We start from the raw sequence: 115,343 nt of genomic DNA, 5'->3' as shown, positions 1-115,343 counted from the left end.
TCGAGTGCACCGAAGCAGGCCTCGGCATCCGCCGTCGAGATGTTGTTCACGAAGTACTGCGGTCCGTCGTACGACCAGCACGGAGTGTCGATCTCCTGCCCTGAGACCGCCGACCACGTCTCGACGTCGGAGTCGGAACCACCATCCGAGCCGCCGTCCGACTCACCGTCAGAGGAGTACGTCGTCGGGTCGGGTGCCGGATCGTCGATCGCGCCGATCACGGTCAGCGGGATCACGAGGAAGAAGATCGTGGTGGCGATGCTGGTGAGCGCGGCGAGGGCGGAGAGGGCGATGGCCGCCCAGCCGAACCCCTTGCGCTGCGGCTTGCGAACCGCGACGACGCCGAGGATGATCCCGACCACGGCGATGATGAAGCCGAGGATCGGGATCCAGCCGAGGATGAACGCGACGATGCCGACCACGAGTGCGGCGATCGCGATGCCGCCTCCAGGAGGCGCCGGCTGGGGAGCACCGTAGCTGCCGATCGGATACTGCGCCGCCGGGTACGCGGTCCCCGGATAGCCACCGCCAGGCAACGACTGCTGCGGCTGGCCCGGGTACTGCGGCTGGCCTGATTGCTGCGGCTGGCCCGATTGCTGCGGCTGGCCTGGGTACTGCGGCTGGCCTGGATACTGTCCGTCGCCCGACATCGTGCACTCTCCTCCGGTACGCGGATCCCCCCGCGATGCTGTCGGATCCGAGCGTACTGGAACGGGCGTTCAGCTCCAGAGGCTGGGGGCGCTCTTGCGTACGGGAGGAAGAGCGGATGCCGCGGCCCACTCGTGCACCCAGGGATCGATCTCCGGCACCCCGTCAGGCTTTCCGACCGCGGCGAACAGCTCCTCATTGCTGACCGTGCCCCCGGTGCGGCGCAGCATCCGTGCCCTGACGATCGCCCGCGCGTAGATCTCCCCGTCGACCACCGCGCGGTGCTCCATGAACACGGCCTTGTCGTCGTGCCCGATGAATCGCGACTGCACCTCGAAACGCTGCCAGAGCTGCAGGGACTTGCGGAAGGTGATGGTCTCGCTCGAGACGACGGCATACCAGCCGCGCTTCTTCATGGCGTCGAACAGCCCGGTGCGGATGAGCAGATCCCAGCGGCCGAGATCGAACAGCGACAGGTAGCGGCCGTTGTTCATGTGCTGCAGGATGTCGATGTCGGAGGGCAGCGTCGTCAGACGGATGGTCCCGACCGCCGCAGGTTCGAGGGACTTGCCCTGCCGCACGCGGCGCCGTGCGCCGAGGATCACGAGCAGGGTGCGCCAGATCACATTCACGAGGATTGATCGTAGCCTCGCGCCCACGAAACGCGAACATCATTGTGAGAAACCTCCATCGTGGCCGCTTGTGTCGCGCGCGGCATCCGCTCGATTTCCGCTTCGCACGAGCCGCGCGTAGAGTCGCGGCATGAGCGCCGAAGCCCACCCTCAGATCACCGTCCGCCCGGTCCGCGACGTGGATGCGGAAGCCCTAGGTCGCGTGCACGCGCAGTGCTGGCACGAGACCTACGATCACCTGATCAGCAAGGCAGCACTCGAGAAGATCTCGCCGCGCCGCATGGCCGAGCTCTGGACGCACTGGGCCGCTCAGGGCGAGGAGTTCAAGATGAGCGCCGCACTGGTCGACGGCGAGATCGTGGGCTTCGTCGGCTCGGGTCCTGCGCGCGACAAAGACGCCCCGGCGCTGCGCGAGCTGTACTTCATCTACCTGCTCGACGCGTACCACGGCACGGGCATCGGCCAGAAGCTGTTCGATGCCGCGGTCGAGAAGGATGAGCCGCTGTACCTCTGGGTCGCGGAGGACAACCCTCGCGCGCACCGCTTCTACACGCGCAACGGCTTCACGCTCGACGGCGCGAGCCACACCGAGCCTTTCCTCGGCGAGACGCTCACCGAGGTGCGCTTCACGCGCTGACTTGCGGCGCGCGCCGCCGTCCGCGGCGTCGAGACCCCCGCCTATTGCCGAGACCCCCACGTATCGACGTGAATACGTGGGGGTCTCGGCGCTATGTGGGGGTCTCGATGAGGGCCGGAGGCTGCGTCAGCGACCGGAGACGTTGCCGAACAGCTTCGCGATCGGGGCGATCACGAGGGGACGGGCTGCCGCCCAGCCGGCCGCGATCACCGCGATGGCGACGACGAACACCCAGAAGCCGGTCCCGCTCACCGCATCGGACGACGCGAACATGTGGTTCAGGTTCGCGAGCATGCCGGTGAGGAACACCAGTGCGACGTGCGCGATGATGAACAGCACGAAGTACAGCATGACCGGGAAGTGCACCTTGCGCGCCCACTCGATCGGGTACGCCTTGGAGAGCCGCTCGGCCCTCTTCGGCCACAGCCCCGACATGCGGAATCCTGTGACGGCCGCGAGCGGGGCGGCGAGGAACACCGTGACGAAGTACGCCAGCTGCTGCAGGCTGTTGTAGTTGTTCCAGCCGTTCTCGGCCGGCCAGTCGAATGAGACGTACTGCAGCGCCGCGGACAGCGCGTTGGGCAGCACCTCCCAGCTGGTCGGCACAATCCGCACCCAGTGCCCTGTGGCGAACAGCAGCACGAGGAAGATCACGCCGTTCGTCAGCCACAGGATGTCCAGCGCCTGGTGGAACCAGATCGTCAGGCTGACCTTGCCCTTGGGGTTGTTCCTCGGCGTCCAGAACGCGGTCGGCCGCTTCTCGCGGCGGATCGTGAGCCCCGAGCGGATGATCAGCACCATCAGGAACATGTTGAAGAAGTGCTGCCAGCCGACCCAGGGCGCGAAGCCCGGAGCCACGTGGATCGCGGGTTCGTACTCGCCAGGGAAGGCTGCGAGGAAGTCCTGCATGAACGGCAGGCTGAGCAGCGTGCGCACGAACGCGACGACGGCTGCCGCGAGAACGCCCAGGCCCGCCGCCGCGAACAGGCCCGCGATGGCCTGAGGCCAGGTGGGGCGAGGGCGAGCGGATGCCGGCACCGCCGGGATGTGTCGAGGTGCCTGTCCGTGCCAGACCGTCCGCCGGGTCGGGATCGGGGCGAGGTCGGTTGCCGGGGCGACGACGGCGGATGCCGAAGCCGCGCCCCCCTCGGCGAGCAGCACAGGGGAATCGGGTCCTTCGTACGCCGCCTCGTCGATCTCGGCGACGGTCGCACGGCCGCGAGCCACGGTTCCCGCGGGCGGCCACGGGTCTCCGCCCGCGGTGCGCGGCAGGCCCCGGCGAATCGGGATGCCGTCGTCGTCCGCCGCCGCCTCTGGTGCAGGCGCGCCGCTTCGTGGAGCCGCGGAGGGGGCCGACACGCCAGTTCGAGGGATCGACTCGGGATTCCGTCCGACATCTGGCGTGTCGCCCCCCGAAGCGACGGGGGCCGCGCCAGGAGAGACGGGCGCCGCCGCGGCGGTCGACGTCTGGGCATCCGTCTGGCCGACCGGCGGTGCGGCGCCGCCTGCGCGCGTGCCCGCGGGCGGCCACGGTTCCCCGCCGGGCTCTCGCGGCAGTCCGCGACGGAGCCCAGCGGACCAGGCACCGGCGCCCGCGACATCCGGCCTATCCGCACCCACGGCGGCAGTACCCGCCGCGCCCGCGACGGCTTCCGCCGCCGCGCCGACGCCGGCATCCGCGCGCTCCGCTTCGGGGGTCGACACGCCGCTTCGGGGGATCGATTCGGCGTTCCGTCCGACATCTGGCGTGTCGACCCCCGAAGCGGTCGCCGGCGCTCCGGGCAGCTCGACCGCGGCGTCGGCGGGAGGCCAGGGCTCGCCGCCGGGCACGCGCGGCAGGCCGCGCCTGAGCATCCGCGTGACCATGCCTACTTCTTCCGCGCCTCGAGGGCGGCGATGACCTGCGGGACGACGGTGAACAGGTCGCCGACGATGCCGAAGTCGGCGACATCGAAGATCGGCGCCTCGGCATCCTTGTTGATCGCGACGATGGTCTTCGACGTCTGCATTCCAGCGCGGTGCTGAATCGCGCCCGAGATGCCGAGGGCCACGTACAGCTGCGGCGACACCGAGACGCCGGTCTGCCCGACCTGATGCGACTGCGGGATGTACCCGGCGTCGACCGCGGCGCGAGACGCGCCCACCGCCGCGCCGAGCGCGTCGGCGAGCTGCTCCACGAGCACGAACTGCTCCTTCGAGGCGAGTCCACGCCCGCCGGAGACGACCCGGGTCGCGCCGCGCAGGTCGGGCCGCGAGGACGCCTGCTCGACGGCTTCGATCGGACCGGCGGATGCCGCGGCGCCACTCACCGGAGACGCACCGGTGCCGCCTTCGAACACGGCGTCCTCGACGGCCGCCGCGCGCGCCTCGACGGCTCCCTGGCGCACGGTGATCACGGGCGCTCCGAAGGTGGGAGCCGAGTCGACGAGGTAGGCGCCGCCGTACACGGAGTGGTGCGCGACGACACCCTCGTCGTCGCGGGAGACTCCGACCGCGTCTACCGACAGGGCGAGCTTCGCCCGCACCGCGAACCGTCCGGCGACGTCGCGACCTGCCACCGAGTTCGACAGGAGCACGGCGTCGGGCTTGACCCGCTCGTAGGCGCGCTCGAGGGCGTCGACGATCGGCACCGTGAGCAGCGCGGCATCGCCCTCTTCGGAGATGACCACTGCCGCACCGGCCTGTGCGACCTGGCCCGCCGCATCCGCGGAGCCTCCGACGACGAGTGCCACCGGCGAGCCGATGGTCGACGCGGCGCCGATCAGGCCGGCCGTGCTCGGCGCGGCATTGCCTGCGGGGTCGACGTCGACGAGGACGAGGATCGGGTTCTCGGGGTAGCCCATCATCACACCAGCCTGTTCTGCACGAGGTACTCCACCAGCTTCTCGGCGGCATCGCCGTCGTCGACGATCTTCACGCCCGCCGCCCGCGGCGGCTTCTCCGCCACCGCCGTCATGATCGATCGCGGCGCGAGAGACGGATCGGCCGAGACGCCGAGATCGGCGAGCGAGAGCACCTCGAGCGGCTTCTTCTTCGCCGCCATGATGCCCTTGAAGTTCGGGAACCGGGCGTCCGGCAGAGCTTCGGTGATGGAGATGACGGCCGGGAGGGATGCCGAGACGTCCTGCGATCCGGCATCCGCTCCGCGCGTGCCCTTCACGGCATCCGCGGTGATCTCCACGCTGGTCAGCGCGGTCGCCTGCGCCCAGCCCAGGTGCTCCGCGAGCATCGCGGGGATCACTCCGCCCGAGCCGTCCGTCGAGAGGTTTCCGGTGATCACGAGGTCGGGTGCTCCGCGACGGATCGCCGCAGCGAGCACCTCGGCGGTGAGAGTCAGATCGGCCCCGGCGAGCTGCTCGTCGGCGATGTGGACAGCGGATGCCGCGCCGATCGCGAGAGCCCGTCGCACCGACGCCGTCGACCCGGCGGGAGCCATCGAGACCGCCACGACCTCGGTGCCCTCGTTCTTGTCGGCGTAGCTCAGGGCGACCTCGAGAGCGCGCTCGGTGATCTCATCGAGCACCACGTCTCCGGCGGCCCGATCGGCCAGACCCGTCTCGAGATTCAGCTTGCGATCGCCATAGGTGTCCGGCACCTCTTTGACCAGGACGAAGATCTTCATCGATTGCTCCTCACGACTGACTCGATTCTAGTCCCCCTGGAACTCAGTGTCTTTATGGGTGCAACTGAGACTCAAGGCATCCGATGCCCTACCGTAGAACCGTGGTCCAGCCCCGTCCGTTGCCCGTGGATCCGCTCGCCGAGGCGAAGCGGCAGTGGCTCGCGCACGGATGGACGGATGCCGCAGACGGCATGACCGTCGTGACCTCGGTGATGCGGGCGCAGCAGCTGCTGCTCGCTCGGGTCGACGCCACGCTGAAGCCGTTCGCCCTGAGCTTCGCCCGCTACGAGGTGCTGCGACTGCTCGCCTTCAGCCGCTCGGGGCGGCTGCCCCTGTCGAGCGTGGTCGCGCGCCTGCAGGTGCATGCGACGACGATCACGAGCACCGCGGAGCGCCTGGTGCGCGATGGGCTCGTGATCCGCGAGCCGCACCCGCACGACGGCAGGGCCGCACTGCTCTCTCTCACACCGGCGGGCCGTGAGCTCGTAGACCGCGCGACCACGGCGCTGAACGCCGAGGTGTTCGCCGACCCGGGCATCAGTACGGAGGATGCCGCGGAGCTCGTCGCGATCGTCGCGCGCATGCGCAAGGCCGCCGGCGACTTCACGGACCCCAGGCCCCAGCCCGAACCGCTCTGACATGGCGGAGTTCGTGCTGGAGACCGTGATCGCGGCAGCACCGGAAGCGGTGTTCGCGGCATCCCTCGATCCGGGTCTCCACGTTCGCTCGATGGCGCAGTACGGCGAGACCATGATCGAGGCCCCTGAGGGCGGAGTGTTCCGCGAGGGATCGACGGTGACGTGGCGCGCGCGGCACTTCGGCATCCCGTTCCGGCTGCGCTCGCTCGTGTTCGACATCGATCGACCGCGGCGGTTCTGCGACCGGCAGATCTCGGGCCCCTTCGGGGACTTCCTGCACGAGCTCGTGTTCGAGGAGCATCCGCAGGGCACGCTGATGCGCGACACGATCACATTCCGCTCTCCCCTCGGGCTGCTCGGCCGGATGGTGGACCGGCTCTTCATGCGCGAGTACATGCGGCGGATCATCGCAGAGCGCAACGCGGTCCTGGCCCAGGAGCTCGAGGGGCGCGGAGCGACGGCACGCTGAGGACGCAGGTCGGCGGCTCAGCCCTGCCGGCCCTTGAAGCGCGGATTGAGCTTGTTGATCACATACACGCGACCGCGTCGGCGCACCACCTGCGCGCCCGGCTGATTCTTCAGGGATCTGATGGATGCACGTACCTTCATTGTCACTCCTTACTGAGAATGGTTATCATTAGCGATGATAGCGGAGGAAGCGAGAAAGAGGGCTCGGATGGATGCAGTGAACGTGGTCGCGGTGGTCGGCGGATGCGCTCCGGAACGCAGACGGTACGCACGACGCCTCGCGCTCGCCGACGGACGGATGCTGGTACCTGCGACGGCGCTCACGCTGACGCCGGATCCGGCGGAGATGGCCGCCACCCTCTCCCGCCGCGCCGAGCCGGCATCCGGCGCGGTGGTCGAGTTCACGGCCGACATCGATGCCACCGCGCTCATCGGAGCCCTCACCCACCCCGAGTCGGGCATCCGCCTGACCGGACTGGTCTGCGTGGTCGACGCGACGCACCTCCTTGACGACCTGAATCGGCCCGACCACATCCGGACGAGGTCGCCGCGCGCCGTTTCGGATCTGACCGCGATCGCGCTCCTGACCGCGATGCAGCTCGAGTACGCCTCGTCCATCGTGCTCGTGAACTGGGCCGCGCTCGAGACGCCACGGCTCTCGCTCACGATGGCCCTCATCAGCCATCTGAGCCCCCGGGCCCGACTGCGGCTGCACCGCGAGGGGATCGAGGTGCTCGAGGATCAGGCGACATACTCGTCCGCCCAGGAGCGGCCCGGCTGGATCGGCATCCTCAACTCCGACTTCGCGCCGCACATGACAGACCGCCGCGTCAGCGCGCTCCGCTACGAGCACGTCCGCCCTCTTCACCCCGCGCGCCTGGCGGCTCTGCTGGACCGCATCGAGCGCGGGGAGTTCGGGCTGGTGATCCGATCGGCAGGCTTCTGCCGGCTGGCCACGCGTCCGCAGGCGACCGTGCGCTGGGAGCACGTCGGGCGGACCATCTCGCTCTTCCCTCTCGAGGAGGACGGGCGCATCGATGACGGAGGAGAGCTCCTCGCGATCGGTCAGGAGCTCGCGATCATCGGCGTCGACCTCCGTCTTGCGGCACTGCGCGCGGCGTTCGACGATGCCGCTCTCAGCGACGGCGAGCTCGCCGCCGGCCCGCGCCTCTGGAGCACATTCCCCGACCCGTTCCCGGCCTGGCGGTCCGTGCCCGATCACTCCGACTGACCGGTGCGCGCGCCGTCGCCGCGGGCTAGAGTCGCCCCATGACCGAACTCGGCCTCCACACCGTCCTCTGGGGATCCGGGCCCGCCGCCGCGATCGTGCTCTCCGACGAGCAGGTCGAATCGCTCGGCGCCGGCAAGGCGTTCCCCGTGTCTGTGACGATCGGCGGCCGCACCGCGAGGCTGCGCGTGGCCCGCATGGGCGGCAAGAACCTGATCGGATTCAGCAAGGCCGTGCGCGCCGAACTCGGAGTCGAGATCGATCAAGAGGTCGACGCGGTGATCGCGGTCGATACCGCAGAGCGCACGGTCGAGGAGCCGCCCGCGCTGGCCGAGGCCCTGGATGCCGATCCTGCGCTGCGCGGCGCGTTCGACGCCCTCTCGTACACGGCGCGCAAGGAGCACGCACGGACGGTCGCCGAGGCCAAGCAGGAGGCGACGCGCGAGCGCCGACTGGCCAGGATCATCGAGTCGCTCCGCGGCTAGTCCCGCTCAGCGGTTCTGGAAGTCGGGCGCCCGCTTCTCGCGGAACGCCGCCATGCCCTCTTTCTGATCCGCGGTGTCGAACAGCGCCGCGAACGCCTGCTTCTCGTGGGCCAGCCCCTCGGAGAGGGTGGTCTCCATGGCCGCGTCCAGCGCGGCCTTCGCCGCGTAGACCGACGGCAGCGACTTGGAGGCGATGGTCGTCGCCAGCTTCTCGGCCTCGGCGAGGAGATCGGATGCCGGCACCACACGCGACACGAGACCCGAGCGCTCCGCCTCCTCCGCGCCCATGAAACGTCCTGAGAGCACGAGCTCGGCCGCCTTGTAATAGCCGACCGCGCGGATCAGCCGCTGCGTGCCCCCCATGCCGGGGATGACACCGAGATTGATCTCGGGCTGCCCGAACTTCGCGGTGTCGGCGGCGAGGATGATGTCGCACATCATCGCGAGCTCGCATCCACCGCCGAGCGCGAACCCTGACACCGCAGCGATCACGGGGGTTCGCACCGAGGCGAAGTCGCGCCAGATGCCGAAGTGGTCGGTCGCGATCATCTCGGCGGCCGACATCGACTCCATCTCCTTGATGTCGGCGCCCGCGGCGAAGGCCTTCTCCGATCCGGTCACCACGATGGCGCCCACGCCCTCGTCGCTGTCGAAGGCGACAGCAGCCGCGGTGACCTCCTCGGCGACACGGCTGTTCAGCGCGTTCAATGCCTCAGGGCGGTTCAGGGTGATCCAGCCGACGCGTCCGCGCTGCTCGACCAGGATCGTCTCGTACTCCGTCATGCGTGTCTCCGCCTCGTCCATGGTGATCTCAGTATCAGACATCTCGAGACTTTTCGTCTCGCTCGCTTCGCTCCCTCGCTCAACGACCGGGAAGCGAACCCCCAGAGTCAGACGCGGTCCTCGCGGATGTCGGTGATGATGCCCGAGAAGTCGCGGGTCGCGCCGGAGCCGGCGGCGAAAGCCGCATACAGCTGCTGCGCGAGCCGTCCCATCTTCGCGTCGGTCGCAGTCTGCTCGATAGCCTGCAGGGCGAGCCCGAGATCCTTCGCCATCAGGGCGCCGGCGAAGCCCGGCTGGTAGTCGCGGTTGGCGGGGCTCGTCGGCACCGGCCCCGGCACGGGGCAGTTGGTCGTGATCGACCAGCACTGACCCGAGGCCTGAGAGACCACGTCGAACAGAGCCTGGTGCTCGAGCCCCAGCCGCTCCCCCAGCACGAATGCCTCGGCGACCGCGATCTGCGACACAGCCAGGATCATGTTGTTGCACACCTTCGCCGCCTGGCCGAGGCCTGTGCCGCCACAGTGCACGATGCGCTTTCCCATCGCCTCCAGAAGCGGGAGCGCGGCGGCGAAGTCCTCGTCCGAGCCGCCGACCATGAAGGCGAGCGTGCCGTTCTCCGCCCCGACGACTCCGCCCGAAACCGGCGCGTCGATATTGCGGTGCCCCGCGGCGAGCGCGAGCTCGTGCGCGGTTCGGGCCTCGTCGACCGCGATCGTCGACGACTCGATGAACAGCGTTCCCGGCGCCGCTGCGGCGAGCAGTCCACCCTGATACGCCTCGATCACGTGCGTGCCTGCGGGGAACATGGTGATCACGACATCCGCGTCGGCGACGGCATCCGCTCCGCTCGCCGCCACCGGGATGCCGGCCTTCTGAGCCGCCTCGACGGCGGCCGGCACGACGTCGAAGCCGTGCACCTCGTGCCCCGCCTTCACAAGGTTCTTCGCCATCGGCAGGCCCATGTGGCCGAGGCCGAGGAACGCGATCCTGCTCATGATGTGCTCCGCATCTGCGTGGATCCGGCTGGGCGCAGCATCTCGCGCCCCACGATGAGTCGCATGATCTCGTTCGTCCCTTCCAGGATCTGGTGCACCCGCAGATCCCGCACGACCTTCTCGATCCCGTAGTCCTGAAGGTACCCGTAGCCGCCGTGCAGCTGAAGGGCCCTGTTGGCGACGTCGAATCCGGCGTCGGTGGCGAAGCGCTTGGCCATCGCGCAGCGCATCGTCGCATCAGGCGCCTTCTCGTCGACGGCCTGCGCACCGTCGCGCACCATGAGCCGTGCCGCCTGCAGGTCGGTGCGCATGTCGGCGATCGCGAAGAGGATCGACTGCTTCTCGGCGAGGGGCTCGCCGAAAGCGACGCGCTCGTGCACGTACTGCACGGCGCGGTCGAGAGCCCACTGCGCGCCTCCGAGGGAGCAGGCCGCGATGTTGAGCCGGCCGCCGTTGAGCGCTGACATCGCGATCGCGAAGCCCTCGCCGTCTTCGCCGAGCATGGCGGATGCAGGAACCCGCACCCCGTCGAGGATGACCTGCCGCGTGGGCTGAGCATGCCAGCCCATCTTCTTCTCAGGGGCGCCGAAGCTGAGGTTCTCGGAGTCGCCCGGCACGAGGAAGGCCGAGATGCCCTTGGCACCAGGGGCGCCTGTGCGTGCCATGACCACGTAGACGCCGGCCTCGCCGGCCCCGGAGATGAACTGCTTGACCCCGGTCAGCAGATAGAAGTCGCCGTCTTCGACCGCGCTCGTGGCGATGTTCGCGGCATCCGACCCGACCCCCGGCTCCGTAAGGCAGTAGCCTCCGAACTCCTCCATGGCCGTGAGCTTCGGCAGCCACGTACTGCGCTGTGCGTCGTCGCCGTGGGTGTCGATCATCCACACGACCATGTTGTGGATCGAGATGTAGGCGGCCACCGCAGGGTCGGCCCTGGCGAGCTCCTCGAAGATCGCGACGGTGTCGGTGCGGCTGAGAGCTGCACCGCCGAAGTCCTCTCTCACGTAGATGCCGCCGAGCCCGAGCTCGCCGGCCCTGCGAAGCGATTCGCGGGGGAAGATGTGCTTCTCGTCGCGCTCGAGCGCGTGCGGTGCGAGCTCGGTGTCGGCGAAGTCGCGGACGGCCTCAAGGATCGCCTCGCGCTCCTCGGCTGTGGTGGTGACGGTGGTCATTGTCATGTCCAATGGGTCCCTGAGCTTGTCGAAGGGTCGTGGGTTCAGTGCATCGTGGGGATGACGAAGCTGGCGCCGTCCTTGATGCCGCTGGGCCAGCGGCTGGTGACGGTCTTGGTCTTCGTGTAGAAGCGGAAGGCGTCGGCGCCGTGCTGGTTGAGGTCTCCGAAACCTGATCTCTTCCAGCCGCCGAACGTGAAGTATGCGATCGGCACGGGGATCGGCACGTTCACGCCCACCATTCCGACCTCGACGCGGGCGGCGAAATCGCGGGCCGCGTCACCGTCTCGGGTGAAGATCGCGACGCCGTTGCCGTACTCGTGCTCGCTCGCCATTCGCAGCGCCTGCTCGTAGTCATCGGCCCGCGCGATCACGAGCACCGGGCCGAAGATCTCCTCCCGATAGATCGCCATGTCGGAGGTGACGTGGTCGAACAGGGTCGGGCCGAGATAGAAGCCCTCCTCGTGGCCCGGCACCGTGAAGCCGCGCCCGTCGGCGAGGAGCGTCGCTCCCTCATCGACGCCCTGCTGGATGTATCCCTCAACCCGCTCGACGGCCTCGCGGGTGACGAGCGGTCCGTAGTCGACGTCTGCCGCGAGCGAGGAGCCGACGCGCAGCTTCGCGACGCGTTCCATGAGCTTGGCGGCGAGAGCATCCGCAGTCTCCTCGCCCACCGGGACCGCCACCGAGATCGCCATGCAGCGCTCCCCCGCCGAGCCGTACCCGGCGCCGATCAGCGCATCGACCGCCTGATCGAGGTCGGCGTCGGGCATCACGATCATGTGGTTCTTGGCGCCGCCGAAGCACTGCGCGCGCTTTCCGTGCGCGGCGGCGGTCGAGTAGATGTACTCGGCGATGGGTGTTGAGCCCACGAAGCCGACCGCCTTGATGCGGTCATCCGTGAGCAGCGCGTCGACTGCCTCCTTGTCGCCGTGCACGACGTTGAGGACCCCCGCAGGGAGCCCCGCCTCGAGGAACAGCTCGGCCAGACGCACCGGAACCGAGGGGTCGCGCTCGCTGGGCTTGAGGACGACGGCGTTGCCCGCGGCGAGCGCGGGGCCCGCCTTCCAGAGCGGGATCATGGCCGGGAAGTTGAACGGCGTGATGGCCGCGACCACTCCCAGCGGCTGACGCATCGAGTAGACGTCGATTCCGGCGCCGGCGCCGGTGGAGTACTCCCCCTTGAGCAGATGCGGAGCGCCCGCAGCGAACTCGATGACCTCGAGGCCCCGTTGGATGTCGCCCTTCGCGTCGTCGACGGTCTTGCCGTGCTCGCTCGCGAGCAGCTCGGCAAGCGGCTGCATCTCCCGCTGCACCAGATCGAGGAAGCGCAGCAGCACGCGAGCGCGCTTCTGCGGATTCGTGGCCGCCCAGCCCGACTGGGCCGCTTCGGCGTCGTCGATCACGGCCCGCACCTCGTCTGCGGAGGCCAGCGGCACGCGTGCCTGCACGGCGCCCGAGCTCGGATCGAAGACGTCGGCGAATCGGCCCTCGTCGGGGGTGAGAAGCGATCCGCCCACGAAATGCGGAATTGTGCGAGTCATTGTGTGACGTCCCTTCGTGCCCTCGTTGGCACAATGCGATTCTAATCGGATATCCGACTATTTACTAGGACATCCTTGTAAATCGGATGGCTGCCGCTCCCGGACGCGCTCATCCGCCGACTGCTCTTCCCCTGCGGCCCGCGGTCACGGTAGACCTTTAGGAGTGCGCCTGATCGGCGCTCACCCGATCGCATCGTGGCGGCGACCTTTCGCTCCGATGCGCGCGAAAAGGAGAAACATGTCTCAACGTACGACTCGAGCACGACGACGTGCTCTGGCGACGACCACCGCGCTCGCGCTGGTGACCACCGGTTTCGTGACGCTCGGAGCCGGCTCCGCCACCGCGGCCCCACCCGACGCCGATGCCCCGCAGGCGCCTGCGACGATCGGCGCCGACGAGTATTACATCAACTACGTGTCGCCCCGCGCAGAGGGTGCCTTCGAGGCATCCGACGACTCCGCGATCACCAGCGGCAGCGCCAGGGGCCCGTATGGCGGCAGCTCTCTGGAGCGCGCCGAGAAGAACGATGAGAAGTTCGCTCAGGGCAATCCGGTCGCCGCGAGGCAGCTCGCGAAGACCGAGGCGCAGTCGATCAAGACGGGCAAGAGCCCGAAGGCGCTGAAGCACTCCAAGACCACGCAGCAGGCGAAGCTGCTGACGATCCTCGTCGAGTTCGACGGCACGGACGACTTCTCGGACGTCTACGTGCCCACAGAGTTCGGCGCCACGACCTGCATGCCAGGCGGTGTGCAGGGCCCCACCCTGCACAACAACATCCCGAACCCCGCCACCGTGGCGCAGCCCGACAACAACAGCATGTGGGTGGCGGACTTCTCGTCCGAGCACTACAACAAGATGCTGTTCTCGGAAGACGGCATCACCGAGCGCGTGCGCACCGACCTCACCGGCCCTGACGGGCAGCCCGGATTCGACATCTCGGGTTACACGATGAAGAACATGTACGAGGAGATGTCCCGCGGCGCGTACACGCTCACGGGCGAGGCCACCGCGTGGGTGTCGGTGCCGCACTCCGAGGGCTACTACGGCGCGACCGTCTGCCACCTGAACGACGAGGGCGAGTACGAAGCCGGTCCGATGCAGGACCAGCAGGGCCACCCGGACAACCCGCTCGGACCCGGCCAGCTTCCGATCGACGCGGTCGCGGCTGTCGCGGCGGCGAACCCGGACTTCCCCTGGGCGGACTACGACATCGAAGACCAGGGCGACCGCGACGGCGACGGCAACGTCAACGAGCCCGACGGAGTGATCGACCACGTCGTGCTGGTGCACGCGGGCGAGGACAAGTCGGGCGGCGGCGGCAAGGAGGGCACCTACGCGATCTGGGCCCACTCGTCGGCCGTCGCGGGCGGCGCCGTCATCCCCGGCACCGACCTGAAGATCTCGAACTACATCATCCAGCCCGAGGACTCGGGTGTCGGCGTGTTCGCGCACGAGTACGGTCACGACCTCGGTCTTCCCGACCTGTACGACACCTCGAACAACGGCAACTCCGACGTCGACTTCTGGGATCTGATGAGCTCCGGCTCGCACTCCGGCCCGATCTTCCAGTCGATGCCGACGCACATGGGCATCTGGGACAAGTGGATCCTCGGCTGGGTCGACCCGCAGGTCGTGAACCCCGGCGACGACCCCACGACGATCAAGGTCGGCCAGGCGTCGCGCCCGAAGAAGGGCACCCAGGACGGCATCAAGATCAACCTGCCGGACAAGAAGATCGTGCTGTCCGAACCGCACAGCGGAGCGGAGATGTGGTACTCCGGCGCCGATCAGAGCTGGGCGGACGCGCGCCTGACCCGCACGATCGACTCCGTGCCGGCCGATGCGAAGTTCTGGATGTGGAACGACTACACGATCGAGGAGGACTGGGACTACGGCTTCGTCGAGGTCTCGACCGACGGCGGCAGCACCTGGACCGAGCAGAAGGTCTACGACGAGGCAGGCTCCCTGGTCTCGACTGACGACGGCTACTCCGACCCGAACGGGCGCATGGCGGACTTCGGCGGAAAGAAGTACGGTCTCACGGGAGACTCGGGCGGCTGGCGTCACGACTACGTCGACCTCTCGGCGTACGCGGGACAGAGCATCCAGCTCCGCCTCCGCCAGGCGACGGATGCCGCGTTCGAGGATCGCGGGTGGTTCTCCGACGACTTCGCGCTGACCAGCGCGGGAGCCGAGGTGTGGACCGACGACGTCGAGTCGGGCGACAACGGCTGGACCGCGACGGACGTGAGCTGGACAGACACGAGCGGCGCCGGCTGGCACCGCGACAGTGGCACCCAGATCAAGGCGCAGTTCTACATGGTCGAGTGGCGCAACACCGATGGGTTCGACGAGGGCCTGAAGTACGGCTACACGACGGTGTACTCCGAGGAAGGCTGGAAGGTCGAGAAGGTGCCGTACAACGCACCGGGCGCACTCGTCTGGTACCGCGACACCGCCTACGGTGACGCCAACGACGTCGTGAACCACGTCGCCGACAACCTCACGAACCTGCCGAGCTACGGCGCGAAGGGCGGCCTGCTGCTCGTGGACAGCCACTTCGATCCGCTGCGCCGCACGGGCGCTGAGGCGGCGCTCGACCCGTCGACGCTCAAGAACGTCTCGACTCGCGCGCAGTCGTCGAACGCCGCGTTCGGTCTCGTGCCGACCGCGTCGTTCAAGGACTGCCTGGTCGACGCGAACCTCGCCAACGAGGCGTGCACGACGTTCGCCCCGCAGGCGCCTGTGAGCACGTTCACGGACGACCAGGGCTGGGTCGCCGGCATCGAGCTGCGGGGCGGCCAGCTGCTGAACCGCCTGCGCGACTCCTCGGTCGTCGTGCCTTCGGTGAACGGCACGCCCTACTCGACGCGAGTCGTGAACCCCGACGGCACTCCCGCGACCGACGCGTACGGGCTCGACCTCGGGTTCACCGTGCTCGGCACCGGTAACCCGGCCGACGCGGGTGTGGGTTACGGAACGGTCGTCACCGTGAAGAAGTCGATGCAGGGCGACACGGCTGCCCTCATCACCGTCACGGCACCTCGCGCGGGCTGACCCCGAGCGACAGATCGGAGAGGCGCCGGTTCCGCATGTCGGAGCCGGCGCTTCTGCGTGCGCTCCCGCGCCGCCCCTCATGTCAGGTCGCCGAGATGCAGAGCGCGCACGCCCCTGTTGTGCAGCACGAACTGGGCGCGCAGCGGCACATCGAGTGCGGCCGCAGCGTCGAGCATCGCACGCGACCATTCCCTGTCCTCCACGCCGACGACACTCGAGCCGAGGCGCTCCCACACGAGCACGACGGCGGCGTTCCCGGTCATCTCGCGCAGCATGCCGATGCGGTGCATCAGCAGGGTCGCGTGATCGACCTCGCCCAGATCGTCGGTGCGGGTCATGACAGTGGGGTCGTCGGGATAGTCGTCCATGGGCATCAGCGGGTCGCCGAGGCAGCCGCGGTCATCGATGAACATGAGCCACATCTGACGCCGGCTGGCGCGGTCGAGGAGGAGCTCGATCAGTGAGCGCAGGTCTTCGCCGGTCTCGAGCGGACGGTCTTTCAGCGGGGTCGTCGCGTCTGTCATGCCCCGATGATGCGGCATCCGCCGACGTGGCCTCCGCGGAAATCCGCGACCTGTGGATGACTTCCCGACAACCGCCCTAGGTGCAGGAGAAGTCGGATGCCGGGAGGTCAGGCGCCGTCAGACCGCCTGCCGGGATCAGCCCCCGAGCGAACCACGGCGCAGGACCCGAAGCATCCCGCCGACGACCAGCAGCAGCGCCGCGAGGAGCGCAAGGCCCCAGGGAAGCGTCGCCCCCGTGGAGGCGAGACCCGCCGGCGCGGAACCGGCGCCGGCGACCGCCGATCCCGCTGAGGGCGCCACCACGGTCAGCGTCGCGCTGACCGGCTCACGCCCTTCGGCGGTGATCACGAGCGTGTGTGCTCCCGGCGCGAAACCGGCGGGGATCGCGACGTCGAAGCTCACGGTCCCGTCGGCGCCGGCGGCGGGGATGCCGTGGATCTCGATCGGGTCGCTGTGCAGCGTCGCCGCGATCTGCTCTCTCGCGGCGAGCCCTCGCACCACCGCCGTCAGCACGCTGCCCTGGAGGACCTTGTCGGTCGACAGGTGCACCGTGGCGGCCGCTGAAGCGGGTCCGCCCTGGTCGTCGACGAGCACGGCGACCGAGCGGGCGGGTACCGTGACCGTGCCGGTCGCGGCATCCCACGTCGTGGTCTTCACCACGGCATCCGATCCGTTCGCCTGCGCCGGGGTCAGCGCGAACGAGCGGCCGGCGAGCCCTGACACCGTCTGGGTCGCGGCGGACGGCGAGGCGTTGAACACGACCAGCGCACCGTCGAGCTCGGGGTCGACGTCGTCACCGACGAGGTCGTCGATCTGCATCACGATCACGCCGGGCGCGGCATCCGCTCCTCCGTTCGGGAAGGTCACCTTCTGCTCGATGAGATCCGCCGATCCGAGGCGCAGCAGGTCGACCTCGTCGCGCACGCGGAGCAGATCGAGAGCGGATGCCTCGGCCGCCGCCATGTCGGCAGCGCCCGGCTTGAGGGCCGGGTTCTCCAGCAGCGGCGCCATGAGCGGCCACTTCTCCTGGTTGTCCGCCGCGGTCGGAAGGCCCGAGCCGAACGTCGACTCCTGACCTGTCCAGTCGATGCGGTTGAACCAGTCGCCCGAGTTGTAGCTGTTGCGATCGAGCGACTTCGAACGCAGCAGCTCGGTGCCGGCGTGCCAGAACGAGGGCGACTGCGACAGGGTCACTGTCGCGAGCTCGAGCGTGTTCATGCGCACCCGGTCGGCCATCGAGGTGCCGACCGGCAGCTTGAACACCGAGAGGTCGTAGAGCGTCTCGTTGTCGTGCGCATCGACGTAGTTGATGACCTCGCCCGGCTCGTCGGCATAGCCGGCCGCAGATCCGCGGTAGTCGATGTCCTCGCCGGCGGTGATCTGCCCGTCGCTCGTCATGAACGTGAAGTCGCGCAGATTGCCCGCGAGTCCCAGCTTCACGAGATCGGTCTCGTGGCCGAGGTCGGCCAGCGCCTGCTCGGTCGTGCCGTTGATCGGATCGCCGTTCGGGTCGGTGCCGAGACCGGTGCCGAAGCCCTGACGGAAGGTCGAGGTGCCGTCGACGGGGCTGCCGCCGTGCACGGCGTCGCGCAGGCGGTCGTTGAACGTGCCGATGCCGGTGCCGCCGAGCTGCCCCTGCGTGGCCTGTTCGAACAGGGCGTTGTTCGCGACCTCGCCGAAGTTCCAGCCCTCGCCGTACAGGTAGATCTTCGAACCGTCGACGCCGTCCTCCTCGAGGGTGAGTGCGTCGAGCGCGTCGCGGATCGCCTGCATGTTGGTCGTGGAGTGGTGCCCCATGAGGTCGAAGCGGAACCCGTCGACCTTGTAGTCGCGCGCCCAGGTGACGATCGAGTCGACCATGAGCTTCTGCGCCGCGAGGTGCTCGGTGGCCACGTTCTGGCAGCAGGTCGAGGTCTCGACCGAACCCGCGGCGTTCAGGCGGTGGTAGTAGCCGGGCACGACCTGGTCGAGCACCGAGGTGTCGGCCTCGCCGGATGCCGCGGTGTGGTTGAACACCTGGTCGAGCACGACCTGCAGACCCATCTCGTGCAGTGAGCCGACCATCGAACGGAACTCGCTCACGCGCGCCCCGCCGTTCGCGTCGACCGCGTACGAGCCCTCGGGCGTGGAGTAGTGGTAGGGGTCGTAGCCCCAGTTGAAGCCGTCCTCGTCGGCTGTGGCCTGCACGCAGGCCTGCTGCTGATCGGATGCCGGCCCGAACGACGCGAGGTCGCAGTCGGGGGTGGCCTGCGCCGCCCGGTCCTCCTCGATCGTGGCGAGGTCGAACGAGGGCAGCAGGTGCACGGTGTTGATGCCGGCGTCTGCGAGCTCACGCAGGTGATCGGTTCCGGCGCTCTTCTCGGTGAATGCCAGGTAGGTGCCGCGCTCGTCCTCTGGCACCGTCTCGTCGCTGATCGAGAAGTCGCGGATGTGCAGCTCGTAGATCGCGCGGTCCACCGACTTCGCGACAGACGGCGACGCGGTCTTCTGCCACGTCTTGGGCTTCCACGCCTTGTCGTCGAGGTCGATCGCGACCGAGCGCTCGGAGTTCGGGGTGAGGGCGACCGAATAGGGGTCGGTCACCTGGTTGGTCTCGATCCTGCCCGTGCTCGGCGCGAAGACCGTCACCTCCCACAGGTACTCGACGCCCTTGAGGCCCTTGTCGCCGTTGACCGTCCAGGTGCCGGATGCCGCGTCCCACGTCGCGTCGTGACGCTGAGGGTCTCCGGACGATCCTGCCGCCCAGGTGAGCAGGCTCACGCTCTGCGCGGTCGGCGCCCACAGGCGGAAGGTCGGCTTCTTGCCCGTGAACGTCACGCCGAGATCGACCTTCTCGAGCGCGTTCGCGTAGAGATCGTCGAGCACCCCCGGGATCTGCACGCCCGTGAAGGCCGTGAGCGCTCCGGCCGGGTCGCGCTGGGCGACGGCGAGCTGGGCGCGCACGAGGGCCGCGGCATCCGCTCCGTCGACCTTCAGCGCAAGATAGCCCTTGAGAGCCGGGAACTGCGCGAGCTGGGCATCGGTAAGGCCGCCGTCGATCACGCTCAACGCGATCGGGTCGCCACCGGCGACCTCACCGTCGGTCACCGCGAGCGAGGCGTCGGCCGAGGAGTACAGCTGATACGCGGCCTTGTCGGTCGTGCCCAGGTTCGCAGGCCACGCGATCGTCGCCGCGTCGATCCAGTGCGCGCGGGATTCGCCGGTGCCGGGCAGCGGCGGGTCGGTGCTGACGATCTCGAGCACATGGGTCGCGAGCGTGTAGCGGAACGTGGTGACCTTGCCCTCGGTCGCGCTGAACGAGATGTTCGCGCCTCCCGGAGCGCCGTCGGCGCCGTAGTTCTCGGTCCAGCTCAGGCCGTGCGCGACCTTGAGCTCGTAGGCGCCTGTCGGCAGCTCGTCGGTCGCGAACTCGTACACGCCGTCGCGGTCGCCGTCGGCCATCAGCGTGGCCAGGCAGTCGGGCGACCAGTCGGCCGCGCAGCCGAGCTCCGACTGCTCGGATCCGGGCAGCGTCACGATGGGGCCCTCGGACGTGGACTGCACGATGTTCGTGCGCGGGTCGAAGTAGAAGGTGATCGGGCCGCCGGCGTGATGCACGGAGACATTCGATCCGTCCGGCACGCCGTTCGCGCCGTAGTTGATGGCCCAGCTGCCGTTGATCGCGGCCTTGTACTCGTAGTCGCCGGCGGGGAGATCGAAGGTTCCGGCCCACACGCCGTCGGCGCGCAGCGTGAGCTTCGCCTTCTCGCACGCGGGATCCCAGTCGCCCGCGCAGCCCATCTCGGAGTTGAGGCTGCCCGGCACGGTGACCATGTCGATCGGCGACTCGGGCTCTTCGGGCGCGGTGAGGGTGACGGCGTTGCCGACAGAGGCGAAGGTGGATGCTGCGGAGTGGTGGCCTGCGGCATCCGTCGTCACCGCGCGGTACTCGACCAGGGTGCCCTTCTTGAGACCCGCGATGTCGTGGAACACGCGCGGGTCGGTGTCCTCAGCGGTGCCGAGAGCGTGCCACTCGTCGCCGCCGGCGACGCGGTAGGCGAAGCTCGTCTGCGTCCACTGGTCGGCGATGGTCGCCTGCACGGCGGACTGACCGGTGACGCCGGCTCCGGCCGCGGGCACGCTGATCGTGACGGGAGCGGCCTCGGCGGGTGCCGTGACGGTCTTGTCGGCCTTCCAGACGACAGCCGAGAGAGCCGGGACGGTGATGCTGGTGGCGGCACCGGCATCCGTCGTCAGCGCCGCACCGTCGCCGTAGAGCACGCTGTAGCCGGCGTCGGCGGTGAGCGTCTTGAGGTCGACGGTCTGCGCGCTCGTGGCGTTGTTGACGGCGACGAGGTACTCGACCTTGTCGGAGGCGTCGACCCGCGAGAACGCGTAGACGCCGGCGCCGGATGCCGCGTACCGCTCGATCTGCGCGCCGTCGACGAGCGCGGGGTTGCTCTCGCGAAGGGCCGAGAGGCCGGCGATGTGCTGGTAGAGCTCGCCGTCGGTGCCGTAGCGGTCGACCGAGCCTGCCTGCTCTCCGGTGACGAGCTTCTGGTTCGCGTAGTCGCTCACCTGCGATGCGAACATAGTCTGCCGCGCGTCCTTGTCACCGCCGGGGCCGGCGAAGCCCTGCTCGTCGCCGTAGTAGACCACGGGCTGACCGCGCGTGAGGAACATCAGGTCGTGCGCGAGCTCGTCGCGCTGCACAGCGCTGTCGGTGTTCTGCAGGAACGATCCGACCCGGCCCATGTCGTGGTTGCCGAGGAAGGTGGGAAGCGCCGTGGCGCTCGTGTCGGAAGTCGTGTAGCGGTCGTCTCCTGCGAACAGGCTCTGCAGCCCCTTGGCCGAGTTCCCGGAGGAGTAGCTGACGGCCGACGACTGGAACGTGAAGTCGAGCACCGAGTTCATGTCGGTGTCGCGCACGTAGGGTGCGAGCTTCACGGGGTCGGCGTCGTAGACCTCGCCGAACATGAAGAAGTCGTCGTTGCCCTTGGAGTGCGCGTAGTCGAGCACCTCGGTGGCGAACTGCTGCCAGAACTCGAAGTTCACGTGCTTGACGGTGTCGATGCGGAAGCCGTCGATGCCCAGGTCGACCCACTTGTCGTAGACCTGCACGAAGCCGTTCACGACGGTCGGGTTCTCGGTCATGAGGTCGTCGAGGCCGCTGAAGTCGCCGTAGGTGACCGACTCTCCCGACCAGGTCGAGTCGCCGCGGTTGTGATAGAGCGTGGGGTCGTTGAGCCACGCAGGCGTCTTGGCGTCGGGGTCGGTCACGACGGGCGTGTAGGGGAAGCTCGTGGCGGGGTCGAGCGTCGGGAAGTCGCCGGTGCCGGCGTAGTCGGCCGGGTCGAACGCCGTGCCGTTCGCATCCTTGTACGGGCTCGTCGCCTGGTCGATGTAGTCGTACTTCTTCTGCGCGTAGTCGATGACGTCGGCGGTGTGGTTGGTGATGATGTCGAAGTAGACCTTGATGCCGCGGGCGTGCGCGTCGGCGATCAGCGCCTGCAGCTCTTCATTGGTGCCGAGATGCGGGTCGATGCGGGTGAAGTCGGTGACCCAGTAGCCGTGGTAGCCGGCGCTCGCGTTCGCCCCCTCGCCCTGCACCGGCTTGTTCGCGAAGCTCGGGGTCAGCCAGATCGCGCTCGTGCCGAGGCCTTCGATGTAGTCGAGGTTGTCGCGGATGCCGGCGATGTCGCCGCCCTGGTAGAAGCCCTTGTCCGTGGGGTCGAAGCCGGTGGTGAGGCGATCACCCGTGAGACCGCCGGTGTCGTTCGACGTGTCGCCGTTCGCGAAGCGGTCGGTCATCACGAAGTAGAACTGCTCGCCCGCGCCGGTCTGGCGCACGGGCTTCGAGATGAGCGCATCGTCTTCGCTCGTGTAACCGGCGCGGAGGTCTTCGACCTCGACTCCGACCCGGTGGATGTTGTCGTCGAACGTGAACCGCAGAGTCGCGGGGCCGGCGATCGTCAGCGGGATGTTGTCTCCGCCGCCGTCGAGTCCGTAGGCCTCGTCCCAGCTGTCATTGAGGGCGACCTTGTACTCGTAGGTGCCGGCCGGCACTTCGAAGGCCGCGCTGTAGATGCCGGCCGCACCCGTGGGCGCGAGCTCGGTCTGGGTGCAGTCGGGTGCCCAGTCTGCGGCGCAGCCGAGTTCGGACTGCAGGTCGCCAACGAGGGCAGCCGTTCGCTCCGCGGCGGATGCCGGGGCGGTGCCGATGGCGGCCAGTGCGGTGGCGATCAGCGCGGCCGCGGTGAACGCGGCTGTGCGGCGGGTGTTGGTCGTCTTCGACACGAGTGCTCCCTGGGAGGTGGGAGGGCACGGCGACGTGCCCGGATGCTGTGCTCGTGAAGTTATCAGTTGGCCGAGAGGTTCTGCAAGCGCTTCCAGTCAGAATCTCGCTCGATATGCGCGTTGCTGGCGTTCCGCACCTCCCTTTACGCAAGCGCTTCCAGAACGTGTGGGCGGGGTGCCGCTCGTGTCAGTCCCGAGCGAGTGCGGTGACTGCGAGGGCGAGCTCGGCGCCGCTCGGCAGCGACTGCGGGTTCATGAGCCACATGATGCCGAGACTCTGCACGAGGGCGAAGTCGAGCTTGGCCACGGCCTGCACCTGCGCGTCGTCGAGCTCGGGGTGAGATGCCCGCAGCTGCTCGGCGATGCCCTGATACCCCTGCTCGGCCGCGTCGCCGAGTGCACGTGCGCCATCGGCGTCGCGCAGGACGCGCACGGTGTTCTCGAGACTGGCGAGCAGGGCCTCGCGGTTCTCGGCGAACACGGTGGGAATGCGATCCCACAGCTGAGCGAATCCGTCGAGCATCGGCAGCGCAGCGGTCTCGCCCACGATCGCCTCCATGCCGTCGCCGATGCCGTCGCCGACCGACTCGAGGAGCGCGGCCGTCACCAGCTCGTCCTTCGAGCCGAAGTGGTAGCCGATCGCGGCGAGGCTCACGCCCGCTTCCGCCGCGATGTCGCGAGCGGTGACCTTGGCCACTCCTCGCTCGAGAATCGCTCGGCGAGCACCGGCCAGCAGGTCTTCGCGGTTTCCCATGCGATGAGCCTATCGGATTCTCAGACATTCGTATTAGACAGATGTGCAAGTCCTGTGTTAGACATCTGTGTGAGACAAATGTTCAATTCACCACGGGAGCATCCGATGACCAGCAGCACCCCCACGACCCACATCCTGATCTCCGGCGCGGGCATCGCCGGACTCGCCCTCGCGCTGCAGCTTGTGCGCGGCGGCATCCGCACCACGATCGTCGAACAGGCCGCAGGCCCGCGACCCGGAGGCCAGGCCGTCGATCTGCGCGGAGCGAGCCGCGACGTCGCCGCCCGCATGGGCTTGACCGAGGCGATCGAGCCGTACCGTGTGCACGAGAAGGGACTCTCGTATGTCGACGGGCGGGGCCGCGTGTTCGGCCGCATGTCGATGGAGGCCTTCGACGGCAAGGGCGCGGTCGCCGAAGTCGAGATCGCCCGTGGCGACCTCGCGGCCGTGCTGCGGCGTGAGCTGGTGGCCGCAGCGGACGGACTGCTCGATCTGCGCTACGGCGACCGGATCATCGCGGTCTCGCAGGATGAATCCGGCGTGGACGTGCGCTTCGAGCATGCGGATGCCGCGCGCTTCGACGTCGTCGTCGGCGCGGATGGTGTGCACTCCTCGACGCGACGACTCGTGTTCGGCGGCGAAGAGCAGTTCCGCACCTATCTCGGCGGCTACGCGGCGTTCTTCACGATGCCGACGCCGGACGACATCGAGGAAGGGTGGTTCTCGATGCGGTTCACGCCCGGGACGACGTTCGGCATCCGCCCAGACCTCGATCCGGCCACGGCCAAGGCGATGCTCACGCTGCGGATCGACCGTGACCCTGCCCTGCGCGGAGATCTCGCGGCGCAGAAGGAGCTCATCCGCCGCGCGCTGCACGGGGCCGGCTGGCACGCCGACACGATCCTCGCGGCGATGGATGCCGCGGATGACTTCTATTTCGATGAGCTCGTGCGCATCGACGTGCCGAACCCTGTGAGCGGACGTGTGGTTCTGATCGGCGATGCCGGCTCGAGCGGGTCGCCGATGTCGGGCATGGGCACGGCCACCGCGCTGATCGGCGCGTGGCTGCTCGCCGAGCGGATCGCCGCAGGCAGGGGCGACCTCGACGGCGCGCTCGCCCGATTCGCTGAAGATGTCGCACCGTTCGCCGAGAACGGCAAGACCCTCATGGGCGGCGGCATCGAGCGCATGGTTCCCGAGACTCGGCTTCAGGCCGCCCTGCTGCGCGCAAGCATGGGGGTCATGCTCTCACGCCCGATGCGTCCGCTTGTACGGCGGATGTTCGCGACCGCCCAGGCGGACCTGCCGCTGCCCGAGTGAACGGCGAGTTCGCCGGGCGTTCACCGTCCGGACACGTTCGCCGACTACAACTGCTTCTGCGCGGACGAAGGCTTGGACCGGATCGGGTAGTCACAGCATCCGCGCACTGCGGCCTTCTTCACGGCTCGCACAAGACCCCCGCCGAATCGGGTCGGCGGGGGTCTTCTCTGTCGGCGGACGCGCCGCTACACGCGCTCGATGATCATGGCGTTCGCCATGCCGCCGCCCTCGCACATGGTCTGCAGACCGAGGCGCCCACCGGTCGCCTCGAGGTGGTCGATCAGCGTGCCGAGCAGCCGGGTGCCTGATGAGCCGAGGGCGTGCCCGAGGGCGATCGCGCCTCCGCGCGGGTTGAGCCGGGCGGGATCGGCGCCGAGCTCGGCGGCCCAGGCGAGCGGCACCGAGGCGAAGGCCTCGTTGACCTCGTAGGCGTCGAGGTCGTCGATCGTGAGACCCGAGCGCTCGAGCACCCGACGCGTCGCCGGGATCGGGCCGGTGAGCATCATGAGCGGGTCGTCGCCGACGACGTCGAACGCGCGGAACCGCGCCCGCGGCGTCAGGCCGAGCTGCTGCGCTCGTTCCGCGCTCATGAGCAGTGCGGCGGAGGCGCCGTCGGTGAGCGGCGAGGAGTTGCCGGGCGTGATGCGCCAGTCGATCTCGGGGAAGCGGGCGGCGAGAGCGTCGGTGCGGAAGGACGCAGGGAGCCCCCCGAGCCTGTCGACCGTCGTGCCCTCGCGCACGGTCTCGTCGGTCGCGGCATCCGGCGCCTCAGGCACCGCGATCACGGTGCGCTCGAAGAAGCCGTCCTGCCAGGCCCGCGCGGCACGGGCATGCGACTCGGCGGCGAAGGCGTCGAGGGCGTCGCGCCCGAGCCCCCACCTGTGCGCGATCAGCTCGGCGCTCACCCCCTGGTTCACCAGCCCCGACCGGTATCGCTCCCGCAGCCGCGGCGACATCGGCGACCCGCCCGCGGCCGAGGCGCCCAGCGGAACCCGGCTCATCGACTCCACTCCCCCGACGACCACGATGTCGTTGTGCCCTGCGGCGATGCCGGCCGCGGCGAAGTGCACGGCCTGCTGACTCGAGCCGCACTGACGGTCGATCGTCGTGGCGGGCACCCGCTCGTCGAATCCGGCCGCGAGCACGGCCTGCCGCGCGATGTTCATGGACTGATCGCCGACCTGGCTCACGCATCCGAGCATCACGTCGTCTACCTGCGTCGACTCCAGGCCGTTGCGCTCGAGCACCGCCGCGAGCACGCCCGCCGCGAGGTCGACAGGGTGCACATCCGACAGCGACCCTCCCGGCTTGCCTCGGCCGACGGGGGTGCGGACGACATCGATCAGGACGGCTTCGCTGCGCGTGCTCATGCCTCCATTCTCGCCCTCCGCCGGGCGCCGCAGGGCCGCCGGCAACCGAATTAGAATCGAGGTGCGCCGCGACCCTGGCGCCGACCATCTCGACGCGCCCGCGACCCGGGCCGCCTGCTCTCTCCGAGGACCCACCATGTCCAGCGAACCCATCACCGTGTCCATCCGCCGCGAGGTCGACCCCGAGCGCATCGCCGAGGCGACCGCGTGGGTGCAGACCGGCGTCAATCTCGCCAACCGCTACCCCGGATTCCTCGGGTCGGGGTGGGTGCGCGCCGGCGAGGACTCGCACGTGTGGCACATGCTCTACCGGTTCGCGAACGAGGAGACCCTCGACGCGTGGGAGCAGTCGGCCGAGCGCGAATGGTGGAAGTCGACGGGCGAGGGCTTCGTCCGCAGCGAGCGCTCGCGTCGCCGCTCGGGCATCGAGGGCTGGTTCGACGAGCCGACGACCGGCACGATCACCGTGCCGACCGCGAGCGGTGCGACGACCACCGTCTCGGTCGTGCACACGCCCCCGCGGTGGAAGCAGGCGGTGTCGATCTGGCTCGGGTTCTTCCCCGTGAACCTCGCCTTCACGTACGCGATGAGTCCGGTGCCCGGATGGGATGCCGTGCCGATCTGGCTGCGCGTGCTGGCCACGACGCTCGTGCTCACCCCGATCATGACCTACTGGGTGCTGCCGTGGGTGACGCGCTCGCTGCGCAACTGGCTGGCCCGCTGACGTCACCCGATCAGAAGTCGGCGACGGCGGCGCGCAGCGCCCGGTCGACCACGTCGACTCCTGCGACAGGGGGGCCGGGGCGGCGCACCAGGAACAGCGTGTTGATCGGCGGGTCGTCGGTCGGGCGCAGCTCCACGAGGCGCCCATCGGCCAGCTCGTCGGCGATCAGATAGGTGGGCAGCACCGTGACGCCTGCCCCGGCGACCGCTGCCGCGGCGAGCGCGCGGAGGTCGGGCATCACGAGGTCGGGCTCGCGGTCGAGCCGCTCACCGAACACGTGCCGCCAGTAGCGGCGCAGGATCGGCAGGTCGTGCGCGTAGGCGAGCAGCGGGTGCTCGAGCCTCGGGCTCTCAGCGGGTTCGATGCCCAGTGCGGGAGCGGCCACGAGAGCGAACTCCTCGTCGCACAGAGCGGGGGCCGGCAGCCCTCGGCCGCGCGGGCGCACCGCGGAGATCACGAGGTCGAGGCTGCCGGTGCGCAGCTGCGCGAGCAGATCATCGGCGAGACCGGGAGTGACGGCGAGACGCAGCCCCTGGGCGATCGCGGGGGCCAGCGCCGGCATCGCCACGCGCTCGAGGAACTCGGCTGCACCTCCGAGCCGCAGCGGGGAGGCGGTCGCCTCAGCGCCGGCGATGAGAGCCAGCTGGTCCAGAGGCCCGGCCAGCCGCGTTGCGAGATCGTCTGCGCGAGGAGTCGGGCGGATGCCGCGCGCGTGCCTCTCGAACAGCGGCTCGCCCATGTGCCGCTCCAGAGTCTGCAGCTGGGCCGTCACCGAGGACTGCGCCAGGCCCAGCATCCGAGCGGCCGCCGAGACCGAGCCCGAACGGTGAGCCGCGAGAAACGTCCGCCACAGCGCGAGGTCGCGCAACCCATCGGAATTCCGATCGCTCATATCGTGAATCTATCGGAATCGCCCGGTCACGGCATCCGTTCTCCCTGATACACCTCACCGAACTGGAGTTCCGACATGTCCCACGTCCTCTTCGTCGTCACCGCCGCCCGCACCTGGACCCTCGCCGATGGCACCGCACACCCCACCGGCTACTGGGCCGAGGAGCTGCTCGCGCCCTACGAACTGCTCACCGCCGCCGGTCACGACGTGTCGTTCGCGACGCCCGGCGGCATCGCGCCGGTCGCCGACGCCGGGAGTCTCCGCGACGGCGACGCCGATGCCATCGCCGCGATCGACGGCCTCGCCTCCCCGCTCGTGCTCGCCGCCGTCGACCCCGCGGCGTACGACGCCGTGTACTACCCCGGCGGCCACGGACCGATGCAGGATCTCGCGACGGATACCGACTCCGCAGCGCTGATCACCGCGACGATCGCCGGCGGACGGCCGCTCGCCGCGGTATGCCACGGCCTCGCAGCTCTTCTCCCCGCGCGCGACGCCGAGGGCCGCCCGGTCGTCGCCGGCCGCACGATCACGGGCTTCTCCGACGAGGAGGAGCGCATCGGCGGCCTCGCCGACCGCGCGCCGTTCCTGCTCGAGTCCTCGCTGCGCGAGCTCGGCGCCGACATCGCCGTGGCGGAGCCGTGGAGCGACCACGTCGTGGTCGACGGACAGCTCATCACGGGCCAGAACCCGCAGTCGTCGGCATCCGCCGCCGCAGCCCTGGTCGCGGCGCTCGCCTGAGGCGATCGACCAGCCCCGGCATGTCGGGTCGCAGTTCGTGCCGCTCTCCTCGATGAGGCGGCGCGAGCTGCGACCCGAAGCGTGGTCAGCGGCTGACCGAGACGGGCGTCGTCAGGTGCGGACGCGGCACGACGCGCATGTCGCCGGTCATCTGCACTCGCACCGCCTCCGTGTCGCGACTCGACGGGCCCACGCGCAGCACGATCTCGCCCGGTTCGACGATCCGCTGCAGCCCCCGCCCTGTGAATGCGGTTCGATCGGCGTGCACTTCGAAGCGCACGCGAGCCGTCTGCCCCGGCTCCAGGGGCACGCGCGTGAAGCCGATGAGCTGCTGCACCGGCCGCGTCACCTGGGCGACCGGGTCGCTCAGATACAGCTGCACGACCGCAGCACCTGATCTGTCGCCGCCGTTGCGCACCGACACCGAGAGCTCGACTGCGCCGTCGGTCGTCATCGAATCCGCCGAGAGCCTGGTATCTCCGAACTCGAACGACGTGTACGACAGCCCGAATCCGAACGGATACAGCGGAGTCGTGTCAAGGTTCGAGATGCCGTCGCTCGCGTGCCCCAGCGGCGGCGCCAGGTAGGTGTGCGGCTGACCGCCCGGCGAACGGGGGATCTCCACGGGGAGCCTCCCCGAAGGATTCACCCGCCCGGAGACGACCCCCGCGATCGCAGAGGCTCCCTCCTCACCGGGCATGAACGCCTGCACGATGGCCGCGCACCGGTCGACATAGGCCCCCAGGGCGTACGGGCGCCCGGAATTCACGACGAGCACCACCGGCGTGCCGGCGGCGAGCACCGCCTCCACGAGATCGTGCTGTCGACCGGGCAGCCGCAGATCTTCGACATCGCAGCCCTCGCCGCTGGTGCCGTTGCCGAACAGCGCCGCGAGGTCTCCGACTGCGAGCACCACTGCGTCGGCGGCGCGGGCCGCTTCGACGGCATGCGCGATCCCGGTGATGTCGTCCGCGAGGATCGGAACACCGGGCGCGTACGTGATCTCCGCCGCAGGGAACTCGCCCTGCATGCCGTCGACGAGCGAGGGCACCTCGATCCCGAGATGAGGACCGTGGTGCGCCATCACGTGGTTCGGGAAGGAGTAGCAGCCGAGGAAGGTGCGGGGCTCGGCGGCGCATGGCCCGATCACAGCGAGGCGCTGCGATGCGCCGAGGGGAAGGGTGCCGTCGTTGTGAAGCAGCACGACCGCCTCTTCCGCAACGTGGCGTGCGAGCGCCCGATTGCTCGCGCTGTCGAGATCGCGATCGGGCTCGGCCGGTACGGCGGCAGCGGGGAGCGCGTCCTCGCTCGGGGCGTCGAGCAGGCCCAGCTCGGCCTTCTGCGTGAGCACCCTCAGGAGGGCTCGGTCGATCAGGGCCTCATCGAATTCACCCCGCTCGACGGCGATCCGCAGGCGGCGATACGCGTCGGCGTCCGGCAGCTCAACGTCGATGCCCGCGGTCATCGCCAGTGCCCCCGAGGCCGCGCGATCGGGCGTCATCCTATGCATGATGTCGAGGAACGGGATCGCCCAGTAGTCCGACACCACGGTTCCCTCGAATCCCCACTGCTCCCGGAGCACTTGGGTGAGCAGGAGAGCGGATGCCGCAGCCGGCTCCCCATCGATGTCGGAGTAGGAGTTCATCACGCTGCGCGCACCGCCTCCGCGGATCGCCATCTCGAACGGCGCCAGCACGACGTCGGCGAACTCGCGCGGTCCGATGCTCACCGGGGCGTGGTTGCGACCCGCGCGGGAAGCTGCGTATCCCGCGAAGTGCTTGAGAGTCGCGATGATCCCGGCCGATTGCAGGCCCCGCACATAGGCGCTGCCGACCGTTCCGACGAGGTAGGGATCTTCGCCGATCGTCTCCTCGACACGGCCCCAGCGATAGTCGCGCACCACGTCGAGCAGAGGCGAGAGCCCCTGATGCACGCCGACAGCGCGCATGTCCGCGCCGATCGCCGCACCCACCTGGCTGATGAGATCCGGGTCGAAGGTGGCTCCCCACGAGAGCGGAGACGGATACACCGTCGCCCCGAAGGCGGTGAAGCCCGTCAGGCACTCTTCATGGGCGACCGCCGGGATGCCGAAGCGGGATGCCGCCGCAATCCGCTCTTGTGCCGCGCGCAGCGCCGAAGCTCCCTGCCGGGGAGTCACGGGTGCTGTGCCGAAGGGCCGGGTGAGCTGGCCGAGGCCGTGAGCGATGGCCTCGTCGAAGGGCCGACGGGCCTCGTCGAACGCGTGCTGCAGCGGGGCGACATCGCCGTCCTCGCTGGAGCCGGCCCCCGCGGGGCGGTCCCAGAAGCTACCGAGCTGAGCGAGCTTCTCCTCGATGGTCAGCTCTGCGGCCAGTGCGGCGGCGCGCTCGCGCGGGCTGAGGGCACGGTCGTGCCACGGGAATGAGATCATCACGATTCTCCTGAGGTCGAGCGCCGGGCGGCGCGGTTCTAGAGCCGGGCCGTCACTTGCCGAAGCCGGCTGTCAGCCCGGACACGAGCTGGCGGCGGCCGACGATGTACGCGGCGAGGATGGGCAGCGCGGAGAGGACCACGGCCGCGAGGACAGCCGGCACGTTCATGGTGAACTCGCCCTGGTACGACCACAGTGACAGCGGCAGCACTCTGGTCTCCGCGCTCTGTGTGAGGACGAGGGGGAACAGGAACCCGTTCCACACGCTGAGCGCGTTGTACACGCCGACGGTCACGAGAGCGGGCTTCGTCATCGGGATCACGAGACTCCACAGGATGCGCAGCTCCCCCGCCCCGTCGACGGTCATCGATTCGAACAGCTCGCCGGGGATGTCGCGCAGGAAGGTGCTGAGGATCAGCACCGACAGCGGGATCGCGAAGGCGACGGACGGCAGGATCAGCGCCCACAGAGTGTCATAGAGACCCAGCTGCACGATGAGGTAGTACACCGGGATGATCGTCGCCTGGATGGGGATCGCGATGCCGAGGAGAAACAGACGGAACACCCGCGAACTCCAGCGGGAGCGGTTGCGTACCACGGTGAACGCGGCGCCCAGCGCGACGAGAAGCGTGACCGCGACCGTCGAGATGGTCACGACGAGCGAGTTGCCGATGTAGCGTCCGAAGTCGTTGCCGATCACCGTCGCGTACGCGTCGAGCGTCGGGCGGCTCGGCAGCGACAGCGGTCTCTCCTGGTAGAAGTCCTCGCGGGGGCGCAGGCTCGTGACCACGATGAAGTAGATCGGCAGCAGCACGATGGCAAGCCACAGCCAGCCGAGGATCCCTGCGGCGATGTTCGGACGTCCGTTCAGCGCCGAGGTGCTCATGCGCCCTCCATCTGGCTCTCCATCCGGCCGGTGCCGGAGAGACGGTTGAGGCCCAGCGCGATGCTGAGGCCGACGACGACGAGGATGACGGCGACCACGCTCGCGCCGCCCATGTCATAACTGCGGAAGCCCCGCAGGTACATGTCAAGAGGCAGGATCCGGGTCGCATAGCCCGGTCCGCCTCCGGTGAGGACGAACACCAGATCGAAATAGGTGAGCGAGCCGACGATCATCAGAGTCGAGGAGGTGATGATCGTGTACTTCAGCTGCGGAAGCGTGATGTGCACGAACTGCGCCACCCGCCCGGCACCGTCGATCGTGGCCGCCTCGTACAGGGACGGCGGGATCTGCCTCACCCCTGCCTGATACAGCAGCGAGTGGAAGGGGATGAAGCTCCAGGCGATCACGACGAGGACCACGCCGAGGGCGAGATCGGGGCGCCCGAGCCAGTCCAGATCGAGAAAGGGCAGATCCTGCCCGACGCCGAAGTTCGGGTCGAGGAGCGACTTGAAGACGATCGCGATCGCCGCCGCCGAGAACAACTGCGGCAGGAAGAACAGCACCGAGAGCACCGCGCGGTAGCGCTGACGCCCGGCCATGAACACGCCCAGCAGCAGCGACAACGGCGCCTGCACGAGCCAGGAGCCGACCGTGAGCAGGGCCGTGAGCCAGAAGGCGTTCAGCACCACAGGGTCAGCGAAGACGCGCCCCCAGTTGTCGAATCCGCTCCATGTCGGCGTGCCGAGTCCGTCCCACTCCATGAAGGAGAGCACGAGCACGCCGCCCAGCGGGATGAGGGCGAAGCCCAGGAACAGCAGGAGGGCGGGGGCGGCGAACCAGAGGGACGGACCCCGCCGCACCCGGCGGGAAGGCAGCGCCCTCCCGCCGGGTGCGATGAGTGCTTCGGTCGCGGTCATGTCAGAGCGTCGCGTTCATGGCCTCGGCGAACTGCTCCGGCGTGATCTCGCCGAGGAAGATGCGGCTGAGGTTGTCGAGCAGCGGCTGAGCCTGGTCGCTGGGCAGCGCCTGGTCCCACGAGAGCTGGAAGTGCGGCGCATCCTTGACCATGTCGTACACGAAGCTGAGGTACTCCGGCTCGTCGGATGCCGCGATCTTGTCCTCCAGTCCCCTTAGCGGCGGGACTGTCCCGATCTTGAGGAACGCGTCGACGGCCTCGTCGGAGAAGGTCTGGTCGACGAGGAAGTCGATGGCCGCCTTCTGCTCGTCCTTCGAGGCGGATGCCGAGACGGACCAGAAGTTCGCCGGGTTGCCGACGATGTTCGCCGGGTCGCCCGCACCGCCGTCGACCGCGGGGAACGCCGCGAAGCCGAGGTCGCCGGCCTTCACGAAGTCCGCCGCATTGTTCACGAAGTCCGGATACACCCACGCGCCCTGCAGGATGAAGGCCGCCTTGCCCGTGTGCACGAGAGCGGTGTCGGCGCCGCCGTCCGCGACCACCGAGCCGAAGCTGTCGCCGAAGGCGCCGGCATCTTTCAGCTCCTGGATCTTCGTCAGAGCCTCGATGATGGCCGGGTCGCTCCACGCGTCCTTCTCGCCGTCGAGCACGCGCTGGAAGACCTCGGGGCCGCCGATGCGGTCGGTGAGGTACTGGATGTACATGAGCTCGGGCCACTTGCTCTGCCCGGCGAGCGCGATCGGGGTGACGCCCTCGCCCTTCAGCACGGCGACGTCCGCGAGCAGCTCGTCGTAGGTGGTGGGCACGTCGAGCCCCGCGTCCTTCAGGATCTTCGCGTTGTAGTAGAAGAGCACGGGCTGGCTCTGATTGTTCGGGATCGCGAACGTCTTGCCGTCGATCTCACCGTTCGCGACGACGGACGGCAGGATACGGTCACGCAGTTCGGCGGTCTGCTCCGAGATGTCGACGACCGAGCCGTTGGCGGCGTAGTCGGCGAGCGTGCCACCGGCCCACGAGAAGACCAGGGTGGGCGCGTTGCCTGAGCCGACCGCCGTGCGGATCTTCTCCTTGTACGCGTCGTTCGCGAACCACTCGACATCGATCTTCTGATCGGGATTGGCGGCGTTCCATTCATCGAACGACTTCTTGAACACCTCTTCCGATCCGCCGGTCAGCGCCCAGGCGCTGGCTCCATCGGATGCGGGCGCGCCGCCGGGGCGATTGCCACCGCCGCACGCGGTGAGGCCGAGCGCGAGCGCGCCGGCGGAGAGGACTGCGAGGGACCGGACGAGTGTGGTGCTTCTCATTGCCGTGGACCTTCCTTGGTTCGGGTGAGTTCGGGTGACTTCAGGCTGCGTCGACTGAGCATCGCGCCCTTCGAGAACTTTCGAAACTTCTGCTTGACTCGGTGCGCAGCAACACTAACGTTGAGGCGTACACCGCCGTCAATGCCGTCGAACTATTCCGAAAAGCTTTCGAGAGGTCCACTCATGAACGAAGCAGCCTCGCGCCCGGCATCCGCACGAACCGGACGCCGGACGACGCTGCGGGCCGTCGCCGATCTGGCGGGCGTGTCGATCGCCACGGCTTCGAAGGTCGTGAACGGACGCTCGGATGTCGCGAGCGAGACCCGGATGCTGGTCGAGCGAGCCATCGAGACGCTGGGCTATGTGTCTCAGGGCGAGCGCCAGCAGTCGCTGCAGGCGGCCGGCGAGTCGAGCGTCGAGCTGGTCGTCGAGCCGAAGGACGCCTCTCTGAATCCGTATCTCGCGACGTTCCTCGGCGGAGCACTGGAAGCCGCGGAAGAGCTGCGCGTCGCGCTGATCGTGCGCCCGTTCGGAACCGCATCCGCCCGCGCGCCCGTCGAGTGGGCGCGGGACCTCGCCCGAGCCGGCCGGTCCGGCGTGATCGAGGTCACGAGCGCATACTCTGCCGACCGGGAGCATGCGCTGGGGCGTGCCGGCCTGCCCATGGTGCTCGTCGACCCGCTCGATGTTCCCCGCACCAACACCCCCAGCATCGGTGCCACGAACTGGGCTGGAGCGTACGAGGCCACGAGACATCTGATCGAACTCGGCCACCGGGACATCCGCTACATCGGCGGCCCCGCGGGCGCGCACTGCAGCGTCGTGCGCGGGCACGGCTGGGCGGCGGCCATGGCCGAGGCAGGGTTGACAGCCGATGTCTCCGACCTGTCGCCCGGAGGCTTCACGTTCGAGCACGGACTCGAGGCTGCCACGGCGATGCTCACCGCGACCCAGCCTCCCACCGCCATCTTCGTCGGCAGCGATGCGTCTGCGATGGGCGTGCTGGAGGCCGCCCGCGTGCTCGGGCTGTCGGTGCCGGCGGACCTCAGCGTCGTGGGCTTCGATGACACGATCCTCGCCCGCAGCAGCAACCCGCAGCTGACCACCGTTCACCAGCCGATCGCGGCGATCGGACGCACCGCCGTCGCGACGATCGTGCGGCTCTCCCGCGGCGAGACGGCGCCCACCAAGCGCGTGGAGCTGGCCACCCATCTCGTGGTCCGCAACTCCACGGCCGCGCCGCCTCCGCACCGCCGGCGGTGACGGCCGGCGAGCGAAAGCATTTCGGGTTTCACCGATGACGGCCGGTTCTCTGCTCTGATTACACGCGTCACCCGCTCAGAGAGGAGCTTCCATGCGCCCGTCCACGCGCCGCCTCACCGCATCCGCGACCGTCGCGATCCTTGCCATCACCACCTCACTCGCCACGGCATCCGCGGCATCTGCCTACCAGCCGACGCCCGGCGACCTCTACGTCGCCACGGACCCGGCATCCTGCAACAAGTCCCCGTGCGTTCTCTACCCGAAATCGACGCAGCTGCCCAGCGGCCGGATCCTCGCGACCTTCGAGGACAGCCAGAGTGCCGTCATCGGTCAGGACCTGCCCGTGTTCAAGAGCGACGACCTCGGCGCGACCTGGCAGAAGCTCGCCGATGTCGGCGCACCCGCCGCGCTCTCCGCTGACCCCGCTGTGGACAAGTACACCAGCAACTGGACCAACGCGTACCTGTACGTGCTGCCGCAGACCGTCGGCGACCTCGCGGCGGGGACTGTGCTGCTCGCGAGTGTAGTCTCCGGCGACGACGAGTACTACACCGAGCAGAAGGCGACGAACCCGAGCTGGAAGCCCACCGGCGATGGCGATCGCCGCGATCTCGCGATCGCGCTGTATGCGAGCGCTGACGAGGGCGCAACGTGGCGCTTCGTGAACATCGTGGCTGCCGGCGGCTGGCAGGGCGGCAGCGCCGGCGCCATCGGCCGTACGTCCGCCGCCAACACGACCAAGCAGGTCGATCCGGTGTGGGAGCCGTATCTGATGGTCCATGGCGGGCAGCTGGTCGCGTACTACTCGGACGAGAACGATTACCTCGGGTATGACGCGACCACCGGTGTGGCGCAGCTGGACCCCGCCAACGCCACAGCCCCCGACTCCGGTGGACAGATCCTCGCCCACCGCACGTGGGACGGCACCGCTGCCACGGCATGGAGCGCGCCGGTCGTCGATGTCGCGGGGCTCACCCAGGACCGCGGCAACGGCAAGACGCAGATCGGCGGCGGTCGCCCCGGCATGGAGACCGTCGTCCCGACCACCGACGGCAAGTGGCTCGTCACCTACGAGTACTTCGGGGGCGGCGACAACGTGCACCACAAGATCTCGGATGACCCGCTGCGGTTCTTCGCCACCGGCGGAAATGCCGGAGCCAACATCTCCGCCCTCCCGATCGCATCCGGGCCGACGCTGTCGAAGGGCGGCAGCCCGGTGCTCACCACCTTCCCGGACGGCCGGATCGTCTACAACGCCGCCGGCAGCACGATGGTGTGGGTCAACGAGACCGGGCGCAGCGACGGCGGGTGGAAGGCGTACCAGACCACCATGCCCGCGGGATACAGCCGCAATCTCCAGCCCGTGGCAGGGACAGGACGGCTCCTCATCCTCCAGGCATCGTGGGGCGGAGGAAGCATCGGTCCGGTCAAGTTCGGCGAGGTCGATCTCGGGCGCTCGGACGGCGAGTACTTCACTCTCGTCAACAGGAAGACCGGGCAGGTGCTGGCCACGGTCGGCGACAGGACTCAGGACGCGAACCTGACGGGAGACGCGCCCGACGTGGCCCTGCGCCCTCGTGACGACGGCAACATGACCAGGAAGTGGCACATCGTGGACAAGGGCGGCGTCGTCACGCTGCTGAACGGCGGGGGCGGCCGCTCGGTCGCCACCTGGACGGGCAACGCCGTCGCGGGTCAGAAGCTGGCGCAGTGGGTCGACGACGGCGGGAACGACAAGCAGTGGACCGTCATCCCCGGCGCGGACGGCTATGTGAAGCTGAGATCCGTGCGCAACACCGCGCTGTTCATCACGGGTGCGGCGGCGGACAGCGCAGTGACCCTTCAGGCGGGCATCGACTCCGCAGCGGATGCTGCGGCCGACGATTCGCAGGAGTGGATGCTCGTCTCCGATTCGCCGCCCGCGGCCCCGACCGCCAGCTACTCGGTGTACACGCGCTGCGTCGCATCCGGCGTCGTCCTGGTCGTCCAGTCGACCAGCACCGACACCCGGCCGATAGACGTGCAGGCGACGACCGCGTTCGGCACCCGCACGGCCACGGCGATCGCCGCTGCCGGCAACGTCAGCCAGTCGCTCACCACGCGGCAGCGCACGCTGCCGGCCGGATCCGTGACGTTCCGCGCCTCGGTGACGGCGGACACCGCTCTCACATCGACACAGACGCTCTCCTATCAGGGTCGCACCTGCGGCTGACTCCGCCGACGTGCTCAAGTCGCGAACTGGTCGAGTTCTCCTGAGGATCTCGACCAGGTTCGCGACCTGACGCGTCCCGACTCAGCCGCAGGTCGCGGCCGGGTACCCGACCGTCAGCGTCTGGTCACGGGCCGTGACCGTCACCTCTCCCGCGGAGATGGCCGCAGATCGCGTCGCCGCGGTGGCCGACCGGCTGCCGTCGGGGGCGATCGACGAGATCTCCCTCGTGCCGTACGGGGTCGCGACACCGGCATCCGTCGCGTCCGCGCCCAGGTTGTGCACGTTCGTCACGAGCTGCACCTTGCCCGCCACGCAGCGGGTGGAGATCGCCGCCGACACGTCGGAGGCGGCCTCCCCCACCGCCAGCACCGGGATCTTGAGGTACGAGCCGGGAGTCGCGAACGTGATGCGCACGGCTGAGGCGAGAACGGGAGTGAATGCGATCGAGGTCGGCTTCCCGTTCGCGCTCGGCACGACGTTCTGCGCGCCCGTCGCGTGCCAGGCGCCCTTGTCGTCGCGGTACTCGACGCCGACGCCGGCGATCGTGCCCTCGATGTTGGTGAAGCCGATGCGGTCGACGACGTGCGCCTGAGCGGGCTCCACCGTGAACGTCGCGGAGGGCTTCGTGGTCGACGCCCAGGTCGACCACGAGGTCGCGGCGCTGCCGTCACAGGCGTTCGCGGCAGGCATCGTCGCGTACTCCGTCTGATGGAAGCTCGCGAAGACGGTCGTTCCCGCGGCCGAGCAGATGTCGCCGCCCCCGTCGGCGCCCCAGATCTGCACCTCCGAGATCGACTGCCAGGTGCTCGTCGCCGTCGTGAGCTGCAGGCGGATGCCGTTCGTCTGCGGCAGGGCGGAGAGGTCGAGGGTCGCGACAGGAGCGGATGCCGCGGCATCCTGCACCAGGCCGACCGATGCACCTGAGGAGACCCAGTCGCCCGCGGCGTTCAGGTACTCGGCCGCCACGGTCGAGGGCCAGGTCGCGCCCGCGCCGTCCTTGTAGGTGTGCACGACGACCTGGTCGACGTCCTGCGCGAGCGGCCAGGAGAACGAGAGCCAGCTCGACTTCGGATACGCACCTCCGGCCACCCAGTCGTCCCAGCCCTTGCCCTTGACGTTGCCGTCGACCAGCGTGGCGCTCAGCTCTGAGCGGCTCGAGACGGCGACCGCCGATCGAGGGGCGAGATTCACGATGCCCTCGGTGGCCACGTCGATCGTGCGGGTGAAGGTTCGGCCGGGGCCGAACTGCGCATCGGCCGCGAGAGTTCCCGTGATGGTCTGCGTGCCGCGCTCGGCGAAGGAGGTCGCACTCCACGTCACGGCCGTCTCAGTCGTCGCACCGCCCACGGAGACGGGCACGGTGGCCGGCAGCGACCCGCCGAAGTCCTCCCCCGGCTCGACGCTCGCCGGCAGCCCGGCATCCGTCACGCTCCAGATCTCCTCGCCTGCGCCCTTGTCGTCCCAGTACGACGCGTCCCATCCGCTCGCCCACCGGGCCGGGTTCTCGACGGCGGGGTTCCGCATCTCGGCGCGGCCGTTCTCGCCGATCGTGATCGGCAGCCACACGTACGTCGAATCGGCCTCACCGCGGTTCCAGCGGTCGCCCATGTAGACGAACCGCCCGCCGCCGAGATCCAGCACGTTGGTGGACTGCGAGCCGAACGTCGTGCGCCGGGTGTCGCCGACCGACAGCAGACCGTCGCCGCCCTCGGGGATCGAGCTGTACGAGACGTTCTCGTTCGCGTCGCCGCTCTGCACTCCGCGGATCCACGATCCCAGGATGCTGTCCGAGGTGTAGTAGGTCTGCGGGTTCGGACCCCATCCGGTCGCGCCGGAGGCCACGGCGTAGTACCTGCCGCCGTGCTGGAAGAGCGCGGGCGCCTCGAGCATGCCGCACTCCTTGACGATCTGGAAGTCCTGGCCGCGCACGGGCGCATCCGACGAGCCGTCGGCGAACAGGTACGGGAAGCGGCCGTCCTCCGAGTACTGATGCGCATTCGCCATGTCCGTCGACGTGGTGTGCGTGACGTTCGTGTACGAGGCGTCGAGCTCGGCGACATACAGCGAGCGGTTCTCCTCCGAGGAGTAGACGATGTACGCGGTGCCGTCGTCATCCTGGAACACGGTCATGTCGCGGGCCTGGCCTGGCACGGCCGCCGAGGTGCACGCCTTGTAGTCTGTGCGGTTCGGCATCCGGTACACCCCGGTGAGCCGGAACGGCCCGGTCGGGCTGTCTGACACCGCGACGCCCGCCATCGAGCGCGCGTACATGCTGCCGCCTGCGGTGGTCTGACCGTCTGAGTGCCACCACAGCACCCACTTGCCGGTGCTCTCGTTGTAGAGGACCTTGGGGCGCTCGAAGATCGTCGTGAGGTCGGCGGCGTCGTTCGTGTCGAGATGGTAGGCGAGTTCGGCGATGCGATCGGCGCGCGGCTGACCGTCGTCGTCGACCGTGTCGTAGAGGGCGTCGAAGTAGTCGGATTCGAGATCGGATGCCGCGGACACCGCCCTCATCACGACGCCCTGGTCCTGCCAGTTGAGGGTGTCGTAGGACTTGTAGGCGTGCACCCCGGGGCTGCCGTAGTAGCCGTTGCTGCGGTCTTCGCCGTACCAGTAGTAGACCGTGCGCCCCTCTTCCGACCCTGTCACGACATCGCCGCCCGCGACGCCGAGCTCCTGCGCCGAGACGATCGCGCCGCCGTGCGCCTGGATGTGCGAGCCGTTGTCGTCGAACCAGAACGGGGCGAAGTAGCCGGCGGCGGTGGCGCCAGGGTCCTGGATCGCCGGATACGCCGTGTAGGTCGTCGGATCGCCTGTGGGGACCTCGGCCTGCGCGGATGCGGCGGCCACCATGCTCAGCGCGACGGTGAGACAGGTCGCCGCGGCGACCGTCCTGATTCTCTTCATGCCACTCCCTCGTGATCGGAGCGACCTCGCTCCGCATGTTGACGTCAACTGAGTTGACGTCAACACACATACAACCAGATCACGGCGCTCACCGGAAGCGTGTTTCAGGAGCGGCCCCTGCCTTCCTTCGAATCGCGCGAATGGCGGCATCCGACCCCGGAAAGGGTCATTCGCGCGATTCGAAAGGGAGGGGTCAGCCAGCCGCGGCGTAGGCGGAGGCCATGTCACGGCCCCGCGCCGCGATGTCGCGGGCGATCGCCATCAGGGTCGGGTACGAGCCTCCTCCTCCGACCGCGACATAGCCGCGGTGGTCGTAGGAGTGCTCCGGCCGCTCCTGCTGTCCGACAGCCAGCGGGATGTACGTGCCGCCCGCCTGCGTCACGATCAGCTCGGCCGCGCTGATGTCCCACGGGTTCACGTTGAAGCCCGCCGCGGCATCCGCCCATCCGGCCGCGACGTGCGCGAGGGTGAGCGCCGCGCTGCCAGGGCGCCGGACCGCACGGAACGCGAGCACGAGCTCCGCGAAGTCCTTCAGCGCGTCGCCGCCGTGCGCGGCGAGCTGGCGGGCGTTCGGGTAGCCGGTGATGAGCGTCGCCTCGGCCTCGCCGGGGGCGGCCACCGACCGCAGGGTCTCGCCGTTCAGCCAGGCGCCGCCGAGGTCGGCCGAGAACAGGTCGTCGGCCATCGGATCGAGGATCGCCGCCGCGACCACCCTGCCGTCGACGGCCGCGGCGACCGAGACGCACCAGAACGCGATGCCGTCGATGAAGTTGCTCGTGCCGTCGATCGGGTCGACGAACCACGAGACGCGCCCGTCCCCCACAGCCCCGCCTTCTTCGCCGAGGATCCGCGAGTCGGGCTCGTGCTCGAAGATGTACGCCGAGATGGTCTTCTCGGCGTTCTTGTCGTGCACGGTCACCACGTCACGCGCATCGCGCTTGTGGTCGACCGTCATCGCACCGCGGAACGCCGCGCGCAACTGCTCCTGCACCGACCGGGCAGCGCCCTCGGCCACGGCTCGCAGGTGGCGCGACTGCGTCATCCCCGCATCCGTCATGCTGCACGCTCGAGAGACACCCGCAGCAGTTCGCGCAGTCCCCAGGGATCGGCCACGATCGCGTCGGCCTTGACCGTGAGCTCGTACGGCAGATCGTAGGTGCTGCGCGCCTCCATCAGGATGTTGCCGCCGACGCCGGCTCGCGCGCCGCACAGCACGTCACGGTCGAAGTTGTCTCCGACGTACCAGCACGTCGCCGCGGTCTCGCCGATCGCCCTGGCGCCGAGGTGGATCATCTCGGGGTTGGGCTTGCGGACCCGGACCTCGTCGCTGTAGATCTGCTCGACGAAGCGGTCGGTGAGGTGGTTGCGGGTGAGGAAGTCGCGATGCACCTGGCCCATCAGCGTGTTGCTCACGATCACGACGGGGATGGATGCCGCGTCGGCGAAGTCGAGCACCTCGATGAAGCCGTCGCGCGTCACGCGCTCCTGCTTCATCTCTCCCATCTCGCGGCACAGCTCCTTGGCGTTGTCACGCACGTACTCGCGAGTCCGCACCGGCCAGTCGCCCGCGACGAATCCCTCCCAGAACTCCTGGTAGGTCAGTTCGACCGGCGCGAACGGCCGCGACATCGCGTCCTTCCAGCGAGAGTCGGCCTTGGCGCCCTCGCGGATGTCGCGCTCGATGTCGGCGACCCCCAACTGGGGTGACCCGGCATCCGCCGCCGCCAGGCGCTCGTGCACGAGCTGAGCCATCTTCGACTGCCAGCCGGGACGGTTCGCGGTCTCGACGATCACGCCGCCGAAGTCCACAAGCAGTCCACGGGGCTTGATGAGTGCTGTCATTCTTCTGTTTCTCCTCGAGATGGGATGGTCGGTCAGCGACGCGGCGGCGGGTTCGACGCGTCGTAGCGCGCCGACCAGCTCGTCATGACATCGGAGAGCGTCGGGTAGTCGCCGCCCTCCCCGGTCGCGTAGTAGTCGGGTGCCGTGTGGAAGGGATCGCGGTCTGCGCCGCCGGCGAGGCCGCGGATGCTTCCGCCGGCCTGCTGAAGGATGAACCCGCCTGCGGCGATGTCCCACGAGTTCGTGTAGAAGCCCATGGTCGCATCCGCCCAGCCCGCAGCGACGTGCGCCAGGTTCAGCGCGCCGCTGCCGAGGTTGCGCACGGCCTGGAAGGAGGCGACCAGGCGGGACTGGGCCTCGTAGGCGCTCTCGCCGAAGAGCCAGGTGTCCTTCGGATTCGGGAAGCTGGAGACCAGCGTGGCGTCGATCTCGTCGGCCGCGGCGCGCGAACGCAGGGGGTCGTCGCCGAGCAGCGCTCCGGTCAGATCGGCGCTGAACACGTTGTGCGCCATCGGATCGAAGACGACACCGGCGACGACCCGCCCGTCGACGACGGCCGCGATCGACACGCACCAGTAGGCCAGACCGCGGGCGAAGTTGGAGGTGCCGTCGATCGGGTCGATGTGCCACTGCACCCGGCCCGCACCGCTGACCCCTCCTTCCTCGCCCACGATCATGGAGTCCGGATGCTCGCCCACGAGCATCCGGACGATGCTCTCCTCGGCCGCCTTGTCGTGAACCGTGACGATGTCGTGCGCATCCCGCTTGAAGTCCCGCAGCATCGGCGCACGGAACGCCGCGCGCAGCTGGTCACCCACGCCGAGTGCCGCGCGGACGGCGGTGAGCCTCAGCATCCGGGATTCGGAGAGCACGTCGTTCATCAGGGTTCCGTTCGGTGTCGGGAGATCAGGAGTGGTTGGCGGCGATCCAGAAGTCGTTCCATTCCGGCAGGGAGTCGTAGTCCTTGTCGAGCATGCCGCGCTCGGCGATGGAGATCTGGTCCCAGATGTCGAGGATGCCGGAGGGCTCATCGGCCGCGGGCTCGATGTCGCTGTTCGAGGAGAACTTGCCGTCCTCGAGCTGCGGCGCGAAGCCCTCCTCGGTGAGGATGTAGTGCAGGAAGAGCTTGGCGGCGTTCGGGCTCTTGGTGCCGTTCGCGATCAGACCGAGCTTGGTGTACGCGAAGCCGGAGTACGGCGCGACGTCCTTGCACAGGCCCATCTTGTAGCCGCTGTCCGCGTTCTCGCGGAACTTGGCGGTGCTCACGAGGCCCATGAACCCCTCGGTCTGGCCGGGGGCGCCGGCAGACTCGGCCGAATCGCTGCCGCTCTTCACAAGCAGCGGCTGGTTCTGCGCGAGGCGCTTGAGGAACTCGGCCGAGGCGCTGTCCTCATCGCTCTTGAACTTCTCGCCGAAGTAGTCCTCGTAGGCGTCCTTCATGACGTCGTCGTGGTTGGCGGCCATCTCGTTGACCCAGTACAGGATCGCCGTCTTCAGGGTCGGGTCCTCCATGACCACGTGCCCGGTCCAGTCCTTGTCGGTGAGCGCCCACAGGTTGTCGACGGGGCAGCCGTCGGGGTACAGCTCGGTGTTGTAGGCCCAGACCATCACGTCCGTCGCGACGACGAGCGGATCCTTGTACTCGGTATCGAGGGAGTCGGCGAGATCCGGCGGCGTCCACGCAGTCGCGATGTCGCGTTCGATGAGCTCGCGCTCGCCGACCGGGGCATCGGCGAGGATGAAGACATCGGTCTGGATGTTGTCGGCCTCGGCTTCGCGGATCGCGATCTCGGTCGCCTCCCCGGCCTTCTGCTTCACACCGGTGGTCTGGATGCCGTACTTCGCCGTGAAGGCGTCGGCGATGTCGGTGATCTTGCCCGTGCTGTCGGAGACCACGAGCGGGCCCTCCTTCTGCGCGGCCTTGATCAGCTTGTCGAGCGTGTAGCCGTCGTCGCTGATGCCCAGTTCGACCTCGGGCTTCGTCGTGTCCTCCTCCGCCTGCGCGCCTCCGGATGAAGGTGCACACGCCATCAGGCCGACGGACAACAGGGCCATCGCGGTCAATGCGGCCGCAGCTCGCACCGACGATCTCTTCGTGAACGTCATCGTTCTCTTTCCTTCGTCTCGGCCGGGAGGATCCCGGCGCCGTTGATCACTTGCTGCTCAATTGCCGAGGCTGATGCGCCAGAAGTCCTGCCAGTCCTGCACCCTGTCGAAGTCGTCCTGCGCGGTCGAGGAATCGAAGACGAGGATCTGATCCCAGACCGATTCGAGTCCGCTCGGCTCACCCGGGGCCATCGGGATCTCGGTGTTCGTCGAGCGCTTGCCGTCCTCCACCTGCGGGGCGATGCCCTCCTGCGTGTACAGGTAGTGGATGAACAGCTTCGCGGCGTTCGGGCTGGCGGTCCCGTTCGCGATGAGCGCGGTCTTCGTGTAGGCGCGGCCGACCCAGGGCTGGAGCCCCGCGCACGTGCCCAGCTTCAAGCCGGCATCGGCGATGCCGCGGAACTTGGCGGTGCTGACGAAGCCCATGAAGGGCTTCTCCTGCCCCGGTGCGCCGACCGATTCGGCCGCCTCGTCGTCGGTGTTCGTCAGCACCGGCGCGTTCTGGGCGAGGCGCTTGACCCACTCTGCCGTCGCGCTGGCCTCGTCGGTCTTCAGCGGCTCCCCGTACTCGTCTTCGTAGGCCTGCGCCATGAGATCGTCGCCGTAGGTCTCGATCTGGTTGAACCAGTACGGGTAGTCGGCCTTCAGCTGAGGGTCCTCGAAGCTGATGCGTCCGTGCCACTCGTCTTCGGTGAGCTGCCAGATGTTGTCCACCGGGCACGTGTCGCCGTACACCTCGGTGTTGTACGCCCACACGTTGGTCTCCTGCGTGACGATGGCCGGATCCTGGAACTGCTTCGGCACGACATCGGCCATGTCTGGTGGGAACCAGGACTGCACGTAGCCACGCGGGATCAGATCTGCGACGGCGGTCTGCACGTCGGGCATCAGGATCAGGTCGTTCTTGACGTTGCCCGCCTCGCCCTCGCGGATCACGACTTCGGCCTCTTCGCCCGCCTTCATCTTCACACCGGTGGCCTGGATGCCGTACTTCTCGGAGAAGGCCTCCGCCATGTCGACGATCTTTCCCGTGGTGTCGAGGATGACGAGCGGCCCCTCCTTCTTCGCCGCAGCGATCAGCGCGTCGAGGCTGTACTCGGAATCCGGGATGCCGAGTTCGACCGCGTCCGCCTCGGGCTTCGGCTTCGGGGCCGACGACGGTGCACAGGCGCTGAGCGCGAGGGCGACCACCGCGGTGCACGCGCCGGCTGTCAGGAGACGGCGACCGACCAGGGTCTTCCGCACGCCGCGCATCAGACCGCCGCCTCTGCGGTGACGAGGGCGCGCTGCGGATTCAGCCGAGTGCCGTCCCCGTCGAACAGATTGAGATCGGCCGGCTGCACCCACAGCCAGCTCTCGTCTCCGACCGAGCAGGTCGGCGCGAGGCTCGTGACCGAGAACACCTTGCGCCCTGCGACGTCGAGTTCGATGATCCAACTGCCGCCGGTCGGCAGGATGCCGGTGATTCGCGCCCGAGCCTTGAAGGCGCCGTCCGGCACGTTCTCCACGGCGCGGGTGACATGCACCGCCTCCGGCCGGATGCCGACGGAACCGAGCCCGTGGAGCTCGCCGTGGCGGTCGGTGATGTACTGCATCGCCCACAGGGCCAGCCCGCCGCTCTCCTCGCGCGCCAGCTCGATGATGTTGATCGGCGGATTGCCGACGAACTCGGCGACGAAGCGGTTGGCCGGGCGCTCGTAGATCTCATCAGGGCTGCCCAGTTGCTGCAGCTGCCCCTCGCTCATGACCGCGATCTGCGTGGCGAGGGTCATGGCCTCCCACTGATCGTGTGTGACGAACACGATGGTCGTCTTGAACTCCTCGTGGATGCGCTTGAGCTCCGCGCGCATCTCGAGCCGCAGTCGTGCGTCGAGGTTCGAGAGCGGCTCGTCGAGCAGCAGCACCTCGGGGTTCACCGCCAGCATCCGCGCCAGGGCGACGCGCTGCTGCTGACCGCCCGACAGCTCGGAGGGGTAGCGCTTGCGGTACTTCGAGATGCCGAGCTTGTCCATGACGTCGCTCGTGCGCTTCTCGCGCTCGGCCCGCGGCACCTTGCGCAGCCGGAGCCCGAAATCGACGTTGTTCTCGATCGAGAGGTGCGGCCACAGGGCGTAGCTCTGGAACACGAGCCCCAGCTCACGCTTCTCCGGCGGCACGTAGATGCCGTCGGGGACCGAGTCGACGACGCGGGATCCGATGCGGATGCTGCCGCCGGTCGGATGCTCGAGGCCGGCGATCATGCGCAGCGTGGTCGTCTTGCCGCAGCCCGAGGGTCCGAGCAGGCACATGAACTCGCCGTCTCGCACCTCCAGGTCGAGGCCCACGACCGCACTGGGCGCGCCGCCGCCGTAGTTCTTCTGCACGCCTTCAAGAGTGATGTTCGGCATCTCAGCCACCCAGCCCTTCTGCCAAGTTGCTCTTCGTGAGCTTCTGTCCAAAGAGGGTTCCGAAGAAGGCGACCGCAGCCACCATCAGAACCACAACATTCGCCGCCTGCTGATATCCGTAATCGACGAGCTGCAGCGAGTAGGTCGTCAGGACGTTGGTGCCGGGGACGGCGAGGATGACCACCAGGCTCAGCCCCTTCACCCCCGAGATGAACGGGAGCAGCACACCGGTGGCGAGAGACCCCTTCTGAATGGGGATCACGATGCGGGTCATCCGCGTCCACCAGCCGGCGCCGGCGACCTGGGCAGCCTCCTCCGGATCCTTGCCGAGCTGCATCATCGCCGAGATCCCCGCCCGGGAGGCGTAGGGCATCTGCTCGGCGATGAAGGCGAGCACCAGGATCGCTGCTGTGCCGTAGAGCGCCGGGACCGGGCCGCGTTGCACCGCGAACAGCGACAGGTAGGCGACCGCGAACGCGATGCCGGGCACCAGGTACGGGAAGAACGTGATCTGCCGCAGCGCGCCGCCCACGAACTTCACCGGGGTGCGCACGACGATGTAGCCGACCAGCAGGCCGAGGACGCCCGAGGTGATGGCGGCGAGTCCGACGATCCACAGCGTGTTCCACGCCGCTGCCCAGAACTCGGGTGTGAGCAGCACTCCCTGCGGGAGTGCGACCGTCTTGAGGTCGTGCCCGATCCAGTAGTCGAGGGTGAAGTTGCTGGGCGAGAAGTCACCCGGCAGACGCATCACGGTCGAGAGGAACAGCGTGAGGAGCGGGATCGCGACGCTGATGGCGAAGACCGCACCGGCTCCGAGAGTAGCCACCCCGCGCCAGCGGCCGAGATCGGAGAGCCGGTTCATGGACCCCTTGGAGCCGACCGTGACGAAGCGCTTGCCCTCTCGGACCAGTCGCGCATCGACCAGGAGCGAGATCACGCCGATCAGGATGATGGCGCCGGCGAGCACCGCGGCCACGCCGGTCTGCCTCGAGGAGATGCTGCGGTAGAGCGAGGTGGAGAGCACCTCGAACTGCACCGGCATGCCCAGCACGTAGGCGACGCCGAACTCGCCGAGGCACTTCGCGAAGATCAGGATGATCGCCGAGATCAGAGACGGTCGCATGAGCGGCAGGATCACGCGCATGGTCACGGTGAACCGTCGGGCGCCGAGCACCCTGGCCGAGTCTTCGAGCTGGGAGTCGAAGCGCCGCAGCGCGTTGCCGAACAGCAGGATGACGAAGGGCGTGTAGTGCAGCGCGAGGACGACCATGATCGGCACCTGGCCGTACGACAGCCAGTCCGGCGGCTCCATGCCCATCGATTCGAGCCAGCCGGGCTGGCCGCCGATCTTGCGGTTCTTGAAGAGGTTCGTCCACGCCAGGGCAAAGGTCCATGCGGGGAGCATGTAGGGCACGATGAGGGCTGTGGCGAACCACCGGCGCCCCCACATGTTCGTGCGACTGAGCAGCCATGCCATGGTGCCGCCGATGAGGACGGCGAACACGATCGCTCCCACCGCGATCATCAGAGTGTTGCCCAGCGGCCGCCAGAAGATGGTCGCCGACAGCGGCGAGGCGAACACGCGCTGGAAGTAGTAGGCGGTGAGCTCGCCGAAGTTCTGCCCCGACCGCGACTCGTCGCCGTACTGCACGAGCACGGCGTCGTTCAGCATGCTGAGGATCGGGACGACGATCAGATACGTGAACAGGGCAAGAGCGAGGATGCCGACGATCGTCGTCGGCTCGCGCAGGGCCACTTTCAGTCGGTAGGCGGCGCCCCTGCCCTGCTTCGGCCGCCGCGGAGGGGCCGCCTGCGCCTCCGCGGGCGCCGGCTCGGTCCGCGGCATGTCGAGAAGAGTCTTGCTCATCGCGTCACGACTCGCCTTCGAGTGTGTGGAGTTCCATCGCACATCCTTATGCTCGGGAAGCGGGGTGTCCCGCCGGCAGCTGATCCGATCAGCTGGAGTTGATTGTCCTGACAATAGCACAACTATCGAATGTGGCGGAACGGGGTCACGGATCCGGCTCCGAGATCCACCCGGAACAGCGACACCCATTCGGGCACGCCCTGCCCCCAGCATCCGCGGGCGAACACCGGGATGCCATCGACGACGAAATCCTCTCGGCGATGCAGATGGCCGTGGAAGCTCGCAAGCGGGCGCAGGTGCCGCAGCACCCGTTCGACCACCTCATCGCCGACGAGCTCGGTCTTGTGCACGAACCCGCTGCCGCTCGGCCAGTCGTGGGCGAGCAGGATGTCGGCGGACTCCCCGCGCATCAGCTCGTCCACCTCGTCCTGCACATAGAAGCCGTGCTCGCGGACGGACTGCAGCGCATCGCGCTCGGCCGCGGTCCGCAGCACCGGCCCAGATGGCCGCCGGATGCCGGACAGGAACGCCACCGTCATCCCCGCGACGTCGACGACGCCGCTGCGCCCGAGGAAGTGCACGTTCTCGGCGATCGGCGCACCCCCGCGCACGAGACCGCCGTTCCGATCGAGCGAGCGCCACGGCTCGTGATTGCCGCCGATGAAGTACATCGGCACAGGCAGCACGATCTCCCCCGCCACCACGCGATGGAAGTCCCCGAGCCGGTGCCGGTCGGGTTTCGCGTGCACCTCGGCGAGCTGCCCCTCGTCGACCGTGGCCTCCGCATCGCCGATCTGCAGCACGGCATCCAGTCGCTCACCGGGCCCCAGGAAGCCCCGCGCGATCTCCAGTTGCGCGACGAGCTCCTCCCATCGACCGTGCACGTCGCCCACGACCGCGATGATCTTCTCACCCTCACCCATTCGTCCTCCTCGACAGCTCTGGTGCGGCGGCACCCTTGAGTTCGACCGCCATCCGGAGTTACTATGACACAATGTCCTTACATTTCATGGCGAGCGAGGTCTTCCCGCTCGTCGCCCCCGATGAACTCGAGGTCGGCATCCGCATCCTGTTCAGCCTGGTGCTGGGCGCGTGCGTCGGACTCGAGCGGCAATGGCGGGCGGGACTCGCGGGCCTGCGCACGAACGCCCTGGTCTCGGTCGGCGCCGCACTGTTCGTCGTGATGGGCGCCTACGCCTTCAACCCCGATGGCAGCGCCGACCCGACACGGGTCGCCGCCCAGGTCGTCTCCGGCATCGGCTTCCTCGGCGCGGGTGTGATGATCCGTGAGGGCCTGAACATCCGCGGCCTGAACACCGCAGCCACACTGTGGTGCTCAGCGGCGATCGGATGCCTGGCCGGAACCGGCATGTACTTCATCGCGATCACCGGCACCGCACTGATCGTGCTCGCCAACATCTTCCTGCGCCCGCTGGGGCGCGCGGTCAATCGGCGCAGCGGCCGCCAGCCCGCCGCCGCTCAGTCGACGATCGATCCGTCGAGCTTCGCCTTCGAGGTGATGACGAACGACAAGGCCGAGCCCCGCGTCCGGGCCCTGCTGCTGCAGACGCTCAGCCGTCCCGAATACCACCTCAAGTCCGTGACCACCTCGCACACCAAGCAGGGCAACGTCGCACTGCTCGCCGAGCTGAACTCCACGCATCTCGACCCCGCTCCGCTCGAGCGGGCGGTGAGCAGGCTGACACTCGATCCCAAGGTGACGTCAGCGCGCTGGTGGCTCGATGAGACCGAGAAGGAAGACGACGAGGACGAGTTCTGACCAGCCGCGACGGCTCGAAGGGCGCTCTGCGTCCCTGGCACTTCATCCTCGCCTTCGGAGTCGTCAGCCTCCTGGCCGACATGGTCTACGAGGGCGCGCGCAGCATCATCGGGCCCTACCTCGCGACGCTCGGCGCGTCGGCCGCCGTGGTCGGCATCGTCGCCGGCGTGGGCGAGTTCATCGGCTACGGGCTCCGGGTCGTGACCGGGTACGCCGTGCAGCGCACGCGACGCTACTGGACCTGGACGATCCTGGGGTACGCCCTCACCGTGCTCAGCGTGCCGCTCATCGGGGCGACCGGCGCGCTCGCACCCGCACTGCTGCTGTACGCCACGGAGCGGCTGGGCAAGGCAGTGCGGTCGCCAGCGAAGGACACGCTCCTCTCCTACGCCTCGGCGCAGACCGGACGGGGCAGCGCGTTCGGCGTGCATCAGGCACTCGACCAGACCGGTGCGGTGCTCGGGCCGCTGCTGCTCGCGGCTGTGCTCGGCTGGCGCGACGGCGACTACCCACTGGCCTTCGGCGTTCTGGCGATCCCGGGAGTGCTCGTGATCGCGCTGCTCCTGTGGCTGCGCCACCGGGTCCCCGACCCTGTGCTCTACGAGCAGCCGGGTTCGGTCGGCGTCTCCCAGGCGGAGCAGGCAGAGCAGGCGGAGCAGGCGGAGCAGGCGGAGCAGGCGGAGCAGGCGGATGCCGTCGCGCCCGCCTCTCGACGGCTCCCCCCGCGCTTCTGGCTCTACGCGGCGACGCTCGCGGTGCTGTCGTGCGGCGTCGCGTCGTTCCCCCTGCTCGCGTTCCACGCGCAGACCACAGGGCTGCTCTCGGATGCGCAGGTGCCGATCCTGTTCGCGGTGGCGATGTTCGTCGACGGGGCGAGCGGTCTCGTGATGGGCCGGCTCTACGACCGTCTCGGCCCCGCCGTGCTGCTCGCCGTGCCCGTCGCTGCCGCGGCATCCGTCCTGTCCTTCGCACCCGACGCGACGCTCGTGTGGTTCGGCGTCGCGATCTGGGGTGTCGTGAACGGCGTGCTGGACTCGACCGCGAAGGCCGTCGTGACCCTTCTCGTGCCGAGCGGCGCTCGAGCGATCGCGTTCGGCTGGCTCGCGCTCGCCCGCGGTGCCGGACTGCTGATCGCGGGCGCGATCCTGGGCGTCGCCTACGACCTCGGCATCGCATACGCCGTCGGGGCCGTGCTGGTCGCGAACGCCCTGGCGCTCGTCGGGCTCATCGCCGTGCTCCGGGGCATGACATACGTCCTGCAGCAAGAGTGAACCCGCCTGTGACGCATGCACGGCGTGCGGACTGCTGTCGAGGCCGTTGAGTGGTCGCGGCGGCGACGCACCCGCGACCCCTCCGCTAGATGAGTTCCGCCCGTTGAGCGAGCGGAGCGAGACGAAACGCGTCACTCACGCCGGTCGTCGAGCGAGCGCAGCGAGACGCAGTGCGTTACTCACGCCGGTCGTTGAGCGAGCGCAGCGAGACGAAACGCGGTGAGGTTCCGGGCGGGGTGAGCGCGCGCAGCGAACACGTCGCTCTCTCCCTTTTCCCGGTCGTTGAGCGAACGGAGCGAGACGAAACGCGTCACTCGTCTGTTCGGCGTCGGTCAGCCGCGCCGGTCAGGTGCGCAGCACGGTGCGCCGGCGTGCGGGTTGCGGGATGGACAGTCGTGGGGTGCGCCAGTGCTGTGCGGGGTCCCACCAGGCGGGTCCGCGGATCTGGGGGAGCCCGTCGTTCATGCGGATCTCCCACCCGGAGTGGTCGAGGGACCGGTGGTGCCACCAGCACAACGGGACTCCGTTGTCGGTGTGCGTGGGGCCGCCGCGGGCGTGTTCGGTGACGTGGTGGATCTCGCACCAGGAGGCCGGGACATGGCACCCCGGGATCAGGCATTCCCGGTCGCGGGCGACGATGGCCCGCCGCTGGTGGACGGTGAACACCCGATCCGTTACCGTGATCCCGATGATCCGGCCTTCATCGAACAGGACCCGCTGGATCGCCCCGGTGCAGGCGGTGTGCGCGGCGACCGACAGCGGCACCGGTGTCCCGGATCCGGCGAGGCTCGCCCACCCGGTTCCTGCGGCGAGATCCTTCGCGTCCACATGCACGACCAGCGTCGGCGCCGCCCCACCCAGCGCGGGCATGTCGTCATGCCGCGCCGCGATCCCTAACGCCGCGGCGAGGGCGTCGTGGCGTTTCTGGGCGGGCGTGCGCGGGTCGATCACATTCCGCGGATCACTGTTGAACACGTCATCCACGTCGCCCTCGGTCGCGTCGGTCTCAGTGAACGCGACGCCGGGGCGCGGGTGCGCCGCCGACTTTCGGGTTGTTGAACGCGTCGAAGATCTGCTGCAACTGCGCCGCGACCTCGGGGGTGATGTTCCCGACGAGGCGATGCACGCCCTTCTGCAACCGCCCGAGGTTCAGAAACCGCCCCTGCTGCGCATCCCGGTCCGTGGGCTCCGCCCCATCCGGGTCGAGGACCATCGCCAGCGTCGCCGCGAGCTGCCGCAGATCATCCGCCGTCGCCGGCGGACCCGCGGCCCCACCAGGAGCACCGCCCGCGCCCGCGCCCGCGCCCGCATCCGCGCCCGCATCGCTGATGCCGCCGCCCCCGTCACCAGCAGACCGCACGTCACCCGCGTCGCCCGCTGCGTCCGTATCGTCGGCGGCGGTGCCGGTGTCACCTGCGGCACCGGCATCCGCATCGCCGGAATCCGCATCTTCGGCGTCCGCATCGCGGAGCCCGCGGGCATACTGTGCGAGGAGTTCGTCTGCCCAAAGCCTCTCCTGCACCCCGACCCGGCCACGGGCGTACTCGATCGGCGCAGTCGCCGCGAGCAACCCCGGGATGCCAACTGCCCCGTCCAGCAGCGCCTCCCGCAGCGCCGGCCACCGGGCCGGGAGACGCTCCCCCGACACGATGTTCACGTCCCGGTTCACCAGGCCGGCGGCTTTCACGATCTTCGACGCCGCCGGCGCGTCGGTCAGCAGGGCCCGCTGCAGCAGCTCGTTCATGCCCCGGCATCCGAACCGGTGCCCGAACTCCACATCCGCCGTCGCCACCGCCTCCACGATTCCGGCGTCGGCCAGACGGCACACCTCCCCGAACCCGCGCAGCGCCTCCGTCCGCTCCGCATCCGACAGCCCCGCGAGGGCGTCGTCGGACAGCACCGCACGCAGGTCGGACGCGACCCGGGCGAGAGCGGAAACCGTGCTGTTCATACCTCCAGTATGAACAGGGCCACCGACATTACGACCCCTGAAACGGGCCGATCAGAGAACTTTTCCCGCCCATTTCACCGACACCCCTACTGGCCGACACCAGCCCCGCACTCCGGTCGCGATTCATGCCGCCGAAACCGACCGCAACCGACACCAAACGCGACCGGAACGGGCACCCGAGGACGAAACCGGATTGATCACGAACGTGTCGTGAGCTCACGACGTTTCGTCTCGCTCCGCTCGCTCAACGACCACGGGCAGGAATCCAGCACGTTTCGTCTCGCTCCGCTCGCTCAACGACCAGTGCGACTGCGTTTCGTCTCGCTGCGCTCGCTCAACGACCGGAGCGGTCGCCAGGCGTTTCGTCTCGCTCCGCTCGCTCAACGACCACGGGCAGGAACCCACGACGTTTCGTCTCGCTCCGCTCGCTCAACGACCAGAACACACGCCCCCGCTCAACGACCACGGGCAGAATCCAGCACGTTTCGTCTCGTCGCTGGCGCTCCTCGCTCAACAGCCGAGGGGCAGAGCGATCGCTCAGGCCGTGAGGTCCACAGCCACGACGGTGCGCTCGGACGCGGAGCGCTGCGCGGCATCTGCCAGCACCAGAGCTGCCCGGCCGTCTTCGAAGCTCGGAGACGTCGATGCCTCGCCCCGCGCGAGCTTCACGAACTCGCGCAGCTCGTCGACGTACGCCCGCGCGTAGCGCTCGAGGAAGAAGTCCTGATACGGCGGCTTCGCCTCGACGGCATCGGCCGTCGACAGGCTCACCAGGCTCGTCGGCGCGTTCGCGACCGACAGCGACCCGGCCGGGCCGAACGCCTCGAGCCGCTGGTCATACCCGACCGCGCTGTGCCGTGAGTTGATGATCGTGACGAGCGCACCGGATGCCGCACGCAGGGTGACCACGGCGGTGTCGAAGTCGCCGTGCTCGCGCGCGCCGTCGTCGAACGCGGCCGTGCCGGTGGCCGACACCTCGACGATGTCGGGGAGGAAGAAGCGCGCCATGTCGAAGTCGTGGATGGTCATGTCGCGGAAGATGCCACCGGACACTGCGATGTACGCGGCCGGCGGGGCGGCCGGGTCGCGGCTCATGATCGTGAGCTGCTCGAGTCCGCCGACCTCTCCGGCGGCTACCCGCGCCCGCACACTCGCGAAGGCCGGGTCGAAGCGCCGGTTGAACCCGAGCGCGACCGGCACACCGCCGGTGCGCACGGTCTCGCGCAGCGCATCCACGCGCGCGATGTCGAGATCGATCGGCTTCTCGCACAGCACGGGCAGGCCGAGTTCCACCGAGCGCGCGATGAGGTCGACATGCGTCGGTGTCGGGGAGGCGACCAGCACCGCGTCGATCTCGCCCGAGGTCAGCAGCTCCTCCGCGTCGTCCGTGACGGTGCCGCCGAAGCGGGCCGCCACCCGGCGGGCCCCGTCGACGAAGGGGTCCGCGATCCAGGCGAGGCTGGTCTCGTCGCCGCCTGCGATGTTCGCGGCATGCACCTGGCCGATGCGGCCCGTGCCGATGAGTCCGAAGCGAAGAGTCATTCGGGTGTTCTGCTTTCTGCGAGTACGAGTACGAGTGAGAGTGAGAGTTGTCCGGATGTTCAGAGCCAGGCGCGCAGCGCTTCCCGGTTGACGCGCTGATCCGCCGTGCGCTCCTGGAGGAAGCGGCCGATGGCGACATCGGGCCCGTTCAGCACGTCCTGTTCGACGACGACCCAGCCGTCGAAGCCTGTCTGGACCATCAGGTCCATCACTGCGGACAGGTCGACGTCGCCCTGCCCGAAGGCCACGAACGCCCCGCCCGCCCAGACCTCGGCCATGCCGCCGCCGGCGGCGAGGATCTCCGCCACGCGAGTGCGATCGACGTCCTTGAGATGCAGGTGGTTGATGCGAGATCCCCAGCGGCGCGCGGCGTCCAGCGGATCGCCGCCCGCTAGTACGAGGTGCCCCACGTCGAACGTGAGCCCGACGTCGCTGTGCGCGAGGAACGCGTCGATCTCCTGGGGCGATTCCACGAAGGTGCCGGCGTGATGATGGAAGGTCGGCTCGAAGCCCGCAGCGCGGACGATTCCGGCCGCCCGCTCGACGTTGCGATACAGCCGGTCGGCGACGGATGCCGCGAGCGGATCGACCGCAGCCCCCCGGCCAGGTGCGGCGGACCGCGCCGTCGATCCGGCATCGGCGAGGGTCGGCAGCGGAAGCAGCGACGGCCCTGCGTCGGCCGCGTCGCCGAAGATCCGCAGCGCCTCGTCGAGTTCGCCCAGCGATGCCTCGAACGCCTCGTCATCGGTGAACGGCAGCTGCACCCAGCCGCCGGCGAGCTCGAGCTCGAACCGGGCCAGGCGGTCGCGCAGCTCGGCGCCGCGCCCGAGGAACCCGGCGGGTCCGAGGTCGATGCCGCGGTACCCGGACTCCTGGAGAGCCTCGGCCATCGCGTCCGGCGACACCGTCTGCGCACCCTCGGGCGTCAGTTCGAAGACGCCGAAGCTGACCGGCGCCCCGGCCACCGCGCCGTTCACGAGCGCACCTCCGGAGCGCTCGACCCGAGCAGCGGCCGCTGCGCTGCGACCTGCTCGAGATAGGCCGCGCGCGCCGCGCGTGTGCTCTCGAGGTCGGACACCTCGGCGACCGGCACGTCCCACCAGCCCTCCCCGTCGGGCGCGTAGCGCAGCGGATCGCTGTTGATGTGGATGAAGGTGGACCGGGTGGATGCCTTCGCCTGAGCGATCGCCGCACCGAGGTCGCGGATCGCGGTCGGGCTCGGCGCGACCTCGATCACGTCGAGTCCGTAGCTGCGGGCGTTCATCGCGAGGTCGACCGGCAGCACCTGATCGCCCTGGAAGTTCGCGGCCTGGGGGTCGTAGGCGCGGTACTTCGTGCCGAAGCGGCCGGAGCCGACCGTCTCGGACAGATGCCCGATCGAGGCGAACCCGTGGTTCTGCACGAGGATCACGATGATCTTGATGCCCTCGGCGACCGCGGTGACCAGCTCGCTGTTCAGCATGAGATACGAGCCGTCGCCGACCATGACGATCACGTCGCGTTCGTCGCCGTCGGCGAGCAGGCCGCGCTTGGCGCCGAGGCCGCCCGCGATCTCGTAACCCATGCACGAGAACGCGTACTCGACGTGATATCCGAGCGGATCGCGCACGCGCCACAGCTTGTGGAGATCGCCGGGAAGCGAGCCTGCGGCTTGCACGATCACGTCTTCCGGGGCGCTGGCCGCCTGCACGGCGCCGACGATCTCGGCCTGACCGGGCAGCGCGAGCCCCGACGGAGAGAAGGCGCCGTCGACGACGGCGTCCCACTCCGCCTTCTCGCGCGCGACGCGCTCGGCGTGCTCGGCATCCACCCGCCACCCGGCGAGCGCGTCGTGCAGCGCGACGATCGCCTCGCGCGCGTCGGCGATCACCGCGAGCTGCGTGCCGTGCTTGTACGCGTCGAACGAGGCGACGTTGATGTTCACGAACGCGACGTCGGGGTGCTGGAAAGCGGTGCGGGATCCGGTCGAGAAGTCGCTGTACCGGGTGCCGATGCCGATCACGACATCGGCCTGCGCGGCCAGCCGGTTCGCGGCCGTGCTGCCGGTCGCGCCCACGCCGCCCACGTACTGCGAGTGGTCCCAGTCGAGCACGCCGCCGCCCGCCTGCGTGGTCGCGACGGGGATGCCGGTGGCCTCGGCGAACCGGCGCAGCTGCTGCTCGGCGTCCGAGTACAGCACGCCGCCGCCGGCGACGATGAGCGGATGCCGCGCCGCGCGGATCGCGGCCGTCGCACGAGCGAGGGGGCCGGCCTCGGGCAGCGGGCGGCGCAGGTGCCACTCGCGATCCTGCAGGAACTCGACCGGCACGTCGAGGGCCTCGGCCTGCACGTCTTCGGGCAGAGCGATCGTCACAGCGCCGGTCTCAGCGGGGTCGGTGAGCACGCGCATCGCCCCCAGGGCGATCGAGTAGAGCTGCTCCGGACGCTGCACGCGGTCGAAGAAGCGCGACACCGGGCGGAAGGCGTCGGTGACCTGCATGCCGGGATCGTGCGGATGCTCGAGCTGCTGCAGCACCGGGTCGGCCACGCGCGTCGCGAAGGTGTCGCTCGGCAGCAGCAGCGCCGGCAGCCGGTTGGAGGTCGCGAGAGCTGCTCCCGTGATCATGTTGGCGGCCCCCGGACCCACGGAAGCCGTGGCCGCGAAGGTGCCCCGGCGGCGGTGCATGCGCGCGTAGCCGACGGCCTGATGCACCATCGCCTGCTCGTTCCGGGCCTGGTGATACGGCATCAGCGCGGGCTCCGAGGCGTTGAGCTGCGCGAGTGCCTGACCGAGTCCGGCGACGTTGCCATGTCCGAAGATGCCGAAGGTGCCGGCGATCGTGCGCTCCCGGCGCTCGCCGTCGACCGTCCACTGGTGCGCCAGGAACTCGACGAGCGCCTGTCCGACCGTCATCCGTCTCGTGGTGGTCATCGCTGTCGTCCTTCTGCGTCGTCGCGGTAGGGAAGTCTGCTGTCGAACTCCTGGCCCTCCCAGGAGTCGCGGACCCACGCGTGCGCGGGGTCGTCGCTGATGAGCCACGCCCGCTCGGGGTCGGGCCCGGCCATCACGTTCAGGTAATACAGGTCGTAGCCGGGAGCCGCGACCGCGGGTCCGTGGTAACCGTACGGCACCAGGGCGACGTCGCCGGTGCGCACCGTGGCGTCGATCTCGATCTCGCCCGCGGGCGAGGAGTACGTCGAGAACATGCCGAACGCGGCATCCGCCTCTCCTCCGCTCGCCCCACGGGTGAGCGCGGTCTCGAAGTAGTAGATCTCCTCGAGCCGCGACTCGTGCCCCGGGACGCTCTCGTCGTGCTTGTGCGGCGGGTACGACGACCAGTTCTCGGCCGGTGTCACGACCTCGCACACCATCAGCTTGACGGCGTCGAGCGTCGCCGGGGTGCCGAAGTTGTGCACCTGACGGCTCGAACGCCCGGCTCCCCGGAGCTCGACCGGTGTGTCGGCCGCGGGGATGTACTGCCACTCGCGCCTCTCGTCGGTCGGCGCCTCGGCGACGGCGATGCGTCCCGTCCCCCGCACCTCGGCGGTGGTCCCCGCGGGCAGGTACAGTACGTCGGTCGGCCCGTGGAACACCGATCGACGGCCGTGGAGCCGGGTCTCCCACTCCCCCGGATGATGCCGATGCACCACCGTGAACGACCCGGCGAGCGGGACGACGAGCCGTTCCACACCCGGCTCTGCGAGCTCGAGCACGCCGGTGTCGTCGATCTCGGCGATGCGGATGCCGGTGTGCACCCACCCCGGGATCGACGCGTCGACGACGCTCTCCCATCCCTCGCGGGAGAGCGAGCCCCTGCGGTGGAACCAGCGCTGGTCGTTCGTGCTCATGGCCCTGCTCAGTCGTTCTGCGGGAAGCCGAGATCGATGCCGGAGTGCTCGGAGCCGCCGCGTCGGGCGGGGTCGATCCAGCGCGCGGTGACGGCCTTCTCGCGCGTGAAGAACTCGAAGCCGTGCACACCGTACGCCTTCGCGTCCCCGAACAGCGACTGCTTCCAGCCGCCGAAGGAGTGGTACGCGACCGGCACCGGTATCGGCACGTTGATGCCGATCATGCCGACCTGCACCTCGTGCTGGAAGCGGCGTGCCGCGCCCCCGTCGTTCGTGAAGATCGCGGTGCCGTTGCCGAACCGCCCCGAGTTGATCAGCTCGACGCCCTCCTGGTAGCTGCCGATGCGCACGATCTGCAGCACCGGCCCGAAGATCTCCTCGGTGTACGCGCGCGAGTGCAGCGGCAGGTCGTCGATCAGCGTGGGGCCGAAGAAGAAGCCGCTCTCGCAGCCGTCGACCTGCACGCCGCGACCGTCGACCACGATGCGCGCACCATCGGCCTCGGCGATGTCGACGTAGGAGGCGACCTTGTCGCGGTGCGCGTCGGTGATGAGCGGCCCCATGTCGGGCTCGACGCCGTCGGCGCCCGCGCCGTCGCCGATGCGCAGCCGGCCGATGCGCTCGGCGATCCTGTCGATCAGCTCGTCGGCCACCGGTTCGACGGCCAGGACGACCGAGATCGCCATGCACCGCTCGCCTGCGGCACCGTATCCGGCGTTGACGGCCTGGTCCGCGACGAGGTCGAGGTCTGCATCCGGCAGCACGAGCATGTGGTTCTTGGCTCCGCCGAGGGCCTGGACGCGCTTGCCGTTGCGAGACGCCTCCTGGTAGATGTACTGCGCGATCGGAGTGGATCCCACGAACGAGATCGACTGCACACGCGGGTCGTTCAGCAGCCCGTCGACCGCGAGCTTGTCACCCTGGAGCACCGTGAACACCCCGTCGGGGAGCCCGGCCTCCTGCCAGAGCTCGGCCATCCACAGCGCCGCAGAGGGGTCTTTCTCGCTGGGCTTGAGCACCACGGCGTTGCCGACTGCGATCGCGATGGGAAAGAACCACATCGGCACCATGGCGGGGAAGTTGAAGGGGCTGATGATCCCGACCACGCCCAGGGGCTGCGTGAGGGAGTACACGTCGACGCCGGTCGAGGCGTTCTCGCTGAACGCGCCCTTGATCAGGTGCGGGAACCCGCACGCGAGTTCGACGACCTCCTGGCCGCGGAGGATCTCGCCCATCGCATCCGAGATCACCTTCCCGTGCTCGGCGGTGATGAGAGCGGCGAGCTCGCCCTTGCGGGCGTTCAGCAGCTCGCGGAAGGCGAACAGCACAGTCTGGCGCTTCGCGATGGAGTACCCGCTCCACTCCTCGAAGCCACGCTGGGCTGAAGCGATCGCCTGCTCGATCAGCGCCTCGTCGGCGAGCGCCAGGTGCCCGGTGACCTGTCCGGTCGCCGGGTTGTAGACCGGGGAGGTCCTGGTTCCCTCAGGCACGTGCTCCGCGCCGTCGACCCAGTGTCCGATCGTGCGGACCGCGATTGCCGTGCTCGTCATGCTCTCTCCTTCAGTGCGTGTTCGCCGAGCTCTTGGGCTGCGGCGGCTGTGGTGGCTTCTCCGATCGACGGATGGACCAGGCGCGCCGCGATGTCCACGGCGCTGAGGACGTCGCCGTCGGGCGGGAAGAGCAGTGTCCGCCCCACGGTGAGGCCGCGCACGCCCGGCAGCCCCAGCGCGTTCTCCCACGAGGCGAATCGCTCGTCGGGGTCTTCTCCGGAGTCGCCGCCGAGCAGCAGCGCGGGCATCGTCGTGGACGCCATGACCCTTTCCATCTCGTCGACGACCGGGAGCTTCATCCACGTGAACGCGCTGTCGCCGCCGAGGGCGGAGGCGATCGAGATCGACTGGATCACGGCATCCGGAGTCAGATCGTTGACGACCTTCCCCCCGTGGCGGCGGCTGAGGAAGGGCTCGAGCATGATCGGCACGCGGGCCGCGGCTGCGGCGGTGACCATCTCGGATGTCGAGGAGAGCGTGCTCGCGGTGGCCGGGTCGTCGAGATCGATGCGGATCAGCGCCTTCCCGAAGTCGATGCCGCGGTCGAGCATGGTCGGCACGTCGTACGCCGTGTAGCGGTCGTCCATCTCGAACGCGGAGCCCTGCAGGCCACCCCGGTTCATGGACCCGACGACCACCTTGTCGTCCAGGGCGCCCAGCATGGCGAGGTCGTCGATGATGTCGGGCGTGCCGAGCACGCCGTCGACGCCGGGATGGCTCAGCGCGACCGCGAGCCGTTCGAGCAGCGTGTATCGATCCGCCATCGCCATCGGGTCTCCCCCCGCAGCGAGCGATCCGCGCGCAGGGTGGTCGGCGGCGATGATGAACAGCCTGCCGTCGCCGCGCAGCACAGGTCTCCGTCGGCGCGCGGCGAGCGCCGTCGAGATCAGCTCGGGCTGGAACGCCCTGACGTCGCGCAGCCGCGCGAACTCCTCCGGGGTGATCACGGACATCTCAAGCTCCCTGCAGCAGTGCGTTGACTTCGGTGGCGTCAGGCATCGCCGTCGAGCACTCTCGACGAGAGGCGACGATGGCGCCTGCGACGTTGGCGAAGGCGAGGGTGCGCTCCAGGCTCCATCCCTCGAGCAGGCCGTGGCAGAGGGCTCCTCCGAAGGCGTCTCCCGCTCCGAGCCCGTTCACGACGTCGACGTGGTGCACCGGCACCTCGACCGTCTCCTCGCGGGTCTTGGCGAGCACGCCCTTCGGCCCCTGCTTGACGATCGCGAGCTCGACGCCGCGGTCGAGGAGCGCGTCGGCAGCGCGGTGCGGGTCGCTCTCCCCCACGGCGACGAGGCATTCCTCGCGATTGCCGACCGCGACGGTGACCTGCGCGAGCACAGGCTCGATCTGAGCCGTGGCATCGGACGCCTCGTCCCAGAACATCGGCCGGTAGTCGAGGTCGAGGATCGTGTGCCTTGCTCCGGCGCGGGCGGCGAGCGCGGCCTGGTGTGCGGCACGGCTGGGCTGCTCGCTGAGACCGGTCGTGGTGATCCAGAGGATGCCGGCGCCGCGCACGGCGTCGAGGTCGAGCTGGGCGGCGTCGACGTTCATGTCCGGTGCCTTGGGCTCGCGGTAGAAGTACAGCGGGAAGTCATCCGGCGGGAAGATCTCGCAGAACGTGAGCGGCGTCTTCAGCCCCGGGTCGGTCGCGACGAGCCGGTTGCCGACGCCGAGCCGCTCCAGTTCTGCGAGCAGGTAGCGACCGAACGGATCGTCTCCGACGCGGGACACGAGTTCGACCTCGTGCCCGTATCGCGCTGCGGCGACGGCGACGTTCGCCGCAGTGCCGCCGAGATACTTCCCGAAGGTCTTCACCTGGTCGAGCCCGAGGGCGTCCTCGAGGGGATACAGATCCACTCCGAGTCGCCCGATCGCGAGGATCTCAGGGGTGTCGCTCATCGTCACGCTCCATTGCAGTACGGCTTTGTCCTAACAATATCACATGGTTGTGGAATGCAGAATTGTCGCCCCGGATCAGCCAGGGAGAGCATGCTCACCGGATTGCGCCGCCGGAGGGGTAACATTGTCCTGACAATCGGTGCCGGCCGTCAGCCGCCCGATGGACAAGGAGCACCGCATGCCGAACGACGAGACCGTCTGGCCGGACGAGCTGTTCCACGATCTCGATCGGGCGGGTCCCGTGCCTCTCTACTTCCAGGTCTCACGCCGCCTCGAGGCGGCGATCCAGTCCGGTCGGATCCCGCCCGGCGCCCGCCTCGAGAACGAGATCGAGATCGGCCGGCGCCTCGGGCTGTCGCGCCCCACCATTCGGCGGGCTATTCAGGAGGTGGTCGACAAAGGGCTCCTCGTCCGCCGTCGCGGCATCGGCACGCAGGTCGTGCAGGGCCAGGTGACCCGCCAGGTCGAGCTGACGAGCCTGTTCGAAGATCTGAAGAACGCGCAGCACACTCCGACGACCCAGGTGCTGGTGCACGACGTGCGCCCGGCAGCCGACGACGTCGCCGAGCATCTGGGAGTGCTGGTGGGCTCGCCACTGCTGTACCTGCGGCGGCTGCGCAGCACCGACGGCATCCCCGTCGCTCTGATGGAGAACTTCCTCCCCGAGGAGCTCACCGACATCACCCGCGAGCAGCTCGAGGCGCAGGGGCTGTACCAGATCCTGCGCAGCCGCGGCGTCACGATCCGAGTCGCCAAGCAGCGCATCGGCGCCCGGGTCGAGCACGGCGACGAGGCGCAGCTCCTCGACGTCGACCGCGGCAGCCCCCTCCTCACGATGCAGCGCACAGCCTACGACGCGGCCGGACGGGCGATCGAGTACGGCGTGCACTGCTACCGCCCCGACATGTACAGCTTCGAGACGACGCTCGTCGCGAAGTGACCGTCCCGCGAGACGACGAAGGAGGCGCCCGTCGAACGGACGCCTCCTCGTGTCGCCGCCGGGCTACCTCTTGTCGGCCAGGCAGCGCGTCAGTTCCGACGCGGAGTAGAAGTAGCTGCCGGAGCTGATCGGCGTGCACCCCTCGGGGAACGCGGTCTCCTGCTCGTTGTAGAGCATGCGCACGATGGTCCTGCCGTGCGAGTTCTGGAACACATCCCACTGCAGGTTCGCCGCCATCGGCGCGACCTGTGCTCCGCGCCACGGGTTGCCTGCATAGTCGAATAGCTCCCCGGCAGGCTGCTGCACGGTGCTCCCCGGCAGTTCGAGCAGTGCCGCGAGCGGGATCATCTCCTCTGCGTGCGCGAATCGGAAGTCCGCAGCCGCGGTCTCCTGACCAGCGGCGACCGCCTCGACATGGTCGAGGAAGGCGTCCACGAGCACGTGCGCCATGCGATAGGTCACGTCGGAGCCGGCGAAGGCCGGGCCCTTGTCGTAGAAGTCGGCGGCGTCGGAGAGGTACGCGAAAGTCGCGGCATCCTCGTCCGTGAGATAGGGCGTCATGTCGATCGCCGCATCCTGATCCATCCCGGGTGCGATCACGTAGAGCTCGGAGAGGTACGAGGCCACGTCGACCACGGTGCGCAGGTGCGTCTTGCCCTTGCCGCTGTCGACCAGGTCGAACTCGCCCGCGTCGATGCGGGCGATGAAATCGGCGGTGAAGAGCCTGCTCACCACGTCGCGCGCGGTCGAGGCGATGACGGGCAGCTGCTCGAGCTCGTCATGGACCGCCGCGAGCTGCGCCGATTCCTCGTAGGCGAGGTAGGCGGGATCGGTGTCGTGGAAGTACAGCAGATCGAGATCCGCGACCTGGGGCTGGATCAGCTCCGCGAGGTCGTCATCGGCCTCCTCCAGTCCGATCACGAAGTTGTCGGCGCTCTCGACCGCGCGGTCGACACCGGAAGAGACGATTCGGATCGGCCGATCGTCATCCTCGGCGTCGTCGAACAGCGATTCCATCCGCTCGACGGCGCGCTCGGCGATGCCCTGCTGCTCCGCAGCTCCGCGCGTGCTCAGCGATCCGTAGCCGAGTTGCTCGTGCACGGCGATGATCTCCTGCAGGTCGGCTCCGAGCTGCTCACCGAGGGGCGTGAGCCCTGCGGACGTGTGCGCGATCTGCCACAACTGCCACAGCAGGTCGTCGTACTTCTTGCTCGACAGCAGCCGGGAGCCGTGTCGGCTCACATGCTCGAGGAGCACCGGCTCGAAGCCGGAGGGCGGGTTGTGATAGTCGTCCTCGTCCTGGAACGGCTCGTACACCGCTTTCGTGCCGTACAGATTGCCGATCGTGCGGACGTCGGCGAGCTGATCGCCGTGGTGGTGATGACGAGCAGCCTCGGACGCGGAGGCGGTCGTCGGGAGCAGCGCTGCTCCGACGACGGCCAGTGCGACCAGTGCGCCTGCGCCGGTGCGGGTTCGGGTGCGTAATCGATGATGAGACATGGGAACTCCTTCTCTCGTTTGTCAGGACATTAGGATGTCCACACAGAGAAGTCAATCCCCTCCGGGATGCGACGAACCCCGGGCCGCCCGTGGCTGTCCGGGGTTCGTCGGCCGATTCAGAGGGCGGCGATGCGCCAGGATGCCGCGTGCTCGGCACCGGGCTCGAGCACGACGAGGTCGGTTCCGGAGTTGAAGGCGTCGGGCGGGCACGTCATCGGCTCGACCGCGAGGCCGATGCGATGGATGCCGTCGAGGCCCGGGTTGTCGGCCGTGTGGATCTGCACCCACGGGCAGCGCTCGTCCCAGGTCATCGCGACGCCGGTTCCGGCATCCGTCACCAGGCGCACCTCGGCGATGCCGTCGGTGCGCGTCAGTCCGGTGAAGGCGTGGTCGATGAACACGTCGCCGATCACGCGCGACTCACGGAAGTCCCACTCCGGATGCTCGGAGACCGGCTCCACGGCGACGGGGCTCAGCCGGTCGGGGGTGACGGTGAGGACCTCGGATGCCGGGAGCAGGAGAGTCCACGCGTCGACCGCGGGCGCCTGGCGTTTCGTCTCGGTCGCCGGCGCACCCTCGCTCAACGACCGGGAGGCACCCGCCACGAGATACGGGTGCGGACCCGTGCCCCAGGGGGCGGCATCCGCTCCGAGGTTGCGAGCCGTGACCGTCTGCTGCAGGCCGTTCTCGTCGAGCCGGTACTCGGTCTCGACCTCGACCCGGAACGGGTAGCCCGTCTGCGGCTCGATCACGGCGACCAGCACGACGCGGTCATCTTCGATCACGCGGTCGGCGTACTCGGCCCACGAGAGCAGGCCGTGCAGCGCCTGGCCGCGCTCCGGCTCGGTGAGGGCGAGCTGGTGCTCGACGCCGCCGAACTCGTAGCGCCCGTCGACGATGCGGTTGGGCCACGGCGCGAGCGTGGTCCCGCGATAGCCCGGGCGCACCTCGTCGGCGTCGAAGGGCACGACCAGGTCGCGGCCCTCGAAGGTCAGCGAGCGCAGCGAGGCGCCGACGCTGGCGATGACGGCCTCGTAGCCGCCGAAGGCGATCCGCAGCTGGCGCCCGGAACGGGGCGTTTCGTCTCGCGCGACGACCGACGTCATCACAGACCCTGGGCGAGGCGGTAGTACGCCTGGTTCCAGCGGACCTGCTTCTGGAACTCGATGAGCGTCGTCTCCTCGTCGATCACGAGCAGCTCGACCTCCGCCATCTCGGCGAAGTCGCGGAAGGCCTCGATGCCGACTGCCGTCGACATGACCGTGTGGTGCGCCGCGCCCGCCGTCAGCCAGGCCGCTGCCGAGGTGTTGAAGTCGGGAGCCGGCTTCCAGACCGCACGGCCGACCGGGAGCTTGGGCAGCGAGGCGCGCGGCTCGACGTTCTCGACGACGTTCGCGGTGAGGCGGAAGCGGTCGCGCATGTCGCTGAGCGCGACGACGACAGCAGGGCCGGAGTCGGCGGTGAAGACCAGGCGCACCGGGTCGTCCTTGCCGCCGATGCCGAGCGGGTGGATCTCGAGCGTGGGCTTCGCGGTCGTGAGGGACGGCGAGACCTCGAGCATGTGCGCGCCGAGGATGAGCTCGTCGCCGGGGGTCATGTCGTAGGTGTAGTCCTCCATGAGGCTCGCACCACCGGGCAGGCCCGCGCCCATCACGTTCGCGATGCGCACGAGGATCGCGGTCTTCCAGTCGCCTTCGGCGCCGAAGCCGTAGCCCTCCGCCATCAGGCGCTGCACGGCGAGACCCGGCAGCTGCTTGAGCTCACCGAGGTCTTCGAACGAGGTGGTGAAGGCGCCGAAGCCGCCCTCCTCGAGGAACGAGCGCAGCCCGATCTCGATCGCGGCGCCGTCTCGGAGCGACTGGTGCCGCTCGCCGCCCTTGCGGAGCTCGGGAACGACCTCGTACAGCTCCTCGTATTCGGCCACGAGAGCGTCGATCGCGTCCTCGGACGCGGCGGCGACGGCCTCCGCCAGCTCGTTCACGCCCCAGGTGTTGACCTGCACGCCGAAGCGCAGCTCTGCCTCGGTCTTGTCGCCCTCGGTGACGGCGACGAAGCGCATGTTGTCGCCGAAGCGGGCGAGCTTGAGGTCGCGGCTCGCGGCGAGACCGGCGGCGGCGCGCTGCCAGACGCCGAGCTCGCGCTGCACGCGCGGGTCGGATGCGTGGCCGACGATCGTCTTGCGGGGCACACCCAGGCGGGTCTGGATGTAGCCGAACTCGCGGTCGCCGTGCGCGGCCTGGTTCAGGTTCATGAAGTCGAAGTCGATGTCGGCCCAGGGCAGCTCGACGTTGGCCTGCGTGTGCAGGTGCGCGAGCGGCTTCTGCAGCGCGTCGAGGCCGGCGATCCACATCTTGGCCGGGCTGAAGGTGTGCATCCACGCGACCAGGCCGATCACCTTGTCGTCGGCGTTCGCCTCGAGGGCGGTGCGCTTGATCGCGGCGGAATCGGTGAGCACCGGCTTCCAGACGATCTTGACCGGCACGTCGCCTGCCTCGTCGAGCAGACGGGCGATCTCCTGCGACTGCTCGGCGACCTGCGCGAGCGTCTCGGGGCCGTACAGGTGCTGGCTGCCGGTGAGGAACCAGACCTCGTACTGGTCGAGGGAGGTGGTGAGCTTCGGCATGGTGCGTCCTTAGAGTGCAGTGGTGGCGGCGGCTTCGATGGCGAGGCCTGCGCGGTAGCGGTCGAGGTAGGCGGTGAACCCGGCGACGTCTGCGGGGTCGGGGTCGGCGACGGAGACGGATGCCGCGGCGAACACGGTCTCGTCGAGGTAGGTGGCCAGGGGCTCGGCGTGGCCGAGGTAGGAGGCGAGCACGGCGATGCCCCACGCCCCGCCCTCGGAGGCGAGCTCGCCGACGGCGACGGGAGCCCCGAGGGCACCGGCGAGGAAGCGCTGCGCGACGCCCGCGGTGCGGAACATGCCGCCGTGCGCGAACATGCGGTCCAGGCCCACACCCTCGGCGGTGAGCACCTGCATGCCCAGCGCGAGCGTTCCGAATACGCCGTACAGCTGTGCGCGCATGAAGTTCGCGAGCGTGAAGGCGCTGTCGGGCGTGCGCACGAACAGCGGGCGGCCCTCGTCGAGCCCTGCGATGGGCTCGCCTGCGAGGTGGTTGTAGGCGATCAGGCCACCGGCATCCGCTTCTCCGGCGAGCGCCTCGCGGAAGAGAGCGTCGAAGGCGGCGTCGTCGCTCACCGGGTTCCCCGCAGCGGAGGCGAACCGGGTGAACAGCCCCGCCCAGGCCGCGAGCTCTGACGCGCCGTTGTTGCAGTGCACCATGGCGACCGCGTCGCCGGCCGGCGTGGTGACGAGGTCGAGTTCGTGGTGCACCTCGCCGAGCGGGCGCTCGAGCACGACCATCGCGAAGATGCTGGTTCCCGCACTCACGTTGCCCGTGCGCGGGGCGACCGAGTTCGTGGCGACCATGCCGGTGCTGGCGTCGCCTTCGGGCGGGCACAGCGGGATGCCGGCGGGCGTCGTCCCCGTCGGGTCGAGCAGCAGGGCGCCCTCGTCGGTCAGCGCGCCTGCCGCGGCACCCGCGGGCAGCACCGCGGGGAGCAGCGCGGTAAGGGGCGCCGGAAGCCGGTCGGCGGCGAGCGCGTCGTATGCCTGCAGCATCCGCTCGTCGTAACCGCCGGTCGTCGAGTCGATCGGGAACATGCCCGAGGCGTCACCGACGCCGAGCACCCGCTCGCCCGTGAGCTTCCAGTGCACGTAGCCGGCGAGCGTGGTCACGAAATCGAGCTGCGGCACGTGCGCCTCGGCGTCGACGACAGCCTGGTGCAGGTGCGCGATCGACCAGCGCAGCGGGATGTTCACACCCAGCAGCTCGGTGAGCTCGGATGCCGCCACCCCGGTGTTCGTGTTGCGCCAGGTGCGGAACGGCACGAGCAGGTCGCCCGCCGCATCGAAGGCGAGGTAGCCGTGCATCATGGCCGAGATGCCGATCGCGCCGAAGGTCGCGGGCCGCACGCCGTAGCGGTCGTGCGCGTCGGCGACGAGGTCGGCGAACGCCGACTGCAGACCCGACCAGACCTCGTCGAGGCCGTAGGTCCACAGCCCCTCTTCGAGCCGGTTCTCCCAGGAGAACGCGCCGGTGGCGACCACCTCGGTGGCGTCGGAGCCGATCAGGCACGCCTTGATGCGGGTGGAGCCGAACTCGATGCCGAGGCTCGTGCGGCCGGCGAGGATGTCGTCGCGCGCGGTGCTCATCGGCGTGTGTCCGCGCTCTGACCGTACACGTTCTGGTACCGGTTGAAGAGGCTGTCGATCGCCTCCTGCGGGATGGGGATGAGCGGCCCCGCCTCGCGGGCGAGGTGCACGGTGCGCGCGACGTCCTCGACCATGACGGCGGCCTTCACGGCGTCCTTCGCGTCCACGCCGATCGTGAACGGTCCGTGGTTCTGCATGAGCACCGCACGGCTGCGGTGCCCACGCAGGGTCTCGACGATCCCGCGGCCGATCGAGTCGTCGCCGATGATGGCGAAGGGGCCGACCGGGATGGGTCCGCCGAACTCGTCCGCCATGGCGGTGATCACGCAGGGGATCTCCTCGCCGCGCGCAGCCCAGGCGACGGCATAGTCGGAGTGGGTGTGCACGACGCCGCCGACCTCGGGCATGTTGCGGTACACGTAGGCGTGCGCGGCGGTGTCGCTGGACGGGCTGCGGTCGCTGCCGGGAGTGCCGGGGATGACGTTGCCGTCGAGGTCGCACAGGATCATGTTGTCTGCGGTCAGGTCGTCGTAGGAGACGCCCGAGGGCTTGATCACGAACAGGTCGGCGCCGGGCACGCGGCCAGAGACGTTGCCGCCGGTCCAGACGACGAGGTTGTAGCGGACCAGCTCGCCGTGCAGTCGGGCGACGTCCTCGCGGACGGTCTGGATGGCGGCTTCGACCTCGGGGGTGAAGGCGGGGGCTTCGCTGCTCACTGCTACCTCATCGTGGGTGTAAGGGTGATTACCGTGACCGGTCACAGTAGTGTGACACGGCGTCGCCGGGGGCGTCAACCGGGGCGCGCTGCTCAGCGCGGAGCGGCGACCGATTCGCGCTCGACGAGCTCGGGCGCGACGGGAGCGAGATCGGATGCCGCGGCATCCGCTCCTCCGACCAGGGCGGCCACCGCCCTCCGCGCCAGTTCGTCGAAGTCCTGACGCACGGTCGTCAGCTTGGGCCAGTAGTACGCGGCGTCGGGGACGTCGTCGAAGCCCACCACGCTGATGTCGGCCGGCACCGAGAGCCCGGCCTCGTGCAGGCCGCTCAGCAGCCCGAGCGCCATCTGGTCGTTCGCGGCGAAGACCGCAGTGGCTCCGGCCTCTCGCACGGCCACTGCGGCGGCATACCCCGACCCCGCCGACCAGTCCCCGACGATCACGGGGCCCGGCTGCAGACCGCGGGCGTCGAGCTCGGCCGCCCAGCCCTCGGCGCGGGATTCCGCCTCGAGCCAGTCCGCAGGTCCCGCCAGGTGCGCGATGCGCGTATGCCCGGCGTCGGCCAGGGCCGCCACCGCCAGCCGCGCACCGGCCGCCTGGTCCACCGACAGGCCACGCGACCCTCGGCCCGCGGAATGCAGGGTGACGACCGGCACGTTCACGTCGAGCGCGTCGAGCGCCTCGAGCGTGCGCGCATGCGGAGCGACGACCACGATGCCCTCGACGCCCTGCGCGATCAGATGGTCGACAGCCGACACCACCGCGGCCGCGTCTCCCGCGTCGGCGAACGCCGCGCTGACCCAGTAGCCGGCGCCGCGGGCCGACGTCTCGATCGCGGCGATGCTGCGCGACGGACCGTACTGCAGCGCATCGGAGGCGAGGATGCCGATGGTCCGCGAGCGCCGCGTGCCCAGGGCCCGCGCGGCGTTGTTCATGCGGTAGCCGAGCTCCGCCATCGCGGCGAGGACCCGTTCCTTCGTGTCGGCCGCGACCTCGGGGTGGTCGTTGAGCACCCGCGACACGGTCTGACGCGAGACGCCGGCCAGCGCCGCGACGTCGCGCACGCCTGCCGTGCGTCTCTGGGCGCCGCTCGACTCACTCACGCGGTTGAGTGTACGGCGTCAGGGCGCCCCGGCATCCCGCCGTCATGCCAGGCTGGTCTCATGCGCATCGCTCTCACTGGTTCATCGGGCAAGCTCGGCCGCGTCGTCGCACGCGAGCTGCGGGCTCAGGGTTACGAGGTCATCGGGATGGATCTGCACGGGCCACGCGGCGCCGACTTCGTGCAGGTGGACCTGACCGACTACGGGCAGGTGGTCGACGCGTTCACGGCCGTCGGCGACCGTCATGACGGCATCGATGCGGTCGTGCATCTCGGAGCGATCCCCGCCCCCGGCATCCGCAGCGATGTCGCGACCTTCCACAACAACATGCCGGCGACGTTCAACGTGTTCTGGGCGGCGGTGCGACTCGGCATCCGCCGCGTCGTCTACGCGTCCAGCGAGACCGTCCTCGGCCTGCCGTTCGACGTGCCGCCGCCCTACATCCCCGTCGACGAGGAGTACCCGGCCCGCCCGGAATCGGTGTACTCGCTCGTGAAGACGCTCGAGGAGCAGCTCGCGACCGAGCTCGTGCGCTGGCATCCCGATCTGTCGATCACGGCGCTGCGCTTCTCCAACGTGATGGATCCGGAGGACTACGCCGCCTTCCCTTCGTTCGACCAGGACGCGATGCTGCGCAAGTGGAACCTGTGGGGCTACATCGACGCACGGGACGGCGCTCAGGCGGTGCAGCGGGCCCTCGAGGTCGCAGCTCCCGGCTTCGACCGCTTCATCATCGCGGCGGCCGACACCGTGATGAGTCGCCCGAACGCCGAGCTGATCGCCGAGGTCTTCCCCGGCGTCCCGGTCACCCGCGAGATCGAGCCGAACGAGACGCTCCTGTCGATCGACCGGGCGCGGCGCGTGCTCGGCTTCGAGCCGCGCCACTCCTGGCGCGATCACGTCTGATCCCGGCCCCGCTAGTCGCGCTTGCGGGTGACCGCGCGCTGCAGAAGGACGAACACGAGCAGGATGCCGCCGGTGATGATGGTCGTCATCTCGGGAGGGATGCCGCCGTCGCGCGTGATCAGCACGGTCATGAGCCCGAGCACGAGGGCTCCGACGACCGATCCGAGCACGTAGCCGTATGCGCCGGTGAGGACGGTTCCGCCGATCACAGCCGCGGCGATCGCGTCGAGCTCCCAGCCGATGCCGGTGATGTTCTGCGCCGTGCCGAGGCGCGAGGTGTAGAGCACCGCGGCGAGACCGGCGAGCGAGCCGCTGATCACGTACACGAGCACCTTGGTGCGATGCACCGGCAGTCCCATCAGTAGAGCCGAGTTCTCCGAGCCGCCGATCGCGTACACGGTGCGGCCGGTGCGCGTGCGATGCAGGACGAAGAAGGCGGCGAGCACGACGACGATCGCGATGATCACGGCAGGGGTGATGACCAGGTCGTTCACCTTCGGGCCGTCGACGATCTTGATCTTGTCGGAGAGCGTGCGGATCGCCGAGTCGTCGGGCAGCTGCTCGGGCTTGGTGCTCAGCAGCGAGGCGAGCCCGCGGCCGAGGAACATCATGGCGAGCGTCGCGATGAACGGCTGCACGTTGAAGTACCTGATCAGCACGCCCGAGACCAGTCCGAACACCGAGCCGATGGCGATCATCGTGACGATCACCGCAACGGGGTTCCATCCGGCGTTCGACAGCATGACGCCGGCGACCGAGGAGACCGCGATGACCGATCCCACCGACAGGTCGATGCCGCCCGTGATGATGACGAAGGTCAGCGCGACCGCCAGCACGATCACGTGCGCGTTGTTGATGAGCAGGTTCGACAGGGTGCTCGCCTGCACGATGCGCCCGTAGGCCACCTCGCCGTAGACGATCATGCCGATGAAGATGACGACGGAGGCGATGGTCGGGACCACCGACGGGTTCGCCGTGATCATGCGGCGCACGCGATCTGCGAGCCCCGCTTCCCTGCCCTGGACTGGTGCCGCTGCGATGGCGCTCATGCCGCAGCCTCCTCTTTCACGATCTCGACCCGGGGTGCAGGTGCCGCGGTCTTCCGCCGGCGCTGGAACCAGCTGCGCACCCGGTCGGACTGCAGCAGGCAGATGGCGACGATCACGATCGCCTTGAACGCGGGAGTCGCCGAGGAGGAGACCCCGAGGTACAGCACGGTCTTGTCGAGCGTCGCGATCAGCAGGGCGCCGACGAAGGCGCCGCTGAGCGAGAACTTGCCGCCCGCGAGCGAGGCGCCTCCGATCACGACCGCGAGGATCGCGTCGAGCTCGAGCTGATAGCCGGTGCGGGAGATGTCGACCGTCATGACGCTGCCGACAGACATGACTCCGGCGATACCGGCGAGGATGCCGCTGAGGATGTAGGCGGTCAGCAGCAGCCCCTTGGGCTTGATGCCGGCCATCCGGCTCGCCCTCGGGTTGATGCCGATGGCCTCGATCATCAGGCCCAGCGCGCTGCGGCGCACGACCCAGGCCACGAGGACCACGATCAGCACGGCGAGGATGAAGACGACCGGGATGCCGATCACGAAGCCGTTCGCGATCCACCGGAACGGGTCGCTCGACGCGGCGGTGTTCTGGCCGCCCGTGATCACCTTCGCGACGCCGCGGCCCGCGAGCATCAGCACGAGGGTCGCGATGAAGGGCTGAAGCCCGACATAGGCGACGAGGATGCCGTTCACGGCGCCGAGGATGCCGGTGATCAGCAGTGACAGCCCCACGGCGGCGAGAGCGACGCCGATCGAGGTCGAGTCGCCGGCCGCGGCCAGGAACTCCATCGAGACGGCGCCGGAGACGGCCATGAGAGATCCGACCGAGAGGTCGATGCCGCCGGTCGCGATCACGAGCGACATGCCGATCGCAATCATCATGACGGGGGCAGCCTGACGGAGGATGTCGATCAGGTTGCCGACCAGGTGGCCGTTGTTCGGGTTGATCGAGATCGCCAGGTAGGTCGGATCCTTGATCACGTTCAGCGCGAGCAGCGCGACGATCGCGATGATGCCCCAGAAGAACGGCTTGTGGATCAGATCGCGCCACAGGGACGCGCGGGTGGGGGCGCTCATCGGATCTCCTCCTCGAGAGTCGCGGATGCGGGTTCCGCCTCGTGCACGGCGATCGCGGGGAGCTCCTCTTCGAGGGTCTCGGCCGCGGCCTCGACGCCGTGCGCGGCGATCACGTCGACGATCTCCTGCGCGGTCACGTCGGGGCCGTTCTGGATCTCGCCGATCTTGCTGTGGTCCTTGAGCACGACGATGCGCTCGGAGAGGCGGACGACCTCTTCCAGCTCGGAGGACACGAAGACGACCGCGACGCCGGTGTCGGCGAGCTCGGCCACCGCCTCCTGGATCTCGGCCTTCGCTCCCACGTCGATGCCGCGGGTCGGCTCGTCGAGGATGAGCAGCTCGGGCTCGGTGGCGAGCCAGCGGCCGAGCAGCACCTTCTGCTGGTTGCCGCCGGAGAGGTTCTTGATCATGCGCTCCGGGTCGGCGGGGCGCACGTTGAGCTCCGTGATGTACTTCTCGACGATCGCGTCCTGCTCCTTGCGCGGCATGGGCCGCGCCCAGCCCCGCTTCGCCTGGACGGCGAGGATGATGTTCTCGCGGACCGTGAGGTCGCCGATGATGCCCTCGTCACGGCGGTTCTCGGTCGAGAACGCGATGCGCTGCGCGAGCGCGGCCGAGGGAGAGGTGAGGTCTGTCTTGCGGCCCTTGACCGTGATCTGACCCGATTCGGAGCGGTCGGCGCCGTACAGCAGGCGCGCGAGCTCGGTGCGGCCGGAGCCCAGCAGACCCGCGAAGCCGACGACCTCGCCGGGGCGGATGTCGAGGTCGGTCGCGTTCACTGCACCGGTGCGGGAGATGCCGGATGCCGACAGGAACGCGGCCTCGTCGGCGTCGCGCGGAGCGGTGCGGCGGTTACCTCCGAGCGATTTCAGCGCGTCGAGGTCCTTGCCGATCATCTTCGAGATGAGCGCGTGCCTGTCGAGGTCGCGGGTGAGGTACTCGCCCTCGTACTGTCCGTTGCGCAGCACCGTGAGCCGGTCGCTGATCGCGTAGATCTGGTCGAGGAAGTGCGAGACGAAGAGGATCGCGACGCCCTGATCGCGAAGGGTGCGCATGACGGAGAAGAGACCTTCGACCTCTGCCGCGTCGAGGCTCGAGGTCGGCTCGTCGAGGATCAGCACCTTGGCCTTGATGGCCATCGCGCGGCTGATGGCGACGAGCTGCTGCATCGCGATGGAGAGCGTCGAGAGCGGCTTGTGGGTGTCGAGGTAGTCGAGGCCCAGCCGGGCGAGGGCCTCGGTGGCCGCTCGGTGCGTGGCGCGCCAGTTGACTCCGAACGGGCCGCGGATCTCGTGCCCTAGCATCACGTTCTCGCCGATCGTGAGGTTGGGCGCGAGATTCACCTCCTGGTAGACCGTGGAGATCCCGGCGGCCTGGGCGTCGCCGGTGCCGGCGAAGCTGCGCTCCTGGCCCGCCACGACGATCGATCCGGCGTCGATCCGGTAGACGCCCGTGAGCGCCTTGATCAGGGTCGACTTTCCGGCGCCGTTCTCGCCCATGAGCGCGTGCACCTCGCCCTGGAAGAGGCGGAAGTCGACACCGTCGAGCGCCTTCACTCCGGGGAATTCGATGGTGATTCCGCGCATCTCGACGATGGGCAGTTCTTCGTTCATCGCTGTCTCTCAGTCTTTTCCGGCCCTGGAGGCGGTGCGCGGTGCGCACCGCCTCCAGGTCACGGGGTCGTGCTCAGTACTTGCGGTCCGCGAGGACGGCCTTGGCCGCCTCGGCCGAGTCGAACGCCTCGCTCGGGACGACGATGTAGGACTCGACCTTGTCGCCGTCGAGGGCCTTCTTGACGACGTCGAGAGCGGTCTCGCCGAACAGCGGGTTGTACTCGTGCACGTAGCTGAGCTGACCGTCGGCGAGCGCCTGCATGGCGTTCTTGGTGCCGTCGATCGTGGCGATCTTCACGTCGGTGCCGATCACGAGGCCGGCTTCCTCAGCGGCCTGAGCGGCGCCGAGGCCCATCTCGTCGTTCTGCGCGAACACGAACTGGATGTTGTTGTTGTTGGCCTTGAGCATGGTCTCGAAGACGCTCTTGCCCTCTTCGGCCGACCAGTTGGCGGTCTGCGCGTCGAGCTTGACGAGCTTGGAGTCGCCCAGGCCCGCTTCGAAGCCCTCGTTGCGCTCGTTCACGACGCCCACGCCTGCCGGGCCTTCGAGGACGACGTAGTTGCCGCCGTCGGGGAACTCAGCCGCGGCCCACGAGCCGACCTCCTTGGCGACCTCGACGTTGTCGGGCGCGATGCGGGTGACGTACAGGCTGGTGTCGTCGGGCTCGATGCCGCGGTCGAGCAGGATGACCGGGATCTCGGCCTCCTGTGCGAGCTTGAGCGAGTCCTCCCAGCCGCTGGCCTCGGTGGCCGACAGCAGGATGACGTCGACGCCCTCGTCGACGAACGACGTGAAGGCGTCGATCTGCGACTTCTGGTCGAGGTTCGTGGCCGGAGCGTACTTGAGCTCGAAGCCGGCGTCCTCGGTGAACGTGTCCTGGATGTTCTGCTCGTTGGCCTCGCGCCAGGCTCCCTCGGGGCCGACAGCGACGAAACCGACCGTGGTGAGCTCGCCCGAGTCTCCGCTGCCGCCGTCGCCACCGGCGTCGCCGCCACCGCTCGAGCATGCAGCCAGCCCGAATGCGAGCGCGCCGACAGCGGCGAGCCCCAGAACGGTACGAGTGCGCTTCATTGCAGACATTGATCTCCTCCTCGAGATTCCGGGTCGATCCCCGGGTTGGACCTGACCCGGTCCGGTGTGATTACAGAACGACGTGGGTGCGCCGTGCGGATCATGTTACCGGGAACAATTTCTGGAACACAAGCATGTTCGGAAAACTCGAGCCGTTCGTGACCAATTCGTTGTTACCGGACACACCTCAGCGGTCGGAAGGGTCGAGCTCCGCGGCGATCATCTCCACGATGCTGTCGACCGTGACGCCAGGCCCGTTGCTGAGCTCGCCGATCTTGTCGCGGTCCTTGAGCACCACGATCCGATCGCTGAGCCGCACGACCTCCTCGAGCTCGGCCGAGATGAACACCACTCCGACGCCGTCTCCGGCGAGCTGGCTCACCCGGCGCTGGATGTCGAGTTTCGCCGCGATGTCGATGCCTCTGGTCGGCTCGTCGAGGATCAGCACGTGAGGCCTGACCGCGAGCGCCCGCGCCAGCAGGAGCTTCTGCTGAGTACCGCCCGAGAGCAGCTTCGCCGGCCGGGCGAGGTCTGCGGGGTCGAGGTGCAGGGTCTCGACGTAGGTCTCGGCCAGCGCGGCCGTCTCGGCCGGAGACAGGGGCCTCGTCCAGCCTCGCAGCGCCTGCAGCGACAGCACGATGTTCTCGCGTGCCGTCAGATCTCCGATGATGCCGTCGGCGCGGCGGTTCTCCGCCGACATCGCGATGCGATTGCGCAGGGCCGACGAGGGCGTGCGCAGCTGCACGTGATCGCCGTCGACCACGATCTCCCCGCTGTCCGCGCGGATCGATCCGCTCAGCAGCGATGCGAGCTCGGTGCGTCCGGAGCCGCGGAGCCCCGCGAGCCCGACGATCTCGCCGCGGTGCACGTCGATGTCGATCGGGTCGAGCTCGCCTCGCCGCCCGACCGCGGTGGCGCGCAGCGCAGGCACTCCGTCCGCGGCGTAGTGGTGGGCCTTGCGCTCCGATCCCAGCGCCCGCAGCGCCTCGAGATCCTTGCCGAGCATCTGCGAGATCAGATCCGCCCGCTCGAGTTCGCGGGTCGGGGTCTCGGCGATCCGCCGGCCGCCGCGGAGCACCGTCATGCGGTCGCTGATCGCGAAGGCCTGCTCGAGGAAGTGCGAGACGAAGAGGATCGCCACCCCGCGGTCGCGAAGTCCTCTGATCACCCGCATCAGCACGTCGACGTCGGCCTGATCGAGGCTCGAGGTCGGTTCGTCGAGCACGAGGATGCGCGGGTCGTCGACGACCGAGCGCGCGAGCGCGACGAGCTGCTTCTGCGCGGGCGACAGCATGGTCATCGGGGTCTTCGGGTCCATGTCGTCGAGCCCGAGGCGCGCCAGCGCGTCGGCGGCATCCGCTCTCGTGCGACGCCAGTCGATGCCGAAGCGTCCTCGCCGCTCGCGACCGAGCATGACGTTCTCGGCCACGCTCAGAGTCGGACCGAGCTGGGTCTCCTGGAACACCGTGGCGATACCAGCGGCGCGCGCGTCGGCGACGCCGGAGAATCTGCGCTCCTCCCCCGCCACGACGACGCTGCCCGCGACCGGGGTGCAGGTTCCGGTGAGCACGCCGATCAGCGTCGACTTGCCGGCGCCGTTCTCGCCCATCAGGGCGTGCACCTCACCGGGGAAGAGCCGGAAGTCGACGTCGTCGAGCGCGACGACGTCGGGGAATTCCACGCGGATGCCGGTGAGCTCGACGATCGGGACGACCATCAGCGCACCTCCCGCGGCGCCGCGCTGGATCCGCGGGCGACGAGTTCGGTGGGGATGCGGGTCAGCTGCGGCAGCTCGCGCTCCTCGAGCGCGGCGCGCAGCATCTCGACGACCGCGCCGCCGAGGGCGGTGAAGTCCTGCCGCACGGTCGTCAGCGGCGGGAGGAAGTGGCGCGCGAGCGGCACATCGTCGAACCCGACGATGCTGAGGTCTTTGGGCACCTCGAAGCCCTTGTCGTGGAGGCCGTGGATGAGCCCGATCGCCATGTCGTCGTTCGCCACGAACACCGCCGTGTAGTCGGGCAGGCGGTTCAGCCCCTTGGCGAAGTCGTAGGCGAAGTCGGCGGTCCAGTCGCCCACGACGATCGGCCGCTCGCGGATGCCCCACGACTTGGCCCTGGCATGGAAGGCGCGTTCGCGCGCGCGGGCGTCCAGCCAGTCGAGGGGCCCTGCGATGTGGAGGATGTCGCGATGTCCCAGCGCCACGAGGTGATCGACGACCAGCCCGGTCCCCGCCTGCTGATCGATCGAGACGGTGAGGAAGGTGGGGTCGGCATCGGCCTTCACGACGAGCATCGGCACGTTCAGGGAGATGCGGCGCAGCGCCGCAACGGAAGACGAGCGCGGGGCGATCACGCACAGCGCGTCGACGCCCTGCGCCGTGAGGTTGTCGACCGCGTCCTGCGGCGAGAGGGTGTCGCCCTCGTGCAGGGCGACCGCCGTGACCGAGTAGCCCGAGGTGCGCGCGGCCATCTCGACGGCGCGGAGGATGCTGGTCGGCCCGAAGGACACCGCGCTCTCGATGATCACGCCGATCCGGCGGGTGCGCTGCGTCGCGAGTGCGCGGGCGACCATGTTCGGCCGGTAGTCGAGCTCCTCGATCGCCTCGAGCACCCGCCGACGCGTGTCGGGCTTGATGTTCGGATGATCGTTCAGGACGCGCGAGACGGTCATGTGCGAGACGCCGGCGAGGTCCGCCACGTGGCGGATGCCGGGTTTGTCGGAACCGAGGCTGGCCATGCGCACCTCCGTCGGTCTCGCCTGGGGAGATGTTACCGAGAACAGTCAGGAACGCACAATCTCGTCGCCGACACGGGCCACCGATGGTGCGCGAAACCGCCGCCTCCCGCACCTCCAGGCGACCACAACCCGCACCACGACACACAGGGCCGAGGCATCCGTCGATGCCCCGGCCCCGCGTCAGATCCGACCCGTCACCTCGCGCAGGTGCCCGCGAGGTAGGCGAACTGCAGGTTCTCGGTGACACGGGTGCCGTCGGCATCCGCCCCCAGCTCCACCTGCACGGTGCCCGCGGGGAACGACGCCAGACGCGTCGCCTGCGCGATCGACGAGCGGGCGCCCGGCTGCACGTCCGACAGCGCCTTGCTGCCGTACGGGGTGGAGACCGAGATGTCCGTCGGCACCTCGCCCGTGTTCGTCACCGTCAGCACCAGCTGCGCCTTGCCCGCGACACAGCGCACCGATGTCGACACCGCGGCATCGAGGTCGGGCGCAGCCGCCGCGGTGAAGGCGAGCGTGTACGTGCGCGTGGATCCCGAGGCAGACGTGACGGCGACCGTGGCGAGCCCGCCGTCATCCGCCTGGGTCACGGCGACCGTCGCGTCGCCGTCTACCGCGACCGCGCGCACGGTCGGGAAGGACTCCCCCGGCCACGGCACCTGGTACGCCTCGACATCAGCTGCGAATCCGCGCAGCGGTGCTCCGTCGAGGGTGATCGCGGCGAGCGTGTCGACCGTCGAGGGGCTGGGAGCCGCGGCGTACAGCTCGACCTCGGACACGATCATGTGGGTCGCGGCGCGAGCGGTCATGACGACCCGCACAGCATCCGCCTGCACGCCGTTCATCGGCACCTCGACGATCGGGGCGGTGCCGTCGGCGGGCACCGGCACGTCGACCGTTCCCATCGAGGTCCATGATCCCGAGCCCGAGCGGTACTCGACCGACAGCGACTGCGGCCAGCTGTTCGAGGATCCGTCCTGGTAGAAGTAGATCTTCGCGCTCTGCATGGTCGCCGCGTGCGCGAGTGCGTAGGTCAGCGTGTCCTGCGTGTTCTTGGTGCCCGAACGCCAGTTCGACCAGCCCTTGTCGGCCGTCATGCCGTTCGTGGTGCGGTAGACGCTGTAGCTCGAGCTCTCGGTGAAGGTGGCGGATGCCGTGCTCGCCGGCGCGACGTTCGCCGCGGTCGGCGTCGTCACGATCACCGACAGGGTCGCCGGCAGCTCGGCTCCGTCTGGGCTCTTCGCGGTGCCGTGGACGGTCACGACTCCGGGGGCCGAGAACCTGGCGTCGGCGTTGCCCGACCAGTCCCATACGACGGGCAGGGCGACCTTCTGGTCGGTCGCACCCACGGCCGCGGGAACCGTCGCCGGCGCAGCGGCCTTCACGGTCGCGGCAGGCACCCCGGCGTACGTGGTCAGAGAGACCGGATCCGTGAGCGCGACAGCCCCCACCTCGACGACGGCGGTCGCCTGGAAGGCGACCCCGAACAGGTCGGTGCCGCTGCCTGTGATCGTCTTGGTCCCGGCGACGGTCCAGTCGACTCCAGCCGTGTTCCAGGTGACGGATGCCGTGCGCTCCACGCCTCCGCGGTACACGAGGGTCGCGTTCGCCGGCAGCTCGGCCGCGGCGCCGATCACGGCGCCGATCGCGACCTGCTCGACCTCGACCAGGCCGGTGTCGGCGAGCGTCCACAGCTGGTTGGTGCCGTCGTTCGAGGTCCACAGACCCACTCCGGCCCCGTCGGCCGAGCTCTGCCCGTTCACGTCGAGCACGCGTTCGTTCGAGACGCTGAGGATCGAGAACCGCGCGCCGTCAGTGGTCGACGAGATCCACTGCAGCGCCGGGTCGCTCGCCGCCTGTTCGGGCGTCGCGCTCGTCAGCGTGACGCCTCCCGCGGACTCGGCGAGGAAGCGCCCATCGCCCGCCTGCAGCGCGAAGCGGTGCCGGTCGGTGCCACCGCCAGCGAGCGTGCGCACCGTCCAGGTCTGCGCGGTTGCGGCATCCGCCGTCGTGGCCGAGGTGCGGATAACCGCAGCCGTGCCTGACGCGGCGAGCGCCTTGCCGCTCTGCACGCCGAAGAGCTGGTAGCTGCGTCCGTCGCGCAGGGCGACCGCGTCATCCGAGACGCCGGAGACTCCGGAGACCACGAGCGTGACGACCGACTTGCCCGGCACAGTGACGGTGGCCGATCGGGTCGCCGCGTTCACCGGCACCGCTGCGCCCTCGATCAGAGCGTTCGAGGTGGGATCGGCCTCGGTCGACTGGGTCGTGACGATCGGAGTGACCGTCGCCCCCGCGGCGATCGTGCCGAAGCGAGACAGATCGATGGTCAGATCGCGAGGGGACGCTTCGGTGTTGACGTGCACGAGGGTGGCGCCGTCGCCGGCGGCCGAGACGGCCGCGGTGGTCTGGGCGTTGCCGGAGGGGATGAGAGCGTCGCCCGGGTGGATGTAGTGCGTGAAGTTGCGCACCGTGTTGTACTTCGCATTCGTCTTCACCTGGCAGCTCGGGTCGGCGTCGCCGTCGGCGATGCGTCGCTCGGAGTCGCCCTCGGCGTTGCAGTCGAAGTCCACCAGGACCGATCCCCAGTTCAGATCCTCGACCTTCTCCATGTTGTACGCGTCTTCGACGGGCTGCCAGAACACCCAGGCGCTCGGCTCGAGCTCGCGCAGGTCGTCGACGATGCGACCGGCCATGCCCAGGCCGTTCTCGATGTTCGTGAGGTTGTGGCCCGTGCCGTCCCAGTCGCCTTCGACCTCGCTCATCCAGAGCGGCTTGTCGGCGCTCTTCGCGATGTCGCGGACGACGAGGCGCCCTGAGGTGCCGTAGGTGTGCACGTTCAGCTGGTCGACCTCGGCCTTGGAGGCGTCGCTCCAGGCGTTCCAGTTCGTGGCGAAGATCGAGGGATTGGTCTCGTCCATCGCCGAGATCGGCACCTTCGTCGTCGTACCCGGCTCGGCGAGACGGGCCGCGAGCGCCTGGATCATCTGATCCTGCGCTGCGGGGCCGATGTGCGCGCCCTCCTGACGGCTCGCCGAGGTCGGCCAGCCATCAGCGCCGAGAGTCGTCGACCAGTAGTTCGTGTTCGGCTCGTTGAAGGGGTCGAGGCTGTCGAAGCGGATGCCGTGCTCCTGCTCGATGTGCTCGACGACCGTGACGAGGTAGTCGGCGAACGCGTCCATGTCGGCGGCGGAGAGCTGCTCGGTGCTGCCGTTGCCGATGCCACCGGAGACATAGCCGCTCTGGGTGAGGAAGTACGGCGGGGAGTTGCTGAAGGCCTCCCAGTGCGTGATCTTCCCCTTGAGCGCGTCGATCCACCATCGCTGGGTTGCGTCGGCGTCGAAGTCGTAGCTCGCCGGGTCGTCGCCGTCCCAGGCCGCGCGGTAGGTCGCGCGGTCGGCGTAGGTGGAGCTCGCGAGATCGGGATTCCACCAGCCCTCGACCGCGCCACCGGGGCGCAGGTAGTCCGGAACGTCTGTCGCGTTGCCGCCGCCGATGTTGTAGCGCGCGATGTTGAGGTTCAGCCCGTCATCGCCGAAGACCTTGTCGAGCAGATCCTGACGCACATCGTCTGGATAGCCGCCCGTGGCGTTGGCGAACCAGACCAGGCTCGTGCCCCACCCTTCGAAGGGATCCGACGCGTAGCCGGGGTTCGGGGTGATCGTGATCGGGATCGCGGCGGCGGATGCCGCGGGCGCTCCGGTCACCAGCAGGCCGGCGCCGATGGCGCAGACGCCGAGCGCTGCAAGGGATCTCTTCGACTTCATCGTCTGTTCCTCAAATGTGTTGACGTCAACAGTGAGCGGTAACAGAAGCCTAGAGAACGCCCTCTCTCCCGTCAACCGCGAGTCACGCCGCGTCTGCCGTCGTCGAGATCACGTGCAGTCGACGAGTGCACGACGTATCGACGCGGAGAAGCCGTGCACTCGGCGAGAAGCCGTGCACTCGGCGAGAGCGAGCGCCGCGCGGGGGCAGCCGCGCGGGGGCTCAGGCGCGCGGGGCGGCCGTGGAGGCGCGCACCTGCAGCTCGGGCTGGATCAGCTCGCGAGCTTCGGTCTCGGCACCCTCGATCGCCGCGAGCAGCTCGCCGATCACGACCTTGCCGAGCAGGGTGAAGTCCTGGCGGACAGTGGTGAGCGGGGGCAGGTAGTGCCTCGCGTCGGGCGCATCGTCGAATCCGACGACGCTGACGTCGTCGGGCACGCGGATGCCGCGCTCAGCGAAGCCGTGCAGGAGCCCGAGCGCCATCTGGTCGTTCGCGACGAACACGGCGGTCGCGTCGCCGAGGTCGAGCGTCTGCCCGAATGCGTAGCCCGAATCGGACGACCAATCGCCGATCACGGGAGCGACGACGGGGAGGCCCTCTTCTTCGAGAGCGGCGCGCCAGGCTTCGGTGCGCGCCTTGGCGTCGAACCAGTCCGGAGGCCCGGCGACGTGCAGGATCTTGCGGTGGCCGAGGTCGATGAGATGGCGCACGGCGGCGGTCGCGCCGGCGCGCTGGTCGACGGATGCCGTGTGCATCTGCTCGTCGGGCTCTTCCTTGACGACGAGCGTGGGCAGCCCGATCGCCTGCTGGCGGAGCAGATCGAGCGACGAGGCTCGAGGCGCGATCACGCACAGGGCATCGACACCCTGCGTGAGAAGCTCCATGACGCCCGCGTCGACGCGGCGGTCCTCGGCCTCCCCCGCCGAGAAGCTGCTCACCGCGTAGCCGTTCTCGCGGGCGGCGACCTCGATGGCCCTGAGCACGCTGTTCGGGCCGAAGAAGCCCGGATTGTCGACGATCGCTCCGATGCGCATGGTGCGGTTGGTGGCGAGGGCGCGGGCGATCGAGCTGCGCGTATAGCTCATCTCGTCGATGGCCTTCATGACCTTGTCACGGGTGGAGGCGCGGATGTTCGGATGCCCGTTCAGCACACGCGACACCGTCATGTGCGAGACGCCCGCACGATCGGCGACGTCGTAGATGCTGGGCTTACGGGGCCCGCCCGCGGGGGCGACCGAGTCGGTGGTCATGCTTGCCCCCTCCGCGCTACGACCGTGAACGGTACAACGATAGTGCGCAGAGGACTTCTGGCCTGGATGCCGGCCGCGAACCGTGTCCGCGGCCGGCATCCGCTCGTTCTCAGTCGACCATGCGGAACGTCGCGTCTGCGCGGTCGCCATCGGTGAGGATCGGGTCGACCCACGCCTGGTAGTTGCGGTGGCGGAGGTGCCGATCGGGATAGTTGTGCGAGCGGAACGACGTCATCATCGAGTGCGCGAGGCCCGCCACCGGCACGAAGCTCGCGTCGGCCGCGAACAGGCTCGTGCCGTCGTCCGCCTGCTGCACGACACGGAAGGCGCTGTGACGCAGGTAGCTGCCCGGCTGATCGACCGACTCGAACGACACCCGCCCTCCCGAGGAATCGGCCCTGCCCGGCACGACCCGGAAGCGCGAGAGCGCGAGAGGAGGCGCCGAGGTGAGCGCGACGCTCGTCCCCGATGCCGAAAGGTAATGCTCGGGATGCGTGAACGCCTGCAGCCTCGAGATCCGGCCGCCGGGCGACGCGGCGGCGGCGGTGAGCGTGCCGAAGCCGAGCTGGTCGTACCCGCCGGAGGTCTGGCCGTAGTCTCCACCACCGCCCTCGGCGCGCACTGCGGCCACCATCTGCTCCGTCCAGGGTGCGCTCAGCCCGCGCCTGCCCGAATAGTGCCCGAGGATGAGCTCCCACACGGGCCGGAGCTGGCCCCGCGAATTGTCGCTGATGACAGTCTGGGTCTGCCAGCCCACGTGCGGCGCGGTGGTGTTCGGCCCCGACTGCCAGCTGTAGGGGGTGAAGGGCACGTCGTTGCCGAGGTTGTACTTCGCCACGTACTCCGACGCCTTCAGGAAGCGGTTGTCGTCGGCGCCCCACAGGTCGATGCCCTGGTTCCACGCCATCTCGCAGATCGCGCCCATGAGTCCGATGCCCATGACCGTGTGGCCCTGGTCACGCCCGCTCTCCTGCCACTGTGCAAGCCCCTCGCTGTCGTAGACGAAAGGCACCGCATGGGCGAGGGAACCGTTGCCGGCGCCGTTATGGAAGTAGTCCACTGCACGGTCGACGAGATCGTCCCGGTCGGCGAAGATGCCGATCGCGAGCACGGATGCCATGGTGCAGAGATCCCAGTTGGCCCAGTAGTTCGTGATCACCGCGTTGTTGTGGAAGGTGAGGAACTGCTCGTTCATCGGATAGAAGATGTTCAGCAGCATGTCGCGGAACGGCGTGTACTGGAAGTCGCCTCTGTCGCGGACGAGCTCTGCGGCGTTCGCGAACTGGTAGCCGTAGATCCCCGCGGCGAGGAACCGATCCGCGTTGCCTCCGATCGAGGCCAGGCTCGACGACCACGCGTTGAGGATGCGGACGGCCGCCGCACCATGCTCCTCGATCCCTGTCGCCTGCCAGCGCAGGGCGTTCTGATACGCGGCGTGGACGTCGTAGACCATCTGCATGTAGTTCTGACCAGTGCCGCCGCGCAGCACGTCGGCGAGCGGGCGAGGCATCCATCCCGCGTTCGCGCGCCCGTTGGCTGCCAGCCTCTCGAACCCGGCGTACCAGGGCTGCGCCTGCGCCCCCACGCGCGTCGAGATGTCGGACAGATCGGATGCCGTGTGCAGCAGTCCCGGATGCGCGTACGACGACGGCTGCAGCGCCGTGTAGGCGAGGTGCGGGCGCCCTGCCCCGGTCGCCCCGATCGCCGCGGATGAGTTCACGGCGTCGAGCGCCGCACCTCCCAGGGCCACGGCCGTCGCGGACAGCGCCACCCTTGCGAGCAGGCCGCGCCTGGTGAATCCCTCGTCCCGCACAACGGGTCTCGTCGACTCCGACTCCATCGTCTTCCTCTCTGTCGAGAGCGGGGCCCCTTCGCCTCGCCCTGCTGCGGTCCGCCGCACTCGGCGGCATCCGTCGTGCTCCCCGCGCTCCGGTCAGCGGCAGACCGTCGCCGCGTAGGCCGCGGTGATCTCCGACGTCACCGGGTTCCCGCCGATGACGCCCGTGACGGTGACGGTCACCTCGCCCGCCGAGACGGCGGCCGACCGGGTCGAGACCGACAGGGTCTTCGCGGCGTCAATCCCCGTGGCGCGCACCGTTCCGTATGAAGAGGTGACGACCGCGTCGATCGGCACGCCAGAGGTGTTCTCGATCTTCACCGGCAGCACGACCTTGCCCGCGACGCAGCGCGGCAGCACGGTCGCCGTGACCGACAGCGCCGGTCCGCCGGCCTCGACCGTGACCGTGGTCGTGACCGTCCGGTTCTCAGGAGCGAGCCACTCGGCATCCGTCATGTCGAGGATGGGGCTGCCGTCCTGCCGGAAGTACACCATCCTGGCACCCGAATCGCGTGTGCCGTTCGCGGTGAGCTTGGCGTGGAAGATGTTGATCAGATTGCCGTCGTCGTCGTAGGTGTACGAGTTGTGGCCGGGGCCCCAGTTGTCCGTCACCGGACCTTCGAAGTGCCAGATCGGGTAGTTGCGCATGGTCCACGAGCCGGCGTCCAGCAGCTCTGCACCGGCATCGGCCGTCATGAGCCCGACCGCGTAGGTCGAGTCGACGCCCGAGCCCGAGAACGTGATCATGATCTTGCCGTCGCGCTGGATCACGAAAGGCCCCTCGACGACGGGGGTCGTGTTGTCGGACCAGCTGCGATCGGGGTACGCGATCGTCGACCGAGTGCCGTCCAGCCTCCAGGCGCCCGTCGTCGACGGGATGATCTTGGAGATCTTGAGCACGGCGGGGCCGGATCCGGATGCGGGGACCTTGCGCTCCGACCACACCGCGTACTGCACACCCGCGTCCTCGAAGGTGGTCATGTCGAGCGTGATGCCCGTGCCGTACTGCGTGAGCGGCTGTCCCTGCGCGTCGACCACGCGCTGCGGAGCCTCCCAGTCGGCGCGCACGAGCGGGTCTCCGCCCGGCCTCAGCCGCATCGTGTACGACTGCACGCCGTTCCACGCGTTGACGTTGTTCGCGTTCGCGGCGAACAGGATGTACAGGTCGCCTCCCACCTCGTGGAACTCCGGCGCCCACAGCTGCGACCCCACGGGTGCGGCACCGGAGAGGCCGATACCGAGGATGCGGTTGTCCGGTGCGGTGGCCAGGCCCTCGATCGTGTCGGCCTGCCGCACGAAGAACTCGTCCTGACCGTTGTCGTCGGTGGCGATGTACATCCACGTCTTCGAGCCGTCGGGGCGGGTGTACCGCAGCACGTGCGGATCCGCGCGACGCGAGACCAGCGGGAACACGGTCTTCTGCTGCTGCAGTGTCCCGGTCACCTGATACGTGCCCGGTGCCGAGAGGTCGACGCTCGAGGTGTCCCACGCGACGCGGAAGTCGTGCGTGCCGCCGTCGGAGTAGTCGGCCGTGACCTTCTCCGGCAGCTCGAGCGTCGAGCCCGCCTCCACGGTCACGTCCTCGGGCTGCTGCAGCGCGGTGTTGTGCACGCGCCCGAGCAGCGCATCGGTGCGCTCGGCCTCGGCAGGGGTGAGCGGCACGATCGACGCGGTCTCGGCGTAGGCCACGCCGATGGTTCCCGCGCGCCCTGCCGGGTGCGCGCCCGCGCCGAGCGGCGTGACGGTCGTGAAGTCGGTCGTCGATCCGCTGTACGCACTGCCTGCCGCATCCGACCACACCACGCGATAGGCGTCGATCCGCTCATCCCACTCCGCAGAGACGCGCCCCGTCGTCGCGGGGCCGGGGAGCGCGAGCGCGCCCCGGTCATCCCAGTTCGCGAGGTCGGTCGAGGTGAACAGGAGCGCGCCGCCGTCATCGCTCGCGGCGCCGCCTGCTGCGGTGACGCGGCGGGCGATCAGGCCGAAGCCCTGGTCGCCCTCGAGCCGGAACAGGTACGGCTGCCCGAGGTAGCGCTTGGTGCCGTTGAGATCCTCCGTCATGCCGGTGACCTGCGCGAACACCACGGCTCCGCCGCCGTTGAGCGCGGCGTAGGCGCCGCCGCTCCGGGAGAGCGCGAGGTGCGCGGCGCGCGTGACGTCGACATCGTCGCCGCCGCGCGTGGTCTTCGAGGTCGTGTAGCTCGCGAGGCGATCGGCACCGGCCGTGACGCGCACCTCGAGCTGCACCGTCGCGGTGTCGGGCGCTGTCCCGATCACCGCCTCGAGAGTCGCAGGCGAGAGAGCGTCGGCCGGGGCTGAGGCGATCGCACCGTCGACGACGGCGCCGGCGCCCGATGCGTGCGACCAGCTCACGGACAGTCCGCTCGCGGTGGCCGGCAGCACGTAGCCGTTCTCGAGCACCGAGGGCAGCACGAGCATCGCGGCGGCCTTGGCCGCGCGCTCGGCCGCACTCGGCACCTTGAGCACCGTCACATCGAAGGTCCTGCTCGCGGTGGCGCCGCGCGTGGCCGCGGTGGCGGTCAGCGTGACCCGGGTGTCGGCCGCGGGCTGCACGACCGTACCGTCCGCCGCGACGATCCCTGGCTGCGACGAGCTCCAGGTCACGCCGCCCGCCGTGGGCAGCACGAGGTTCGTCTCCACGGCGTCGAGCCTCTGCGCGTTGACGGCGGCGAGGTCGAGAGCGGCCGCTGTCTCGGCGGCCACCGACTGCGCATCGGTCGCGGCGATCTCGGCGAGGGTCGCGGCCGGCAGGGCCTCCTCGTACACGCGGAACTCCGACACCGCGCCCTGGTACAGGCTGTCTCCGGCGTAGGCGCTCTTTCCGATGTAGTTCATGGTGTGCGTCACCAGATCGCTCAGATGCACGGTCGAATCGCTCTTGACCGCCACCTGGGTGCCGTCGATGAACAGCCGGAGGGTCGAGGTCGTACCGCCGGCGTTCTTCTCGATGGTCGCGGCCACGGACTGCGACCGTCCCTCCACCAGCTTCGTCGCCGAGGTGACCGTCTGCTCTCCCGACCAGTTGGTCTTCGAGATGGCGAGGCGAGGCGCGACCGGCTGGATGAAGAACTGCCCGGTCGAGGCGTCACCGGAGCCGCCGAAGTTCCACAGGAACTTGGCTCCGCTGAGCGCCTGCGGGGTGGTCTCGATCACGACGGTCGCCGCGCTCTTCCCGGCGAGCAGGTCGTTCGGCAGCTGCACGTGGTTCGCGCCGGTGAACTGCATGGCGCCGTTCCGCCACGCGGCGCCGCCCACGACCGCCGCGTCGCGGTGCGCCGCGCTCGCGTCGTGCAGCACTGTGCCGTCCGACTCCGAGAAGTCGTACCGCGCGAGCAGCGAGGCGGGTTCGGTGAGCGCGGCGGGCCGCACGACCGCTGCGCCCGCAGCGGCCGGAGTCAGCACCGCGAGGCATCCGGCGAGCAGGGCGCCGGTGAGGGTCTTCGCGAATCTCATGCTCCTGATCTCCTTCTCAGCCGCAGGTGCGGGCGTCGTAGAACGTGCTTGCGGAATACGAGGCGTCGCTCGCGGAGCCTTCGACGGAGACGGATGCCGCGGCGACCGCGCCCTGCCGTGTCGACACGGTCTGCGTGACGGTCTTGCCCGGCTGGACGCCCGTGACCGTCTTGCTGCCGAAGGGCGTCGTGATGACGACATCGGCGGCGCGACTGTCGGCGTTCGTGACCGAGACGGCGAGGGCGACCTTGCCTGCCACGCAGCGCGTCGTGACGGCCGTGCTGATCTTCAGGTCGGGGTCGGTGCCGACGCCGGCGAAGTGGAACATCACGCGCTGATACTCCTCCGCGGTGATCGGGACGATGCCGCCGTGGCGCTTCTTGATCGCGCCGAGGTTGATGTCGGTCGCCTTGCTCCACACGGAGCTCGACGTCGAGCCGATGTCGGTCGTGCGGAACGGGACGTATCCGCGCCCGGTGGCGTACTGGTCGGCGAGCAGGCCGTAGAGCTCAGAGGCTCCGGCGCGGTCGTCGTCGTTGTACTGGAAGAACTCGGGCCCCTCGAGGCAGGCTCCGGTGTAATTCGTGCCGCCGGCGCAGGTGCCGCTGCCGTTCAGGATCGACTGCAGCGTGCCGACGAGGACCCACTGCTGATCCGTGCCGGTGGTGGCAGGGAGCGCGGATGCCGTGGTCGCGGCGAGGTTCTTCGACTTCTCGATCGTGATCTCGCCGTCGCCCGAGGCCCGGTAGTACCAGTCGCCGACCTTGATCACGGTCGTGTCGATGATGGAGTGCTCTCGGTCGATCCACTTCACGGGCGTGGAGAAGGTGCGGAAGTCGCGGGTGGTCGACATGTAGATGTCGACGCTGTCGCCGAAGGCCGTGTTGCCGTCGGCGCGGGTGGCCCAGTAGACGTAGTACTGACCCGTCACCTCATCCCAGATCGCCTCGGGCGCCCAGGCCATGCCGGCGTTCGGGATCTCGCTCGCGACGTCGGCGAGCCGCGGCTCGCTCCAGTTCACGAGGTCGGTCGACTCCCAGATCACGAGCTCGGTCGAGCCGTCCTCCGTGGCGTGCGCGTTGCCCCACCCGCCGCGGTAGTAGATGCTCAGGTCGGTGGCGATCAGGTAGAACCGGTCGCCCTCCGGCGAGCGCACGAGGAACGGGTCGCGGACTCCGCCTTCACCCTGGCCTGCGTCGCGCTGTGTCGACAGCACCGGCGAGCCCGCAGGGCGGGTGTCGGTGAAGGTCTTGGCGTCGCGGCTGGTGGCGAAGTAGATCTGCTCGTCGGTCGCCGAGCCCTCGGTGCCGGTGAAGTGCGCGAAGAGGTAGTCGGTGGTCGCGGGCATGTCGTAGGCCTGGCGCACCACGAGCGGGATCTCTCGCGTCGCGGTCACGCCGTCGATGGTGGCGGTGGCCGTGAGCGTCACCTTGGCATCCCCGCCCTCGGGCCGGGTGACGATGCCGGGTGCCGTCTGCGCGGTGCCGGTCACGTCGACGATCGCGGGAGCGGAGCTCTGCCAGGTCACCGTGGAGCCGTAGCGGGATCCGGATGCCGGAAGCGCGATGTTCGAGCGGACGTCGTCTGCATCCGCGATCGTGATGGCGTCGAGATCGCGCTGCGCCTTCTCGGATGCCGCCGGGTCTTTGAGCACGGTGACCTGGAAGCTGCGCGGCGCACTCTGCACTCCGCGCACGGTGGAGACCGCGGTGAGGGTCACGACCGTGTCGGATGCCGGCGGCGTCACGGTGCCGTCGGCGGCGACGACGCCGGGGTGCGATGAGGTCCAGGTGACTCCGCCTGCCGTCGGCAGCGTGAGGTCGGTCTCGACGGCGTCGAGGCTCTGGGTGTTCGCGGCGGCGAGGTCGAGAGCGGCGATCGTCTCGGTCGCGGCGGCCGCGGCATCCGTCGCGGCGATGTCGACCAGCGTCGAGGCCGGCAGCGCCTCCTCGTAGACGCGGAAGGTCGACACCTTGCCCTGATACAGGGTGTCGGCGGGGTACGCGCTCTTTCCGATGTAGTTCGCCGTGTGCGTCAGCAGGTCGGTGAGATTGACGGTGGAATCGGTCTTCTCCGCCACCTGCGTGCCGTTGATGAACAGGCGCAGCGTCGAGGTGGTGCCGCCGGCGTTCTTCGCGATCGTCGCGGCGACCGACTGCCACTGCCCCTCGACGAGCTTCGTCGGCGACGTGACGCTCTGCTCACCCGACCAGTTCGTCTTGGTGATCGCCACGCGCGGCGCGACGGGCTGGATGAAGAGCTGCCCCTGACCGCTCGTCGGGCTGCTGGTGCCGCCGAAGTTCCACAGGAACTTCGCGCCAGTGAGGGCCTGCGGCGAGGTCTCGATCACGATCGTCGCGGCGCTGCGGCCCGCCAGCAGGTCGTTCGGCATCTGCACGTGGTTGGCGCCGGTGAACTGCATGTATCCGCTGTGCCAGGCCTCACCGCCGAAGACCGTGGCGTCGTTGCCGTGCGTGCTCGCATCGTGCACGACGGCCCCGCTCGCCTCGGAGAAGTCGTACAGCGCGAGCAGCGAAGACGGCTCCGCGGCATCCGCGGGCGACGGCGTGAACGCCGCCAATCCGGCGACCAGTACTGCTCCTGTCACTGCGGCGACCGACCTGCGGCCCCGACCTGTTCCGCGCATGCGACTCTCCTGTCGTTCCTGGTGATGGGTGATGGATCTGCGGGTCACTGGCATGACCGCGCCTCGTACGCCTGCTCGACGCTCGCCTCTGCGACCGCGACCGTCACTGTTCCCGCCGCGATGGCGGCGCTGCGGGTGCTGAACGAGGCCGAAGCGCTGCGCCCGTCGGCGAGCGCGGTGATCGTCTTCGCGCCGAAACCGCTGGTGACGACGGCATCCGCCGCCTGCCCCGTCTCATTGCCCACCGTGGCGACGATCGTCGCCTTGCCCGCCACGCACCGCACCTGCACCGACAGCCGCACGTCGACAGTCGCTCCGGGTATCGCCGCAGCCGTCGTCGTGAGCGGATTCGTGCGGGCGGGAGCGCTGCCGTCGTTGTTGCGCACGCCCGTCGCGGACTCGCCGATGCCGCGGGCCGAGATCGCGTGCCCGGCATCCGCCGCCGTCACGGTGTACTGCGCGCCTGCGGCGCCGGCGAGGGGCTCTCCGTCGCGGAGCCACGACCACGAGGTCGCGGCCCATCCCTCTCCGAAGCCCGCCGTCAGAGTCGAGCCGACGACGGGATCGCCCGCGAGCGACACGGTCGGGGTCGTCTCGGGCAGCACGCCCTCGTACGTCACGGGGATGCGCTGGATGAGCGGCACGGCGCCCGTCGCGATCTCGGCCGCGGTGGGTTGCGTGTAGGTGAGCCGGGCGACGCGCGTCTCGCGCTTGTTGCCGGTGGCGATCTGCTTGCCGTTGGTGAGGTCGACCAGTCGCGGGCGCATCTCGTCGGTGAGGAACGCGTGGTACGCGACGTACCAGTCGTCGGTGCCGGGCACCTGCAGCACCGAGTGGTGCGCGGTGCCGAGGATGCCCTTGGCGACGTCCTTGTTCAGGATCTCTCCCCGGTAGGTCCAGGGACCCGCCATGCTCGTCGCGGTCGCGTAGGCGACGCGGTAGTCGGGCGAGTTCGTGTCGTCGACCGAGTACGTGTAGTAGTACGTCCACGATCCGAGGTACTCGCGCGCGGTGATGTACGAGCCCTCGCGGTATCCGGTGATCGACTGCTGCACACGGGTCGCCGGATCGTAGCTGCGCATGTCGTCGTTCAGCTCGGCGTAGTTGATGCCGCTCTGCCCCCACGCGATGTACCACTTGCCGGTCTGCGGGTCGCGGAAGGTCGCCGGGTCGATGCTGTCGGCCACGACGCTGTCGGTGAGCCGGAATCCGCCGTCCGGACGGTCGGAGACCGCCACGTTCGTCTGCCCGTCTCCGGAGAAGTAGAGGTAGTACTTGCCGTCCCGCAGCGCCATGGCCGGCGCCCAGGCCTTCTTGGTGCGGTTCGGCAGGATGCTGCTGTCGGGGGCTCCGTCGAGATCCTGATCGCGGAGGTTCACGACGACGCCCTTGTCGGTCCAGGTGACCAGGTCGGTCGACTCGAACGCGTGGATCGTCCAGCCGCCCCACTCGGAGTAGCCGTCGGTGGTGGGGTAGATGTAGTACTTGCCGCCGTCGGCGAAGATCTCGGGATCGGCGAAGAACTTCATGCCCATGGCTCCCGTGGCGTCGGCCTGACCGGGGATGCGGATGGGCGTGACGAGGGTGTGCACGCGCACCTCGTAGGGCACCGTCGACCCGTCGGCCTTCGTGAGGGTGAGCCGCACCGGATCGCGGTAGTCGGAGATCTCGGATGCCGGGCCGCCGTCGGCGGCCGTGAGGGTCTCGCCGCTGTGCGTCAGGAAGTCGAAGCGCACGTCGGAGACGTCGCTGAGCTCGCCCGTGGCGCCGCCGCCCGGTGCCCAGTGGTCGAGCGTGATGTCGAGGATGCTCGTGCCAGCCTCGGTGCTCACCCGCTGGGTGAGGATCTGCTCGGTGTCCACGGCCTCCACGACACCGGAGCCGAGCAGGTCGGCGCGGTCGAGCGCGCGGTCCCAGATGGTGATGTCGTCGAAGGCGCCGTTGAAGTACGGATCGGCGGCGTACAGCGAACGGCCGAGGTACGCCGTGAGGTTCGTGCCCAGCTCGCTCATGCTCGTCTTCACGTCGGAGTTCGTCGCGACCGGCCTGCCGTTGTAGTAGACGACGATCTCAGTGGGAGACACGGTGAGCGTGACGTTGCCCCAGACGCCCTGCATCGAGCCGTCGAGCGTGGCCGATGCGCCGGATTCCTGCTGCCATGAGGCTTTCGTGATCCCGGCGTAGAGGTCCTGATAGCGCGTCCGCAGGAACAGGTACCTGTTCGAGTCCTGACCGACCGCGAAGGTGAAGAAGTTCCCGGTGGACGAGCGGTTCTTGTAGTTCATCGAGATCGTGAACTCGTCGCGGCCGTCGAACATGCCGACGGGGAACGCGGCGTGCTGCGTGCCGCCGCGCGTCGACAGCGCCTTGCTGCCGGTCGGCTTGTCGCCGTAGGTCTCGACGGCGGCTCCGCCTGCGAGGGTCAGGTCGTTGCCGTGCCCCGAGGTGTCGCGCGCGGTGCCGTCCTCGAAGTCGTAGGCGGCGATGATCTGAGGCTCGGGCTCCCCGGACTCGGCGACGGCGGGCGAGGCGAGGCAGAGGCCCGCGGCCGAGATCGCGGCGACGAGCAGAGCGGATGTCGTTCTCGATATGCGGGCATGCAGAAGCAACGCACTCTCCTTCGAGTGGTGGGCGGTATGCGGTTCCGGCGGAGGGTTCTCAGGTGGTCACGGGCGGCGTCGCGCCCTCCGGATGACGATCACCGCGCCTGCGGCGATCAGGACGACGGCGGCGATGATGAGCAGCACGGGCACGTCCATGCCTGTGGTCGCGAGGCCGCCGATCGGCGGCGCTGTGGGCAGCTGCGTGATGTCGACGTGGATCTGCACTCCACTCGAGCCGTCGGCGGCGGCATCCGCATCGGCGGCCACGTCGAACAGGGCGATCATCCGGTGACCTTCTCTCGAGTCGAGCCGGCGAGGGCTTCTTCACGACCGCGCTCCACGGCCTCGGAGATCAGCGCCTGCACGCGGCGGCGGGAGCGGATGCGGTTCCACAGCAGTGCGAGCACGAGGAGCGCAGCGCCCACGAGCAGTCCCAGCTGCGGCCATGGCATCGCCCACACGCTCAGGGAGGTGGTCGACGCCTCGACGGCGATCTTCTCGCCGTCGAGCGACGCTGCCGTGGGGGCGACCTTCAGGTCTCCGCCGAGCAGGAACAGCGGCCACACCTCGGCGAGCTGCAGCGAAAAGGTGCGGCTCTCTCCGGGGAGCAGCACCTGCGGGTGCTCGCCTTCGGCGGGGAAGGCGACCGTCTGACCGGCGATGTCCAGCGTGCCCACGGCATCCAGCCGCGTGTTGCCGGTGTTCTGCACGTCGAAGCTCACGGTGAGCCCGCCTGCTTCGAACGGGTTCGGATTGAGTCGGTAACCGGTCTGCACGTTCTGCACGGCGAAGGCCGGAGCGAGAGCACCGGCGACGCGGGTCAGCACCTTGACGCCGACGCGGCTCTCGACACCGACGCCGGCCGCGCCCGATTCGTCCTTCTTGACGGACAGGACGGATGCCGCGACTCCTGCTGCGTGATCGCCGGGCTCGGCGTCATCGGGAACCGTGATGGTGAAGGCGACGACCGCAGAGCCGCCCGCCGCGATCTCGACCTCTTCGGGGATCGTGATCCAGCTGCCGGAGTCGGTCGACTCCTTGTCAGAGGGGAGCATGTCGAAGCGCCCCGCCGCGGTGTAGAAGCCGTCCGCCGCCGAGAGCGAGAAGACGACGTCCCCCGCTCCGAGGTTGCGGACGATGATGTGCTCTTCGACGCTCTCGCCCGGGTCCAGCTCATGCTGGATCGAGACGCGGCCGTCCTCGCCCGTTTCGTCCGCCGGTGACACCGACCACGACACCGCATCGCTCGGCGCGTGGTCGGCGTGGGCGGCCGACGGAAGACCGAGCGCGCCGAGCACTGCCGCGAGAGCGGCGGCGCACACGGCGAGCGGTGCGGAGCGGGGGAATGTCATGGTGTCACCGGCAGACGAAGGGGGGTCATTCAGCGATCGCGTCTTCGAAGAGCGACAGCGTCAGGGTCGAGGTGTACGAGCCGGGAGCCACGTTCACCGGGGTCTTCAGCACGAGGTTCGCGTTCGCGGTCCACTGGCCCGAGGCAGCATGCGCCTCGGAGGAGTCGAGCGCGAGCGCGAGGAGCTCCTGGCCGACCAGGCCCACGCCGTTGGCGCCGCCGTCGATCGACGTGTCCACCACGTCGCCCGCGCTGACTTCGCCGTTGTTCTCGGTCACGACGTTCGGAGCCCAGCCGAGGTGGTCGGGGGTGATGGGCGCCTGGCCGGCGGTGCCGACGAAGTCGCTCGCCTGGCCGGTGACGTACCAGTACACGCCCGCCGGAACCTCATCACGGGTGTCGGTGACGGTGACGTTCGGCAGCGCGCCACTGAACTGACGGTATGTCGCCGTCGTGCCGCCCTCGGTCAGCGAGGTCTCGGTGCCGCCGACGGTGAGGCTGAGCGCCCCGTTCTCCGTGGGAGCGATGTCGACCTTGACGTCGACGTCGCCGGTGCCGTCCGGGTTCGGGAATTCAGCGAAGGCAGCGGTGCCGACGCCGGCGAGCATGAGCCCGCCCAGGATTCCGACCGCGCAGCGCGCAGCCATGCCCTTGTTCTTCATTGTGGTTTCTCCAGTTCCTCGGCCGGCGGGTACCGCGCCGAATCGACGATCAGCCTGGCGGCTGTCGAGTTCGCTTTCAGGCATCGGGCAGGAACTGCGTGGGCGCCCTTGCCCGGCGCACTCCCCCAGCGGAGTGCATCCGCTCCCCTCATTGTTAGCGGGAACAATCTCAGACTATGGGTCTCCCATCTGCTCGTCAAGTGCCAGATCTCAGCCGCAGACGATGGCGGGATACGGTGTCCTCACAGGTGTCGAGGCCCCGGCGGGAAGCACCGAGACCTCACCCGGGGAGACCGCCGCCGTGCGCGTGCCGAAGGTCGCCGAGGTGGACTTCCCGGCCGCGAGAGAGACGATCTCGCGACTGCCCGCGATGGTCGAGATCGAGGCCGATACGGGCGACGACCCGAGATTCTGCACGGTCACGACCAGAGCTGCTCTGCCCGCGACGCAGCGCGGAGACACCGTCGTCTTCACGGAGGGACCGGCCACCCGGACGGTGACGGTCACCGTCCGGTTCGCGGGTGCGACCTCCTGCTCGCTCGACAGCGAGAAGTCGAGCAGGCCGCTGGCGCGGACGTTGACCGCCTTGAACCACGTGTTGCGGTCAGGGTCGAAAAGACCGCCCGCCGCACTGCCGGTGTGCTGTTCAGGGTAGGGGCGCGCGTGGTACGCGAGCACGAGGTTGCCCCGTTCATCTACAGCGACCGAGTTGTGACCGGTGCCGGCATGGCCGACCCCTCCGATCCGCCCGTCTGCGGTGTCATTGGTCGTCAGCACCGGGAAGGCGACCTGCGTCCAGCTCTTCGGGTCCGTCAGGTTCGCCCCTTTCGCCGCGCGCAGCATGCCGAGGTCGTAGTACTTGTCGACCGTGCCGCCCGAGTAGGTGATGTACGTGTAGTCGCCGTGCTCGAACATGAACGGCGCCTCGACGATGCCCTGATCATTGCCCTCGTTCGTGTCGGAGGGCGTGGGTGCGGACTTGCCGTACTCCCAGGGCTGGCTGATCGAGTAGATCTGCGTGAGGCTGCCGTCGATGAGCGGCACCGTGCCCTTCGGCCCCATCTTCGCTTTCGCCACCCAGAGCTTGGCGCCGTTGGGCATGATCCAGTACCCCTGCGTGTGCCCGTTCTCCACGCGCTCGAGGTACGAGACGTCGAAGGCCGCGCCTTCGAGAACCGTGGGCTGCCCCCAGTTCGCCGGGTCGACCAGACCGCCCGCCTCGAGCGAGGCCTGATCGCCCGTGTAGGGGATGAGCACGGTGTTGTCGCACCATCCGCCCGTCGGCGCATAGCCCTTGTTCATGCCGGCGACGATCCACCACTGGCCGTTGATCTTGTGGAACTCCTGCGCCCAGATGTATCCGCCCCATCCGTAGAAGGTGTTCGGGTACTGCGCGCGGAGCCCCGGGGTGCCGGCATCCGGATCGATCACGATCTGCTCCGGCGCGTCTTTCAGGCCGTCGATCGTGGTGGCGCGCTTGAGGCCGATCTTGCGATAGGCGTTCGCGTCGATGAGCGCGGAGTCCGGAGCATCCGACGGAATCGAGTAGTGCGATCCCGTGAGGTACCAGTAGCCGTCGTCCTCGTTGAAGAACAGGTCGGGGTCGGCCCTGGCGTCGCTGACCATCTCCTGCGCTGTCTGCTGCACGACCCCCGTCACCCGGTGCTCCCCCGGTGCGCTCGTGTCGATCGCCGCGAGGGCGTCTTCGTCCCAGGCGACGCCGAGCTGCTTGGTCGAGCCGTCGTTGTAGTCCAGAGTGACGCTCTCGGGAAGGTCATCGGCCGACAGCGCGGCGCCTGCGGCGACCTCCACATCGGCAGGCTGCTCGACACCTGTGTTCTGCAGGTCTACGTAGTGGTCGTAGAACGTGGCGAATTCGTCGGCGGCGAGCGCGAATGCCGATGACTCCTGCGGGCCGACGGCGCGGACGTCGGCCGCGGTGGCCTCGGACGGGACGGCGGATGCCGTCAGGTCTGCGAGACGGGTGACCCTGCCCTCTCCCGTGAGCCGGTCGGTCCAGAACACCTTGTAGGCCGCGGATGCCGCGTCGAAGACGATACGCGGGTCGGTCACGATCGATCCGTCGGTCGCGACCTTGACCGCGCGCTGGTTCGTGAAGGTCGCGCCGTCAGCGCTGTCCCACACGTAGATCGAATCCGTGGCGTTGTTCTGCGAGGCGGCGACGGCGAGCGAGCCGTCTGCCCTGCGCAGCAGCGCGGGCGAGCCCATCTGCGCGTTGGGCTTGGCCGACTGCGTGCCGTCCCAGGCGACGTAGAGGATGGACTGCGCCCGATTGAGCGGCTCCCACGCCTGCGCACCCGCCGGCCGGGCCGAGACGTACAGCGCGTCGGCGCGCCGGTCGTCGTCGTAGGCCAGGGGATCGCTCTTGACACCGGCGATGACCGTGACGTCCTTCACCGAGGTCGAGATCTCACCGCCGACGGCGACGATCTCCGCATCTGCTGTCACCGGCGTCTCGACGCCGTCGATGTGCGCGGTCAGAGAGACCGCGACGCTGCCGGATGCAGGAAGGGTAACGGCTCCGTCTGCGGCGATGCTGTCGGCGCCCGCTCCGCTCGCCGTCCAGGTGACCGTCTTGCCGAGCACGCTCGACGGCAGGTCGCCGGTGATCTCGGCCGGGATCGCGAGGGCGGATGCCGGATGGCTCGCGGTCGGCACGACGCCCAGCTCTTCGGGGCTGAGCGCGCCGTCGTAGATCTTCAGATTGTCGATGAGACCTGCGAAGTACTCCCCCGCACCCCAGTTCGCCTTGCCGACCTGCAGGATGCCGCCGCTCGCGCCCAGGATGTCTGTGAGCTTCGGCCCGGTCGTGTTCACGACCATGCGCTGACCGTTCACGAACAGCTGCGCATCGGATCCGGAGATCACGAGGTCGACGTGCTTCCACGCGGTGTCGGACTTCGTCACGGACAGGTTCCCGGCGGTGTTGCGGCTGCCGCCGTTGTCGTAGCGCTCGACTGTGACGCCCGTGGTCTTGTCGAGGTAGCCCAGGTAGTGCTCGTTCCCGAACGTCTGGGCCGCCGTGTTCTCGGCCGCGAACACGGTCCAGCCGGTGTTCCCGGTCGCATCCGGCTTGCTGTCGTACGAGATCGTGACCGCATCGAGCCCTGCGAGCAGGGGCGTGCCGTCCTTCTTCTTCACATCCAGCCAGAAGGCGCTGCCGAGCCGTGCGGCGTTGCCGGTCGGGCCGGGCACGACCGTCGCGGTCCCGTGCGTCGTGGCGAGGGCCGCGCCGCCGTCGAAGGTCGCGCCGGCCGCCTCGAATCCGAAATCGGCCAGCAGCCCGGGCGTCTCAGGCGCTGCCGACGCGGGCGACGGCGTCGCGAACGCCGCGCACAGCGCCACCGCTGCGATCCCTCCGAGCAGGCGGGTCGTGCTTCTCATGTCTCTCCTCATCGAGATGGATCGTTCATCGGATGACCGAGGTCACCGGCACGTCGTGGCGGGGTACGCCGCTGTCGTCTGCATCGTGACCGACCTACCGCCGATCTCGGCGGTCGCCGTGATCGAGACCTCACCCGCGCTGATCGCCGCCTGCCTGGTCGCCTGCGACTTCGATGCGGTCCTGCCGGCGTCGACGGTGAGGTGCGCCGTGCCGAACGCCGTCGTCACGGTGACGGCGGCCGCCGCATCCGATCCGTTGCGCACGGTCGTCACCAGTGTCGCCTTGCCGGCCGCGCAGCGAACGGAGGCCGTCGCCGAGACGTCGAGCCCCGATTCCCTCACGATCGTGAGCGTGTAGGCCTCATTCGTCGAGTGGTCCTGGGCGTAGGACGTCACCGTGACCACGGTGGGAGCGTCGCCGGCCTTCACCGGCACCGTGCGCGACGCGGTGTCGTCGATGAGGATGCCGTCGACGTAGACGAGCCCGCTCGGGACCGCCGGATCGGCGTCGAGGGAGATGCTCGCCGCGTCGGCGGGCACCGTGATCGTGTACGCGGTCGTGCCCCCGTCGAAGGCCGGCGACAGGGTCCCGCCGTCGACCTCGAGCGCGCGCAGCGCAGCATCCGTCGCGTAGTGATCCGACAGCGAGGTGTACACGCCGTACACGCCGCCGACGAAGCTCGATCCGTTGCCCTGGAACCGCACGGTCACGACGGGGATCTTCTGACCGTTCGCATCGAGCACGTACTGCCCGTTCTGGTCGCGCTTGTAGCTGTCCCGAGCCGCGATGCCGTCGAGCACCGCCTGCGGGATGCGGTCGTACTGGATGTACCAGGTGGTGGCGCCCTTCGCATTCGTGATCTGCTCGTGCCCCAGCAGCACGTCGTTCAGGTACACGTCGAAGGTGCGCCCATTGTCGCCGCCGTAGTACCGCACGCCCAGGTAGTTCGCCGGAGCTTGCGGATCGACGATCATGTCGTATTGGAAATACGCGTCGGTCGCGCGCTGCCCGTCGCGGTAGCCCTGCCCGTTGAACACCCCGACCGACGACTTGTTGTAGCGGTAGTTCTTGTCGGCTTCGCTGTTGTTGTTGTCGAAGGAGGTGAGCGAGTCGATCGTCGTCTCATCGACGCGCAGCTGCTGCTTCTGCGTCAGGATCATCGCCTGCGCCTCGGCCGAATCGGGCTGGACGAGGGTCATGTAGGTCGCGTAGCGGGCCCCGTACAGGCTGTAGTACGGCTCGAAGACGAGCGCCGCCGACGCCGGGTCGACCCCCTGCAGCGCGAACCGCATGGTGGTGCGGCCATTGCCGTTGGGCGCGTCGTCGAGGCGCACGACGTTGTTCGCGGCATCCGCCTTCCAGGCCTGCGCGTCGGCCACGACCACGTTCGAGTTCAGCGACTTGTCGGCCGTGCTCATCTGCACGAGCACGCCCGCTGTGTAGCTCGCGTCGACGTTCGCGCGGCTGAGCTCGGTGGCCAGCAGCACCGGCCCGTAGGTGAACGCGACCCAGTTCGGGTTCTCGGTGCCGTCGCTCACCGTGACCTGCGCCGGGAGCGTGTAGACGAGCTCGTCGCCGGCCGCGACCTCGAGCGTCAGGTATCCGTTCGAGACTGCGCCCAGATCAACCGGTTCTCCGTTGCGGGTCAGGCTCGGGGCGACGGCCCACGAGGGAACGCGCAGTCTCAGCACGGTTCCCTCGGCGACCGCTGCGCCGTCGAGAGCCGCGACCGAGATGCGCACGGTCGGGTCGGCCGGCACGTTCGCGTTCTGCGTGATCTGCACCCCGTGGGCCTGGTCGCGGTAGACCGAGCTGTAGAACTGGTTGACCCACACCCCGTCGGCGTCGGTGAAGTACATCGAGTCGCCGAGCTTCGTGAAGCTCTCGATGCCCGTGCCGTGGTCGCACCAGAACTGGTCGAGCGGGGTGCCGAACACCTTGGCGTAGCCGGCGGCCTGGGGCTGGAAGTACGTCACCATGCCGGTCTCGGGGTTCTGTGAGGCGAGGATCGTGTTGATGAAGGTTGACTCGTAGTAGTCGGCGTACTTCACCTGGTGGTCGACCGCGAACAGCGCGTGGGTGAGCTTGAGCATGTTGTACTCGTTGCAGCCCTCGGCCGTCGAGTTCTCGCCGTACCCGGTGGTCACCCCGTTGGTCGCGAATGCGTAGAGGGTGTCGACGTCGTGGAAGTGCTCCGACTGGCTGTTCGCGCCGTTCGCATACGTGTGGTCGTCGACGACCATCTGCCAGAAGCGCTGCGCCGCCGTGAGGTACATCGGCAGCGCGGTCTTCTCGGCGTCGCTGAGCGTGGCGTACAGCGCCGGGTCGTCCATGAAGACGGTGTAGCGCTTGAGCGCGCCGATCAGCTTCGGGATCGTCGTGTTGGCGTGCAGGCCGTTCAGCACGTCCTGGCCGTTCGCGAGCCGCTGGAACAGCGCGACCTCGTCGAAGTACTCGGCGGCGCGCTTGTGGTCGGGGCTCTTGGTGATCGCGTACAGCTCGTAGAGCGCCTCGTTCATGCCGCCGTACTCGGTGTTCAGGATCGAGGCCGGGTTCGCGAGGGAACCCGCGTAGTTCTTGACCCAGGTGCCGAAGCCGGATGCCACGCTCAGCGCATCGGCGGCGACGTCGGCCGGCGCGTACTGATGCGCATCGAGGAGGCCCGCGAGCACCTTGTGCAGGTTGTAGAACGGCACGAGGAGCCCGTCGGCGCCGCTGGGCAGCGCGCTCAGCGGGAACGGCGCGATGTATCCGGCACTGGCGGGGTGGGCCGCGGCCCATGCGTCCTGCACCTTCTTCAGCCCTTCGACCGCCGAGGTGAGCTTGGCGAGCAGCTGCGCCTTGATGCCGGAATCCGTCGTGGTCGCGTACGCCTGCGACAGCGCGGAGATGTAGTGCCCGAAGAAGTGCCCGGTGAAGCGGGTGCCGCTCGAGCGCTCCCAGCCGCCGTATCCCGACGAGGTGGTCGGCGTGAGCCCGGCCTGCGTGTACCAGGAGTAGAGGAACTTCTCGGGGTCGAGGCTGAGCAGGTAGTCGATCGTCTTGCCGTTGGCGTTCACCAGGTAGTCGTCGGTGATCGCCAGGTTCTCCAGCCCCGCGTCGCCGAGGTACTGGGACGCCGACTCGCCCTCAGGGGCGACGGTCACGGTGAAGTCGCGAGTCACGACGGAACTCCCTCCATAGCGGGCGGATGCGGTCAGCGTCACGGTGCGCGCGCTGTCCGTCGGCAGGGTGACGCGGGCGATCCCGCCGTCGACGGCGATCACCCCGCTGTTCGACGAGGCCCAGCTGATGGCGCTGCCCGAGCCGCCCTCCGTGGCCAGCGCGAAGTCGGCGGCCGCGGCGCCGGGCACCGCGATCGCGGCGAGGTCGGACTGCGCGACCGTGCTCGGGTCGAAGCCCGCGTCGCCCCGCTGCGTGAGGGTCACGACGTCGTCGATCGTGGCGACTCCGTCGAACAGTGCGTAGTCGTCGAGCAGGCCCTTGAGGTGCGAGCCGTTGTACTGCGGGCCGTTGTAGCCGAGCGTCTTGACCGAGGTGCCCTCGGAGCCGAGGACGCCGGATGCCGTCTCGCTGACGGCGTACTTGACGGTGCTGAGCTGTCGCACGCCGTTGCGGTAGAACTGCACCTCCTTGGTGGCGTGGTCGTAGCTCGCGACCACATGCGTCCACGTGCCGGCGGGGAAGAACGAGGAGCGGCTGCCCGCGACCGCGACCTTGTAGGGCTGCCCGGTCGAGGGGCCGATCGAGAGCGCGAGCGGAGTCGAGTCGTTCTCGCTGGTGAGATACCAGCCGTCGGAGTTGTAGACGGTCTTGCTCCATGCGAAGACCTGCTCGCCGGTCATCGCGACGCTCGGGTTGTACCAGAACGACACGGTGAGGTCTTCGGGCTGCAGGCGCGCATCCGTGCCGAGACGAAGCGCGGTCGCGCCGTCGAAGGAGAAGGCCCGACCGCGCAGGCCCGGGGCGTAGGCGGCAGCCCCCTTCTGCACGGTGACGGCGGCAGCGAGGCTGCTCGTGTCGGCGAGCGAGCCGTCGAAGCCGAGTTCGAGCACCTTGCCCGATTCGACGCTCAGCCCGGCCTCAGCCGAGGCTGCGGGTGCGATGCTGAGGGCGGCACTGCCGCCGATCAGCACGGCCACGGTCAACGCCGCGGCGCTGCGGACGTCTCTTCTGACGGACATGTCTCTCGTCTCTCGCTCAGCCGGCGCAGGTGCGCGCGGCGTAGTCGGCTGTCACTCGGGTGCTGGTGCCCTGCGCGGTCGCGGTGACCGTCACCTGACCTGCGGGGATCGACGTGAGGCGCGTCGTGGTCGTGCGGCTGATCTTCTTGCCCGAGGCGATCGTGCCGGCATCCTGCGTCCCGTACGCCGTGGTCAGCGACACGGCCACCGCTGCGCTGCCGGTGTTGGCGACCTCGGTCACGATCACGACCTTGCCCGCCACGCAGCGCGTGGTCGCGGTCGCCGTGACGCTGAGCACGGGGGCCGTGACAACGACCTGCGCGGTGACCGTGATGGTGGTTGTGCTCGACAGCGTGCGCTCGGGCGCGTTCCACGCGGTGGAGCCACCCGCTCCTGTCCACGTGTTGAGGTTGGCGCCGATCGTGCGCACCGTGCCCGTCACCGGATAGGTGCCTGGCGTGGCGAGGTCGACGGACGCCGTGTTCCAGGCGACCGGCTGCGAGGCGGTTCCGCGGCCGTACGCGAGCGCGACCTCTGCGGTCGCCGGGAGCGCGGCGGACAGCTCTTCCGCGCCGGCGCCCGCCGTGAGCTCCACAGCGCCGAGATCACTCGCGACGGCTGCCGCCGCATCCGCGGCCCGCACCCGGTCGTAGTCGGCCTTGGTCAGCGAGATCACGCCACCGTGCTTGGTGCTGGGCGACATGAAGAAGGTCGGGGAGTTCAGCTGACTCCATCCGGCGTCGAGGTCGGTGGTGACCAACGGCCGGTAGCCGGTGCTCGGGATCACGTCGACGTACAGGTACCACTTCTCGTCGCTGTGGCTCTTGAACACCGCCGGGCCCTCGACGCCGCCCGCGTTTCCGCCCGCCCACGCCGCGCCGATCTTCGTCTGCAGCGTGGTCCACGCCGTGCCGCTCTCCCACCAGCGAGGGGCTGTGGTCGACTCCATGTAGATGCCGTTGCCCTTGCCGTTGTCCTTCGTGATCCGGTAGGTCGTGTCGCCGTCCTGGATCATCGTCGTGTCGATCGTGTTCGCTCCCGTGTTCACGAAGTCGCCGCCGTAGGAGTACGTGGCCTGCGTGAAGTCGGTGGTCGCGCCCCAGACGACGCGGTTGTACGAGGGATCGCTGTGGTCGGCGGTCTGGTAGACGTTGGCCGAGAAGTACATCACGAACGCGCCGCGGCCTCCGGGATGACCCTCAGGGTAGTAGTCGTCGACCCACAGGGCCTCGGGCGCCCAGGCCATGCCGAGCTCGGCGACCTTCGCGCCCGCGCTGTCGAGCGCCGTGTCGAAGCTCCGCGGCGCGCTCCAGGTGACGAGGTCCGTCGACTCCCAGACGATGAGCTTCGTGCTGGCGCTCTTGGTCCAGTAGCACCAGCTCGTGCAGGATCCGGAGCCCGAGTCTCCGCCGAAGACCCTGAGGTCGGTCGCGATGATGTAGTACGTTCCGGTCTCGGGGTTGCGGGTCAGGAACGGATCGCGCACGCCCGTCGTGCCCAGCTGCGAGGCGAGGATGGGCTTCCCGCCGTTCAGCGGATCCCACTGCTCGGGGTCGTCGCCGCGCGAGATGTCGAGGTAGATCTTCTCGGCGTAGCCGGCCGAGTCCTCGATGAAGTGCACCATCAGGTAGCCGTAGTCGTCGGACTGAGCAGGGGCGGGCTCGATGGTCACTGGCACCTCTCGGGAGACGGCGACACCGCGCACGGTCGCGGTGGCGGTGAGCGTGGTCTGCACGGCGGGTGATCCGGCCGCGGGCCGGCGGACGGATGCCGTGCGGCCGTCGGCCGCCACCGTGATGTCGGGGTTCTGCGACGACCAGGTGAGAGCCGCCGTGCTGGACGACGGCAGCGTCGTGGTGGAATCGTCGAGCGTGAGAGCGCTCAGGGCATCGACAGCCGACTGCGCATACTGCTGGAAGCCCGCGGAGTGCAGGGCTGCGTCGGCCGTCGAGACATCGGCGACCTCTGCCGCCGTGAGCGCCCGGTCGTACACCCGGAAGGTCGACACCTCGCCGCGGAAGAAGGGGTCGGGGTATGGCGAGCGACCGATCGCGTTCACGGTCTGGGACGTGAGGGATGCCGGTGTGAGCGTGGTCGGGGCCGAGCCGAGCAGCTGTCCGTCGACGTAGAACGAGATCGCGCCTGCATCCCCGTCGATCACCGAGGTCACGCTGTACCAGCGGCCCGCAGTGAGGGGACCTGCGCCGCGCGCGTTCTTCTCGCCCCCGTTGCCGCTGGTGGTGATGGCGGTGCGAGGGGTGTCCTTGAGAGAGGCGAACCAGTACGAACTGGTGCTGTCGCTGCCGATGTTCCAGAGGAAGTGCCAGGCCTGGAGCATGGAGGCGTCGAACTTCGTCTCGATCGTGACGGTCGCGGAGTTCTCTCCCGCGAGGATGCCGTCGGGCAGTCGCACCCAGTCGGCCGTCGTGCTGGTCTTGGCGCCGCCGGTGAAGGCGAGCGAGCTGCCGGTCCACAGCGCGTCGGTGCCGTTCACGACTGTCGCAGGTCCTGCTCCCGAGCCCGCCGAGTTCGCCACCGAGGCGCCACTCGTCTGCGTGAACAGGTACTCGGCGACGAGCCCGCTGCGGGGAGCGGCTGCGTCCGCGGCGGCCGCCGGCGAAACCGGAGAGACGGTGAAGGCCGAGGCGGCCATCGATGCGAGAACCAGGGCGGCAACGGCGCGAAAGCGCGACGGCACGGTACGAGACTTCGTCATTGAGAGCTCCAGATAAGCGTGGCTTGTTACCGGTAACCAGGAAACCTAGCACATGAGGCGAATCCCCCACCAGGGCGAAAACCGAAGCCGGTGGCTTTTCGGTGCGGCCCTGTCTTTCCGCCTATGTGTCCGCTAACATTCCGATGAGCCCACCCGAGGGCCATCGAAACCGCCGCCCTGTCGCGGCGCGCCGTCAACGACGACAAAGGAGCTTCCGCCATGAGCGCACCCACCCCACCACCCCGCCGGCGCAGACTCCTCGCCGCCGGCATCGCCGGCGCTCTCGCGGCGTCCGTCTGCGCCTTCTCTCCTGCTGCGGCCGTCGCCGCCGACGTTCCGGCGCCCACAGCCCACTACGACATGTCGCACGCGGGCAACGCCCTGCTGGACGTCTCGGGCAACGGTCGCAACGCCACGCTGACCGGCTTCACGGATGCGTCATTCGTCGACGCCGGCGGCGACGCGGTGCTGCGTTTCAAGAACGACGGCTACGCCGCGCTCCCCCAGGGTCTGGTCACGGGCGCCGACAACGACTTCACGGTCGAGTACACGGTCGCGACGCAGACGGCGGCGAACCAGTTCGGCTGGGTCATCGGCAACGGCGTCGGCGCGTGGAACACCACCGCGCTCGGCAACCACGTGTTCGTGAACCCGCGTTCGGGCGAGAGCGCGTACAGCAACCAAGTGCTCTCCGGCATCCGCGTGAAGACCGGCACGAGCAACGGCGAGGTGCGCCTGCCGGCCGGCGGCGGCCTGAACCCCGGCTTCACGACCCTCACGATGGTCGGCAGCGGCAGCACCCTGACGCTGTACCGCGACGGCCAGGTCATCTCCACCGTCTCGCACGCCTACAGCCTGAGCTCGATCGTCCCGGCATCCGGCACGCTCGGCTACCTCGGCCGCTCGCTGTACACCGGCGACGCCCTGCTCAAGGGCGACGTCACCGACGTGCGCTTCTGGGACAGCTCTCTGACCGCCGAGCAGGTCACGGCGAGTCAGCCGTCTGCCGCCGAGAAGTCGGCCACGACGCAGGCGCTGCTGCGCGGCGACCTGCTGCCGATCATCAAGGGCGCGAACGCGTCGCTTGACGCGGTGCGCAGCAACCTCACCTTCCCGGCGTCGTCCAACGGCGTCGCACTCAGTTGGTCGTCGTCCGACACCTCGATCGTCTCGAACACGGGCGTCGTCTCGCGTGCGCTCACCAGCGACACCACCGTGACCATCACGGCGACGCCCGCCTCGGGGGCGCCCATCACGTTCTCCGTGACGGTCGTCGCCGCATCCGCATCCGCCGATCTCGATGCGATCAGCCTCGCTTCGCGCACCACCGAGAACCTGCCGCTCATCACGAAGGGCTCGGTCGACGGCTCGGCCATCACGTGGACCTCGTCGGATGCTTCGCTCGTCACGCCGACCGACCCGGCCTACACCGCCCCCGCCGTCGGCGCCGCCGACCCCTACCGCGGCGGCGGCATCGTCGAACGGCCCGCATACGGCAGCGGCGACCGCACCGTCACGCTGACGGCGCACGCGACCCTGAACGGCGCGACCCTGTCGCGCGACTACACCGTGAGCGTGGCCGAGCACGCCCGCACCGCTCCGGATGCCGGCTACGCCAGCGCGTACTTCAAGTCGGACAGCGACGAGAAGATCTACCAGGCGGCGACCAGCGGCAACGACTTCTTCACGTTCGCGCCCGTGAACGGCGGCAACCCCGTGATCACGTCGACCGCCGACACCAAGGGTCTGCGCGACCCGTACATCCTGCGCGCGCACGACGGCGACAAGTACTACATGGTCGCCACCGACCTCTGCATCAGCTGCGGCACCGGGTGGGGTCCTGCGCAGTCGGCCGGAAGCCTGAAGATCGAGGTGTGGGAGTCGACCGACATGGTCAACTGGACCCGCACGAACGGCGAGAACACGGGCATCACGATCAACCAGCCCGAGGCCGGCATGACCTGGGCGCCCGAAGCCTACTGGGACGACGCCCTGCAGTCGTACGTGGTGTTCTTCGCCTCCCGCAAGTACTCCGACGCGAGCCACACGAACACCGACAACCTGTACGCGCGCATGTTCTCCGTGACGACTCGCGACTTCAAGACGTTCACGTACCCGCCCGCCACCTGGCAGGACACGGGTTACGCGCGCATCGACTCGACCGTCACGAAGATCGGCGACTACTACTACCGGTTCACCAAGAACGAGGAGTCGGGCGCCGCAGGCACCCTCGAAGCGGGCAAGGACATCTTCCTGGAGCGCTCGAGCGTGCTCACCGCGCCGACCACCTCGTCGAACTGGAGCGCCGACCCGACGAAGACGTGGCAGCTCACGGACACGCACATGACCAGCCTCGAGACCGGTCAGTCGGGTGAGGGTCCCGAGATCATCAAGCTCAACGAGGGCGACCCGAACAACGCCTCGGGCGACGGCTACGTCTTCCTCGTCGACAACTACGGCGCCGGCGGCTACCGCGCCTTCGTGACGACCGGCGAGCAGATCGCCTCGAGCTCGCAGGCCGACCGGCTCTCGCAGCGCTCCGGCTGGAACGTGCGCCCGGCCGGCGGACTCCCGGCGAGCCCGCGGCACGGCGCCTTCGTGAGCGTTCCGCAGAGCGTGCTGACCGCCATGAAGAACTGGACCACGATCGCCGCGGTGGCCTCCACCACGACACTCGAGGTGACCGGTCGCGAGGCTGCGGCATCCGTCACGGCCGCCGACGGCGGCGATGTCGCCGGCACCGTCACCTTCGCAGGCGGCGCATGGACCACGACCGTCGCGCTCGTCGACGGCACGGCCACCGCGACCGTGCCCGCAGGCGTCACCAGCGTCACGGCGACCTACGACGGCTACCGCGACGGTCTCGTCACGACGTCGGCCTCTGCCGCGGCGCCGGTCGGCTCCTTCGCCGTGAACGCCACGGCCGCCGTGCGATGCGTCGCAGGCAAGGGCCAGGTGCTCGTCACGATCGCGAACGCCTCCACGGTCGCCGCCCAGGTGACCGTCTCGACCCCGTACGGCACGAAGAGCGTCGCACTCGCGGCCGGAGCCACGAGCTCCGTCGCCTTCGCCACCCGCCTCGCCGCGGTTCCGGAGGGCACCGCCACGATCACCGCGACCGGGCCCGCAGGTCAGAGCCACAACAGCACGACCGCCATCCCCGCAGGTCTCTGCGGCTGATCGGAGAAGAGAGAATGACAAATCTGCTCGCCGCGAGCGCCCGCAAGACGGCGGCCGTCATCGCCGCCGCCGCCACCATCGTCGCGATCGGGGCGGTGAGTTCGCACACCGCCTCGGCCGCCGCCGAGGGCCCTGCCCCTCTCATCCACTACTCGTTCGACTCGGCCGCAGGCGGCACGGTCGGCGACCTCTCAGGCAACGGCTACGACGGGGTGATCAAGCAGTCGGGCGCCAGCGTGGCGGGCGGCCAGCTCACCCTCCCCGGCGGCGCCAGGGCCACGGCCGGCTACCTGGAGATCCCGACGGCGGGGCTCGTCGGCAAGCAGCAGCTGACCGTCTCGACGTGGCTCACGGGCCGCTCGGGACCGGCCAACACGGCCGCAGCGTTCATCGGCGCGCCGGTCGCGTCCGGCGCGAGCTATTCGAGCGCCTACTGGCTGCTGAACCCGACGAATCCCAGCGGCTACGTGAAGTCGGTCCTCACCAACACGGTCAGCGCGACCGCTCCGTGGGGCACCGAGGTCGGCGCCGGATCGACGAACGCGGCGACCTCCGGCATCAAGACGCCCGCCGGCCTGTCGCTGTACACGACGGTGATCGACGGTGTCGCGGGCACCCTGACCACGTACGTCAACGGCACGCAGATCTCTGCAGTGCCGATCGCCCGCAACATCTCCTCGTTCGGCTCGAACCTCGTGTCGTATCTGGGTCGCTCGACCTACAACGACCCCGGCTGGGCCGGAGACGTCGACGACTTCGCCGTGTACGCCACAGCGCTCAGCGCGTCGGATGTGACCTCGCTGTACACGGGTCAGGCTCTCGATCGTGCGGTCGCCGGGGTGACCGTGCCGGGGTCGGCGACCTCGTCGTTCACGCTGCCGACCAGCAGCAGCGGAGTCTCGGTCTCGTGGGCCTCCGACAACGCGGCCATCCAGGTCTCGGGCGGCACGGCGACGGTCACACGTCCGTCGGCCGGATCGGCGGATGCCGTGGCCACCCTCACCGCCACCTTCACGGTGGGCGGGGCGACGACCACGCGCACCTACTCGGTGACGGTTCCTGCCGAGCTCTCGGATCAGGCGAAGGCGGATGCCGACCTCGCCGCCGTGTCGATCAGCGGAGCAGGCGACGTGCGCACCGCGCTCTCGGTCGCGACGGCCGGGGCGAACGGATCGTCCCTGAGCTGGTCGGTCGTCTCGGGGACCGCGGTCGCATCCATCGAGGAGGGCGTGAAGGCCGGGTCCGCGACCGTGGCGATCACGCGTCCCGCCGGGGCCGACGCGACCGTCGTGCTGGCTGTCACCGCCACGGTCGGGGCGGCCACCGCCTCGAAGCAGATCACTCTGACCGTGAAGCAGGCGCCCACGGCATCCGCTGAGAAGGAGGCCTACGTGTGGGCGTTCTTCACCGGCGAGGGCGCAGGGGCCGAGCGTGTGAGCCTCGCCGCCTCGAAGGGCAACGATGCGCTGCGCTGGAACACGCTGAACGACGGCGAGCCGATCTTCACGTCCACGCAGGGCACGACCGGTCTCCGCGACCCGTTCATCATCCGCTCGCACGAAGGCGACAAGTTCTACATGCTCGCCACCGACCTCAAGGTCGCGGGGCTCGCCGGCGGATTCACGACCGCGCAGATCTCCGGGTCGCGCGCGATCGAGGTGTGGGAGTCGACCGACCTCGTGAACTGGTCGGCGCAGCGCCACGTCGAGGTGTCGTCGGCATACGCCGGAAACACCTGGGCGCCCGAGGCCTACTGGGATGACGAGATCGGCCGCTACGTCGTGTTCTGGGCGTCGAACCTGTACCCGACGACCGATGTCGCTTCGCGCACCGCCGTCACCTACAACCGCATGATCTACGTCACCACCGACGACTTCGTGACCTTCTCGGAGCCGCAGATCTGGTCTGACGTGAAGCGCGGCACCGGCCTCGGACTCATCGACTCGACGGTCGCCGAGCACGACGGCACGTATTACCGCTTCACGAAGGACGAGGCGTCGATGACCATCCGCGAGGAGAAGTCGACCGACCTGCTCGCGACGATCAGCGGCACGCTGCCCGGCACGAGCGGGGCTGCCGACGAGTGGACCCTGGTGCAGGAGAAGATCGCGACCGGTCTGCCGAACGGCGAGCCGGGCGGGACCTACTCGAGCGGCGAGGGGCCGAGCATCTTCCCCTCGAACCCCGGCGACGTGAACGGCTTCGACTGGTACCTGTTCATCGACCAGCCGAACTATCACGGCGGTCCGAACCACTACATCCCGTTCGGCTCGACCGACATCACGAACGGCGCCTCGTGGCAGCCGCTCGGCTCGATCCTGCGCGAGAACCTGCCGCAGAACAGCGACGGCGGAAAGCCGCGGCACGGCACCGTGATCCCGGTCACGCGCGCCGAGTACCAGACGGTGCTCGAGGGCTTCGCCCCGGAGATCGCGGTGACCGAGGTCGCGCCGATCACGGCATCCACCCGCGCCGGCACCGCCCCGGTGCTGCCGAAGGCGACGCTCACGACCGCGAGCGGCGCGACGTCGACGGTCGACGTCTCGTGGGAGGGCGTCGACCCCGCCGACTACGCGGCCGCCGGAACGTTCACGGTGCGCGGCATCGCGCAGGACGCGTCGCGGATGCCGGTCACGGCGACCGTGACGGTCACCCCCGGAATCAGCCTCGATCTGTCGACGCGCTGCGTGGCGGGCAAGGTCGTGGTCGCAGCGACCGTCGCGAACGCCGGCAGCGCCGCGGCGCATGTCACCGTCTCCTCGGCGTACGGCGAGAAGGTCGTCGACCTCGCGGGCGGCAAGAGCACGACCGTGACGTTCAGCACCCGCGCGGCGTCCGTCGCATCGGGATCGGTGCAGGCATCCGTCGACGGTGCGACCGTCGCGACCGCCGCCTACGGGAGCCGCACATGCTGAAGCACGTGCGCGCCGCCCTGCGGGTCGCGCTCGTCGCGGCCCTGGCCGTCGGCGGCCTGACCGCCGCCGACGGGCTGCAGGCCCCGGCCGCCCAGGCCGTCGGCGAGGACACGTTCACGAATCCGATCGCCCCCGACACCGCCGACCCGACCATCGAGTTCTACGACGGCAACTACTACATGGTGTCGACGACGTGGAACAACCAGGTCATGATGCGCAAGGCGCCGACGCTCGAAGGGCTCGGCACCACGAAGCCCGTCACGGTGTACTCCGACACGAACACGGGGCGCAACGGCAACATGTGGGCGCCGGAGCTCAAGCGCCTGAACGGGCCGAACGGCTGGCGCTGGTACCTCATGTACACGATGGGCGTCTCGGGCAACTACGGCACCCAGCATCTGCAGGTGATCGAGAGCGCCGCCGACGACCCGATGGGCCCGTACACGTACAAGGGCCGTCCGCTGCCGATCGACGACTGGAACATCGACGGCTCATACCTGGAGCTGAACGGCGAGCTGTTCATGGTGTGGTCGGAGTTCGCACCGGACGGGCTGCAGAGCAACTACATCGCCCGGATGACCAACCCGTGGACCGCGACCGGACCGCTGAACATCCTGTCGCAGCCGGTCGAGTCGTGGGAGACGATCGGACAGCCGGTGAACGAGGGGCCGATCGCTCTGCAGCACGACGGTCGCACCTGGATCACGTACTCCGCGAGCTTCTGCGGAACGGCCGACTACCAGCTCGGCACCCTCGAGTACACGGGCGGTGATCCGGTGCTCGCGGCGTCGTGGCGCAAAAGCGACGGTCCGGTGTTCTCGCAGGCGAACGGCGCCTACGGCACGGGTCACAACGACTTCTTCACCTCGCCGGACGGCACCGAGACCTGGAATCTGTATCACGCCAATCCGACGGCAGACGGCGGATGCAGTCGTCAGCGCACGGCCCGCGCGCAGATCGTGACGTGGCGCGCCGACGGCGAGCCGGACTTCGGCGTGCCTCAGGCCACGACGACGCCGCTCGCGGTACCGAGCGGCGAGAACGGACCGATCACCGCGCAGCTCGAGGGCGCGCGGTGGAACCTCGTGAGCCGCAGCACGGGTCAGTGCGCCACGGTGTCGACGGATGAGGACGGTGCGGCGCTGGTCGCCGGGGACTGCTCCTCGACGCGGTCGCGGTTCGTGCTCGACAGCACGGGCGACGGCTACCTGCGCATCGTGAACGCGGTGAGCGGCAAGGCCCTGGGGCCGGCATCCTGCTCTGCTGCGGCGGGCACTGCTCTCGAGCAGACCCCGTTCCGCACCACGGGCTGCCAGCAGTGGTCGGTCGCGCAGACGACGGGCGGATGGTCGACCCTCACGAACCGCACGAGCGGGAAGGCTCTCACCGCTTCTGGCGGTGCCCTCGCGCAGTCTGCGGCCGACGGCTCTGCCGCTCAGGACTGGTCGCTGCGTCCGGCTGGGGTCGTCGTCGTGACGTCGATGGTGTCGGGCAAGGCGCTCGAGGTTCCGGGATGCTCGACGACTGACGGGGCGATCCTGCAGCAGCGCGAGTACACCGCGGCCGCCTGCCAGAGCGTGACGTTCACGGCGGCGGCGAACGGCGAGTCGGAGATGCACCTCGGGTCTGCGCCGGAGAAGTGCCTCGCGGTGACAGGCGGATCGTCGGCCGACTCGGTCGCGGTGACTCAGGGAGCGTGCGGCATCGCCGGCAGCACCTGGAGGCTGCAGGTATCGGGTGACGGCGTCGTGGAGTTCCGCAACGGCGCGAGCGGCAAGGCGCTGGATCTGTCGTTCTGCGCGCTGGCCGACGGCACCCGCGTGCACCAGTACAGCGTGCTGAACAACGACTGTCAGCGGTTCCGCTTCTCGTCCGTAGCCGTCGACCCGGCGGCGGCGCCGGAGATCGCGGCCTTCGCGACCTCGCGCTGCGTGGCAGGCAAGGCGGTCGTCGTGGCTTCGGTGCGGAATGCGGATGCCGCGACCGTCGC

At 69.1% G+C, this 115,343-nt stretch carries 79 protein-coding genes (2 of these 79 cut by a window edge); 18 read left to right on the top strand and 61 right to left on the bottom strand.

Going from position 1 to position 115,343, the window contains the following annotated elements; genetic code table 11:
• On the bottom strand, positions 1-650 hold the 5' portion of the coding sequence (locus RS84_RS18595; protein ID WP_052676211.1) for a DUF4190 domain-containing protein. 415 nt of this gene lie to the left of the window's left edge; 650 of the gene's 1,065 nt are visible here — the first part of the coding sequence; it begins with the start codon at positions 648-650; the stop codon falls past the left edge of the window.
• 69 nt (positions 651-719) lie between these two features.
• Entirely contained in the window at positions 720-1,280 is a 561-nt protein-coding gene (locus RS84_RS04595) for an acyl-CoA thioesterase (protein WP_045256576.1), read from the bottom strand.
• Between the two features lie 130 nt (positions 1,281-1,410).
• Here RS84_RS04595 and RS84_RS04590 point away from each other — a divergent pair, with 130 nt between their 5' ends.
• Positions 1,411-1,917, top strand: coding sequence for a GNAT family N-acetyltransferase (locus RS84_RS04590; protein ID WP_045256575.1), 507 nt, complete (start codon positions 1,411-1,413; stop codon positions 1,915-1,917).
• A gap of 126 nt (positions 1,918-2,043) precedes the next feature.
• Here RS84_RS04590 and RS84_RS04585 read toward each other — a convergent pair whose 3' ends face one another.
• Genes RS84_RS04585 through RS84_RS04575 form a run of 3 tightly spaced genes read right to left on the bottom strand, consistent with a single transcriptional unit; the run spans position 2,044 to position 5,539 of the window.
• A complete protein-coding gene (locus tag RS84_RS04585; RefSeq protein ID WP_045256574.1) occupies positions 2,044-3,783 on the bottom strand; it encodes a cytochrome b/b6 domain-containing protein in 1,740 nt (579 codons plus the stop codon).
• Positions 3,784-3,785: 2 nt separating this feature from the next.
• Complete coding sequence (locus tag RS84_RS04580; RefSeq protein WP_045256573.1) at positions 3,786-4,763, bottom strand: electron transfer flavoprotein subunit alpha/FixB family protein; 978 nt, start codon at positions 4,761-4,763, stop codon at positions 3,786-3,788.
• Positions 4,763-5,539, bottom strand: coding sequence for an electron transfer flavoprotein subunit beta/FixA family protein (locus RS84_RS04575; protein ID WP_045256572.1), 777 nt, complete (start codon positions 5,537-5,539; stop codon positions 4,763-4,765). Before RS84_RS04575 ends, RS84_RS04580 begins: the two co-directional genes overlap by 1 nt.
• A 101-nt stretch (positions 5,540-5,640) precedes the next feature.
• Here RS84_RS04575 and RS84_RS04570 point away from each other — a divergent pair, with 101 nt between their 5' ends.
• Both RS84_RS04570 and RS84_RS04565 read left to right on the top strand, forming a co-directional pair.
• Positions 5,641-6,177, top strand: a complete 537-nt coding sequence (locus tag RS84_RS04570; RefSeq protein WP_045256571.1) for a MarR family winged helix-turn-helix transcriptional regulator — start codon at positions 5,641-5,643, stop codon at positions 6,175-6,177.
• A gap of 1 nt (position 6,178) precedes the next feature.
• Positions 6,179-6,646 (top strand): SRPBCC family protein, encoded by a 468-nt coding sequence (locus RS84_RS04565; protein WP_045256570.1) that lies wholly within the window; start codon positions 6,179-6,181, stop codon positions 6,644-6,646.
• 17 nt (positions 6,647-6,663) lie between these two features.
• On the opposite strand, the gene ykgO is transcribed toward RS84_RS04565, so the two are convergent.
• Entirely contained in the window at positions 6,664-6,786 is a 123-nt protein-coding gene (gene ykgO / locus RS84_RS04560; RefSeq protein WP_045256569.1) for a type B 50S ribosomal protein L36, read from the bottom strand.
• A 67-nt stretch (positions 6,787-6,853) separates the two neighbouring features.
• Between ykgO and RS84_RS04555 the strand changes: the two genes are divergently transcribed.
• Positions 6,854-7,876 carry a GTP-binding protein gene (locus RS84_RS04555; protein WP_045256568.1) on the top strand — a complete coding sequence of 341 codons (1,023 nt, stop codon included), beginning with the start codon at positions 6,854-6,856 and terminating at the stop codon, positions 7,874-7,876.
• Positions 7,877-7,914: 38 nt separating this feature from the next.
• Positions 7,915-8,358: a YdeI/OmpD-associated family protein gene (locus tag RS84_RS04550; protein ID WP_045256567.1), complete on the top strand. Its 444-nt coding sequence runs from the start codon at positions 7,915-7,917 to the stop codon at positions 8,356-8,358.
• Positions 8,359-8,364: 6 nt separating this feature from the next.
• Here RS84_RS04550 and RS84_RS04545 read toward each other — a convergent pair whose 3' ends face one another.
• The 4 genes from RS84_RS04545 to RS84_RS04530 form a co-directional block, all read right to left on the bottom strand.
• Complete coding sequence (locus RS84_RS04545) at positions 8,365-9,141, bottom strand: enoyl-CoA hydratase (protein ID WP_045256664.1); 777 nt, start codon at positions 9,139-9,141, stop codon at positions 8,365-8,367.
• Between the two features lie 107 nt (positions 9,142-9,248).
• Positions 9,249-10,136 carry a 3-hydroxyisobutyrate dehydrogenase gene (gene mmsB / locus RS84_RS04540; protein WP_045256566.1) on the bottom strand — a complete coding sequence of 296 codons (888 nt, stop codon included), beginning with the start codon at positions 10,134-10,136 and terminating at the stop codon, positions 9,249-9,251.
• A complete protein-coding gene (locus RS84_RS04535; RefSeq protein ID WP_045256565.1) occupies positions 10,133-11,314 on the bottom strand; it encodes an acyl-CoA dehydrogenase family protein in 1,182 nt (393 codons plus the stop codon). Before RS84_RS04535 ends, mmsB begins: the two co-directional genes overlap by 4 nt.
• A gap of 38 nt (positions 11,315-11,352) precedes the next feature.
• Complete coding sequence (locus tag RS84_RS04530; protein WP_045256564.1) at positions 11,353-12,852, bottom strand: CoA-acylating methylmalonate-semialdehyde dehydrogenase; 1,500 nt, start codon at positions 12,850-12,852, stop codon at positions 11,353-11,355.
• Positions 12,853-13,090: 238 nt separating this feature from the next.
• Between RS84_RS04530 and RS84_RS04525 the strand changes: the two genes are divergently transcribed.
• Entirely contained in the window at positions 13,091-15,910 is a 2,820-nt protein-coding gene (locus tag RS84_RS04525; RefSeq protein ID WP_045256563.1) for an immune inhibitor A domain-containing protein, read from the top strand.
• Between the two features lie 77 nt (positions 15,911-15,987).
• On the opposite strand, the gene RS84_RS04520 is transcribed toward RS84_RS04525, so the two are convergent.
• The 3 genes from RS84_RS04520 to RS84_RS04510 all read right to left on the bottom strand — a co-directional run bounded on the left by RS84_RS04520 (position 15,988) and on the right by RS84_RS04510 (position 23,464).
• Entirely contained in the window at positions 15,988-16,434 is a 447-nt protein-coding gene (locus RS84_RS04520; RefSeq protein ID WP_045256562.1) for a hypothetical protein, read from the bottom strand.
• A 135-nt stretch (positions 16,435-16,569) separates the two neighbouring features.
• Entirely contained in the window at positions 16,570-22,710 is a 6,141-nt protein-coding gene (gene pulA / locus RS84_RS04515) for a pullulanase-type alpha-1,6-glucosidase (RefSeq protein ID WP_082062036.1), read from the bottom strand.
• Positions 22,711-22,897: 187 nt separating this feature from the next.
• On the bottom strand, positions 22,898-23,464 hold the full coding sequence (locus RS84_RS04510) for a TetR/AcrR family transcriptional regulator (protein WP_045256561.1): 567 nt from the start codon (positions 23,462-23,464) through the stop codon (positions 22,898-22,900).
• A gap of 105 nt (positions 23,465-23,569) precedes the next feature.
• Here RS84_RS04510 and RS84_RS04505 point away from each other — a divergent pair, with 105 nt between their 5' ends.
• Positions 23,570-24,784 carry an FAD-dependent monooxygenase gene (locus tag RS84_RS04505; protein ID WP_045256560.1) on the top strand — a complete coding sequence of 405 codons (1,215 nt, stop codon included), beginning with the start codon at positions 23,570-23,572 and terminating at the stop codon, positions 24,782-24,784.
• Between the two features lie 185 nt (positions 24,785-24,969).
• Here RS84_RS04505 and RS84_RS04500 read toward each other — a convergent pair whose 3' ends face one another.
• Entirely contained in the window at positions 24,970-26,154 is a 1,185-nt protein-coding gene (locus RS84_RS04500) for a thiolase family protein (protein ID WP_045256559.1), read from the bottom strand.
• A 136-nt stretch (positions 26,155-26,290) separates the two neighbouring features.
• Between RS84_RS04500 and RS84_RS04495 the strand changes: the two genes are divergently transcribed.
• On the top strand, positions 26,291-26,878 hold the full coding sequence (locus RS84_RS04495) for an antibiotic biosynthesis monooxygenase (protein ID WP_045256558.1): 588 nt from the start codon (positions 26,291-26,293) through the stop codon (positions 26,876-26,878).
• Between the two features lie 10 nt (positions 26,879-26,888).
• On the opposite strand, the gene RS84_RS04490 is transcribed toward RS84_RS04495, so the two are convergent.
• Positions 26,889-27,770 carry a LysR family transcriptional regulator gene (locus RS84_RS04490; protein WP_045256557.1) on the bottom strand — a complete coding sequence of 294 codons (882 nt, stop codon included), beginning with the start codon at positions 27,768-27,770 and terminating at the stop codon, positions 26,889-26,891.
• Between the two features lie 75 nt (positions 27,771-27,845).
• On the opposite strand from RS84_RS04490, the gene RS84_RS04485 reads away from it, so the two are divergent.
• The gene (locus RS84_RS04485; protein ID WP_045256556.1) at positions 27,846-28,511 is read left to right on the top strand and encodes a type 1 glutamine amidotransferase domain-containing protein; all 666 of its coding nucleotides are present in this window, start codon (positions 27,846-27,848) and stop codon (positions 28,509-28,511) included.
• Positions 28,512-28,596: 85 nt separating this feature from the next.
• On the opposite strand, the gene RS84_RS04480 is transcribed toward RS84_RS04485, so the two are convergent.
• The 4 genes from RS84_RS04480 to RS84_RS04465 are packed head-to-tail and all read right to left on the bottom strand — an operon-like array spanning position 28,597 to position 34,030.
• Positions 28,597-30,921, bottom strand: coding sequence for a glycoside hydrolase family 3 N-terminal domain-containing protein (locus tag RS84_RS04480; protein WP_045256555.1), 2,325 nt, complete (start codon positions 30,919-30,921; stop codon positions 28,597-28,599).
• A 52-nt stretch (positions 30,922-30,973) separates the two neighbouring features.
• A complete protein-coding gene (locus RS84_RS04475; RefSeq protein WP_045256554.1) occupies positions 30,974-31,807 on the bottom strand; it encodes a carbohydrate ABC transporter permease in 834 nt (277 codons plus the stop codon).
• Positions 31,804-32,724: a carbohydrate ABC transporter permease gene (locus RS84_RS04470; protein WP_045256553.1), complete on the bottom strand. Its 921-nt coding sequence runs from the start codon at positions 32,722-32,724 to the stop codon at positions 31,804-31,806. The genes RS84_RS04475 and RS84_RS04470 overlap by 4 nt, the downstream gene beginning before the upstream one ends.
• Position 32,725: 1 nt before the next feature.
• Positions 32,726-34,030, bottom strand: coding sequence for an ABC transporter substrate-binding protein (locus tag RS84_RS04465; protein ID WP_045256552.1), 1,305 nt, complete (start codon positions 34,028-34,030; stop codon positions 32,726-32,728).
• A 183-nt stretch (positions 34,031-34,213) separates the two neighbouring features.
• On the opposite strand from RS84_RS04465, the gene RS84_RS04460 reads away from it, so the two are divergent.
• Positions 34,214-35,293: a LacI family DNA-binding transcriptional regulator gene (locus RS84_RS04460; RefSeq protein ID WP_045256551.1), complete on the top strand. Its 1,080-nt coding sequence runs from the start codon at positions 34,214-34,216 to the stop codon at positions 35,291-35,293.
• Positions 35,294-35,384: 91 nt separating this feature from the next.
• Positions 35,385-37,505, top strand: coding sequence for an RICIN domain-containing protein (locus tag RS84_RS04455; RefSeq protein WP_082062034.1), 2,121 nt, complete (start codon positions 35,385-35,387; stop codon positions 37,503-37,505).
• 81 nt (positions 37,506-37,586) lie between these two features.
• Here RS84_RS04455 and RS84_RS04450 read toward each other — a convergent pair whose 3' ends face one another.
• The 9 genes from RS84_RS04450 to RS84_RS04410 form a co-directional block, all read right to left on the bottom strand.
• Positions 37,587-40,412, bottom strand: coding sequence for a discoidin domain-containing protein (locus RS84_RS04450; RefSeq protein ID WP_045256550.1), 2,826 nt, complete (start codon positions 40,410-40,412; stop codon positions 37,587-37,589).
• A gap of 193 nt (positions 40,413-40,605) precedes the next feature.
• Entirely contained in the window at positions 40,606-41,454 is an 849-nt protein-coding gene (locus RS84_RS04445) for an inositol monophosphatase family protein (protein WP_200891972.1), read from the bottom strand.
• 11 nt (positions 41,455-41,465) lie between these two features.
• Positions 41,466-42,254 carry an HAD family hydrolase gene (locus tag RS84_RS04440; protein WP_045256548.1) on the bottom strand — a complete coding sequence of 263 codons (789 nt, stop codon included), beginning with the start codon at positions 42,252-42,254 and terminating at the stop codon, positions 41,466-41,468.
• A 32-nt stretch (positions 42,255-42,286) separates the two neighbouring features.
• Entirely contained in the window at positions 42,287-43,135 is an 849-nt protein-coding gene (locus tag RS84_RS04435; RefSeq protein ID WP_045256547.1) for an inositol monophosphatase family protein, read from the bottom strand.
• A gap of 25 nt (positions 43,136-43,160) precedes the next feature.
• Positions 43,161-44,360 carry an ABC transporter substrate-binding protein gene (locus tag RS84_RS04430; RefSeq protein ID WP_045256546.1) on the bottom strand — a complete coding sequence of 400 codons (1,200 nt, stop codon included), beginning with the start codon at positions 44,358-44,360 and terminating at the stop codon, positions 43,161-43,163.
• A 57-nt stretch (positions 44,361-44,417) separates the two neighbouring features.
• Complete coding sequence (locus RS84_RS04425) at positions 44,418-45,614, bottom strand: ABC transporter substrate-binding protein (RefSeq protein WP_052676210.1); 1,197 nt, start codon at positions 45,612-45,614, stop codon at positions 44,418-44,420.
• Positions 45,614-46,747 (bottom strand): ABC transporter ATP-binding protein, encoded by a 1,134-nt coding sequence (locus tag RS84_RS04420; protein WP_045256545.1) that lies wholly within the window; start codon positions 46,745-46,747, stop codon positions 45,614-45,616. The genes RS84_RS04425 and RS84_RS04420 overlap by 1 nt, the downstream gene beginning before the upstream one ends.
• 1 nt (position 46,748) lies before the next feature.
• On the bottom strand, positions 46,749-48,617 hold the full coding sequence (locus RS84_RS04415; protein ID WP_200891970.1) for an ABC transporter permease: 1,869 nt from the start codon (positions 48,615-48,617) through the stop codon (positions 46,749-46,751).
• A 122-nt stretch (positions 48,618-48,739) separates the two neighbouring features.
• Positions 48,740-49,540: a metallophosphoesterase gene (locus RS84_RS04410; RefSeq protein ID WP_045256544.1), complete on the bottom strand. Its 801-nt coding sequence runs from the start codon at positions 49,538-49,540 to the stop codon at positions 48,740-48,742.
• A 71-nt stretch (positions 49,541-49,611) separates the two neighbouring features.
• Between RS84_RS04410 and RS84_RS04405 the strand changes: the two genes are divergently transcribed.
• Entirely contained in the window at positions 49,612-50,397 is a 786-nt protein-coding gene (locus RS84_RS04405) for an MgtC/SapB family protein (protein WP_235281383.1), read from the top strand.
• Positions 50,394-51,668, top strand: a complete 1,275-nt coding sequence (locus tag RS84_RS04400; RefSeq protein ID WP_045256542.1) for an MFS transporter — start codon at positions 50,394-50,396, stop codon at positions 51,666-51,668. Before RS84_RS04405 ends, RS84_RS04400 begins: the two co-directional genes overlap by 4 nt.
• A 345-nt stretch (positions 51,669-52,013) precedes the next feature.
• On the opposite strand, the gene RS84_RS04395 is transcribed toward RS84_RS04400, so the two are convergent.
• From RS84_RS04395 to iolC, 9 genes are all read right to left on the bottom strand, one after another.
• Positions 52,014-52,652 (bottom strand): HNH endonuclease signature motif containing protein, encoded by a 639-nt coding sequence (locus RS84_RS04395; RefSeq protein ID WP_045256541.1) that lies wholly within the window; start codon positions 52,650-52,652, stop codon positions 52,014-52,016.
• A gap of 22 nt (positions 52,653-52,674) precedes the next feature.
• Complete coding sequence (locus RS84_RS19685; RefSeq protein WP_045256540.1) at positions 52,675-53,619, bottom strand: DUF222 domain-containing protein; 945 nt, start codon at positions 53,617-53,619, stop codon at positions 52,675-52,677.
• A gap of 537 nt (positions 53,620-54,156) precedes the next feature.
• A complete protein-coding gene (iolG, locus tag RS84_RS04385; RefSeq protein ID WP_045256539.1) occupies positions 54,157-55,161 on the bottom strand; it encodes an inositol 2-dehydrogenase in 1,005 nt (334 codons plus the stop codon).
• 59 nt (positions 55,162-55,220) lie between these two features.
• Positions 55,221-56,138: a sugar phosphate isomerase/epimerase family protein gene (locus RS84_RS04380; RefSeq protein WP_045256538.1), complete on the bottom strand. Its 918-nt coding sequence runs from the start codon at positions 56,136-56,138 to the stop codon at positions 55,221-55,223.
• Positions 56,135-58,072 carry a 3D-(3,5/4)-trihydroxycyclohexane-1,2-dione acylhydrolase (decyclizing) gene (gene iolD, locus RS84_RS04375; protein WP_045256537.1) on the bottom strand — a complete coding sequence of 646 codons (1,938 nt, stop codon included), beginning with the start codon at positions 58,070-58,072 and terminating at the stop codon, positions 56,135-56,137. The genes RS84_RS04380 and iolD overlap by 4 nt, the downstream gene beginning before the upstream one ends.
• Entirely contained in the window at positions 58,069-58,989 is a 921-nt protein-coding gene (gene iolB / locus RS84_RS04370; protein WP_045256536.1) for a 5-deoxy-glucuronate isomerase, read from the bottom strand. Before iolB ends, iolD begins: the two co-directional genes overlap by 4 nt.
• Before the next feature lie 8 nt (positions 58,990-58,997).
• Positions 58,998-60,539: a CoA-acylating methylmalonate-semialdehyde dehydrogenase gene (locus tag RS84_RS04365; protein ID WP_045256535.1), complete on the bottom strand. Its 1,542-nt coding sequence runs from the start codon at positions 60,537-60,539 to the stop codon at positions 58,998-59,000.
• Positions 60,536-61,492 carry a class I fructose-bisphosphate aldolase gene (locus RS84_RS04360; protein WP_045256534.1) on the bottom strand — a complete coding sequence of 319 codons (957 nt, stop codon included), beginning with the start codon at positions 61,490-61,492 and terminating at the stop codon, positions 60,536-60,538. The genes RS84_RS04365 and RS84_RS04360 overlap by 4 nt, the downstream gene beginning before the upstream one ends.
• Before the next feature lies 1 nt (position 61,493).
• Entirely contained in the window at positions 61,494-62,438 is a 945-nt protein-coding gene (gene iolC / locus RS84_RS04355) for a 5-dehydro-2-deoxygluconokinase (RefSeq protein ID WP_045256533.1), read from the bottom strand.
• Between the two features lie 178 nt (positions 62,439-62,616).
• On the opposite strand from iolC, the gene RS84_RS04350 reads away from it, so the two are divergent.
• On the top strand, positions 62,617-63,378 hold the full coding sequence (locus RS84_RS04350; RefSeq protein WP_045256532.1) for a GntR family transcriptional regulator: 762 nt from the start codon (positions 62,617-62,619) through the stop codon (positions 63,376-63,378).
• A 63-nt stretch (positions 63,379-63,441) separates the two neighbouring features.
• Here the strand turns inward: RS84_RS04350 and RS84_RS04345 are convergent, their stop codons facing one another.
• From RS84_RS04345 to RS84_RS04320, 6 genes are all read right to left on the bottom strand, one after another.
• The gene (locus RS84_RS04345; RefSeq protein WP_045256531.1) at positions 63,442-64,878 is read right to left on the bottom strand and encodes a histidine-type phosphatase; all 1,437 of its coding nucleotides are present in this window, start codon (positions 64,876-64,878) and stop codon (positions 63,442-63,444) included.
• A gap of 116 nt (positions 64,879-64,994) precedes the next feature.
• Positions 64,995-65,984 (bottom strand): aldose 1-epimerase family protein, encoded by a 990-nt coding sequence (locus RS84_RS04340; RefSeq protein ID WP_045256530.1) that lies wholly within the window; start codon positions 65,982-65,984, stop codon positions 64,995-64,997.
• Positions 65,984-67,501 (bottom strand): L-arabinose isomerase, encoded by a 1,518-nt coding sequence (araA, locus tag RS84_RS04335; protein WP_045256529.1) that lies wholly within the window; start codon positions 67,499-67,501, stop codon positions 65,984-65,986. The genes RS84_RS04340 and araA overlap by 1 nt, the downstream gene beginning before the upstream one ends.
• A gap of 9 nt (positions 67,502-67,510) precedes the next feature.
• Complete coding sequence (locus tag RS84_RS04330; protein WP_045256528.1) at positions 67,511-69,091, bottom strand: xylulokinase; 1,581 nt, start codon at positions 69,089-69,091, stop codon at positions 67,511-67,513.
• Positions 69,088-69,807, bottom strand: a complete 720-nt coding sequence (locus tag RS84_RS04325) for an L-ribulose-5-phosphate 4-epimerase (protein WP_045256527.1) — start codon at positions 69,805-69,807, stop codon at positions 69,088-69,090. The genes RS84_RS04330 and RS84_RS04325 overlap by 4 nt, the downstream gene beginning before the upstream one ends.
• A gap of 92 nt (positions 69,808-69,899) precedes the next feature.
• Positions 69,900-70,910 carry a LacI family DNA-binding transcriptional regulator gene (locus RS84_RS04320; protein WP_045256526.1) on the bottom strand — a complete coding sequence of 337 codons (1,011 nt, stop codon included), beginning with the start codon at positions 70,908-70,910 and terminating at the stop codon, positions 69,900-69,902.
• A 60-nt stretch (positions 70,911-70,970) separates the two neighbouring features.
• On the opposite strand from RS84_RS04320, the gene RS84_RS04315 reads away from it, so the two are divergent.
• The gene (locus RS84_RS04315) at positions 70,971-71,816 is read left to right on the top strand and encodes an NAD-dependent epimerase/dehydratase family protein (RefSeq protein WP_045256525.1); all 846 of its coding nucleotides are present in this window, start codon (positions 70,971-70,973) and stop codon (positions 71,814-71,816) included.
• Positions 71,817-71,827: 11 nt separating this feature from the next.
• Here the strand turns inward: RS84_RS04315 and RS84_RS04310 are convergent, their stop codons facing one another.
• The 18 genes from RS84_RS04310 to RS84_RS18865 form a co-directional block, all read right to left on the bottom strand.
• Positions 71,828-72,865 carry an ABC transporter permease gene (locus RS84_RS04310; protein WP_052676209.1) on the bottom strand — a complete coding sequence of 346 codons (1,038 nt, stop codon included), beginning with the start codon at positions 72,863-72,865 and terminating at the stop codon, positions 71,828-71,830.
• Positions 72,862-73,941 carry an ABC transporter permease gene (locus tag RS84_RS04305; protein WP_045256524.1) on the bottom strand — a complete coding sequence of 360 codons (1,080 nt, stop codon included), beginning with the start codon at positions 73,939-73,941 and terminating at the stop codon, positions 72,862-72,864. Before RS84_RS04305 ends, RS84_RS04310 begins: the two co-directional genes overlap by 4 nt.
• The gene (locus RS84_RS04300) at positions 73,938-75,554 is read right to left on the bottom strand and encodes a sugar ABC transporter ATP-binding protein (RefSeq protein ID WP_045256523.1); all 1,617 of its coding nucleotides are present in this window, start codon (positions 75,552-75,554) and stop codon (positions 73,938-73,940) included. The genes RS84_RS04305 and RS84_RS04300 overlap by 4 nt, the downstream gene beginning before the upstream one ends.
• 73 nt (positions 75,555-75,627) lie before the next feature.
• Positions 75,628-76,635, bottom strand: coding sequence for a substrate-binding domain-containing protein (locus tag RS84_RS04295; protein ID WP_045256522.1), 1,008 nt, complete (start codon positions 76,633-76,635; stop codon positions 75,628-75,630).
• 178 nt (positions 76,636-76,813) lie between these two features.
• The gene (locus tag RS84_RS04290; RefSeq protein ID WP_045256521.1) at positions 76,814-78,343 is read right to left on the bottom strand and encodes a sugar ABC transporter ATP-binding protein; all 1,530 of its coding nucleotides are present in this window, start codon (positions 78,341-78,343) and stop codon (positions 76,814-76,816) included.
• Complete coding sequence (locus RS84_RS04285) at positions 78,343-79,362, bottom strand: LacI family DNA-binding transcriptional regulator (RefSeq protein ID WP_045256520.1); 1,020 nt, start codon at positions 79,360-79,362, stop codon at positions 78,343-78,345. Before RS84_RS04285 ends, RS84_RS04290 begins: the two co-directional genes overlap by 1 nt.
• Positions 79,363-79,556: 194 nt before the next feature.
• Positions 79,557-83,129: a glycoside hydrolase gene (locus RS84_RS18870; RefSeq protein ID WP_082062031.1), complete on the bottom strand. Its 3,573-nt coding sequence runs from the start codon at positions 83,127-83,129 to the stop codon at positions 79,557-79,559.
• 220 nt (positions 83,130-83,349) lie between these two features.
• Positions 83,350-84,378 (bottom strand): LacI family DNA-binding transcriptional regulator, encoded by a 1,029-nt coding sequence (locus RS84_RS04275; RefSeq protein WP_045256519.1) that lies wholly within the window; start codon positions 84,376-84,378, stop codon positions 83,350-83,352.
• Positions 84,379-84,487: 109 nt separating this feature from the next.
• On the bottom strand, positions 84,488-86,218 hold the full coding sequence (locus RS84_RS04270) for an AbfB domain-containing protein (protein WP_160298159.1): 1,731 nt from the start codon (positions 86,216-86,218) through the stop codon (positions 84,488-84,490).
• 93 nt (positions 86,219-86,311) lie between these two features.
• Positions 86,312-89,689, bottom strand: coding sequence for a family 43 glycosylhydrolase (locus RS84_RS04265; protein WP_045256518.1), 3,378 nt, complete (start codon positions 89,687-89,689; stop codon positions 86,312-86,314).
• Between the two features lie 16 nt (positions 89,690-89,705).
• Positions 89,706-92,336 carry an immunoglobulin-like domain-containing protein gene (locus tag RS84_RS04260; RefSeq protein ID WP_160298158.1) on the bottom strand — a complete coding sequence of 877 codons (2,631 nt, stop codon included), beginning with the start codon at positions 92,334-92,336 and terminating at the stop codon, positions 89,706-89,708.
• A gap of 44 nt (positions 92,337-92,380) precedes the next feature.
• Positions 92,381-94,945, bottom strand: coding sequence for a family 43 glycosylhydrolase (locus tag RS84_RS18585; RefSeq protein WP_052676208.1), 2,565 nt, complete (start codon positions 94,943-94,945; stop codon positions 92,381-92,383).
• 57 nt (positions 94,946-95,002) lie between these two features.
• A complete protein-coding gene (locus RS84_RS04245) occupies positions 95,003-95,224 on the bottom strand; it encodes an LPXTG cell wall anchor domain-containing protein (RefSeq protein ID WP_045256515.1) in 222 nt (73 codons plus the stop codon).
• Positions 95,221-96,291: a hypothetical protein gene (locus tag RS84_RS04240; RefSeq protein ID WP_045256514.1), complete on the bottom strand. Its 1,071-nt coding sequence runs from the start codon at positions 96,289-96,291 to the stop codon at positions 95,221-95,223. The genes RS84_RS04245 and RS84_RS04240 overlap by 4 nt, the downstream gene beginning before the upstream one ends.
• A 25-nt stretch (positions 96,292-96,316) precedes the next feature.
• Positions 96,317-96,952: a hypothetical protein gene (locus tag RS84_RS04235; RefSeq protein ID WP_052676207.1), complete on the bottom strand. Its 636-nt coding sequence runs from the start codon at positions 96,950-96,952 to the stop codon at positions 96,317-96,319.
• 210 nt (positions 96,953-97,162) lie between these two features.
• Positions 97,163-100,357 (bottom strand): LamG-like jellyroll fold domain-containing protein, encoded by a 3,195-nt coding sequence (locus tag RS84_RS04230; protein ID WP_052676206.1) that lies wholly within the window; start codon positions 100,355-100,357, stop codon positions 97,163-97,165.
• 42 nt (positions 100,358-100,399) lie between these two features.
• Positions 100,400-104,542 (bottom strand): beta-L-arabinofuranosidase domain-containing protein, encoded by a 4,143-nt coding sequence (locus tag RS84_RS04225; RefSeq protein WP_052676205.1) that lies wholly within the window; start codon positions 104,540-104,542, stop codon positions 100,400-100,402.
• A gap of 16 nt (positions 104,543-104,558) precedes the next feature.
• Positions 104,559-107,258, bottom strand: coding sequence for a LamG-like jellyroll fold domain-containing protein (locus RS84_RS18865; RefSeq protein WP_082062028.1), 2,700 nt, complete (start codon positions 107,256-107,258; stop codon positions 104,559-104,561).
• A gap of 219 nt (positions 107,259-107,477) precedes the next feature.
• On the opposite strand from RS84_RS18865, the gene RS84_RS04215 reads away from it, so the two are divergent.
• The 3 genes in view from RS84_RS04215 to RS84_RS04205 are tightly spaced (at most 14 nt apart) and all read left to right on the top strand, a layout consistent with a single transcriptional unit that may run on beyond the window.
• Positions 107,478-110,438, top strand: coding sequence for an immunoglobulin-like domain-containing protein (locus tag RS84_RS04215; RefSeq protein ID WP_045256513.1), 2,961 nt, complete (start codon positions 107,478-107,480; stop codon positions 110,436-110,438).
• Between the two features lie 14 nt (positions 110,439-110,452).
• The gene (locus RS84_RS04210) at positions 110,453-113,353 is read left to right on the top strand and encodes an immunoglobulin-like domain-containing protein (protein ID WP_052676204.1); all 2,901 of its coding nucleotides are present in this window, start codon (positions 110,453-110,455) and stop codon (positions 113,351-113,353) included.
• Positions 113,347-115,343, top strand: the 5' portion of a protein-coding gene (locus RS84_RS04205) for an RICIN domain-containing protein (protein WP_052676203.1). 169 nt of this gene lie beyond the right edge of the window; 1,997 of the gene's 2,166 nt are visible here — the first part of the coding sequence; its start codon is at positions 113,347-113,349; its stop codon lies off the right edge, out of view. The genes RS84_RS04210 and RS84_RS04205 overlap by 7 nt, the downstream gene beginning before the upstream one ends.

Origin of the sequence: Microbacterium hydrocarbonoxydans, from assembly GCF_000956475.1 — a bacterium.
Classification (GTDB): domain Bacteria; phylum Actinomycetota; class Actinomycetes; order Actinomycetales; family Microbacteriaceae; genus Microbacterium; species Microbacterium hydrocarbonoxydans_A.
This window is presented reverse-complemented; position numbering and strand designations above follow the sequence as displayed.

What these genes read in the sequence shown, in the direction of transcription:
- RS84_RS04590 (WP_045256575.1), top strand. Translation starts at nt 1,411, where the DNA reads ATGAGCGCCGAAGCCCACCCTCAGATCACCGTCCGCCCGGTCCGCGAC.
- RS84_RS04585 (WP_045256574.1), bottom strand. Translation starts at nt 3,783, where the DNA reads ATGGTCACGCGGATGCTCAGGCGCGGCCTGCCGCGCGTGCCCGGCGGC.
- RS84_RS04580 (WP_045256573.1), bottom strand. Translation starts at nt 4,763, where the DNA reads ATGATGGGCTACCCCGAGAACCCGATCCTCGTCCTCGTCGACGTCGAC.
- RS84_RS04575 (WP_045256572.1), bottom strand. Translation starts at nt 5,539, where the DNA reads ATGAAGATCTTCGTCCTGGTCAAAGAGGTGCCGGACACCTATGGCGAT.
- RS84_RS04565 (WP_045256570.1), top strand. Translation starts at nt 6,179, where the DNA reads ATGGCGGAGTTCGTGCTGGAGACCGTGATCGCGGCAGCACCGGAAGCG.
- ykgO (WP_045256569.1), bottom strand. Translation starts at nt 6,786, where the DNA reads ATGAAGGTACGTGCATCCATCAGATCCCTGAAGAATCAGCCGGGCGCG.
- RS84_RS04555 (WP_045256568.1), top strand. Translation starts at nt 6,854, where the DNA reads ATGGATGCAGTGAACGTGGTCGCGGTGGTCGGCGGATGCGCTCCGGAA.
- RS84_RS04550 (WP_045256567.1), top strand. Translation starts at nt 7,915, where the DNA reads ATGACCGAACTCGGCCTCCACACCGTCCTCTGGGGATCCGGGCCCGCC.
- RS84_RS04545 (WP_045256664.1), bottom strand. Translation starts at nt 9,141, where the DNA reads ATGACGGAGTACGAGACGATCCTGGTCGAGCAGCGCGGACGCGTCGGC.
- mmsB (WP_045256566.1), bottom strand. Translation starts at nt 10,136, where the DNA reads ATGAGCAGGATCGCGTTCCTCGGCCTCGGCCACATGGGCCTGCCGATG.
- RS84_RS04535 (WP_045256565.1), bottom strand. Translation starts at nt 11,314, where the DNA reads ATGACAATGACCACCGTCACCACCACAGCCGAGGAGCGCGAGGCGATC.
- RS84_RS04530 (WP_045256564.1), bottom strand. Translation starts at nt 12,852, where the DNA reads ATGACTCGCACAATTCCGCATTTCGTGGGCGGATCGCTTCTCACCCCC.
- RS84_RS04525 (WP_045256563.1), top strand. Translation starts at nt 13,091, where the DNA reads ATGTCTCAACGTACGACTCGAGCACGACGACGTGCTCTGGCGACGACC.
- RS84_RS04520 (WP_045256562.1), bottom strand. Translation starts at nt 16,434, where the DNA reads ATGACAGACGCGACGACCCCGCTGAAAGACCGTCCGCTCGAGACCGGC.
- RS84_RS04510 (WP_045256561.1), bottom strand. Translation starts at nt 23,464, where the DNA reads ATGGGAAACCGCGAAGACCTGCTGGCCGGTGCTCGCCGAGCGATTCTC.
- RS84_RS04505 (WP_045256560.1), top strand. Translation starts at nt 23,570, where the DNA reads ATGACCAGCAGCACCCCCACGACCCACATCCTGATCTCCGGCGCGGGC.
- RS84_RS04500 (WP_045256559.1), bottom strand. Translation starts at nt 26,154, where the DNA reads ATGAGCACGCGCAGCGAAGCCGTCCTGATCGATGTCGTCCGCACCCCC.
- RS84_RS04495 (WP_045256558.1), top strand. Translation starts at nt 26,291, where the DNA reads ATGTCCAGCGAACCCATCACCGTGTCCATCCGCCGCGAGGTCGACCCC.
- RS84_RS04490 (WP_045256557.1), bottom strand. Translation starts at nt 27,770, where the DNA reads ATGAGCGATCGGAATTCCGATGGGTTGCGCGACCTCGCGCTGTGGCGG.
- RS84_RS04485 (WP_045256556.1), top strand. Translation starts at nt 27,846, where the DNA reads ATGTCCCACGTCCTCTTCGTCGTCACCGCCGCCCGCACCTGGACCCTC.
- RS84_RS04480 (WP_045256555.1), bottom strand. Translation starts at nt 30,921, where the DNA reads ATGATCTCATTCCCGTGGCACGACCGTGCCCTCAGCCCGCGCGAGCGC.
- RS84_RS04475 (WP_045256554.1), bottom strand. Translation starts at nt 31,807, where the DNA reads ATGAGCACCTCGGCGCTGAACGGACGTCCGAACATCGCCGCAGGGATC.
- RS84_RS04470 (WP_045256553.1), bottom strand. Translation starts at nt 32,724, where the DNA reads ATGACCGCGACCGAAGCACTCATCGCACCCGGCGGGAGGGCGCTGCCT.
- RS84_RS04465 (WP_045256552.1), bottom strand. Translation starts at nt 34,030, where the DNA reads ATGAGAAGCACCACACTCGTCCGGTCCCTCGCAGTCCTCTCCGCCGGC.
- RS84_RS04460 (WP_045256551.1), top strand. Translation starts at nt 34,214, where the DNA reads ATGAACGAAGCAGCCTCGCGCCCGGCATCCGCACGAACCGGACGCCGG.
- RS84_RS04455 (WP_082062034.1), top strand. Translation starts at nt 35,385, where the DNA reads ATGCGCCCGTCCACGCGCCGCCTCACCGCATCCGCGACCGTCGCGATC.
- RS84_RS04450 (WP_045256550.1), bottom strand. Translation starts at nt 40,412, where the DNA reads ATGAAGAGAATCAGGACGGTCGCCGCGGCGACCTGTCTCACCGTCGCG.
- RS84_RS04445 (WP_200891972.1), bottom strand. Translation starts at nt 41,454, where the DNA reads ATGACGCAGTCGCGCCACCTGCGAGCCGTGGCCGAGGGCGCTGCCCGG.
- RS84_RS04440 (WP_045256548.1), bottom strand. Translation starts at nt 42,254, where the DNA reads ATGACAGCACTCATCAAGCCCCGTGGACTGCTTGTGGACTTCGGCGGC.
- RS84_RS04435 (WP_045256547.1), bottom strand. Translation starts at nt 43,135, where the DNA reads ATGAACGACGTGCTCTCCGAATCCCGGATGCTGAGGCTCACCGCCGTC.
- RS84_RS04430 (WP_045256546.1), bottom strand. Translation starts at nt 44,360, where the DNA reads ATGACGTTCACGAAGAGATCGTCGGTGCGAGCTGCGGCCGCATTGACC.
- RS84_RS04425 (WP_052676210.1), bottom strand. Translation starts at nt 45,614, where the DNA reads ATGCGCGGCGTGCGGAAGACCCTGGTCGGTCGCCGTCTCCTGACAGCC.
- RS84_RS04420 (WP_045256545.1), bottom strand. Translation starts at nt 46,747, where the DNA reads ATGCCGAACATCACTCTTGAAGGCGTGCAGAAGAACTACGGCGGCGGC.
- RS84_RS04415 (WP_200891970.1), bottom strand. Translation starts at nt 48,617, where the DNA reads ATGAGCAAGACTCTTCTCGACATGCCGCGGACCGAGCCGGCGCCCGCG.
- RS84_RS04410 (WP_045256544.1), bottom strand. Translation starts at nt 49,540, where the DNA reads ATGGGTGAGGGTGAGAAGATCATCGCGGTCGTGGGCGACGTGCACGGT.
- RS84_RS04405 (WP_235281383.1), top strand. Translation starts at nt 49,612, where the DNA reads ATGTCCTTACATTTCATGGCGAGCGAGGTCTTCCCGCTCGTCGCCCCC.
- RS84_RS19685 (WP_045256540.1), bottom strand. Translation starts at nt 53,619, where the DNA reads ATGAACAGCACGGTTTCCGCTCTCGCCCGGGTCGCGTCCGACCTGCGT.
- iolG (WP_045256539.1), bottom strand. Translation starts at nt 55,161, where the DNA reads ATGACTCTTCGCTTCGGACTCATCGGCACGGGCCGCATCGGCCAGGTG.
- iolD (WP_045256537.1), bottom strand. Translation starts at nt 58,072, where the DNA reads ATGACCACCACGAGACGGATGACGGTCGGACAGGCGCTCGTCGAGTTC.
- iolB (WP_045256536.1), bottom strand. Translation starts at nt 58,989, where the DNA reads ATGAGCACGAACGACCAGCGCTGGTTCCACCGCAGGGGCTCGCTCTCC.
- RS84_RS04365 (WP_045256535.1), bottom strand. Translation starts at nt 60,539, where the DNA reads ATGACGAGCACGGCAATCGCGGTCCGCACGATCGGACACTGGGTCGAC.
- RS84_RS04360 (WP_045256534.1), bottom strand. Translation starts at nt 61,492, where the DNA reads ATGTCCGTGATCACCCCGGAGGAGTTCGCGCGGCTGCGCGACGTCAGG.
- iolC (WP_045256533.1), bottom strand. Translation starts at nt 62,438, where the DNA reads ATGAGCGACACCCCTGAGATCCTCGCGATCGGGCGACTCGGAGTGGAT.
- RS84_RS04350 (WP_045256532.1), top strand. Translation starts at nt 62,617, where the DNA reads ATGCCGAACGACGAGACCGTCTGGCCGGACGAGCTGTTCCACGATCTC.
- RS84_RS04345 (WP_045256531.1), bottom strand. Translation starts at nt 64,878, where the DNA reads ATGTCTCATCATCGATTACGCACCCGAACCCGCACCGGCGCAGGCGCA.
- RS84_RS04340 (WP_045256530.1), bottom strand. Translation starts at nt 65,984, where the DNA reads ATGACGTCGGTCGTCGCGCGAGACGAAACGCCCCGTTCCGGGCGCCAG.
- araA (WP_045256529.1), bottom strand. Translation starts at nt 67,501, where the DNA reads ATGCCGAAGCTCACCACCTCCCTCGACCAGTACGAGGTCTGGTTCCTC.
- RS84_RS04330 (WP_045256528.1), bottom strand. Translation starts at nt 69,091, where the DNA reads ATGAGCACCGCGCGCGACGACATCCTCGCCGGCCGCACGAGCCTCGGC.
- RS84_RS04315 (WP_045256525.1), top strand. Translation starts at nt 70,971, where the DNA reads ATGCGCATCGCTCTCACTGGTTCATCGGGCAAGCTCGGCCGCGTCGTC.
- RS84_RS04310 (WP_052676209.1), bottom strand. Translation starts at nt 72,865, where the DNA reads ATGAGCGCCATCGCAGCGGCACCAGTCCAGGGCAGGGAAGCGGGGCTC.
- RS84_RS04305 (WP_045256524.1), bottom strand. Translation starts at nt 73,941, where the DNA reads ATGAGCGCCCCCACCCGCGCGTCCCTGTGGCGCGATCTGATCCACAAG.
- RS84_RS04300 (WP_045256523.1), bottom strand. Translation starts at nt 75,554, where the DNA reads ATGAACGAAGAACTGCCCATCGTCGAGATGCGCGGAATCACCATCGAA.
- RS84_RS04295 (WP_045256522.1), bottom strand. Translation starts at nt 76,635, where the DNA reads ATGTCTGCAATGAAGCGCACTCGTACCGTTCTGGGGCTCGCCGCTGTC.
- RS84_RS04290 (WP_045256521.1), bottom strand. Translation starts at nt 78,343, where the DNA reads ATGGTCGTCCCGATCGTCGAGCTCACCGGCATCCGCGTGGAATTCCCC.
- RS84_RS04285 (WP_045256520.1), bottom strand. Translation starts at nt 79,362, where the DNA reads ATGGCCAGCCTCGGTTCCGACAAACCCGGCATCCGCCACGTGGCGGAC.
- RS84_RS18870 (WP_082062031.1), bottom strand. Translation starts at nt 83,129, where the DNA reads ATGAAGTCGAAGAGATCCCTTGCAGCGCTCGGCGTCTGCGCCATCGGC.
- RS84_RS04275 (WP_045256519.1), bottom strand. Translation starts at nt 84,378, where the DNA reads ATGACCACCGACTCGGTCGCCCCCGCGGGCGGGCCCCGTAAGCCCAGC.
- RS84_RS04270 (WP_160298159.1), bottom strand. Translation starts at nt 86,218, where the DNA reads ATGGAGTCGGAGTCGACGAGACCCGTTGTGCGGGACGAGGGATTCACC.
- RS84_RS04265 (WP_045256518.1), bottom strand. Translation starts at nt 89,689, where the DNA reads ATGAGATTCGCGAAGACCCTCACCGGCGCCCTGCTCGCCGGATGCCTC.
- RS84_RS04260 (WP_160298158.1), bottom strand. Translation starts at nt 92,336, where the DNA reads ATGCGCGGAACAGGTCGGGGCCGCAGGTCGGTCGCCGCAGTGACAGGA.
- RS84_RS04245 (WP_045256515.1), bottom strand. Translation starts at nt 95,224, where the DNA reads ATGATCGCCCTGTTCGACGTGGCCGCCGATGCGGATGCCGCCGCCGAC.
- RS84_RS04240 (WP_045256514.1), bottom strand. Translation starts at nt 96,291, where the DNA reads ATGACATTCCCCCGCTCCGCACCGCTCGCCGTGTGCGCCGCCGCTCTC.
- RS84_RS04235 (WP_052676207.1), bottom strand. Translation starts at nt 96,952, where the DNA reads ATGAAGAACAAGGGCATGGCTGCGCGCTGCGCGGTCGGAATCCTGGGC.
- RS84_RS04230 (WP_052676206.1), bottom strand. Translation starts at nt 100,357, where the DNA reads ATGAGAAGCACGACCCGCCTGCTCGGAGGGATCGCAGCGGTGGCGCTG.
- RS84_RS04225 (WP_052676205.1), bottom strand. Translation starts at nt 104,542, where the DNA reads ATGTCCGTCAGAAGAGACGTCCGCAGCGCCGCGGCGTTGACCGTGGCC.
- RS84_RS18865 (WP_082062028.1), bottom strand. Translation starts at nt 107,258, where the DNA reads ATGACGAAGTCTCGTACCGTGCCGTCGCGCTTTCGCGCCGTTGCCGCC.
- RS84_RS04215 (WP_045256513.1), top strand. Translation starts at nt 107,478, where the DNA reads ATGAGCGCACCCACCCCACCACCCCGCCGGCGCAGACTCCTCGCCGCC.
- RS84_RS04210 (WP_052676204.1), top strand. Translation starts at nt 110,453, where the DNA reads ATGACAAATCTGCTCGCCGCGAGCGCCCGCAAGACGGCGGCCGTCATC.